Genomic DNA, 115,343 nt, shown 5'->3' with positions numbered 1-115,343 from the left:
CAACGAGTCGTCTAAGGCTCTCCTTGGAATCTATACTAAAATGCTGGCCAAGCTCTTTAAGCTTGCTGGCTATGCTGAAGATGCTACCAATAAAATAATTGCGGGCACGTTGGCTTTCGATAAATCAATTGTTCCTTATGTGAAAGATAGCACCGAGTTGGCAGACTACGTAAAGAGCTACAATAAGTATACTTTTGCTGATTTTCTTAAATTCAGTAATAATGTCAATTTGAAAAAATATGTAGCTGCACTAATCCATGACAATCCTGACCAAGTTATTGTTGCTGAACCAAAATTTTACGAAGCTTTTGATAAAATTATTAATCCGGAAACTTTCGATAATATGCGCAGTTGGCTCCTCTCAAAGACTTTATTATCAGTGAGCTCTTCTCTTTCCGATGAAGCACGAATCATTTCAGGTGAATATTCTAGGGCGATCTCTGGAAGCAAAGAACCAATGTCACCACAAAAAAGTGCTTTTTATCAGGCTGTTAATGTCTATAGTCAAGTAGTTGGGCTATACTATGCACATAAGTATTTCGGACCAGAAGCAAAAACAGACGTGATTGACATGGTCAAAAAGATGATTGATGTTTATAAAGAGCGCCTACAAGATAACGATTGGCTGGGTGAAGAAACCCGGAAAAAAGCTATTTTAAAATTAGAAAAACTTGGAATTCAAGTTGGTTATCCTGATAAACTAACAGAAATTTACAAGAAATTTATCGTTGAAGATAATGATTTGTTTAGTAATACTCTCAAGTTTACACAATTATCCATTATTGACCACTACAATAAGTGGAAGAAGCCTGTTGACCGGACAGAATGGGAAATGAGTGCATCTACTGTCAATGCTTATTATCATCCTTCTTATAATATCATTGTCTTTCCCGCTGCAATTTCACAAGCACCTTTTTATAGTTTAAATCAATCTTCAAGTGAGAACTTTGGGGGAATAGGTGCAGTTATTGCACATGAAATCTCACATGCCTTTGATAATAATGGTTCTCATTTCGATGAATTTGGTAACCTAAATAATTGGTGGAGTGACTCGGACTTAGAACATTTCCAGAAACTTGCTGATGCAATGATTGCTGAATTTAACGAACTTGAAACTCCAGCAGGTAAAGTAAATGGTAAATTAGTTGTTTCAGAAAATATTGCCGATGTTGGTGGTCTAAGTTGTGCCCTTGAGGCTGCCAAAAAAGAAGAAGATGTAAATCTCAAGGATTTCTTCTTCAACTGGGCTCGTGTATGGTGCCTCAAATCTTCGTTAGAAAGGCAGAAGTTACTACTTAACATTGATGTTCATGCACCTCATGAATTAAGAGCAAATATCCAACCGCAAAACTTGGCCGATTTTTACTCAACATTCAATATTTCATCTGGAGATGGAATGTATCTGCCAGAAGAAAAACGAGTTGTAATCTGGTAGAATTGCTGATATCTCCAAAAAGAGAGAAAGTTTTGACTTTAGAAACACAACTATTCATAGTAATCAAAAAAGATGCTAGATCGAAATTTTGATCTAGCACCTTTTTTGGATTCACTTAATATTGTTTTCTGTTCAAATTACATAGTACCTACATCTAATATTTTAGAGATAAGCCATTCACACTCCATCTCTTCTTTATTTAAAGTCCAAGATATTAACCTGTTCATCGACGTAATCTTTTACAACATCATCATGTGTCGCAACTATTACTATTTTCCCAGCATTTGCCATTTCTTGCAGACTAGTTAAAACTAATTGCCGATTTAGATTGTCCAATGCACCTGTCGGCTCATCAGCCAATATAATTGAAGGATTTTGTAGACTAAGTCTCGTTAAAGCAACCCTTTGTGTTTCTCCACCTGATAACGTATAAACCTTTCTTTTTAGATACCTATCAGTAAGACCGTATTTTTCAAGATGTTTCTGTAATTCTGAAAGTTTATATTTTTTTACAATATTTAGATTCTGCATGACATTGTCTTCATCAACTAATGCATAGTTTTGAAATAAATAGCCGATAATTTTTCGATAATAGTCTAAAATATTTATCGTGTTAATATTTTTATCATCCAATGTAATTGTTCCGGCTGATAAATTATTCAATCGTCCGATGCTATTTAATAACGTTGTTTTTCCACCACCGGATGGTCCAACTAATGCATACATTTTCCCAGACTCAAAAGTATAGTTTACATTATTAAATACAACATAGTCATCAAATACCTTTTTTGCATTTTTAATTCTTAAAGAATGTTCCACTCTTCTATTCCCCCTTTATTACACTGGATATTTTCTTATTTAAACGCCTGCTTTGAATTCTTAATAATATAAATTCATCAAAATTTGAAAGTCCGAAAAGTGCCAATGCAACTGTTTGATCTTTAGTAATCAGTAAAACTATGCCTGCTTCAACGAGGCTCATTACAAATATTAAGAAAATAAACTTTCTAAATATTTTTAAAAAGTGCGTTCCTAACAATCTTTGAATGGCGATTTTCTTGCGATTATTGCTAAAATAGACACTGTTTAGCGCTATATTCTCAATCACTACTATTGATAACGCAATTCCAAAGACCGTTACTAAAAGTCGCAAGTTATTCTGAACTGTCGCTAGTTGCTTCATTGCATAACTTTTCGTATTAATTATGCTGCCTATATAATTTGTTATTCTGGCAAATTTCATTCCCTTTTGAATCGTTGAAACACTCGGACTAAGAAAAGCCTCATTAGAAAGATATGTTAACCAAACACTATTTGCGTCCACATTCTTTTGACTTGTTCCACCTAGAGATTCATTTGATAACACCGCTACAACTGCCGAATTGACAGTTCCTTCATAATAACCTAGATCTAGTGCCGCTGTACTATAGGTAAAAAGCTGCTGTCCTTTTTTAATTTCAATTGCTTTAATATGTAATTTTACGCCCATCTTTTTCTCAGCACTATTAAGCCACAAGTATTCACGGTATGATTTTAAAATTTGCTGCCGTCCAACATACTGATCGGTAGGAATGAGAACATAAGTTGTCTGCGTGTCTTTTGGTAAAATCACCTGATTTCCATCTGGATCAATAACATGATTTACCTTTAAATAATTGGCATTCACACTCAAAACATGCCCACTAAACAAATCTGAAACATTACCCTGATTACTGCTCCAACCTTGATAATTAGCTAACATTCCCCCATGGTTTTCTAAGTAATTAAAGAAGATTGCTGCTTTGTGATTTAATCGCTTTGTTTCCTCAGCTGTACTCTGTATCGAGGCTAAATTAACAGTATAATAAGTCTTCCCTTTCGTCCAAATTGATAGCTGGTCTTTTAATTGACGATCTTGTTTTAAGGTACCAAGTAATGAGACAAAAGCTACACAAACAAAAACTTCAATAACAATTTTGATTGCCATATTAATATAGAATGACATTTGACTCCGCATATCGCCTTTAATAGCATTAACAATCGTCTGTCTTGAATGAATCCTTGCCCTAATTACTGCTACAAAGATCATTACTACTGCTGCAATTACGTATAATACGAACGCAAAATATAACATTATGTGGTACGTATTTGTAAATCCACTTAACTGCATATATAGTGCTAGTATCATCAAACCAATTAAATAAACACTCACAAAATAGCTTTGATCCGATAAAAAACTACGGAATGCATCTTCAAAGTTTGACATTCCTAAAAGACTTCTAATATTTATTTTCTTTAATTCTCTTAAATTTGCCAGTAATAAAACTATACCTAGTATTAAAAACGTTAGTAATATTAAATTAAAGACTTGATTGATCTCTAGAAAATTTAGAATTCCCCAGTTCCAACTCTCATTAACTTTTTCATATTGAATTCCATTTTTCTTAAACATTTTTTCAATTGAGGAACTGTTTGTATGACCAATAAAATACAACGGGTATCTAATATCACTAGTCATGAATTCATTCTTTGTTGCTTTAGTTCCTGCTGGAAGCCTTCTTTTTTCCCCATATACATACATCCTGGTACTTGTATCATTTCCACCATCTACAATCGGTACACTAAAAACCTTAATAGCTGAGATCTTATGTTTTTTCGTATAACTATTAATTGCTTGATTGAACTTAGTAGAGTTGAGACCATTTTTCATCCCATTAATTTCATAAGATGTATGGCTTGATTCAATATAAGTTGTTCCTAGTGAACGTATAAATGCAAAAAGCACAAGTAAACAAATTATACTCACAAAACTTACTACAACATGCCTCGTTCTCTTCAATACAAATCCTCCCAGAGTTATCATTGGCGATAATTATTTTAGTATATCTCAAAATCAAAAAAATAAGAATATATTTTTATTTTTAATTTTAATTATATAACACTAAAAACTATTAGACTACCTTGATATACAATCAACAACTGAACAGTAAAGATATTTGATTTTTAATTCAAAATAATCAAGATACAAAAAAGCTCATAATTGCTAGACTTATTCGTCCAATAATTATGAGCTTCTTTCCTGATTTTAAAGCTTATGAATAATTTTGCAATTACTCAAAACTGACCAATTTTATTTTCTTTTACTTTTATATGCTCTTCGCTTTGCTTTTGCTATAACTCTCTTTTTATCTTTTTCAACTTTTTTCTTTTCTTCACGCTCACGATTAATTTTAAATGGATTACTTATTAACAGTGTCTGTCCTGCCGAAAAGGCATTTCCTATCACCCAATAAAGCGATAATGCTGATGGTAAGGAGATTGCAGTTACTAAGATAAATATCGGCATCCCATATGTCATTGCAGTCGTCATCCCATTTTGTTCTGGCTGTGACATCACACTCAGCTTAGAAGTTAAAAATGTAAAGATTGCAGCCAAGATAGGTAAAACAAAATATGGATCCTTATCTCCAAGTTTCATCCATAAAAATGTACCACTCTTCAAAACTTCAGATCTCAAAATAGCCTGATATAAAGCAATTAAGATAGGCATCTGGATTACCATTGGTAGACAACCAGCAACAGGATTAACACCAGCTTCAGCATATAGTTTTTGTTGCTCTGCACGTAACTTATTCTGCGTTTCCGTATCCTTTGCGGAATATTTACCTTGCAGTGCTTTCAACTGGGGTTGTAACTCTGTTGTTTTTCTCATGCTTTTCATCTGATAAAACATAAGAGGCAAAAGAATGACACGAATAATGATTGTAAACAAAATTATGCCTAAACCGTAACTATTGCCAAAAACCTTACTTAAAAACATGATTGCTTGGACAAAGCTCCAAATTATGTAATGATCCCATATGCCAGAGCTATTCTGAGTTACTGTTGACGTACTACAACCACTTAAAATAAAAACTAGTCCCACAACACATAATAGTGTGAGAATACGTTTTGTTTTTTTCACTACATTCCCCTCACTTCACAAGCTTATTTCAGCAAAACATGAGCCAGGCGTAGGACATGTATTAAGTTTTTCTTGGTATCAGCCATTGACACGCCTGAAATTGGTGGACGAGCAATAATTATAAAGTCACAATCCTGCCGTAAATTAGGTTTTAGTTCTGTTAAACTCTGCCTAATTCTTCGCTTAACCCAATTACGTGCTACTGAATTCCCAATTCTCTTCCCTACAGATATCCCTACCCTAAAATGTAACTGATCTGGTTTATCAATTACATAAACAACAAATTGTCTATTCGCACAAGACTTTCCTTGCATGAATACTTTTTGAAAATCTGCTTCCTTTTTGACACGGTATGATTTTCGCATAATCCATCTCCATGTGTCGTATAAAAATCTACATCAAAATAAAAGACCACTGACGGTCAGTGGCCTATGCAGACAATACTTTTCTACCTTTACGACGTCTACGTGCTAAAACAGAGCGACCGTTACTTGTACTCATACGTTTACGGAAGCCATGCACTCTTTGTCGATGACGTTTCTTAGGTTGATATGTTCTCTTCATTGGATTTTCCACCTCCTTGATAGACACTTAACAATGATAACGAAAATTTTACTAAAAAAACAAGCTTTTGTCAAGTCCTTATCTACGCAAGATATTTTATCATAGATTATCTACGGATTAAAGTAAATAAAAAAACAACCTGCAAAGTTATCCACAAAAAAGTTAAAAAGTGCTTATCTCCTGTGGATTTCTCTTTTTACTTTTTTTATTTCCACAAAACACTTAACAAGCTTCTACACCAATTCACAGGGTGTTACTAATTTGTCCACAAACAAACTTCGAGTTGTGGAAAACTATTTTTTACCCTTATTTAATAGCACTTCTGCTTTGCAAATCAGCTGTGGATAAGTTGAAAAATTAATTACTATCCGTACTTCTTTTTTTACCCTGTGGATAATTAATTTACAACCTGTGCTTTTTGTTTATTTCTTTTATACATACCTGTGGAAAACTTTTAGAAAAAATGCTAGACTATTATAATGAACGTTACAATAAAGGAGGTATCTACGTGCCCGATCTTGAAACCCTATGGCAATACATTTGTGATGAATTCAAAACAAAATTATCTACAATCAGCTATAATACCTGGCTTAAAGCCGTTAAGCCAATTGCTTTTTCATCTCAAACACTTGTTATTGAAGTCCCGACTGCCTTACATAAAGATTATTGGAAAGCAAATCTAAGCAAACAAGTTGTCGCCCTTGTTGCTGATTCAATCAATCAAACAATTACAGTGATTGCCAAGTTACCTGAAGAACCTAATCCGCTTTCTTCCGGCTTTTCTAGTAATAGAACAAAAAAAAATACTAAGTTAGTTGATTCGCGCCCAACTTTTATGCGCGAGACCAAACTAAATGAAAAGTATACTTTTAATACATTCGTTATCGGAAAAGGTAATCAAATGGCACACGCCGCAGCACTAGTAGTTGCAGAAGAGCCTGGAGCCTTATACAATCCTCTTTTCTTCTTTGGAGGTGTTGGTTTAGGTAAAACCCATTTAATGCACGCAATTGGTCACCAAATGTTGACTAATAACCCGCAAGCAACAGTCAAATACGTTACCAGTGAAGCTTTCGCTAATGATTTCATCAACTCAATTCAAACAAAACGTCAAGAAGAATTTCGCAAAGAATATCGCAGCGTTGATTTACTTTTAGTAGATGATATCCAATTTTTTGCTGATAAAGAAGGAACCCAAGAAGAATTTTTCCATACTTTCAATGCATTATATGATGATAAAAAGCAAATTGTTCTTTCATCAGATCGCTTACCCAATGAAATTCCTAAACTGCAAAAAAGACTTGTATCACGCTTTAAATGGGGATTATCGGTTGATATAACCCCACCTGACCTTGAAACCAGAATTGCAATTTTACGCAACAAAGCCGATGCTGACGATTTAGATATTCCTGACGATACACTAAGCTATATAGCGGGACAAATTGACTCAAACATTCGTGAACTAGAAGGTGCCTTAGTGCGGGTACAGGCCTACGCTTCAATGACCCACCTTCCCATCTCCACTAGTTTGGCAGCAGATGCCTTAAAGAATTTAAAACTTAATGGAAAATCAACTGAAATTTCAATCTCAGTAATCCAAGACAAAGTAGCTAAGTACTATCACATCACTATCAGTGATTTAAAAGGAAAGAAAAGAGTTAAAAATATTGTAATTCCACGCCAAATAGCAATGTACCTTGCACGAGAACTCACAGATGCTTCCTTGCCCAAAATTGGCCATGAATTTGGAGGAAAAGATCATACAACAGTAATTCACGCACATGAAAAAATTGCAGGTGCATTAAATACTGATTCAGAATTGCAACGGGAAGTTAATGACTTGAAAAGCAAATTAAAAAAATAGGTACGCTGTGAATTACTGTGAACAAAAAGCGTACTTATACACAAGATATACACATGTGCATATCTTTTAAATTCCAAGTCTTTCTCTAGTTTTCCACAGAATCAACAGGCCCTACTACTATTACTATTTACTTTATAATTAATATATATACACTTAGGAGGCACTTCATGAAATTCACAATAAATAGACTTGCGTTCATCAAAAGTCTGACAGATGTTCAAAGAGCAATCTCTACAAAAACAACTATTCCTATACTGAAAGGGATAAAATTAAATTTAGAAGCAAAGGGATTAACGCTTACAGGTAGTGATGCGGATATTTCGATTGAAACATTTATTCCTGCCGAAGATGATCAGGCACAACTACAAGTTGAAGAACCTGGGCAAGTTATCTTAGCTGCAAGAATATTTAGTGAAATTATTAAAAAACTTCCTGAAGATACACTAACTTTGGAAGTAACCGAGAATTATCAGACAGAAATCCTATCAGGATCTGCATCATTTTCAATTAAGGGGCTAAATGCAGAAAATTATCCTCATTTACCAGAAATTACAGCAGAAAATACTTTGAATCTTGAAAGTGACGTCTTAAAGCAGATAATAGGACAGACTGTAATTGCAGTTTCAACTCAAGAAAGTCGGCCAATTCTTACAGGAGTTCATTTAACCATCAAAAACAACCAGTTATCTGCAGTTGCAACAGATAGTCACCGCCTTAGTCAACGCAAAATTACAATAACAGTTGCAGATGATGTATCGTATAACATCATTGTTCCAGGAAAGTCTCTTAGTGAACTATCAAAAATGATTGGGGAAGATGTAACTCAAGTTGAAGTAAGAATCTCTGAAAATCAAATATTATTTGAGTTCAACAACACAATTTTTTATTCAAGATTACTTGAAGGAAATTACCCTGATACAGATCGCTTACTTCCAAAAGATTCCGAAACTGAAATTGGTTTTAATACAAGCGAATTTCTTGCATCAATCGAAAGAGCTTCACTACTATCTCATGCAGGTCAAAATAATATTGTAAAATTAGCATTAGATACTGAAAAGCAACAGGCAACAATCTATAGTAATTCACCTGAAATAGGTAATGTTGAGGAAGAATTAAAATTTCAAAAATTAACAGGAAATAATATTGAGATCTCATTCAATCCTGATTACATGAAAGATGCTTTGAGATCTTTTGGACAAAGTACAATTACAATTTCATTTACGGCTCCTTTACGACCGTTCACATTAGTACCTAGTGAAGATCAAGAACATTTTATCCAGTTAATTACTCCTGTTAGAACATATTAGAAAAGTTGAATAAATTTTCATACTAAATTACAGAAAAGAAATGAGTTTACGGCTCATTTCTTTTTATTTTGTTTAAAATAGTCTTAAAAGGCCAAAAAATACAAATCTGTGGGTTTTAAGCTGTGTCTAGTCTCTTTATATTAACAGACCTTAAAATAGCTTATATCGGATAATAGGCCCTTGTATGATTGTTATTTGCTTTAAAAAAGTTTATAATTGAAGTTAAATGAGGAAGTTGGTGAAAGTTGTTGGATAATGAGATTCTTCTAAAAACTGAGTATATTACTTTGGGGCAAATGCTAAAAATTGCTGCAATAATTGATTCTGGCGGACAAGCAAAATGGTTTTTGCAAGAAAATGAAGTTTGGGTTAATGGTGAACAGGATAATCGAAGAGGTCGAAAACTTTATGCGGGTGATCAAGTAAATATCCCCACAATAGGGAAATTTTTAATGCGTTCGAAACAGGCTAGGTAGCCTATGTATTTAAAAGAATTAACACTGAAAAATTTTCGCAACTATTATGATATTAGTTTGGAGTTTTCACCGCAAATTAATATATTGATTGGTGAAAATGCGCAGGGAAAAACAAATCTGCTTGAGGCAATCTATGTTTTAGCAATGGCAAGGAGTCATCGTACAAATAATGAGCGTGAATTAGTGAATTTCACCAAAGAAGAAGCCTCAATTCAAGGAACATTGGAACGAAAGCTAAGCAAATTGAAGCTCGAACTTTTTTTAGGTAAAAAGGGTAAAAAAGCAAAAGTAAATCATCTGGAGCAAGCAAAGTTGTCGCAATATATTGGTCAAATGAATGTTATTTTATTTGCTCCTGAAGACCTAGCGCTCGTCAAGGGGGCACCAGCAGTTAGACGAAAATTTATTGATATGGAATTCGGACAAATTGATCCGCATTATTTATATAATTTGAGCCAGTATCGCGTACTTTTAAAACAAAGAAATCATTATTTAAAACAACTTCAATTAAAGCAGACCAAAGATTTAGTCTTACTGGAAGTCCTTTCTGATCAGATTGCAGCATTTGGAGCAGAGATTATTGCAAAACGAATTACTTTTTTAAGTGAACTTGAGAAATATGCTCAAGATGTTCAAGCACAGATAACGGAGCAAAAAGAAGAACTTAACTTCAAGTATGATACTAGCGTTGAAAATATTTATGAAAAAGATGTTAAGCAATTATACGTTGACTTAAAAAAAATTTATCAGAATAATCAAAACAAAGAAATATTTCAAGGGTCGACACTGTACGGACCGCATAGAGATGATGTTCAATTTTTAATCAATAAAAAAAATGTTCAGATTTTTGGCTCGCAAGGACAGCAAAGAACGACTGCGTTAGCTGTAAAATTAGCAGAAATTGATTTAATGAAAAATGAAACAGGTGAATATCCGATTTTATTGTTGGATGACGTTTTGTCGGAACTCGATGGAGCTCGACAAACACAATTATTACGAGCAATCCAAGAAAGAGTTCAGACATTCTTAACAACACCTAGTATGAGTGAAGTGACAAAAAGATTAATAAAAGATCCTAAAATATTTAGAATAAGTGCTGGAACTATAGAAGCGGAAGAATATAAATAATAATATTTTTTATGGATTAAAAGTTGGAGGGGATTAAAGTTGACAGATAAGGAAATAATAGAAGCCAAAGAAGCACGCGCGCAAGAATATGATGCGAGTCAGATTCAAGTGCTTGAAGGACTTGAAGCTGTGAGAAAGCGTCCGGGAATGTATATCGGAACAACAAGTTCACAAGGACTGCATCATCTAGTATGGGAAATCATTGATAATGGTATTGATGAGGCGTTGGCAGGATTTGCAGATGAAATTAATGTAACTATTGAGAAGGATAACAGTATAACTGTCACAGATAATGGTAGAGGGATACCAGTAGATATCCAGACAAAAACAGGCAGACCAGCGCTTGAAACGGTCTTTACAATTCTACATGCTGGTGGAAAATTTGGCGGTGGTGGTTACAAAGTTTCAGGTGGACTTCATGGTGTTGGAGCTTCCGTCGTAAATGCTTTATCTACAAATCTTAATGTTGAAGTTAAGAAAAATGGTAAGATTTATGCAATCGATTTTAAACGTGGAAAAGTAAGTCACGAGATGAAAATCATTGGCGAATGTGGTGAACATGAGCATGGGACAAAGGTTCATTTCCTACCAGATCCAGATATCTTTGTAGAGACGACCGTTTATGATATCAAAATATTAACTACAAGAATAAGAGAACTTGCATTTCTAAACAAAGGACTAAAAATTACGATTACAGATAATCGCGATGAAAGGCCCAAAACAAAAGAATTTCATTATATCGGTGGGATTAAGCATTATGTTGAATTTCTTAATAAAGGAAAGGAAGTCTTATTTGAAGAGCCTATTTATGTAGAAGGCGAGCAAAAGGGAATAACGGTTGAAGTCGCTCTGCAATATACTGATGATTTTCATTCTAATTTAATGACATTTGCTAATAATATTCACACATATGAAGGTGGAACTCATGAAGCTGGATTTAAGACTGCACTGACTAGAGTGATTAATGATTATGCACATAAGAGCGGAAGGATAAAAGAAAATGAAGACAACCTTTCTGGTGAAGATGTGCGTGAAGGTATAACAGCAGTCGTCAGCATTAAGCATCCAGATCCACAATTTGAAGGACAAACAAAAACAAAATTAGGTAATTCAGATGCAAGAACAGTCACGGATAGAATGTTTGCTGAACATTTTTCTAAATTCATGATGGAGAATCCAACAATCGCTAGAAAAGTTGTAGATAAGGGTTTACTAGCATCTAAAGCAAGAATTGCAGCAAAACGTGCACGTGAAGTAACTAGAAAAAAGAATGGTCTGGAAATTAGTAATTTACCTGGAAAGTTAGCTGATAATACAAGCAAAGATCCTGAAATCTCAGAATTATTTATCGTCGAGGGAGACTCTGCTGGTGGTTCAGCAAAACAAGGGCGTTCAAGATTAACCCAAGCAATTTTACCTATCAGGGGTAAGATTTTGAATGTTGAAAAGGCAACATTGGATAGAATATTAGCCAATGAAGAAATTAGATCACTATTTACAGCTTTGGGAACGGGCTTTGGTCAGGAATTCAATGTTGAAAAAGCTAACTATCATAAATTAATAATAATGACAGATGCCGATGTTGATGGTGCGCATATCCGTACGTTGTTATTAACACTCTTCTACAGATTTATGAGACCGATGATTGATAAAGGATTCGTTTATATTGCCCAGCCACCACTATACCAAGTACGACAAGGAAAATTGATTAGGTATATTGACACTGATACTGAACTTGATGAGGTCTTAGGACAGTTGCAACCATCACCAAAACCAACTATTCAACGATATAAAGGTTTGGGTGAAATGGATGCTGAGCAACTATGGGAAACAACCATGGATCCAGAAAATAGACGTTTGCTAAGAGTTAGACTCGAGGACGCGGAAGAAGCAAATGGAGTATTTGAAATGTTGATGGGTGACAAGGTTGAGCCAAGACGTGAATTTATTGAAGCGAATGCAACCTTTGTTGATAACTTGGATGTATAGATATTTCCGAGGAAATATTTGAGAAATTAGGAGGGATAGACGTTGGTAGATCTTCCAAATAGAATTAAAGATTCCGATTTATCTGGAATTATGCGAAAGTCTTTTATGGAATATGCAATGAGTGTAATTGTTGCCCGTGCGTTGCCAGATGTACGTGATGGATTGAAACCAGTCCATCGCAGAATTTTATACGGGATGAATGAGTTAGGGGTAACTCCTGATAAACCATATAAAAAGTCTGCAAGAATTGTAGGAGATGTTATGGGAAAGTATCATCCACATGGAGATTCTGCAATTTATGAATCAATGGTCAGGATGGCACAAGAATTTAGTTATAGGTACATGCTCGTTGACGGACACGGTAATTTTGGATCTGTCGATGGTGATGGCGCTGCCGCAATGCGTTATACGGAAGCACGTATGAGTAAGATAGCTACAGAAATGCTACGTGATATTAATAAAAATACCATTGATTTTACAGAAAACTATGATGGATCAGAAAGGGAACCTGTTGTACTTCCAGCAAGGTTTCCAAATTTACTTGTCAATGGAGCAACAGGAATTGCGGTAGGGATGACTACTAATATTCCACCTCATAACTTGGCGGAAGTAATTTCTGGATTACATATTTTAATGAAAAATCCTGAAGCAACAACGGCTGATTTAATGGAGGTAATTAAAGGTCCCGATTTCCCTACAGGAGGGATTGTTTTAGGCAAATCTGGAATTCGCAAAGCTTATGAAACTGGTAAGGGAACTGTTACAATTAGGGCTAAAGTTGAGATTGAGGAATCAACAAATGGTCGTGAACAAATAATTATTAATGAATTGCCATATATGGTTAACAAAGCGAAACTAATCGAAAGAATTGCTGAGTTGGCACGTGATAAAAAAATTGAAGGAATTACGGATATTCGTGATGAATCTGATCGAGAAGGTATGCGTGTCTCAATAGATATTAGACGCGATATGAGTGCATCTGTTGTTTTGAATAATTTATACAAATTAACATTAATGCAGACTACATTTGGATTTAATATGCTGGCGATTGTAAAAGGGACACCTAAAATTCTTAGCTTGAAGCAAATTTTAAAGTACTATCTTGAACACCAAGAAATCGTTATCAGACGTAGAACCGAGTTTGAGTTAAAGAAAGCTCAAGCAAGGGCACATATTTTAGAGGGTTTGAGAATAGCACTTGATCACATTGATGAAATCATCAATATTATTCGTAGTTCTAAGAGTGGTGAAATTGCTAAGGGAAAGTTGATTGAAGGCTATCAGCTATCTGATAAGCAAGCTCAAGCTATTTTAGATATGCGCTTGGTTCGTCTAACGGGCTTGGAACGTGAGAAGATAGAAGATGAGTACAACAAGTTGCTTGAAGCTATCGCGGATTATAAGGATATTCTTGCACATACTGAACGAATTGATGAGATTATCTATCAGGAGTTACTGGAAATACAAGAAAAATATGGTGATGAACGTAGAACCGAATTATTGGTGGGAGAAGTACTCAGCATTGAAGATGAAGATTTAATCGAAGAAGAAGATGTTGTGATAGCCCTCACTCATAACGGTTATATTAAACGCTTAGCAACAAGTGAATTTAAGGCTCAACGTCGAGGTGGTCGAGGCGTCCAAGGAATGGGAGTTCATGATGATGACTTCATTGAGCACTTAGTTAATACTTCTACACACGATGAGCTTTTATTCTTCACAAATATGGGGAAAGTCTACCAGATGAAGGGTTATGAAATTCCTGAATATGGACGTACAGCAAAAGGAATACCGGTTATCAATTTGCTTGGTATAGATTCGGGGGAAAAGGTTCAGGCGGTCATAAATATTTCGCGTGATATGAAGAAAAAGAAAATGTATTTGTTTTTTACCACACGTCTAGGAATTTCGAAACGTACGTTGGTTAGTGAATTTTCAAACATTAGAAGTAACGGATTAAAAGCAATTACGTTGAAGGAAAACGATGAGTTAATTAGTGTCTTGATTACCGATGGAAACAAAAACATCATAATTGGAACACATCTAGGATATGCGGTTAGTTTCTCCGAGAAGGATGTCAGATCAATGGGAAGATTGGCAGCAGGTGTCAGAGGAATTCGCTTAAGAGATGAAGATTATGTGGTTGGAGCAGATATTTTATATCCAGATAGTCACGTCTTCGTAATTAGTGAGAATGGCTTCGGCAAACAGACATCAGCTTCAGAGTACCCAATAAAGGGTCGAGGAGGCAAAGGAATAAAAACATCTAATGTTACTGAAAAAAATGGACCAGTTGCGGGCTTAACAACAGTTATTGGTACTGAAGACATTATGTTAATTACAAACAAGGGAGTTACGATCAGATTTAATATTGACAGTGTCTCTGAAACTGGGAGAGCAACTCTAGGTGTGCATCTGATCAAGATTGAAGAAGGTGCATTTGTTTCAACGATGGCAAAAGTTGCACCGGAAGAGCTTGATGAAGAAGGACAGGATGAAAAAAATAATCTTTGACAGAATTAGAGATTTTGCGTATTTAAAAATATAGGCAGTGATAAGAATTTAGATGCCTTGTAATATTATATTGAAAATGATATAATGTTTGTTCGTTAGTATCTAACTAGAAATAGCATTAGATTACTTTCCTTGTTCTTAACAGAATTAAGAACCAACAGTCCATAAGGAGGTGTAAACAGTCATGACATACGAAATTACTTATATTATCAGCCCAGCAATTGATGAAGCTGCTAAAGCTACATTGGTTGATCGTTTCGACAGTATTTTAAAAGATAACGGTGCTGAAATTGTAGATTCAAAAGACTGGTCTAAGCGTCGTTTTGCATACGAAATCGGTGGCTTTACAGAAGGAACATATCATATTGTAAATACTAAAGTTGATGATGCCGTAGCAATCGACGAATTTGATCGTCTTGCAAAGATTAATGATGCAATCTTACGTCATATGATCGTTAAACGCGAAGCTTAATTAAGAAAATAAATAGTTAAAGGGGGAGTAGAACTTTGATTAATAGAGCTATACTTGTAGGTCGATTAACAAGAGATCCTGATTTGCGTTATACCTCTAGCGGTGCTGCTGTTGCAACATTTACTATCGCTGTAAATCGCCAATTCACAAACCAACAAGGTGAGCGTGAGGCAGATTTTATTAATTGTGTAATTTGGCGTAAAGCTGCAGAAAATTTTGCAAACTTTACACATAAAGGATCTTTGATAGGTGTAGAGGGACGTATTCAAACTAGGTCTTATGAAAATCAACAAGGAAATAGGGTCTATGTTACAGAAGTTATTGTTGATAGCTTCTCATTACTTGAATCACGTTCACAATCTGAGCGTCAGCAAAGTAATAGTAACTCACAAAGTTCTAGTCCTTCGCAAGGAACAAAGTCAAATTCAGGAGATAATCCATTTGGTAGTATGATGAATAGTAATAATTCATCCAGTAGTAATACAAATACAAATGATGCTGATCCGTTTGCCAGTAATGGGCAACAGATTGATATCTCGGATGATGACTTGCCATTTTAGATAGCAAGGAGGGAAAACAATGGCACAACAACGTAGAGGTGGCCGCCGTCGCCGTAAGGTAGATTTTATTGCAGCAAACCATATTGAGTATATTGATTATAAAGATACTGATCTTTTGAAACGCTTTGTTTCCGAACGTGGTAAAATTTTACCTCGTCGAGTTTCTGGAACTAGTGCAAAGAACCAACGTCGTTTGACAATTGCAATCAAGCGTGCTCGTATTATGGGTCTTTTACCATTTGTAACAGAAGATTAAAAATTAAAGATGTGGCTAATCCGCATCTTTTTTTTTGCGATAAAAAGGCATTTAAATTATATTTTTAACAATATATAGTATGCTTTGCTTAAATTTTATCAATATGTTGTATGAATGGAGCCGAGAATATGATAAAATATTCTTGGCTCTTTTTTAACGAAGAAATCGTAATCTGCAGCAGTCGATTTCAGAATACTAAAAAAGCTGTAACTTTAGTCGCTTTTTGACTGTAAACAATTTAAGAGATAAGAACAAAAGGATTTTAAAACTATTAAAAAGGGATGGAAATATGTTTAATCGTTATGTAGCTGTATTATCAAATTTACCAGAGTATTCTAAGAATGTTTTTAGGAAAAATTATTTTAGTTGGTTGTTAAATCAGTGTAAAGGCTGGGGTAGATTTAGCTATGGGCTACTTTTATTTAATTTTGTATTACAAGTATTTTCATTATTGCAATCATTTAGTGTTGCCCCTACACAATCGCTTTTATCGTTTATTGGGGGAAATTTATCAGTTGCCTGTGTTATAGGTATTTCTAACCGTTCAGGAATTCAAGGTTGGGCTGGAGCGTTAAGTGCGGTCTGTATAGCAAGTGTTGGTTTTATGGCCGGAAATTATGCAACAGCTTGGGAACAAATCGGATATCTAATTTTTCTAGATATTTTTTGTATTCTTGATCCGAAATGGAATGATAATATTCAAGCTGAAAAATTTGAGAATATTAAAGATTGGATTTATTATATTCTATTCTTTATCGTGGCATGGGGCGTTATCTATTATATTTTTAGCATGACAAATGATCCGCGTGTCTTCTTGGATAGCTTGAACTTAGCTATGGCAATCACTGGTTCTTTGTTGGAATTAAATCGGAAACGCGAGCAGTACTTCGTATGGACCATAAGTTCTGTTTTCACAATTGCATTATGGATGCAAACGATGTTACAAGGTGATGGTAATTTTGCACTTATTTTCAGTTACGGAGTGTTTTTCTTGAATGACATGTATGCATTCTTTAGTAAACGTGGTTGGTTCAAAGCTACAGAATAAATTAAATGAAGTATTTTTAAAGTAAAAGAGATAGGAGCTGGAGCAAAAGTTAAATTTTGATCTGGCTTTTTTAATTTGGAATCAATAATTAGTTGGTATAGTAATTTCATTTTTGCTGGAGTATGTATCTCAGTTGCGTTTGTGATAAAATAAGGAACAAAGTCAAAGTCTACGGAACAGACTGTGTTTTTTCGATTATTAAGATTTTTGTATAAAATTTAATTTAACACTGAAAATACTTGTAGGAATGAGGAGAATATTTTGAAACAGTTTTTTTCAAGGGATTTTTTGCATTTCCCGTCATTCATGAAAAATGAAAAATTGCGTATTATTGCGATATTCCTATTAATGATATCTTTAGTTTGTGTAGCAATGTCATTTGTAGTCAGCTGGGTCTTAGGGATCTTCATAGCTACGCTTGTTTTAATAACTATTATTGTTTCTTTTTTTGTTTTAAAAGCAATCACTGAAGACACCACTGAATATATTTCTGACTTGTCGTACCGGATAAAAAGAGGAGAACAAGAATCTTTAATAAAGATGCCAGTTGGAATTATGTTTTTGAACGGAGAAAATGAAATCGAGTGGGTCAATCCTTACTTGCAGAAGTATTTCGGTCAGGAGGAAGTACTAGGTAAAGCTTTATCTGCGGTGGATAAAGAATTGGCAGCGGTAGTGGGGAAATATGGTGCAGAAAAAAAGCCTGTCGAAGTTTCATGGCGTGAGTATCGTTTCCAATTGTTAATTGAAAATGATATCCATGCAGTATATCTGATGGATACTACACGTTATGCAAAGATCGAACAGCATGATAAAGATACTGACGTGGTAATTGGACAAATTTTTATTGATAACTATGATGAAGTGACTCAGACAATGAATGATAAGAGTGTCTCAAATATTAGTAATTATGTAACAAACGAACTTTCTAATTGGGCAAAGAAGTATCAAATGTACTTGAAGAGAATAGATGATGATCATTTCTTTATCTTGGCATACGCAAGCGTCTTAGAAAAATTAGAAGAGGATAAGTTTAAGATTTTGGATAGAATTCGTGAGAGAACATCTAAACAAAACCTCCCTCTAACTTTGAGTATGGGGATTTCTTACGGTGAAGATGATTTGGCACTTCTTTCGAAAACGGCACAAAATAACTTAGATCTTGCTCTGGGACGAGGTGGAGACCAAGTTGTAGTTAAGACTCCTGAACAACAGGCACGCTTTTATGGTGGAAAAACAAATCCAATGGAGAAGCGAACTAGGGTTAGGGCTAGAATGATAGCTCAAGCTTTGCAAGAACTTATGAGTCAAACAGATCAGGTTTTTGTGATGGGGCATAAGTATCCTGACATGGATTCGATTGGTGCGTGTTTAGGGTTACGAAGAATAGCTGCTATGAATCAAAAAAAATGTTGGATAGTTTTGGATAACGAGAAACTACATTCTGATGTAACTAGATTAATGGATGAACTTTCGCAATATCCTGAAATAAAAGGAACTGTTATTTCAGTTGAAGAGGCTCTTGAAAAAGCAACAAAGCAAAGTCTATTGATAATGGTTGATCATTCAAAACCTTCAATTTCGACTAGTCAGGAACTATATAAAAAGTTAGCCAATCGAATGATGGTAATTGATCATCATAGACGTGGTGAGGAATTTCCAGAGAATCCAATCTTAGTTTATATTGAACCATATGCATCTTCAACATGTGAGTTAATCACGGAAATGTTTGAGTATCAGTCACGTGATAGTGAACCAATTAATAAGATAGAGGCCACAGCAATGTTGACCGGAATAATAATCGATACAAAATCATTTACTTTACGTACGGGAACGAGAACATTTGATGCAGCTAGCTACTTGCGTTCAGTGGGTGCTGATTCAGCGATGGCACAGCATTTTATGAAAGAAAATGTTGATAATTTCTTACAAAGGAATCACTTGATCGATCGTGTAGAATTTATCGGTAACAGAGTTGCACTTTGTGTCGGAGAAAAGGATAAGATATATGATTCAGTGATTGCTGCACAGGCCGCTGATGCATTGCTGAGTGTTAGTGGTGTGGAAGCATCATATGTCGTTACTAGACGTTCTGACGGGAAGATAGGGATATCCGCACGAAGTAATGGCAAGGCAAATGTCCAAGTTGTGATGGAAGAACTTGGCGGTGGTGGACACCTTTCCAATGCTGCAACACAATTAGAGGATGTCACAATTGATGTCGCAAAGGAAGAGCTACAAAGGGCAATTGAAGAGAACAGCTAGTATTAATCTTTGGAGGGGTAAGTTATGAAAGTTATTTTTTTACAGGATGTAAGGGGCAAAGGCAAGCGCGGTGAAATAAAAGAAGTTCCAGATGGTTATGCAAATTTCTTGATTAAGGGAAATAAAGCTAAATCAGCAACTGTCCAAGCAATGAGTCAGCTTAAGGGACAACAAAAAGCGGAGGAGAAACGCGAAACTGAAATTTTTGTAGAAGCACAAGAATTAAAGCTGAAATTAGAGTCCGGTGAAATGATTGTCGAAATGAAGGCTAAGGCTGGTGAAGATGGACGTTTATTTGGTTCAATTACAAGTAAACAGGTAGCTCAGGCACTTAACCAGCAATATTCTTTGAAGATTGATAAAAGAAAAATGGAGCTGAGCGAGCCAATCAAAACGCTTGGATATTCCAATATTCCAGTTAAGTTACACAACAAAGTTACAGCAAAAATTAGAGTACACATTACAGAACAATAAATTAATTTTAGCAGGTAAAGGGTGAATGGATTATGAACAATGAAGAGTTGATTGATCATTTGCCTCCTCAAAATGTTGGAGCTGAGCAAGCTGTTTTAGGGGCAGTCTTTTTGCGTTCAGAGGCGCTTATAGAAGCAATGGAATACCTGCAAGCAGAAGACTTTTACAAAAGAGCACATCAAATCATCTTTCAAGCAATGATTGATTTGAATAACCAAGATGAAGTTATCGATGTTATTACAATTAATAACTATTTAACTTCTAATCAACAAGTTGATGATGTTGGTGGAGTTGCATATATTGCAGAACTTGCTGCAGCCGTTCCAACTGCCGCAAATATTGTGTATTACGCAAGAATTGTTGAAGAGAAGGCATTACTGCGGAGATTGATAGCAACTGCGACTAATATTGTTACGCAAACTTATTCGCAAGATGAGGATGTTCCATCATTATTAGATGATGCTGAGCGTCAAATTATGGAAGTATCTGAACGCAGGAATCGAACTGGGTTTAAGCCCATCAATGATGTACTGAATAGTACTATGGAAGAAATTGATAGGCTTTATCAACAAGATGAAGAAGTAACAGGTTTGCCAACAGGATATCCTGATCTTGATAAGATGACTGCTGGATTACAACCAGATAACCTAATTATTTTGGCTGCTCGACCAGCCGTTGGTAAGACTGCTTTCGCACTAAATATTGCACAAAATATTGGAACAAAGACGGATAGTACAGTAGCTATTTTTTCACTAGAAATGAGCGCTGAATCATTAGTTAATAGAATGTTGTGTGCCGAGGGGAGTATCAATGCTAATCACCTAAGAACAGGGCAGCTTGAGGATGATGAGTGGCAAAAATTAGTTGTAGCTATGGGTTCGTTATCACAAGCCGCTATCTATATTGATGATACTCCAGGTATTAAAATGGCGGAAATTCGGGCAAAATGTCGAAGACTAGCGAAGGAGAAAGGCAAACTAGGATTAATTGTAGTCGATTATTTGCAGCTAATTGAAGGTTCAAATAAAGAAAGTCGGCAACAAGAAGTCTCAGAGATTTCACGGCAATTAAAGAAATTGGCTAAGGAATTATCCGTACCAATCATCGCTTTATCACAGTTGTCACGTGGCGTTGAACAACGACAAGATAAGAGACCTGTCTTATCTGATATAAGAGAGTCAGGTTCGATTGAACAGGATGCAGATATTGTTGCCTTTTTATATCGTGATGACTACTATGAGCGTTCGGGATCAGATGGAGACGAAGATGAACGGCAAGATGAGGCTGTACAAGATGTGGGTGAGGTTGAGGTTATTATTGAAAAAAACCGTTCTGGAGCCCGTGGTACGGTTAAACTGTTATTTGTAAAGTCGTATAATAAGTTTTCATCTGTCTCTTATATTCCAACTCAAGGATAATAACAAGCAGATAAATTATATGAATGATGAGAAGATTGCCAATTAATTTGTGGCTATCTTTTTTTATTATTTGTGCAATCTGAATTATTTACGGAAATGTGAACTAATAAAGGAACTTTGCCAAAATATAAATTTCAGTAAAGTTCCTTTGTTATACTTACAAAATACTAGAGTAATTATTTTAGAAGCGTCTAATATAATTTCCATTTAATACTTCAGTTGTTTGAACATTGATAAAGGCATTTTTATCTACAAGTAGTATCACATGTTTTAAAAAGGAAATATCACTTTTTTGAATGATCATAACTAACATATCGGTTTTTTGATTCGTATAAATTCCCTTTCCGGAAAATAGCGTAGCACCATGTGTATAATCATGTAAACTTTCTATTATTGATTCAGATTTTTTTGTCAGAACAACTAGAGTAACGTCATTTTGCTGAATATATATTTTATCCATGATAAAGCTCGTAATAACCATCCCGATTAAACTGTAAGTTGCACCAGAAATACCAAAAAAAATTGCTGTAAATCCAAGTACCACAGTGTTAATGATAGTATTCACAAACCCAATATTTCGGTGGAATTTTTGTTGGATAAAGCTCACAATAACATCGGTTCCTCCTGTAGAAAAGCCACTTCGAAAACAGAATCCGATTCCAATTCCAATAATTACGCTACCTACTAATGTATTGGTCAGCCTCTCAGTAATAACACTCGTCTCCGGGATAAGGTGCAAAAAAAGTACATTCGAAATTACTGCTACCAAGGAAAAAAACGTATAACTACTACCAAAAATGAACCATGAAAAAATCACGAGTGGGATATTCAATAAGATAATTAGTGTCGCGATACTCAAATCAATATGACTCATTACCAAAATACCGTTTAGCAATTGAGCAATTCCTGGAATTCCGATAGAATACGAATGTGCCGAGTTCAAAAATAGATTGATACCCAAGGCTGATAATAAGCCGTATAAACTTGCAATCATAAATTTAAACAACCAATTTAAATATGAATTATCAATGAAATATTTTTTTCTTTTCATAACAAACCAACTTTATTTTAGAATTAACTCTGATAAAGTGGTAGGCGCCTGTGTCATTAGGCGATACCCATCTTTTGTAATTACTGCTGTATCCGAATGTCGATAGCCCCCCTGATTTTGGAAATAAATTGCTGGTTCAACAGAAACAACCATATTTTCCTGTAGAATAGAATCATTCCCCAGTGAAAGCGTTGGCCACTCGTGATTATTTAATCCGATACCATGACCTGGGCGATGTAAAATATTGTCTGATAGTCCTTGCTCTGCAAAATATGCATCAACAACTTTTTCAATATCACTTGCCTTATTTCCTGGTTTTAAATTATTAAGGAAAATACTTCTGGCTGTCATCATTTGTGTGAAGCGTGTTTGTTGCTCCTTAGTAGGTTCCACTGTAAAAAAGGTACGCTCACACTCAGATGCATATCCTTGTAATACAAAGAGTGCAATATCAATATTAGGACCAGCTCCAATTGTCGCATTAAGATCTGGAATACTATGGGGCATAAAACTATATTCTGCTGGCCAAACAGCATTAATAGTTCGATTTTCCAAGCTAAAATGTTTGGTCATTTCCTCGGCACCCATTTGCATAGCAAGCCTATAAGTATCTGCAATTTTAGTTCCTGTCTTCGCAATTCTTAATGTCTGTTTTACGACTCTGCTACAAATATCAGCTACATATTGCAATTTATCCAATTCATATTCGCTTTTGATCATACGCTGATTTTGCACAATGAACTTAACTATCCAATTAATTTCTGAAGTAAAATGAGTCATTAATAATTGGCTATTACCCTCAATTCCAACATGAGAAAGTTTTTTCAGATGTTTAATTAATACCTCGTACCAGTTATCAGCAAGCTTTGAAGTTACATCGAAGTAATTATCTAAGTCATAGTCAAAGTATGGTACTGTGAAATGGTCCACTTCGAGTTTAGGAACAACAAATAAAGGTTTTTTATCAGGGTACATAATCAATATAAATGGCCGTTGTTCTGGTTTATAACTAATGTTAGTGAAGTACCAGATATCTTCTTGATCAGTTATGACATATGCTTCTAGGTGCGCTGCTCGTAATTTATTTTGTAATATCGAAATTCTTTGTTGTAATTCTGTGGTTAAAGAATTCATTTTGTTGTCCTCCTGTAATATATTATAATTTATATGGCACTTTTCTTATGAACTTTGACGTAATAATAACGGCGTTTGTATGAAAAAACAACTGACAAAGTAAAGCCAAGGGTAGCTTTTCATACTCTTTATAGTCTTTAGTACGATAATATCTATGTGATTAAAAGACAGATGGTTTATTTTCATTAAACAGTTCATAATTATTGTTATGAGTTAGAAGATCATTAAAATAAACTATGCTATCCAATTTTACGGAAGGAAGAAGCTATGTATAATTCTGATAAACGCATTATTAAAACTGAACGGCTAATAAAAAGCACGTTCATTGATTTGTTAATCCAAAAAGACTGTTCAAAAATAACAATTAAAGAAATTTGTAATAAGGCACTGATAAGCAAATCAACATTCTATGCTCATTATGAAGACAAATACACTTTACTTCAGGCACTAATCGATGAATATGCTGAGCAATTCGAGCTAGAAGTCCATAAACGGCTTAATCTTGTCAGTACAAAGGATGATAATGCACTACAGATACTTACACACATTACACAAAGTGTGTCTGCACACAATCAACAGTTATCTGTTTTATTGAAAGAATCTAAAGGGGATGATTGCCTTGAAAGTAAACTACGAAATATTTTAATCAATGAAGCATCAACATATCTAGCAGCTAATCATGAAAATAAAAAGTTTTCTAATGAATTTTTAGCAAAAATTTATACAGAAATTACGTTAGCCTCACTGTCTTTTATTTTAATGAACCATGATAACTTAGACCTATTAGAACAACAAGCCCACTTTATTGATGTATTACAACGAACAATGCTTGCAAATGTCTAAAGTGAGATTACTTGTTTGAATTATCAAACGGCAATTTTTGGATTTATATATTTAAGAAGGAAATCTAATTAGGATTATGCAAAAAAGAATTATTACAACCTAAAAAGTCCCTAAGTTAAATATCCAAATTTCAAAGTTCGGTATTAATGTAATCAGTAAAGTATAATATTAATAATATTCGGAATTTACTTGAAATGTAGGGCTTCTACTGATACAATTATCGAGGTTGATGGTACACAAGTAAGATATTCAAATCATTTTATGAGGTGAAAAAAATGTCATCAGTAGTTGTTGTAGGTAGTCAGTGGGGCGATGAAGGAAAAGGAAAGATTACAGATTTTCTGAGTCGTAATGCAGAAGTTATAGCAAGATACCAAGGCGGGGATAATGCAGGTCATACGATTGTTTTCAATGGTGAAACATATAAATTGCGGTTGATTCCATCAGGGATATTCTATGAGTCAAAAATTAGTGTGATAGGTAATGGTGTTGTATTAAATCCTAAGTCATTGATTGAAGAATTAGGATATTTAAAAGAACGTGGAATTTCAACGTCTAATTTGCGTATTTCTGATCGTGCCCATGTTATCTTACCTTACCATATTCTTTTGGATGGTTTGCAGGAAAAGGCAAAGAAGGATCAAAAGATAGGGACAACAAATAAGGGAATTGGTCCAGCTTATATGGATAAAGCAGCACGTGTAGGCATTCGGGTCGCCGATCTCTTGGATAAAGAAATCTTTGAGGAAAAATTGCGGCATAATCTTGAAGAAAAGAATCGAGAATTTGTTAAGTTTTATGAAGTTGAACCTTTAAAGTTTGAAGATATATTTGAAGAATATTATGAATATGGACAACAATTTAAAGATAGTGTTACTGATACATCGGTTGTCTTGAATGATGCTTTAGACAGTGGAAAGCGTGTATTGTTTGAAGGTGCGCAAGGAGTGATGCTAGATATTGATCAGGGCACATATCCATTTGTAACATCCTCAAATCCTGTTGCTGGTGGAGTAACAATCGGTAGTGGAGTCGGTCCTTCAAAGATTGATAAAGTTGTCGGAGTGTGCAAGGCATATACTTCTCGTGTCGGTGATGGTCCATTTCCGACAGAGCTAGTTAATGATACTGGTGACTTTATTCGTGAAGCTGGGCATGAGTATGGTACTGTTACAAAGAGGCCTCGTAGGATCGGATGGTTTGATAGCGTTGTAATGCGGCATGCCAAACGTGTGTCGGGATTAACTAATCTTTGTTTGAACTGTGTTGATGTTTTGACGGGGTTGGATGAGGTAAAAATTTGTACAGCATATGAACTAGATGGAAAACGGATTTATCATTATCCAGCGAGCTTGAAACAATTAGCCCAGTGCAAGCCAGTATATGAAACATTGCCAGGGTGGAGCGAGGATATTACACATTGTAAGCGACTTGAAGATCTACCTGAAAATGTAAGAAAATATATTCACCGTATTGAAGAATTAGTTGGTGTAAAAATTTCAACTTTTTCAGTTGGACCAGATCGTGAACAAACAAATGTATTAGATAATATTTGGGCAAAGATATAATTTAAAGTAAATAGATAGATTAATAAAAAAGCAAAAGCCTTGAGTGCAGATAAAACACTGCCATAGGCTGTTGTTTTTTATTTTGTTGATGAATTCTATAAGCTGAGCTTTGAAGATTAATTATCAACTACTTATACTAGATAAAAAGCAGTTAAAATTATTTTAGAAGGTAATACTTTGTTCTCGTTTTTTTGTTTTAAACGGTATAGAATATTAAGAGTGGTGAATATCAGGTTGATTGAGAGGTCATAGAAATGTTTTATAAAGTTGATACAGAGTCGGCAGTTAAAGAAGTAATGAAACAACGAGCTTGTACATATGAAGAGGCTGTCGCTTTCCTAATTCAAGTCGTAAAGAAGCAAGAATTAGATGTTTGATATTTTTGTTTTGGCTAATCTAGTGAAAGAGAAGCAGTGATTGTTTCAAAAGCGCGTGAATTTTTTTTGTATTCAGCACGGCGCTGAGAGTATGAATTACAAAGCGTAATTTCCTCCGGAGATTGCGGTATGAGGGTGGGGAGATTTATTTCTTTATTAGCAAGAACAAATGTTAAAAAGGAAGTCGCTGCTAAGAAGCGTTCACCAGAATTTAGATGCTCGCCGATGATTTTAGCAAAAACTTCAATTGAACTGTTTCCAACACCGCTTACATAGCTTTTGATAGTCAAGGCATCATCTAGTTTTAATGGAGCAATAAAGTTGAATTGGTTGATGGCGGCAGTGACTGTACTGCTGTGGGCAGTCCTTGCAGCTGATATTGATGCTGTACCATCAAGAAGCTCAAGAAGACGGCCTCCAAAGACAGTTTTGTGCTCATTTAAATCATTTGTTAAGATACGGTGCTCCGTTATTGTAGTAGTCTGAGAACAGTATATGGAAGATTTGTTAGTCAATGAAATAACCTCTTTTAATTTAATATAATAACATCTTCACTCAATTTAGAAAATAATTCAAGAGCGTAATAACTAAGAAATTGTATTTGCTGGTCAAGCGTTGAGGTAGTGTTTGTAGATTTCAGTTTTTGGATAGGAACTAACAATAAATGTGTGTATAGTACAACCTTTATTTTGAAAGATAATTAGTCTTTGTCTAACGAAAATTTAATTTTTTGGCAAAAATATATTTACTTCTTAAGTAGAATATGATATAAATGTATACATGTTAATAATTATTGCTCAGTAGTTCAGTGGTAGAATAATTGACTGTTAATCAAGAGGTCGTAGGTTCGAATCCTACCTGAGCAGCTAACTTAAAGTGTCTTGCTAATTTTGCAAGATGCTTTTTTTATTTAGTATGTAAAAAACGCTGTTAATAGATTACTATATTTGGAATTTATCAACGGGAAAAAGAATACGGCCATGTGCTTACTATATCAAAGTGACTTGGATTTACTTGAAGTATTGTTCCATACAAAAATGCCCCTATACTGATCTTGCTGTCTAATAGCAAGCAGTACAGGAGCAAGTTCAGTTCTTCAGAGCAAGGATTGCAGTATGACACTGTCACTAACTAACGATTGAATCACTACTGGATAGATATGTTCATAAGCACAAAGTCTACCTTGGAGCTTATGAATAATCGACCAAGGGATATCAGTCATAAACGAGCAATATGACTTTGTTCCACTGTAAAAGAGTTTAGATGCTATCTTCACTAGTTATTTTTTTAAAAATGACTAGTTTTGAAAGAAAGTAGTTTCCTATAACAGCAAAACCGTGACCGACAATTTTAGTAATGACTTCATGAAATCCAAACACTGATATTCCCAACCATAGAATTAGTGTTTCAATTAAAAAAGTTAAGATTCTAGTGCCATAAAATTTATTCATATCTTTCATTGTATGTTCTGACTTATGTTTGAATACCAGTACTTTATCAAACCAAAAAGAAAATTGTACGCTTATAAACCAAGCAATAAAATTGGATATCTGATATTCTATTTCCAATGAGTGTGCAAGTAAATAAAATATAGATATATTAATTAGAACGGTTATAACACCCCATACAATATAACGGTGTGCCTCTTCTCTATCCTGTTTCTTAACAGTAGTTATTTCTTCTTCTTTTTCTAATACTATTTGATCTAATGCTTTTTTATAGTCATTTTCATTTTCCGGATAAGCTAATTTTTTCATGTTTTCCTCCCAAATAAATTTTAAATACTGACTCTTATACTTGGTAACCCATACTACAGAATGATTTAATTCAATGGTTAACAATATTCATGTTTTAATACATCGTATTGTATGGATATTTTTTATGAATGTTGTATTTGTTATGGTAGTAAGTGCTGCTGTATAAGGAACGCAAATTTTATTTTAAAATGCCATGTTTGAATAGCAAAACAAGGCTAAAAACGATTTTATGTACCCAATTTCAACATATTATCTAAAATGTTTATATTTGTTGCTTTGTGCATATTACTTCGCCTGTCTTTCTGTTCCGACCTCATTATATAGCTAATAAAAAGAAAACGTTACTGATACATACGACGAAAGGCTGAATGAACTTATAAGATGTGCTAGTCTTTATAATTAGCTTTGTAAGAGTAAATAAAATTTTCGAAGGATTCATAGCACAGTAAAGCGAGCACTTGTTATTAATGTGAATATGTAATGGTGATATTTCCCGGGAAATTTAAGATTCTTGGAAATAATTGCTGAAAAAATTAAAAGTAATATAATATAAACCAAGACTAAAAGCATGTGTGATGCAGAGCCGAAAGCTAGAAATACATTGGAGATGGGATTATGATTATTGAAGATGAGATATTAAATTCTTTGTCACAACTTTCAAAATCAAAGAAAAAAGTTGCAGAATATATTTTACAAAATCCAAATAAAGTAATAAAAATGACAGTTGCACAGCTAGCTCAGGCTGCAGACTCAAGCTCTGCAACTGTTGTTAGACTTGTGAAAGATTTGAACGTAGAAAGTTTCACTGCATTAAAGGTCGAATTATCTGCAAATCTATCTAGAAGAAGTCTAGAGAATAAAAGTTATGGAGATATCTCTGCAAATGAAACGCTGGTATCAATAAAGCAAAAGCTATTGGCAAATGCTCAAAGGTCAATTAGTGAAACGATGGAACAAATTGATGAGAAAGAGATACGGGAATTCTTTAAGTTGCTGGATAAATGCAAACAAATGATTATTTTTGGTGTAGGTGCCTCTGAACTTGTAGCTGAAAATATTGCGCAGAAATGGAGTAGATTAGGATATTTAGCAGTAGCTGAGAATAATTTGAATTCACTGCTGCCAAAGTTAATCAGCAATCAAGCAGATACGCTAGTTTGGTTAGTGTCGAATTCAGGTGAGTCACCAGAAGTAATAAATGCGGCAATATATGCAAGTGAAAGAAATTTTCCACTTGTTTCTTTAACGAGAAGGGGAGCTAGCAGATTAGATAATTACGTAAAAACATGTATCCATACAGCATTTCCAAGGGAAAGCAAAAAGAGAATAGCTGCAACGAGTTCATTACTTGCACAATTTACTGCGGTCGATATTATTTTTTATTATTTTGTTAGTCGGAATTTTGATGTCAATGTTGATTTGCTTAATAAGTCGTATGATATTGTTGTCAAGTATAAAGATGAGCTTAATTATCGAAGATAAAAGAACGCTTTCGCTAGATTTAGTAAAATAAAATTTCAAAAAACAATTGATTAACACACTATTCATGAAACCTTATTTCAAACAATGTTTTAAGTGATATAATTATTTTTAATAATTATTGATTTTTAGTTAATAATTATCCAAAATAATTTGTTGCCTCATTCATTTTGAGAAGTCAGGTTTTTTGTTTTGTAATTATAAACAGGGTAACAATGGAAAAATATTTGAAAGGATGAGGATTTAATGGCAATTATTGCAATAAGAATCGATGGAAGATTATTACATGGACAAGTAGCAAATATGTGGACGAATGTTGTAGGTGCAACAAGAATCATGGTAATTGATGATGAAGTTGCGAGTTCAGATGTCGCCAAGGCCGGGATTAAATTAGCAAAGCCAGCGGGGGTCAACCTAAGTATTTTAAATGAACAAAAGGCAATTAATAATATTAATGAAGGTAGATATGACTCGCAAAAGGTATTTATCCTTGTAAGGCATCCTCGTGTGTTGGTCAACATGGTACAGGAAGGTGTTCCCATAACAGCCATTAACGTAGGGAATATGTCACAGTCTGATGAAACAAAAGCGATAACAAATTCTATTAATGTTGTACAGTCAGATGTTGATGCTTTTAATGAATTACATAAGTTGGGAATAGGCATAACTGCGCAAATGGTACCAAGTGATCCTATTTTAAACTTGATGGACTTATTAAAGAAATTTTGAATAAATATTTTGGAAGAGGGTAATCAATTATGCATGGAAGTATTATGTTTTGGCAGGTTTTACTACTGACACTTTATTCAATGTATCAAATATGGGATGACCTAACGATTGTCTCTTCTCTTTCTCAGCCAGTGTGGGCTGGTTTGATTGCTGGTGCAATTATGGGTGATGTTACCAAAGGGTTAATTATTGGTGGTAGCTTACAATTGACGGTCTTAGGTGTTGGGACATTTGGTGGTTCATCGAAAATTGATGCCAATTCGGGAACGATTTTAGCTACCGCATTTTCAATTAGTGCAGGTATGAATGCCTCGACTGCAGTGGCGGCAATTGGTGTCCCAGTGGCCTCGTTAATGATTCAAACAGATATTCTAGGCCGCTTTACTAACACGTTCTTCCAGCATCGAATTGATCGATTGATTGATGAAGAAAATTATTCAGCTATTGAGCGAAATTATTTGTACGGGGTCTTCCCATGGATATTATCGCGTGGCATTCCCGTATTCTTAGCCTTACAATTTGGCGGTAACTTCGTGTCGACAGCAGTTAAGGTTTTGGATACACATCTACAATGGCTCAGCAATGGATTAGCCACAGCTGGAGCATTGTTACCAGCTGTTGGATTTGCTATTTTATTGCGGTACTTGCCAGTCAAGAAACATATTGCGTACTTAATTCTTGGATTTACATTAACTGCATTATTCAGTACGCTGTATACAAATGTTCAATCTCTGGGAACAACGATGGCTACTGTATCAAAGGGGTTTGCGGGATCATTTAATTCTGTATCAATGGTTGCGATTGCGTTAATTGGGTTAGCATTCGCAATAAATGAATACAAAAAGAATACCGATAAACAAAAACTGACAGAACTAGTAAGTTCGTATAAAAACTCATCGAAAGAAGAATTGAATAATAGTGAGGATGGTGAAATCTATGGCGATGAAGACTAATTATAAATTAACTAAAAAGGATTTTAATCAGATAAATAGACGTAACTTATTCTTCAACCAGCTGGGTTGGAACTATGAGAAAATGCAGGGTTCAGGATATCTTTTTATAATGTTGCCGCAGTTGCGCAAGTTATATGGTGATCATACGCCAGAGTTGAAAAAAGCAATGAAGACGCATAATCAGTTCTTTAATACAAACCCATCAGTAAATATGATTATACAGGGGATTGATTTAGCGATTGAATCAAAGGAGGGCGTTGAATCTTTAGAGACAGTCTCTGGATTGAAGACAGGGTTGATGGGACCATTAGCAGCTATTGGTGACTCAATCTTTGCCTCACTGCTCCCTGCAATTTTAGGTGCAATTGCCGCAAATATGGCAGTTCAGGGGAATCCTTTTGGATTGATAATATGGTTAATAGCAAACTTCATTATTATGTATATTCGCTGGGTACAATTACCGCTTGCTTATCGTGAAGGGACAACGTTAGTAACTAAAATGCAAGGACAACTGAATGCTTTGACAGATGCTGCAACTTTATTGGGTGTATATGTGGTCGGTGCACTAGTTGCAACATTGATTAACATTCAGGTTCCTTTCGTTGCTCACATTGGCAAGGTAACTGTAACTTTGCAAAATGAAATAGATATGATTTTGCCTAAGCTTGTTCCAGGTTTACTTGTTGGATTAATTTATTGGTTACTTGGACGAAAGAAAATGACATCAACTAAAGCCATTTTTATAGTTATTATTGTGGCGGTTATTTGTTCAGCTTTAGGGGTCTTAGGTAAAGGATAAGTAATTATTAGTTTGTCGAGGGAGGGAATTTTGTGAAGCTGATTTTAGCTAGTCATGGACCACTTGCTGGAGCAATTTTAGCTAGTGCAGAACTAATCATTGGAAAGATTGATAGTGTTGCAGCTTTTAGTCTGACTAAAGAAATGGGACCTAAAGACTTAGAAAGGGAGCTGAGCGAGGAAATTGAGAAAACAGATGATGATGATATCGTTTTAGGCTTAGACCTTTTGGGTGGAACTCCTTCAAATGTATCAGTTACACTATTAGCAAAGTATCCAAAATTAGAAGTGATCACAGGAATAAATTTACCAATGGTTATTGAATATGGTAATCAAAAAATGTTAGGACAACTTAATGTTGCACAACTGATTTCGATGGCAACCGCTGGAGTTACTAACGTTAAAGAAAAGTTAGCAGAAGACCAAAGTGACGAAGATTGAGTTAACTGTGACTGTGTATATAAAAAATTGTACGTAAGTTGTGAAATTTGGCTTATATAGTTAATTATGGAGAGGGCTGGGTCAAATAAATTTTGATCTGGCCTTCTTATTGATTTCGGACAACCGTGTTTCATAAGTCGAAATTATTCGTCTAACTTCTAATTACTTATAGTAAAGTTCTCACTATGTTCGTAATTTCTAGTTGGTACTCAAAATTTACAGATTTATGTCACACGATTCTAACTCTTTTTAAATGTATTAATTACTGTAATAGGTGCTAACTAGTATAAAATTAATTAGTGAGAAATGGTGATATTTTATGAAGATAAACGAATTAGAAACAGAATTGCGTAATCCCAGAACAATGGAGCTTGATAATTTACCTGTATTAGAGATGGTTAAACTCATGAATATGGAGAATCAAAAAGTTGCAGAAGCCGTGAAGTCTCAGAATCAAGTAATTGCACAAGTAGTTGAGGAAAGCAGTAAAAGATTTAATAAGGGTGGTAGACTAATCTATTGTGGGGCAGGAACTTCAGGGCGCCTTGGAATATTGGATGCGGTCGAGTTGGTACCAACCTATGGCTTAAAACCAAGCCAAGCGATTGGTTTGATTGCTGGTGGAACACAGGCTGTATACCAAGCAGTAGAGGGTGCGGAAGATTCGATTGAATTAGCAAATCAAGATTTGAAAAAGATAAATCTCAATTCAGACGATAGCGTAATTGCAATTGCGGCGAGTGGACGAACACCGTATGCAATTGGTGCATTAGATTATGCTAATAAAATTGGTGCTTTGAGTGTAGCATTAGTTTGTGTTTCGCATAGTGAAATGGAAGAACATGCACAATATACGATTGCTCCAGTAGTTGGACCAGAAGTTGTGACGGGGTCCACAAGGATGAAAGCTGGGAGTGCACAGAAAATGGTGTTGAATACAATATCAACGGGGGTAATGGTTAAAAATGGCAAGGTGTACCAGAATTTGATGGTAAATGTTTTGCCGACTAATAAAAAATTGGTTGACCGAGCCGTTAGAATTATTGCAGAAACAACCGGATGCAGTGATGGTGATGCACGGCAAAAGTTAGAAGAAGCTAAGCAAAATGTTCCAATAGCAATCGTTATGCAAAAAAAAGACATAAGCTATAAAGATGCGCAAAAGCTCTTGGTGAAGAATGATAATAAAGTGATTGAAGCTTTAAGGTAAAGAGGAAAAAGATGAAAGACGAGAGTGTGAAATTAATTACAGAACGTATAGAAAAAGCTATAGATAGTCGATACATTTATGGAGCGTCATATGCAGTTGCTGATGAAAAAAATAAATCAGAGCTTTATTTGGGTACACAAGGAAAAGATAAGTATGAGGTTGCTATAACCAGCAAGATGATTTATGATTTAGCTTCATTAACCAAGGTTGTAGGGACAACTACTAGAATTCTGCAGTTGATTGACAAAGGTGTGATCAATCCAGAGACAGAGGTGGGTGAGATACTAGGACGATTCAAAAATCCACAATTGACGATTGCTAGTTTGTTATTGCATAATAGTGGGCTACCAGCTGATATTGTGGATACAAGATCTCTGACAAAGGAAGAACTTACAGAGAAGATAAGAGAAGCAAGCTTGGTTAATTCGCCGGGTAGTAAAATTGTTTATTCAGATTTGGGGTTCATTATTTTAGGATGGATAATTGCACAGATAGATGGAGAATTGAGCAATAGCCTGGATGAACATGTTTTTAGACCGTTGAAGATGAAAAATACAGGATATAATTTGTTAAAGAGACCGCTAGCTAATTTTGTTCCAACTGAGAATGATCCACAAAGAGGTGGGATTATTCAAGGGGATGTCCATGATTATAAAGCTTATTTATTGGGTGGTGTTAGTGGGCACGCCGGTATTTTTTCGACATTAGAAGATCTAGGTAACTTTGCTTCAATGTATATAAATAGAGGTGTTTTCGAAGGAAAGAAAATTTTAAGTGCGCGAAGTTTTAATTTGTTAGAGCAGTATTCTAGTGGAGGACGAACACTAGGTTGGCAAACTTGGAATGATGATCCTACAAAGTTATGGCATACGGGGTTTACTGGAACTTCAATCGCACTTGATTTAAGGAACAGACGCTCATTTGTTTGTTTAACTAACAGAATCTATCCGACTAGAAAAAGAGAAGAATGGATTGAGATTCGTAAAGCAGTAACTAGGCTGTTTTATAATGAATATTAGGAGTGTGGTGGAGTTGATGCATGAAACCAGTATCACGCAAATAGAATTTGAACTGGTCAAAGAAGACCTGCACCGACCTTTTGTGACTGCACTGCATGAAGTGAATTATGTAATTGCTGTGCGGGTAAGAATAATTCTAAAAAATGGATTTATTGGTATAGGCTCTGCTACACCAAATGATAAGGTGACAGGAGATACATTAGAAAGTATGTACCATGCGATGAGAAATGTAATTAAGCCCGAAATAATGGGTTTAGATATAGCTGACTGGAATTATATTTTACGAACTGTCAGGAAGTCAATTGCGAATAATGCTCCTGCAAAAGCTGCATTTGAAATAGCTTTATACGACTTAAGAGCGCAACTATTTGGGGTGCCACTCTCGAAGTTATTGGGAGGAAGTCCGCGAAATCTATACACAGATTATACGGTCAGTCTTGCACCACTCGATGAAATGTTAACGGAGTCATGTGAATTAGTCAGTCGGGGTTTTGATGCCTTAAAAATCAAGTTGGGTGATCATGATTTTGAAGAAGATGTCCAGTTGATTTTAGACATTGCAAAAGTAATTCCGAGCTCAGTTTCAATGCGAATTGATATTAATCAGGCATGGACTGTTAGAGAAACACTAGTTGCAGTTGATACGTGGACTAAACACAGCATTAATATTGATTTTATTGAACAACCAGTCAAGGCTGATGATTACTTGGGGATGCAGCAAATTACACAGCGTTCCAAGTTACCAGTCATGGCAGACGAGAGTGTTCATACTTTTGAAGATGCACACGAATTGCTCGAAAAACATGCTTGTGATTTAGTTAATATTAAATTAATGAAGACAGGTGGGATTAGTCAAGCTGAAAAAATTAATCAATTATGCGAGACGGCTGGGGTTCAATGCATGATTGGCTGTATGATTGAGGCAAGAGAAAGTATAGCGGCTGCAGTTGCTTTTGCTACAGCACATAGAAATATTAAATATATTGATTTAGATTCGGCTTTTATGAGTAAGAGTGAGCGCAAGGGTGGTTTTGAAAATAAAAAGAATATGCTGAGGGTGACTGAAAAATATGGATTGGGATTCTAAGAGGGACAGATGTTTCATGTGAAACACTACAATAGGTGGAAGGCAACGGACTTTTTTTGTCGTCTGCTTTTTTAATTATTTATAAAGAGCATAAAAGAAACTTGTGAAATTGAAGAGAAGAGCGTTAACTAATGGTAGTAATGAAAAAAATCTTAAGGTGTAATTATGAATAAGAAATTATTAGCAGGTTCTTTTTGGCTATCTTTTGGAAGTGTATTTTCTAGGGCATTGGGTGTGCTTTATTTGATTCCATGGTTAGCCATGATGGGTTCGAAAGAAAATATTAATGCTGCACAGGCGTTGTTTAACTCAACTTATAATATATATGCGATTTTTTTATCGCTTGGAATGGCAGGATTTCCTTCAGCAATTGCGCGTAAAGTTGCAATGTATAATGGTAAGGATGAATTTACAAATAGTCAAAAGATTTTTAAATTGGGTTTGGGTTTAATGTGTATTTCAGGAGTAGTGTGTGCATTGATTTTATATATAGCAGCCCCAATTTTTGCCAAAAATAGTCCGGTTGTTTCACAAAGAGATTCAGTGATTGCGATCAGAAGCATGATTCCAGCAATTGCGATTTTGCCTGCTATGAGTGTAATTCGTGGCTGGTTTCAAGGCAATCAAGACCTTAAACCTTTTGGTATTTCTCAATTGTGGGAACAGATTTTTAGAGTTATTTTTATCTTGGCGTCCAGCTATGTTTTAATATACATATTTCATACAAGTTATGTTATGGCAGTTTATGCAAGTGTATTTGCTGCTTTTGCAGGTGCGCTGGCAAGTTATATATATTTGATTGCGCATTACAAAGCTAAATTACCGGAATATAGAATGAAGCTAAGAAATAGCAAGACTTCCACAGTAACTAATGTAAGGAAAATATTTATAGCAATTGCGTATGAATCAATTCCTTTTGTGGTTGTTGGAGCAGGAATAAATTTATGTCAAATAATTGATCAGCTGTTTTTTAAACAGATAATGCAAGGTGCTCTAGGTTTATCAGCAGAGTATACCCAACAAGTATATACTGCATTTTCAGCCAACCCATCTAAATTAACTTCGGTAATCATAGCGTTAGCAGCCGCAATTGCTGGAAGTAGTCTGCCTCTGCTTGCAACAGTTAATGCAGGAGGACAAAAGAAAGATGTAAGGCGCTATCTTACAGATAATATTAATTATCTGATTTTTATTGTTTTTCCTGTTTCCACAATATTTAGTGCGTTATCATTTGAAGCAAATGGAATTTTTTTCTTCTTTAGCAAGGCTGGGGCGGAATTTCTAGCTTATAATATTTGGCAGAGCTTGATTATGGCGGTTGCGGTCAATGGACTAACGGTACTTCAAGCACTACGCTACAGTAAGAAAGCGATGTCATATCTGGTGATAGGCTTGATAATTAAGCTTGGTCTCCAATTTCCATTAGTTTCTATATTGCAGGGTATGGGCGCTATCATGGCAACAAACATTGCCTTTGTAGTTATTTGTATATTGGTTTACAGAAAAATAAGAATGGAGTTTACCGTTAATTTTAGAGAATTCATACCTAATATTTTATTGAATGTGATTTTTCTTGTTGTTACTATAATGGCACAAATTTTTATTTCTGGTATTTATACACCGCAAACCAAAATAATGGCCTTGCTATATAGTGCGATATTTGGTGTGGGCGCAGGATTAATTTATTTTGTAATTTCAAAGAAATTTGGTTTTTGGAATAAAATTTTTAGTTGATTAATTAGCTGAACACATGTGAAAGACTTCATAGCGAATAGGGAGTCTTTTTTTAGTAAATCGTCAAACAAATTTCAATATTTTACAAAAGTAAATTTATGTGGTGCTTTCCAATCAAACGTTTTTTTGGACGAAAACTCAGCACACATAAAAAGGCGTGTACCATAAAAGTGAGAACTTTGACTTGCGAAACACGTTTATTTAATAAATAGAGACTGAAGCAAAATTTATTTGACCTAGCCCCCTGCTTGTCGTCAGAAGATATTTTGTAGTTCTCTATTTTTATTAGTTATTCAGATTGAATATAAATATATAAAACAAAAAACCAGCAACAACGCTATTTTACAAGCCTTCATTACTGGTTACGTATTGTTTGATGGGTGGCCAGGGGATCGAACCCTGGACCCACGGATTAAGAGTCCGTTGCTCTGCCAGCTGAGCTAGCCACCCATATATTCTTTATCAACAAGAAATATATTACCATGGGTGAGAAGAATATGCAATAGAAAATTCAAAAAATGTATAATAGCACGGTTGCTTAGTCTTTGTTAACAGCTGCAAAAGCCTTACGCAATAAGAAGTACAATATAGGTACACAGATTGCAGTCGAGATAGAGTTGATAACTGTTGCTGGAAGGCTTAAGAAAGATGCAACGATAGCCGTTTTAAATACAGTTCCAACCATTAGAGACTCAATAATTGAAGTACAGTAAGAAGTGATAATTTTCATAGCACCAGCAGTAATCGCAACAATAATAATGTTACGCTTGCTGTCATTATGATGAAGATACTTAAAAACAGCTTCAATGGTCAAACCAACTACAATTACTTCAAGAACAGTCAACCAAGATGTTAAAGCATAACCATTTAGTACATCAAAGCCGCCAAGACCGATAATTCCCGCAATAATTCCGTTTCTTGGTCCTAAAAATAAAATAGCTAAAGCGGCGAGTGTGTTTCCGAAATGAATGAATGGTCGTCCAACCATTGCAGGAATAGGTATTCTTAAGATAAAAATGCCTAAATATATAATAGCGGCAAATAAACCTGTCAGGATAATCATTCTGAGTGAGTTTTTATTTTTTTGCATTTTCTAACCTCCTAATTTAATTGTTTTAATAATACAGGCAATTCAAGTGAATAATCAAGACCAAAACGTGAATTATAGCAGTTGAATTGCATATTTTTTTGGATTGTATTGCTGATGAAGTCCATTGCAATTTTTGTGGACGCTTTCAATGTGTTATCACGTAATAATGCACCGAGTAAGACACTTGCGAAGATGTCTCCTGTTCCAAAAAAGCTCGAACCAATTTTGGGTGTTTCGAGCTGCCATATTTCCTGGGAAATATTATCTATTCCTACAATTCCAATCTTTTCATCAGTTTTGGGAACTCCTGTTAGAAGGATTTGTTTGTTTTTGTACTTCTTATTAAGTTCAGTTGCCAGTTTGAGTGCTGCGGCTGAAGAAAGTGTAGTTGTTGTACATTCTTTACCCAGCAACAATTGTGCTTCTGTTACATTTGGAGTAATGAGATTGGCTTTTTGTACCAAGTGCTGCATTTGATGAACATAATTTGAATTAAAGCCGCGATATAATTTTCCGTGATCACCCATTACGGGATCTAAGAGTAAAAAAGAATTGGTAGCTAAGCTGTCAATGTTGTTTAGAAGAATATCGAGAGGCTTATTACCCAAATAGCCTAAATATATAGCAGAAAAAGAAAGTGGGATGGTTTCCCAGTGTGCAATAATTTTTTCCATTTCTGAACTGAGATCTAAGTAAGTGTTATTACCAAACCCTCCTGTATGTGTTGAGAGAATAGCAGTTGGCAGAATTGAGGGACTAAAGCCAAGCGCTCCCAAAATCGGTAGTGCGACAGCCATAGATACCTGTCCAGCACAGGAGAGGTCTTGTGAGATTAAGATTGTTTTTTCCATTTTAACTCCTTGTCTATGCAAATAAATTAACGATATTATAGCACGAATTAAAGTTGTGATAACATTTCTGATGCGTGTTTGGCATCAATCCAACGATAGGTTATAATATAAAGGGTTGTACCCTGTTTGATAACGGAAGCATTCCACAGAGGAACACCTAGAAATTCTAAACCACATAAAGTGGATTTAGGAAAGGAGCTTCAAAGTGAAGAAGATTTTAGTAGTTGATGATGAGAAACCAATTTCCGATATAGTTAAGTTTAATTTAACGAAGGAAGGCTTTGACGTTTATACGGCATTTGATGGACAAGAAGCCGTTGAACAAGTTGAAGAGATAATACCAGATTTAATTTTGTTAGATATTATGTTGCCCAAGATGGACGGACTAGAAGTAGCACGAGAAGTTCGTAAAAAATATGATATGCCGATTATAATGGTTACAGCTAAAGATGCAGAAATCGATAAGGTTTTAGGGCTAGAATTAGGGGCCGATGATTATGTTACGAAACCATTTTCTAATCGTGAATTAGTCGCTCGTGTTAAGGCTAACTTGAGAAGGCAGACAGCAGTTTCAGCTTCTGCACAGAATGAAGAAGAAAAGAATAATGAAATTACTATTGGTGATTTAATAATCCACCCAGAAGCGTATATGGTTTCAAAAAGAGATGAAAAAATCGAATTGACACACAGAGAGTTTGAACTACTTTATTATTTGGCTAAGCACATTGGACAAGTTATGACTAGAGAACATCTTTTACAGACTGTCTGGGGATATGATTATTTTGGAGATGTCCGAACGGTAGACGTAACGGTTCGAAGATTAAGAGAAAAAATCGAGGATAATCCTAGCCGGCCAATTTGGTTAGTGACACGACGCGGAGTGGGCTATTATCTGCGCAATCCAGAAACAGAATAAATAAGATTTTTAGTGGAGTAATAATGAATAAAAAACTACATTTTTTCCAATCCATCCATTTTAAAATAGCACTAGTTTTTGCTCTGTTATTATTGATAACATTTCAAATAGTAGGTGCTTATTTTGTGCAACAATTAAAGAAGGATAACTTGAAGTCATTCAAACAGCAGGTTGAATTATCAAGTTATATTGATAGCTCCTTAATTAGCAGTCTTTCTCGTAGTGACACGACTAAGTCTAATTCGAATATCAAGGATATATTGGAAGATGTAGATAATGCAAATATTACAAAGATTCAAGTTGTTGATACAAAAGGAACAATCCGTGGTGATAGCGATGTAAATAGTCAAGATTCGATAGGCCAAAAGACAACCGATAATGATATTAAACAAGTTTTATATAATGAACGTTCGTATGCAAAATCAGCATATGACAGAACAGACAACAAGCGTTACTATGTCTCAATTACGCCACTTTTTAGTACAACTGGAAACACCAATACATTAGTAGGTGCAGTTTATTTGCGTGCGAGTTTGGAGTCTGTATACAGTTCGATCAATAAAGTTACGCTTATTTTTGCTACTGCAGCGCTGATAGCAACTGGGCTGGGACTGATTTTAGCGATTTTTATTTCTAGTGCAATAACGCGCCCAATTGACGAGATGAAGAAACAAACGACAAGAATTGCGCGCGGGGACTATTCAGGGCAAGTCAAAATTTATGGTTCCGATGAACTAGGGCAGCTAGCACAAGCCGTTAACAACCTATCAGTCAGAGTTGAGGAAGCACAGGAATCGTCTGAAGCAGAGCGTCGGAGGTTGGACAGTGTCTTATCACACATGTCTGATGGTGTTTTAGCGACCGATCGACGTGGCAATGTTATTATAATGAATGAGATGGCTTCACAAGCACTGAATATTGATCCGAATATAGCTGATGGCCAATCAGTATTGGATATTTTGGGAATTCGGGATAAATATACATTACGTGACCTACTTGAGAATCAAGATGAAATTATCATTGACTTATCTGATGGCGATCATGATGAAATTTTGAATGCTTATTTTTCTTTAATTCAGCGAGAATCAGGGTTCATTAGCGGATTAGTCTGTGTATTACATGATATTACGGAACAACAGCGAATTGATCGTGAGCGAAGAGAATTTGTTTCGAATGTCTCACATGAGTTGCGGACACCATTGACAAGTGTACGGAGCTATATTGAAGCATTGAATGATGGAGCATGGAAAGATCCAGAAGTTGCACCTTCATTTTTGAAAGTCACCCAAGATGAGACGCAGCGGATGATAAGAATGATTAATGACTTATTGAGCCTTTCTAGAATGGATTCGGGGACATCTAAGCTCGAATTGGAACTTGTTAATTTGAATGAACTGTATAACTATATTTTGGATAGATTTGATATGATGTTGAAATCTAACAATGCACATGAAGAAGGAAAGAAAAGCTCTTCGATTAGGCGAGATTTTACCAAAAGAGAATTGTGGGTTGAAATTGATACCGATAAGTTTATGCAAGTTGTCGATAATATTATAAATAATGCTATTAAGTATTCACCTGATGGAGGGGTAATTACTTGCCGTCTTTTAGAGACCCACAATCATGTTATTTTGAGTATTTCTGATCAAGGATTGGGTATTCCTAAGAAAGATGTAGTTCATATTTTTGATCGCTTCTTCCGCGTTGATAAAGCGCGTTCACGTGCTCAAGGCGGGACTGGATTAGGACTCGCAATTTCAAAAGAAGTTATTGAAATGCATGGTGGAAAGATTTGGGTTGATAGTATTGAAGGCAAAGGTTCAACCTTCTATATTTCGCTGCCGTATGAAGAATATGAGGGGGAATTGTGGGATGAAGGTTAGAAGAATTTTATTGCATACAGGGCTGATAATTACGATTATAATCAGTATCTTGTTTTCAGCACTTATCTGGTTTAATCCTGCAATGCTACAGCATGATTCTAAGGAAACTACCGATACAGGGGAAAATACGACAAGTGTCAGTAAGAAGACTTTAAGTGACATTTTTTTGCCGTTGCAAGCCACTTATAATGTAAATGATTTGCAATATCAACTTCCAAGTTCGGAAGACTACTTGATTGGCAAAGTTTCGAAAATTATGAAGAACTGGAATAGTGGTTCAACTTCAATAAAGTCATATAAGAGTGAGACGGATTATCTAACATTTTTAAAACAAAACAATGTTTTATTGTTAAACTACAATAGTCCAATAACCGTAAAGATTTTTAACAAAGTCTTTTCACAGAAAATAAAAGGTATTCAGAATTTCAAATTTAATAGAATTATGATTCCCGTAAAAAATGGAAGCTACCTTTATCTGATGAATGATCAAACAAGGGCTGTTTGCAAGGTTGTTGTCAATAATATGAAGTCTGTAAAAAAGATACAAACATATTTGAAGAGCAATAGTCTCGAAAAAAATAAGGTAGAAATCGATTATTATCAACTCAACAATAAAATAATCAATTTCTATGTCAATTCGGTGCAGTTTCCCAAGTACAGCTATCTTTATAACAAGACAAACATCAGTTCATATGTAAGTGAGTTATTGAATCCAAGTGGACAAACCTCAATTACGACTAAATTACAAAAGAACAAGACAATCTATTTAGACGGCTCAGATAATCGACTGACATTGAATGATACAACGAGTGCAGTTCAATATGAAAACTATTCTGCTTTAGACTATTACGATGATGCAGGTAGTGGAAAAATAAGGACACAAAAATTGAATTATTACACACACTTAACAGAAAGTTTAAATCAGCTGAATAAAATTGGAGTTGCACCAGATAACCTGCGCTTTGATGAAGCCAACTCTGACGATGGAACAGTCACATATCGAAGCTATATTGCCGGATTCCCAATTATTAGTGATGATAATTATGGTACTTATAAGATTAAGCTGATGAGTACTGGTGGCAAAGAATATAATTTTTCGTTGAATAGTTTACAAGTGCCTGTGCCATCCAGCCAGTATAAGGAAAATCTACCTTCCACCTACACTGTTTTGCGAGAATTAGAGAATAAAGGGTATACGCTAAATAAAATAAAGGATATTCGAGTTGCTTATAAGTGGCAAAAAAATCAATCATCTAAGCTTGTTGTTGATATGATACCTGTTTATTATGTCTATGCAGATGGACATTGGAGCGAGCTAGAAAGTCTGTTATCTGCAAATTAACTAGAAGGGACGTGAAGATATGAACTTCAAGAGAATCGAAGCAATTTTCTTTATAGCTTTTATAGTGCTGGATATCTTTTTGTTCGTATCCTATTCACAAAAAGATGATGCTGTTATTTCGACAACAAAGTCTACAAATGAAAATTCGCTTTCCTCAGTGTTAAAGAGCATTAAGGGAGATCAGATTACTTATGGGGAACTTTCCAATAAGAAAGGGGAAGGTTTTTATATTTCGAGTTCTACTAGAAATAATCTCCAAGAAAGTATTAGTTCGCTGCAAGGTCAAACCGTATCGTATACGAATCATAAAATAGTAGGATTATTTGGAGATCCGATAAAAATCAAAAAAACTAGTAGGCCGCAAACTACACTTAATAGTATTGTTAGTGATGAAACAAAGATTGTGAAGGGGCAGAAGTATAGATATAATGAAAATCTTTCTACCAAAAATACTGTAGTTTATACTCAAATTATTCATGGAACGCCTGTTTATATGACAAACGGACAAATAAGATTTAATATAAGGAATGGTTATGTGACCGGATATTCACAGGGAGTACTTAGCGATATAGAGGTTTTGCAAGAGCGACCAATAATCAGTCAAGAAAGAGCAGTTATCTGGTTATATCAATATAACAAAATAATAAATAACAGCTCTGTTGAGTGGGTGAAGTTGGGGTATACGAAGTTACTGTCGGTTAATAACAATATTGTATATATCCCAACATGGGTAATAGCGGTTAAGAGTAACTCAACTGGTAATACACAATACCGAAGAATAAATGCTTTTTCAGGTGCAATAATGGACGAATCAGATAGTATAAATTAAAATGAAAAGTGTTTAAAAGATAGAAGGATAGGAGTATGGATTTAGTGGCTCAAGGAAAAGATGATATGAAGATAAGTGTTTTGGCTAGCGGAAGTAGTGGAAATGTCACTTATATCGAAACTCCAAAGCGAAAGATTTTAGTTGATGCTGGATTAAGTGGTAAAAAAATTGCGAATCTAATGACATCGATTGGTAGAAATATTGCTGATGTTGATAGTTTGTTCGTTACACATGAGCATACTGATCATTGTAAAGGTGTTGGTGTCTTAGCAAGAAAATATGACTTGGATGTATATGCCAATAAGGGTACTTGGGATGCAATGTCTAATAAAATAGGTAATATCCCCAATGACCAAAAGCATTTGTTCGGGATGGGGGAAACAAAAAATTTTGTTGACCTTGATGTTGAGAGTTTTGGAGTGTCTCATGATGCTGCAGAGCCACAGTTCTATCAATTCCATCATAATGGACATTCATTTGTAATTTTAACTGATACAGGGTATGTTTCCGAACGTACTGAGGGGATCATTAAGAATGCTGATGGGTACTTGATCGAATGCAACCATGATACCGAAATGCTGCGAATGGGAGCTTACCCTTGGTCCTTAAAACAACGAATTTTGAGTGATCGTGGACATTTATCAAATGATGATGGTGCAGCAACATTGATAGATGTACTCGGTAATCGGACTAAGCAAATATATTTGGGACACTTAAGTAAGGACAATAATGTAAAGGAATTGGCACACTTAACTGTAGAATCTGCAATGAAACAACAAGATTTGGGTGTTAATGAAGATTTTGGGATCTATGATACGGATCCGGAAAAGGCAACAGGATTAGTGATAATCTAATTTCAGAAATAGTTTATTTTAAATAAACATAGTATTTATTTCACGGTTTTTTCAAAATTTATTGATAAAATGTAATAAGATGTTGGTATTCTAAACTGAGAAGGGAGGAGTGTGCTGTTCTTTGTGAGACAGTGCAATTGCTCGTATGGATAATAACGAAGAGAGAGAAACGAATGATGATAAAGTAATCAAGGATGATTCTTCTCAGAAAAAGCAATCATCTAAGCAGCCTCGGATTGGGAGAATTTTTTTAATCGCATTAGTTGGTGGTTTTCTAGGTGGTGGAATTGCATTTGGTGGATATGCTGCATATCAAGCCTATGAAAGTACAACAGTCACTGGTGAAAATTCAAAAGGAACTGCAAAAATTAGCAATATTAAGGTAAATGTAAGTACACAATCAACAAAAGCCTTCAATAAGATAAAAAATGCAGTTGTCTCCGTTGAGGCATATACAACGAGTAGTAGCTCTTCTAGCTCCCTGAATGATTTATTCGGTGAGAGCTCATCAGGGGAAACTACCTCAGAAAGTGAGGGTTCTGGTGTAATTTATAAGAAGACAGGGAATACAGCGTTTATTGTAACTAATAATCATGTTATCTCAGGTGCTGACAAAGTCAAAGTATTGCTTAATAGTGGGAAAAAATTATCAGCCACAGTAGTAGGACATGATTCAGTTACTGACTTGGCAGTTTTAAAGATAAATGCGTCAGATGTTACTCAAGTTGCAACATTTGGTAATTCAAATAGTATTAATGTAGGACAAACGGCACTGGCAATCGGTTCCCCGTTGGGCTCAACGTATGCAACATCACTTACGCAAGGAATTATCTCTGCTAAAAAGAGAACAATCGAGACAACTGACAGTAATGGCACGAGCACAGGGCAGACAACTGTAATCCAAACGGATGCTGCTATTAATCCTGGTAATTCAGGTGGACCATTAGTCAATCTAGCGGGTCAAGTTGTAGGAATAAACTCAATGAAGCTGACAAGTACTGGTACTAGTACGAGTTCTTCAAGTTCTTCGACGTCTGTAGAAGGAATGGGTTTTGCAATTCCAAGTAATGAAGTTGTAAAGATAATTAATCTACTTGTTAAAGATGGTAAAATTAAACGTCCCGCTCTTGGAATATCATTGATTAATCTGAGTTATGTTTCTGACAGTGAACAAAAATCAACACTTAAGTTGCCAAGCAGTGTAACTGGTGGTGTAGTTGTTATTAAGGTTTCCAGCAATTCACCTGCCAAGGTTGCAGGAATACAAAAATATGATGTTATTACATCGCTAGGTGGTAAGAAAGTTAAGGGATTATCTAGCTTACGGACTGCTCTTTATGCTCACAAATTAGGTGATACGGTGCAAATTCAGTATTATCATGATGGGACACTAAAGACCGCAAACATTAAATTAACACTTGAGGCAAATGATTCAAATACGACGACATCTTCAAATTCTGGAAATTAATAAATATAATTCATAATTTACTCAAAAAAGTATTTATCCTTGAAATGAGGAAGGTAAATACTTTTTTTGTGTAAGAAATAAGTGTTAATTATACAATGTGGATAAAAATGTGTGAAACTTTGGAGATAGTTGTTAAAAACTAAAAAAGATAGTATAGAATAAGGAGTTTTCTCTCTTTATAGTTATCCACAGGCTGTGCATTAAGCTGTTGATATCTTTTGATGAATTATTTTATAGTAGATATAAACGTTGAGTTAATAGTCTTTATAGCATATAGTTAATAGAGTAGAATTGAAATTTTCTTGTGGATAATATACTAAAGGTTGACAAATTCAATTTAAATAAATATTGTGACGAAAATATGTTCGGCCCAGTATATTGATTATGGAACTGTGGATAAGTGGATAACTTTGTGGATAAGATGTGAAAAGGTGGAGAGTTATGAACATAAAGGTTGTTGTTGTTGGGAAACTGAAAGAGAAGTACTTGAAACAGGGAATTGCAGAGTATGTTAAGCGCCTAGGCAAATTTTGTAAGTTTGAGCTCATCGAAGTCAATGATGAGAAAGCTCCTGAAAAATTGAGCATTGCTGAAATGGAACAAGTGAAGATGCTTGAGGGTAATCGGATATTAGATAAAATTAAGCATAAGGAATACGTATTTGTTTTAGCCATTGAAGGCAAGGAGAGAAGCTCAGAGGAGTTTTCAGCAGAATTAAGCAAGTTGGCTACTTATGGGAGTAGTGATATTACTTTTGTTATAGGGGGGTCTCTGGGAGTGAGTAAAGATGTTATGGATAGATCAAACGCGCAAATTTCTTTTGGGCGATTTACATTACCGCATCAGTTAATGAGATTAGTTTTGACAGAGCAGATTTATCGTGCATTTATGATTAATATTGGGAGTCCGTATCATAAATGATGTAGTTAGATGATAATAAAATATTGTGTTGAGCATATATGTTCTGCTAAGTAAGTTGGTTAGATAATATCTATATAGAAGGCATCTTCATAAAAGAGAGAGCAAAGACAAAAAGTATTAATAAGGTTGTTATTTTCAGAAATATAAAGTATATAGTTCCGTAAATTATTTTTTTAGCTGTAAGTAATAGTTTAAGAATTAATAAAGTTATATCAAATTTATAATGAAAACGATATCAAGTATTTATTGACATCTATAATTAAATACATTATTATTTAAACTGTGATAACGGTTACTTAATGGAGGTGATTATTTTGGCAACGATTTCAGACGTTGCACGACTGGCAGGAATGTCTGTTTCGACTGTTTCTCGTGTAATTAATAACAGTCCGCATGTCATTCCTAAAAAAAGAAAGCTGATTGAGGATGCAATGCAACAATTGGGTTATGTACCAAGACCTGCTGCGAGGCAGTTACGAGGTTCTAGTACTAGAACAGTAGCAGTAACTATTCCAAGAATTGTCAATCCGTTTTTTTCGTATCTAGTGGATGCGATTGAAAGGACACTTGATGAGTCTGGCTACACTACTATAATCGTGCAAACTTTCAGTCGGTCCGAAGAAGAATTAGCAGCCCTTAAAATGTTGCGTAATCAGCAGGTAGATGGCGTAATTTTATGCTCAATTGAAAATCCATGGACAGTTATTGAACCCTATCTGAAGTATGGCAGTGTTGTGCTGGTCAATGAATATTTTGCTGATATTTCTGTACCAATTATTAGAGCTGATCAGTATCAAGGCTTTTACAATGCTACTAATTTCTTGTTGAAACAAGGTTATACGAGACTTGCTTATGCTACTGGACGCAAACAAGTTGTTTTAGCAAAATATGGTGTAAATTTTGATTCAGATCGTTTCTCAGGTTTTCAAGCTGCATTGAACAATATTGGTAAAGTTCGCTTTAATCCGCAATGGTTATTCACTAGTGCACATACTACGGCTGATGGAAAAAAAATTCTGCAAAGAATAATTGATAGTCCTGATAAACCGGATGCTATTATGGCAGGAAGTGATGAGGTTGCATTAGGATTATTAGAAGAAGCTGAATCTCAAGGAGTAAAAATTCCAGAAGAACTAGCAGTGTTGGGAGTTGATGATCAGCCTTCTTCAGGTTTTTTGAAGATTCCATTGACTACAATTCGACAGCCAGTTGATCAGATGGGATACGCTGCAGCAAAAGCATTGATCATGGCGTTACAAGGCAAGGCAATGACAGCACCGCAAATATTTCCACTTGAAATTGTAAAAAGAGCATCTGTATAGAGTATATCAGAGCAGAATGTTCTTTTATAAAATAATTTGGTATCGATACCAAAAAGGGGATTGATAAAAATGACAGTAGTTTTAGCAAGAATTGATCAGCGTTTAATCCATGGTTTGATCGTCAATCAATGGTCACAAAACTTAAGGGTAAAACGTTTCATGGTTGTTGATGATGAGATTAGTAAGAATGAAGCAATTAAAGATAGTATGAAGATGTCAAAACCAGCAGGAACGGGGATGTCAATTATTGATACTCAAAAGGCAATTACTAATTTTAATGCTGGAAAGTATGATAATCAGCGAGTTTTCGTTTTAGTAAAAGAACCTGCGACTTTAATTAAGTTAATTGAGAATGGGGTTGAAATTCCTAAGGTTGATCTCGGTATTATTTTTAATGAAAATGGCCGCAAACCAGTAACTAAATTCATTGCACTGAACGACCAAGAGCGTAAAGATTTAGAAATTATTAAAGAAAAGGGAGTTCCAGTCGTAATTCAATATGTACCAACAGATCTTGAAGAAATTTATTAAATAGAGGGTGAATAAAAATGTCTAGTATTGAAATTTTGCAGGATGTCTTAATTATTCTTCTTGCCGGTTTTATGACCGTTGATCAAAATGGTCTAGTAGTTATGTCATGGTTTCCAGTAATTGTTGGGACGATTGCCGGTTTAATTATGGGCGATTTACACACAGCACTAGTGATTGCAGGAACATTCCAGTTAATGATGCTGGGAGTTGCAGCACTGGGTGGAGCATCTGCACCAAATTATGGTTTAGCTACAATTGTAGGCGCTTTCGTGGCTATTCGAACCGGTACGGGTATCAAAGCAGCGATTGCTGTTGGTTTACCAGTTGGACTCATTGCAATTCAATTGGAAGTAGTTGCCAGAATTATTTGTAATTTTCTAGCGCATAAAATGAAAACGGATAATGACAAACATAGGTGGCAAAAAATGCGCCAAGAGGCTTGGCTAGGTCCAATCTTGTTTAGCCTTCAAACTATAATTCCGACTTTGTTGGTTGTCTTAGTAGGGCCGCAGTTTGTTAAGTTTATTCTTAATGCAATTCCGGCCTGGGTCACAAATGGGCTAACAATTGCAGGCGGAATGCTGCCAGTTGTCGGAATTGGGATGCTGATGCACTATATGCCAGTCAAAAAATTTCTACCTTACATTATCGTCGGCTTTGTTCTTTCGGCATATTTAAAAGTAGCAGTCTTAGGAATTGCCTTATTAGGGTTTGCAGCTTCTTATTGGTACTTCACTTCTGAGGCTCGTAAGGTTAAGGAAACTGTCACAGAAGCCGCAATTGACGAAGAGGGGGAGGATTATGATGAATAAGACAGACGATAATATTGATACAAAAATTACCAAAAGAGATTTACGACGTGCAGGCAGCCGTTATAACTTTATGGCTGTAAATCTGTTTAATTACGAGTCACAGATGGGTCCGGCTGTTGCATGGGCACTTGCACCAATTCTTAGGAAAATTTATAAGGATGATAATGAGTATCAAGAGGCTTTGGATAATCACTTTAATTATTTTAATTCAACCACTGTGATGTCTAGCATGATTCTAGGTGCAACTACTGCCATGGAAGAAAAGGACGGGTTAGAAGCTAAGGCGGCAGTCCAATCATTAAAAACTAGTTTAATGGGACCACTAGCGGGAGTGGGAGATACATTGGTGTGGGTCTTATGGCCAACAATCATTGGATCAATTTCTGGTTATATGGCCTTACAAGGGAACCCTCTAGGTGCAGTTATTTGGTTTATTGCTAATGTTATTTTTTGGTTTGTCAAGGTTAAGTTATTTGAAGTTGGTTATACATCTGGTACAAAGTTGGTAACTTCCTTAGGCAGTAAAATGGTTCTTTTTACTGAAGCAGCTTCAATTATGGGTCTTAGCGTTGTAGGTGCTTTGATTGCAACGGTTGTTAAAGTTGTGACACCGTTGACTTTCCACTTTGGCAAAGTTTCTTTGGCTCTTCAATCGGGAGTCTTAGATAAAATCATGCCATCATTATTACCTGCACTTTTCACTTTGTTGGTATATAAGTTGCTGGACAATAAAAAATGGACACCAACGCGGATTATTTTATTGGTAATTGTAATTGCTTTAGCAGGCTCGTATTTTGGAATATTAAAAGCATAGGAGGAATTGAAAAATGGAAAGGAAAATAGTACTTGCATCACATCATCGTTTTGCTGATGGTTTGAGAGATACAGTTGAATTTATCACAGGCGGGCTTTCTAAAAAAAGAATCATTACTTTGACAGCATATTTAGATAATACACCGATTGAAGAAAATGTAGAAAAGCTAATGGAAGACTTTCCTAATACAACTGAAGTTATCGTTTTAACAGATATGATGGCTGGCAGTGTCAATCAGACATTCTTTAGTTATCGATCACGCGAACATACACACATTGTGAGCGGAATGAATTTACCGCTAACTTTGGCATTTGTCATGGAGTCGCAGGAAGATTATTTGACGAATAAAAGAGTCCGGGAAATAGTTGCTGAAGCACAGCGGTCAGTGGTTTACATTAATGATATTAGAATTGGTGATGATGATGATGAATAAGATTCCGTGGTGGAAAAAAAGTGTGGTTTATCAAATTTATCCAAAAAGTTTTTATGATGCTAATGGTGATGGGATTGGCGATTTACAAGGCATTATTAAGAAATTAGATTATTTGGTAGAACTAGGTGTAGATGTACTTTGGCTGAATCCAATTTATCGTTCACCTCAAGTTGATAATGGATATGATATCTCAAATTATCATGAAATCGAACCAGAATTGGGGAACATGGCTGATTTTAATGAATTACTCAAGAAAGCACATGAAAAAAATTTAAAAATTATTTTAGACTTAGTAGTCAATCATACTTCAGATCAACATCCATGGTTTAAACAAGCCAAAAAGTCAAAGAGTAATTCATATCATGACTATTATATCTGGAAGGCACCAGTTGACCAACATGCACCAAATAATTGGGGATCAAGTTTTGGTGATTCTGCATGGACTTATGAAAAAGATATAGCGGAATATTATTTGCATTTGTTTGCTAAAGAACAACCAGATTTAAATTGGGAAAATAAAAAAGTTCGCAATGAAATTTATAATCTTATGCGTTTTTGGTTGGATAAAGGGATTGATGGTTTTCGGATGGACGTAATTTCATTAATTTCAAAAGATCCCGCTTATCTAGATGGTCCAATAATTCAAAATAAAAAGTATGGCAGTTATTATGCAGGTGCTGCAAATGGTCCACGAGTTCATGAGTATCTGCGAGAGATGAATCACGAAGTTCTTACACAATATGATATCATGACTGTTGGGGAGACTCCCCATACAACAGTTGAAGAAGCTACTAAGTATACTGCTGCTCATAACCATGAATTGAATATGGTTTTTCATTTCGATCATATGCACCTTGATTATGGTAAAAATGGTAAATTTTCAACTAAGCGCTTCTCACTGAGTGCATTAAAACAAGTATTTACTAATTGGCAAGAAGGGATGGCACAGCATGACGGGTGGAATAGTTTGTACTGGAGCAATCATGATCAAGCACGACCAGTAACACGTTTTGGAACAGATAAGCATGAGTATAGGGAAGCGGCTGCTAAGATGCTTGGAACAATTTTGCATATGCAGCAAGGAACGCCCTTTATTTTTGAGGGAGAAGAACTTGGTATGACTAATACACGCTTCAAATCAATTTCTGATTATAATGATATTGAGACAAAGTTGATCTACAAAGATTTCACGGAAAATAAACACCTTAGTGCAGATTACGCAATGGAGACAATTTATTTGAAATCACGTGATAATGCGAGAACTCCTGTGCCATGGTCTGCAGAAGACAATGCAGGATTTAGTGCAGGGAAGCCATGGATATTACCCAATCCTAACTATGAACAAATTAATGTTGAAAAGGTATTAAGTGACCGAAACTCAGTATTTTATTATTACAAGAGATTGATAGAATTGCGTCATAAATTACCCATTATTACAACAGGAAAATATTGTTTATTGAATCCACAAGATGAAGATAATTACTCATTTTTACGTGAAACGGATGATGAGATATTGTTTGTTACAGGAAACTTTACTGAAAAAAAGTTAGTTGTTGATTTACCTGATTCTTTAACTGAATTGGAAGGTAAGTTAATTATTAGTAATTTTTCAGCTCTGGGTACAGTATTAAAACAATTAGAATTACCTGCATATGGGACTGCAGTATATTTGTTTACAAAATCATAAACATAGTGTGTCTTTGACTATGAATAATTCGTGGTAAACTAGGGCAGGAACTGAGTCGAAATAATATTTATGACTCAGTTCATTTTTGTACAAAAGAACTGTGAAAAGTGTAATATATATCTAATAAAAGAATAATAAGTTAGTGAGTGGTCAGAATAAAGAATAAACATGTAAATGAAGGATTTATTCCTTTTCGCAAGTACCAAACGTATTACAGAGTAGTAGGAGAAAAAACGACAAATCCACCATTGATTTTGCTACATGGTGGACCAGGTTCAACACATAATTATTTTGAAATGCTCGATGAGATTGCAGAAACGAGTCAAAGACAATTAATAATGTATGATCAGTTAGGTTGCGGAAATTCTTCAATTCCAGATGATAAACGAGATCTTTATAAGGCCAGCACATGGCTTGATGAATTAGAGAATCTCATTACTTTTTTAGGATTGAAAGAGGTTCATTTTTTAGGCCAGTCATGGGGTGGAATGCTAGCAATCATGTATCTTTGTGATAGGGATGCAAGTGCAGTTAAAAGCGTGGTCCTATCCAGTACGCTTTCTTCAACTGAATTATGGACTAGGGAACTTCATAGGCTTATAAAATATTTACCAAGTAATGAGCAGGAGGCTATCAGGCAGGCGGAAGAACAGCAAGACTTTAAAGATCTTTTGTATCTTAGAGCGAATGCACATTTTATGAAGTTATATGCCAGTGATGATCCAAAAGAAAGTCAGGTAGAAGTGCTAAAGCGTCCTAAAAAAAGTGGCATCGAAGCTTATATAACCGCATGGGGACCAAATGAATATACACCACAAGGTAATTTGAGTGATTATGAGTATACAGAGAAATTATCAAAGATAAAAATACCTGCGTTAATAATGAGCGGAATTAATGATTTAAGTACACCAGTAGTTTCAAAAACAATGGCTGATGCCTTGGCAAACTCAGAATGGCATCTCTTTGCAGCTTCGCGGCACATGCCATTCATAGAAGAGAATAAAAAATATGCGGAGATTCTTACAGAATGGCTCAAAAGAAATGATTAAAAATGATTAGTTAGTTTAATTGGACGCAGGATTTTAGCGGGATTTCCTACAGCAATCACGTTTGCGGGGATGTCATGTGTTACAACACTTCCAGCACCAATGATTGAATTTCTTCCAATTGTTGTACCACCAAGAATGATTGCAGAGCCGCCAATCCAAACACCATCTTCAAGTGTAATGGGTCTTGCAATCATTTTTTTTGCTATTCTTTCTGTAGGATCCTCAAGATAACTAGCGGTATAAAAGCCAACTTTTGGAGCAACATTAACATTCGCACCAATTGTAATTGTTGCGAAATCAAGCATTGTAACATCATGATTTGCAAAAAAATTGTCTCCTATAGAGATATTAAAACCAAATGTACACATAAAGTTAGGTTCGATGTAGGCATCAGCACCAATGTTTTTAAAGAGTTGTTCAAGTATTGCAAAGTCATAACTGTTTTTAGTAATAACTAGTTGATTGAAGGCACAACATTGTTCAAAAGCATGTCTGGAAGCGGCTGTAATTTCTGGAGTAGATGCACTAAATGTATTTTCATTGATTGTTAGCCTTTTAACTTTTTCAATGTCCATTTTTTCACCTCAAGTATAGTATATAATTTAATTATAGACCAAATAAGGAGGATAACCAGATGGATTTAAGCGAACATAGTGCATTAACAAATTTTGAAATAGAGTATGTTAAACAAATTACGAATTCTGGAGAGCTCTATTACGACTATGATCCCTTAATTTCCAAAGCAAGGAATCATGCATATTTTGAATGTAGGAAATATGATAATGAACTTAGGAATGGACGAAAAAAGATAGAAATAATGAAGGCCCTTTTTGCTCATTTGGGACATCATGCCGAGATTAACTTAGGATTTACGTGTGAGTTTGGATTCAATCTAACTGTAGGAAGCCACTTCAGCGCGGGAAGGGATTTTAAAGTTATCGATTGTAACAAAGTTGAAATTGGAGACAATGTTTCAATTGGTGCACAAGTTGGAATCTACACATCTAATCATGCTGAAAATCCTGAATTACGTGCAGCACATTGGTGCAGTGAGCAGCCAATATTAATCACAGATAATGTTATCATTGAAGATAATGTGATTGTGACACCAGGCGTTGAGATTGGTGAAGGAGCGATTATCAGAGCAGGAAGTGTAGTAACTCATAATATACTTGCCAATACGGTTGCAAATGGTAATCCGTGTGAATCTCTTGTGTTGTAATTTCAGGCGACGTGAGTGGAGGTAAAAGATAGTGAATCATGCGGACATCAATAAAATTTTAAGTGATTTGATACACAGCGGATGGGATAAACCGGTTATTAAATATATAAATAGGAAGCTGCAGTGGCAAGTAATGCTGAATAGTGCCAGCGATGACTTTGGAACAATAAACTGTAATTTGCACGCTGTTGGTTCAAATTTATATACTAAAATGCTCAGAAAATCAAAGTTAACAGCGCACCAAAAGATTGAATTGGTCTTGTGGCAATTAGGTGCAAACATTGATCACACTGGCTTTTTACAGTTAAATGGAGATTTTTATTTAGATTCTGCCATGCCTCCGCATAGCAACTTTTTACGCTATTTTCGTAGGCTTGTTCAAAAAGTATTTCCCGGGAAAACTTTAAAGGAATATAGTATGACAAATGATTTGGGTGAACTTGCAAATAAAGTTCATCTTTTTCGAAGTTATTTAGATTTCAATAATATTCAATATATCCGTTCCTTTTTTAAGGGAACGACTGATTATGAAAAACTGCTCAAATATGGGAAAAAATTTTATTTTATTAAGCTGGATTATAGATCAGATGCCAATTTTCACAATAGATTTCGTAGTGATGGTTGCTTCAAGTATCCACAAAACATGAAAGTGCAGGTTACTAGTAGGACAAGAATGTCTGAATTTATAATTAATTTAGAATCAGGTAACTTTGTTAGTGAGTGGATTGGATATGGTTTTTTGGCTAATGAAGCAGAACAAAATAAAACTTCTTTTAAGGAATTCAATATCGTCAATACAGAGTCCTTTAATTATGGAATACCAATAGGCGGTAGAAAACTTGCTTTTTTTGTTGATAGAGATAGCCACAATAACTTAGATGTTAGTCATCCGCGTGATTCGTTAACTCGCAGGAGATTGACCAAAAAACAAAGTACTTCCTATTACTGGAAGTTTGAAGAATCCTATTATAAAAAGGATGGTAGCGGTCGATATGCGGGCCAGTATGCAGATATTGTAAAAAAAGGTTATAGGGATTATTATGCTTGGAATTCAGTAAGGGAAAAAGAAAAGGTTTATTATAAATTTGTTGCATATTGTCGCAGTATTTATCCTAAAAGGAATCCCGGCTTTTACTGTTTCTTAAAAAAAAGCAAAAAAGATTTTTGAAACATTATGTACTGATATTATTGAACTTTTTGCGATTATTAGTTTAAAAGCAATTCTTTATTTTTTCTTAAAAAGCTAGTATGATATTAATTGGTCGTTTTTTGGAAATAGAATGAAGTTAACAAAGAAAGGGTGTATAAATCATTTTGATTACATTATCGGGGATTATTGGATCGGGTAAGTCAAGTATGACTGAAATATTAGCAAAAGAACTCGGGACGAAGGCTTTTTTTGAACCAGTTGAGGATAATCCTGTTCTACCATTATTTTATAAGGGAAATGAAATTGCAGCTCAAAAAAGGGCAGAAGGGGATAATGAAGCAACTAACCCCTATGCATATCTTCTACAAACATATTTTCTTAATAAGAGATTTAAAATGATTAAGGAAGCCATGCAAGATGACAATAATATTTTAGATCGCTCAATCTATGAAGACGAGCTATTTATGAAGATGAATACTGAAATGGGTAATGCAACAGAAGTGGAATATCAAATATATCAGAGCTTACTGGCCAATATGATGGAGGAATTACCTTTTGCTGCAAAAAAGAAATCACCAGATTTGATGATTACAATTCATGTTTCATATGAAACAATGATTAAAAGAATTACTAAAAGAGGTCGTGATTATGAACTAGTGGAAAATGATCCTTCTTTAGTTGATTATTACAAACGACTTTTGAAATATTACGATGAGTGGGTTGAGTCATATACTATCTCACCGTTGCTAGTTGTAGAGGGTGATCAATTCGATTTTGTTGGTAATGTTAGTGATAGAATTACCATATTGGAATTAATCGAAAAGGAGTTGTATAAGTTGGGTAAGCTTACAGATGAGCAGTTACAGAATTTTCATGAGGAACATCAGAAGCTGGTTTAAGGCAACTTATTTCTGAAACACACCGTTAGAGTAAAAAAGAGAATGAAACATGAAACACGTTAAAGTAATAGATGAGATAACCTTTCAATCTGCATAATAATCTAGAACCAGAAATGGTAAGGTGAAATTCTTGGAATATAAAAAGAGTGATATCACAGATAAGACATTAAAAAAAGATGTACGCCAGGTCACTACGATAATTTTTGTTTATTTCATAGTTTTTCAATTTGCAGCACTTGTTTCATCACTTGTATTATCTTCTATGAGAAAAGAAAGTAAAGCTGCAGTTAATGATTTTCTTAGTAATAGTGGATTACCATATTTAGTTGCAATTGGGTTAGGACTTTTCGTGATTTTTGTAAGTATGACTCCTAGCATAAGGAAACAAACCTTTGCAGTAAGTACAAGAAAGATGACAGGTGGGATCTTTCTTGCGCTTGTCGCAGTAGTAATGACTGGTCAAGTTATTCTAAGTGTCTATGGTTCTCTTTTTGAACACCTTGTCAACCTGATAGGCTACACTTCAACGGAACAACTAAAAGAAGCTACAGGAACCAGTAAAACATTTTCGATGTTGTTATATGCTGGATTTCTTGGTCCCGTTACTGAAGAGATTGTTTTTAGGGGCTTTTTGTTACGTAATTTAGAGAAATATGGTCAAGGATTTGCAATTATAATTTCGGCTTACATGTTTGGTCTGTACCACAGTAATTTTCTTCAAACTCCATTTGCATTTGTTGTAGGGCTGATTTTAGGATACGTGGCGCTGACCTATGGTATCAAATGGTCAATTTTACTGCACATTTTTAATAACTTTGTGTTAGGAGATACTCTCAATTATTTTTTACAGAATTTCAATGACAGGCAAGCGGATATTGTCAGTAGTACTCTGATTTGGACTGGTGGAGTTATCGGAATGGTAATTCTATGGTTTTACAAAGGGGCAATACGTAAATGGTATAGAAGCAATAAACCAACTGGAAAAGAATTGAAGCTTGCGTTCACAGGGAAAAGCTTAATTTTAATCACTATTATAATTTTTATTATTTCTTGCTTGGGATTAGATAAAATATAAAGATGTTAATTTAATCACAACTTTTGTGTGATTACTTGAAGTTTATAAATTCAAGGGCTATCATGATATTAGAAATATTTTTCCCCAAAGGCGGGTGGTTGAGATGATGCAAAATTATAAACGAGTTTTGGTAGCAATAGATGGTTCTAAAGGTTCCGAAGTTGCTTTAGCTAAGGCGATAGAAACAGTGAAGAATAATGAAGGATCCACATTAGATGTTTTACGTGTGCTTGACTTGAATTCCTTAGAATATGGTGGAGCTGGAATTGCTTTAGATGGCAGCGAAGTTTACCGAATTGAACAAGCTAATGAGGAATACATGTTTAGTTTGAAACAAAAGTTAGTTAAAGAAAATGGGCTTAATGAAGAAGCTGTACATGTTCACTTACGTTTTGGAAATCCAAAACTTGTGATTGCGCATGATTTTCAGCCTGAATATAGTAATGATTTGATTCTAGTTGGCTCGACAGGAAAGAATTTCTTTGAGCGACTAGTGATTGGGTCAGTTGCGTCTTATGTTATTAGGAATGCATCATGTGATGTGCTTATGGCTCGTAACTAGTTTTTCGGAGCAAAAATAATAAAGAGATTTTGAAGATAATCTTAAAATTGTGTTCTAGAATACAAATAGAGGTGCTGGGTTAAATAAACTTTGGTTCTTTGTCAACCGCTGTTGATGAGAAACTTTTATAAGAAAATCAATTCATTTTCGAATTGGTTTTCTTTTTTTTATTCGAATCGTAAATTCAATTCTAATCTGGGTGTAAAAATGTGACCAATTTCTGTAGCCGTATGCCATGCGTTTAATTTGTTTGATTTTGCAATTAATGCCTTCTAGTGGGCCATTTAAATAGTTACTTGCCATCATGCATTTGATATTTGGGCCTTGGATTTGAAGTATATTTTCGATAGAATATTCTTGGAACACGTTTTCTCATTTTCCTTTACTTTTACTTTGGTCGGTATTTGGTGGTGCATTTGGGAACTTGTTCTTTTATTGTACATGAAAATTAGGTGTTGATGAACTTCCATCAACACCTAATATTGTAGAGCTGTCAAATTTTGATTCAGCGCCTCTATTTATTCCGTATAAACGTGTTTCGTAAGTCAAAACTCTCCGTCTAACTTCGGATTACTCATAACAAAGTACTCGCTATGTTCGTAATTTCGAGTTAATACTCAAATTTTCCTGACTTATGGCGCTCTCCTTCTATTTATTACGAAAATTACATTGTAGCAAACTTTTCTTTAATAGTAGCTGCAGAAGTTGCTAGTTTTTGTTCTTCTTCAGGTTGGAGAGGAATATCAATGAGTTCTTCAACTCCATTTTTTCCGATTATTCCTGGCTGACCTAAATATGAGTCATATTTGACATTGTAAGATGAACAAGGACACATTAGTTGTGCATCATCAAGGACTGCGCGACTAAGTTTAATTGCACAGGTTGCAATTGCGAAGCTAGTATAGCCTTTACCTGAATGAACAGCCCAACCGCCTGATCGTGCGGTATCCTCAAGTGTGTCTAAGTCTAGATTCATTTTTGGAGCAAGGGTCTCAAGCGGAAGTCCATTAACACTGACTGTTGACCATGCTACAAATTGAGATTCACCATGTTCACCATATACAAAACCAGATACATTTTTAGGATCAACATTAAATTTCTCTGATACAACACGCTGCATACGAGCAGTATCTAGGAAAGTCCCTGTTCCAAGTACACGTGAACCAGGCAATCCGATTTCTTTTTGAAGATATTGAGTAATTGCATCACAAGGATTCATCGTATCAATTAAGATGCCGCTAAATCCACTTTTTTTAATTTTAGGTGCAATATCTTTTACAATTTCACGAGTATATTCGAATTCGGCCCATCTATTACCGCTTGCATTGTCAAGTGCATGAATATTTCCTGCAGTAACAAAAAGAATATCTGTATCTGCTAGTTCTGAATAATCTTGAATTTTAATTTTGGGTCTGCTGCCTAGTCGTGCTGTTGCATCTTGAAGATCAAGTTGTTCTGCTCTTGCTTTTTTCTTATTTTTATCTATTAGAATCAATTCATCGGCAAAGCCTTGAATTACAAGTGAGAATGCGATTGCAGCTCCAACATGTCCTACACCGATGATTGCATATTTTCTACTCATTTTTTACATCCCTTGCTAATTAGAATTAGTTAAACAATCTCCAAGTGTAATTGATTTTCCTTGATAAAACCAGCTTTTTTCATCATTCCATATGCCACCAGTGAAATAACCATAGGTAAGACAACCCCTGTAAACATGTAGATTGCGAATTGGCTCCATCCTTGTGCGGCATAGGCCAAGGGTGCAATAAAGGAATTTAATCCTAAACCGGCCAGTTTATAGGTTGAGCGGAAGCCAAACATAATCGTTGCAATTGGGGCACAGACAACAGCTGAGAGCAGCGAAGGGACTAATAGATATGGGTTAATCAAAAGATTTGGAAATTGTACTTTTGGTGTCATAACTCCTTGCGCAATATTAGCTCCTAAGTTATTTTGGCGAAATGACATTGCTGTAAAGGCAACAAATTGTGATGTTGTTCCAATCAAAGCAGCAGCTGACGAAATTGGATCCAATGTTAAAGCGATTGCTAAAGCTGCTGATGACGCTGGGGTCATTAAGAAGAGTGCCCAGACTACAGAAATTGAAATTGAGCCTACTAATGGATTTACTTGCATTGTCTCAGCAATGAATGCACTGGCATTTAACAACAATGGAGTAGTGACAGCAGCCAGGCCTAACCCGCAAATTCCTCCTACCAAGGTTGCAGTGAAAGGAACAAGCATCATATCTAAAGGTGTCTTACCAGATAGATATTTACCAATTAAGGCGGCAATCAATCCAGCTAAGACAGCACTGACTGGCTGACCTGTTGCAAAAGTTGCACTTCCGGCAGCTTGCATTAAAGATGTGCCGGTTGCAGTTGTTCCATTGACAGCTGTTGAAGTAAAGTGCACCGCATTTGCACCAATTGTTGAAGAAATCATTGCACTAAAAATGACGAGCGAGCTTGTCTCTAATTGAGATGCAATTGCAACACCAAGAGCGGGGGCTAATAAATCATTAGCAATAACACCGACCTGATATAAGGCATTCCAGTGAATAAACGAGGCAATTGTCTGCAGCAACAGTCCGATCCCTAATGTGACTAAGATGGCATTGGAAACGGCAGCTGAGATTCGATATACATAGTCCTTAACTGTTGTCGTTGATTTTGTAGCACCTGTGTTCTCCATTGTTGAACAACTCCTATTCCTTTTTTTGTCCTAATACTGTCCTAAACTTTTTCAATCCAACCTTCAGGTGCTGTAATATCACCGAATTGGATACCAATTAATTCATCATATAGTTTGCGAGTGACAGGGCCGACTTCTGTTTTACTGTAGAATACATGGAAGTTATCACCGTATTGGAAACCACCAATAGGTGAGATAACTGCAGCAGTTCCGCAAGCACCGGCTTCAGCAAGATGATCAAGTTGGTCAATGTAAATATCACCTTGTTCTGTTTTCATACCAAAGTTATGTTCAGCGAGATACAGCAACGAGAACTTAGTTACACTTGGTAAGATGGATGGTGACTTAGGTGTTACAAATTTACCATCTTTAGTGATTCCAAAGAAGTTAGCTGAACCAACTTCTTCAATTTTCTGGTGATCAATTGGATCAAGATAGATACAATCCGAGAAACCAGCATTATGTGCAAGCTGACCAGGGAAGAGACTAGCTGCGTAGTTACCGCCAACCTTACTTGCCCCAGTTCCTTTATGAGCAGCACGGTCATATTCAGAAGCAATAAAGTTTGTAGGTGTCAAGCCACCCTTGAAGTAGTTTCCAACGGGCATGGCAAAGATTGAAAAAATATATTCTTCAGCGGGATGAACACCAATATTGCCACCAACACCGACAAGGTATGGGCGAAGATAGAGTGTAGCACCTGTGCCATATGGAGGAATATATTTTTCATTGGCTTTCACAACTTCCTTTAATGCTGCGACAAACATTTCAGTAGGAACCTTAGGCATCATTAGTCTTTCACAACTGTTCTGCATTCTTTGGGCATTTTGATCTGGGCGGAAAAGATTGATACTCCCATCTTTACAGCGATAAGCCTTAAGTCCTTCAAAAACCTCTTGACCATAGTGCAGACATGTTGATCCTTCATTAATGGTAATTGTAGCTTCATCTGTAAGACCAGCATCACGCCATTCACCATCGCGCCAGTAAGCGCGATAACGATAAGGCAAGTTCATATAAGTAAAACCAAGATTGCTCCAGTCTAATTCAGATGGGTCCTTTGCTTTTGGTGTTGTTGAAAGTGACATTTTAATTCCTCCTTATTTTTGAATCATGAGAGCCGTTTGAAGTTAAAACAAAAAGCACTCACCGCCAAGAATATAATTCGGCGGTGGGTGCTTAAAAAAATCCATCGCCTAGTTATCCTAGCGCGATGGACTTAATGTCTGAACAATCTAATCAGCCGAGACATTAAGCAACACATCGCGCGTGCTAATAATGACTAGGCTCACTAGATACTGGGCGGTATTACTACAAACAGTGATTGTACGTGACATGTTGCTCAACTCCTCTCAATAATTGATTGCTATAACGTGACTTCATAATTGATATTTCTTATTATAACTATTGTCATTAAAAAAGCAACCTCTTTTTTAATAAAAATGTAATTTTATTATTTTTAATGCCAGAATTGTTTAATAAAACATACAAATCATGTGGAAAAGGTGAGATTAAAATCTTTCCATAAGATGAGAAAAAGATTGTCTTATTGACTTTTTCAATAATTGAAAGTATATTATAGGCAATCATTCTTATCTTAATTGATGAAGTAGTCAAAGTGCTTTATCCACGTTTTCAAGGCGTGGAGTGGCGCTTTTTTTATTGTCTAAAAGGAGGTAGTGGAGAGTTGGCAGCAAATACGATCACAGAATATGATACGATTGCAGCGATTTCAACTCCACCTGGTGAAGGTGCAATTTCAATTGTGCGTTTAAGTGGAGAAGAAGCATTACAGATTGCACAAAGTATATTTTCTGGGAAAGAATTAACTAAAGTTGAGAGTCATACCATAAATTATGGTCATATTATTAATCCGAGAACTAAGCAAGAAATTGATGAAGTTATGGTTTCAGTAATGAGGGCACCCAAAACATTTACACGGGAAAATGTTGTAGAAATCAATTGTCATGGAGGAATCGTTGCAACTAACGAAATTCTACAGCTACTATTAAGCAATGGTGCTCGGTTGGCTGAACCGGGTGAATTCACCAAACGTGCTTTTTTACATGGCAGAATTGATCTTTCACAAGCAGAAGCAGTGATGGATCTTATCAGAGCTAAGACGGATAGATCAATGAAAGTTGCATTGAACCAATTGGATGGGAATCTTTCACAGCTAATCAGGAATTTACGTCAAGACATATTAGATGTCCTAGCACAGGTCGAGGTCAATATTGATTATCCGGAATATGACGATGTTGAAGAGATAACAACAAGGTTACTAAAAGAAAAGGCACAAGATACAAAAGCACGGATAGAACAACTATTACAAACCGCTAAACAAGGCAAGGTCTTACGTGAAGGATTGGCAACGGCGATTATTGGTAAACCTAATGTTGGCAAGTCTAGTTTGTTAAATCACTTACTGCATGAAGACAAAGCGATTGTGACAGATGTCGCGGGAACAACACGCGATGTGATTGAAGAATATGTAAATGTTAGAGGAGTTCCACTTAAATTAGTTGATACTGCAGGGATTCGTGAGACCTCAGATAAAGTAGAAAAAATTGGAGTTGAACGTTCTAAAAGGGCAATTGAGCAAGCTGATTTAGTGATGTTGGTGTTGAATCAAAGTGAACCATTAACTGTTGAAGATCAACAATTAATAGACTTAACTAAAGATAAGAAAAGAATCGTTTTACTAAATAAGGTGGACTTGCCTTTAAAAATAGACTTTACACAGCTTACGAAGGAAGTAGGTAAAGATGAGTTGCTGAATATCTCCGTTTTGAAGAATGAAGGAATTAACAAGCTAGAAGAAAAAATTGCAAAATTGTTCTTTGGCGGAATTGAGAATAGGCAGACGACAATCATGGTTACAAATGCAAGACATATTGGTCTCTTAAATCAAGCAAGAGACTCATTAGATTCTGTTTTAAGCGGAATCGAAGCTAATATGCCAGTAGACTTAATTCAAATTGATATGACTAATTGCTGGGATTTATTGGGCGAGATTACAGGAGATAGTTATCAAGACGAACTATTGACGCAATTATTCAGTCAATTTTGTTTAGGAAAATAAATAATTAGATGGAAGATAGGAGATCGTAATGGATGTAAAGCAATATGCTAGCAAAGACTATGATGTAATCGTAGTTGGAGCGGGGCATGCAGGCTGTGAAGCTGCATTGGCTGCAGCCCGGATGGGGAATGAAACTCTCTTAGTAACAATCAATCTTGAGATGGTGGCATTTATGCCATGCAACCCTTCTATAGGCGGACCAGCCAAAGGGATTGTTGTGCGGGAATTAGATGCACTTGGCGGTGAAATGGGTCGTAATATTGATAAGACGTATGTACAGATGAGAATGCTGAATACTGGTAAAGGTCCAGCTGTAAGGGCATTGAGAGCACAGGCTGATAAACGTGCATACTCAATCGAAATGAAGCACACTATCGAAAAGGAACCAAATCTAACATTACGTCAGGGAATTGTTGATAACTTAATTGTTGAAGATGGTGTTGTTAGAGGTGTAATTACTAATACAGGCGCACGATATGGTGCTAAAAGTGTCGTATTGACGACTGGAACAGCAGCTCGTGGAAAGATTATTATAGGTGAGTTGATGTACTCTTCCGGGCCTAATAATACACAACCCTCTATGAAACTGTCAGGTAATTTGGAGAAGCTAGGATTTGAACTGAAACGCTTTAAGACGGGAACTCCACCACGGGTTGATGGAAATACGATTGAATATGGAGTAACTGAAGAACAGCCAGGTGATAAGGAGCCAAATCATTTTAGTTTTGAGACTTCTGATGATGATTACTTGAATGCTAAGGATCAGCTATCTTGCTGGCTGACATATACTAATGAAAAGACACATGAATTGATTCGAGCAAACCTTGATCGTGCACCAATGTTTTCAGGTGTGATTGAGGGAGTTGGACCAAGGTATTGTCCATCGATTGAAGATAAGATTGTGAGATTTGCTGATAAACCGCGGCACCAATTGTTTATTGAACCAGAAGGACGCAATACCGATGAGTTTTATGTTCAAGGTTTGTCGACTTCAATGCCAGAAGAAATCCAACAACAAATGGTGCATTCTATCAAAGGGCTTGAGCATGCTGAAATGATGAGACCTGGTTATGCGATTGAATATGATATTGTTTCACCATATCAACTAAGACCTACATTGGAGACAAAGCTAATTAGTGGATTATATACTGCGGGTCAAACAAATGGGACTTCGGGTTATGAAGAGGCTGCTGGTCAAGGAATGTTAGCCGGAATTAATGCAGGGTTACACGCTCTTGACAAAGAAGAAGTTGTGCTCAAGCGTAGTGATGCCTATATTGGTGTGATGGTTGATGATCTAGTAACCAAGGGAACAAACGAGCCGTATCGTTTATTAACATCGCGTGCAGAGTACCGCTTGATTTTGCGTCATGATAATGCAGATATGCGTTTGACTGAATTAGGCCATGAAATTGGTTTGATTTCTGATGAGCGTTATACCAAGTTTGAGGCAAAAAAGGCAGCTATCGAAGCTGAAGAAAAACGGCTTGAAAGTTATCGAATTAAGCCAAATGAGCAAGTCAATGCATTTCTTGCAAAAAAAGGTGCTGCACCATTGAAAGATGGCGTATTGGCAAGTGATTTCTTGCGCCGCCCAGAGGTAACCTACGCTGAATTAGCTGAGTTTATTCCGGAATCAACAAAAGAAATCGATAATCGAGTAATTGAACAAGTTGAGATTCAAATTAAATACGAGGGTTACATCAAAAAAGCCAATCAAAAAGTTGAGAAGCTCAAAAAGATGGAAGCCAAAAAAATTCCAGATCGAATTGATTATAGTGCGATTGAGGGAATTGCCACGGAAGCGCGGCAAAAATTCGAAAAAATTCGTCCCGAAACACTGGCACAAGCTAGTCGAATCAGTGGAGTTAACCCAGCAGATATTTCGATCTTAGCGATTTATATTGAACAAGGGAAGATAGCAAAGATTTAGATTATGGAAGATATACTTTTTGTACAAGTTTTGGATGGTAATAAAAATAAAATAGATTCTTTTCAAATAGGAATTATTTGGTTCTTTCTCCACAAAACAAGCAAAATTTATTAAAAAATGTCAATCATCTTTTTTACTATCGGTGTCTGGATTTTTCTCCAGACGCTTTTTTCTTACTACAATTGCAATGAAAATTGATTCGAGATTTAAGTAGATAAAATCGATAAGTATTAAGATTCCGTAAATGAGATGACTACCGCTCGATAGGCCCCAAAGATTTAAAAGCAATATTGGGATGAAAAAAAGACTTGTGATAGCGACTAACAGAGCTGCATTTTTCCAAAACCATAACATGTGAGACATCTCCTCTAGATTAATTAAATTAATAATAAAGCATTTTTGAGTGAAGTGACATAGTTAGACAATGGAAATGAAAAAAAGTATGTGTTTGAAATCACAACCACAGAATTTAAAATGATATTTTGATGAAAATTAAGATAGCAAATTTGTTGTAGAAATGGTTCTTGTATATCATAATAAGTTCATGCAATCACAATGTTTAAATATTGTGCAAAAGGCGTTAAAATAAGTATGAAAGCGGTTTACAAAAGAAAAATATAACTTAGTGGAAAGAAATAAGTTGTATCACGGATTACGTTGTAAACGAGGTTTGCTGTAATGTTTGCTTGATAATGATGAGGAGGTCTAGAAATGTCAAAAAAAATAATCGATTTTGAACAATTGAAGAAATTTGATGATGAATTCAAACCGGTACAGCTTTTATCTATAGAGGGAAAATTGTTGGAACCTGATTGGAAACCGGATTTGAGTGATGAAGAGCTTGTTGAACTCTTTAAACAAATGGTTTGGTCGAGAACACTTGATGAGCGTTCAACAAAATTGAATCGTCAAGGACGCCTAGGATTCTATGCACCTACTGCAGGTGAAGAGGCAAGCCAGATTGCATCGAATTTTGTGATGGAAAAAGAAGACTTTATTTTACCAGCATATCGTGATGTACCACAGCTTGTACAACATGGATTGCCTTTATATCAGGCATTTCTGTGGTCACGTGGACATGTCGACGGTAATAAGTATCCTGCTGAATTACGGGCATTACCACCACAAATCATTATTGGAGCACAATATGTTCAAGCTGCGGGGGTAGCACTTGGCTTCAAGTTAAAAGGCCAAAAGAATGTGGCCTACACTTATACTGGTGATGGTGGAACATCACAAGGTGATTTTTACGAAGGAATTAACTTTGCAGGTGCGTTTCAAGCTCCCGCAATCTTTGTCATTCAAAATAATGGTTTTGCAATTTCAGTCCCGCGTAGTAAGCAAACGGCTGCCGGGACCTTGGCTCAAAAAGCAGTGGCTGCCGGAATTCCTGGAATTCAAGTAGATGGAATGGATGCATTAGCTGTTTATGAGGTAACAAAAGAAGCTCGTGATTATGCATTAGCAGGTAATGGTCCAGTACTGATTGAGACGCTAACTTATCGTTATGGTCCGCATACTCTCTCTGGAGATGATCCAAAACGGTATCGTACGAAGGAAACAGATGATCTTTGGGTCAAAAGAGATCCATTGGTAAGAATGAGACTTTATCTTGAGGGTAAAGGTCTTTGGAAGCAAGAGGATGAGGAAACCTACGTTGAGCAAGTTCGTGCTGAAATTAATGAAGCAATTAATAAAGTTGAAAATATGCCAAAACAAAAAATTAGTGAATATTTAAAGAATACCTTTAAAGAAACACCGGCTGGAACTAAAAGAGAAATTGAGAAGTTTGAAGCGAAGGAGGCAAAATAATTATGGCGAACAAGACAATGATTAAAGCAATAACTGATGCGCTAGATCAGGAACTTGCAAGAGATGAGAAAGTTCTCGTTTTTGGTGAAGATGTTGGAAAAAATGGGGGAGTTTTCCGTGCTACAGAAGATCTTCAAGCAAAGCACGGTGAAGAACGTGTCTTTGATACGCCTCTTGCTGAGTCTGGAATTATCGGGCTTTCGACTGGATTGGCTTTGGAAGGTTTTCGTCCAGTACCCGAAATTCAATTCTTTGGTTTTGTTTTTGAAGCAATGGACCAAATAGCAGGACAGATTGCGCGAATTCATTTCCGACTAGATGGAACCCGTGAGATGCCAATTACAATTCGTGCTCCTTTTGGTGGTGGTGTGCATACACCAGAGCTACATGCTGATAGTTTAGAAGGGTTAGTATCGCAAATTCCAGGATTACGTGTTGTTATTCCGAGTAATCCATACGATGCTAAGGGTCTCTTAATCTCAGCGATTCGTTCTGATGATCCAGTTGTGTTCTTAGAACATATGAAGTTGTATCGCTCAATTAAAGCCGAAGTACCTGATGAAGAATATACAGTACCATTGGACAAAGCTAATATTGTAAAAGAGGGTACAGATTTGACGATTATCACTTATGGTGCAATGGTTCAAGAGGCAATCAAGGCGAGTGATGAGTTAACCAAGCAAAATATCAGTGCAGAAGTAGTAGATTTAAGAACTGTGTCTCCGATTGACGAAGAGACTATTCTGGAATCGGTTAAGAAAACAGGTCGTGCAGTCGTTGTGCAAGAAGCCCAAAAACAAGCAGGAGTGGGTTCGCAAGTAGCTGCACTTATCGCTGAAAAAGGTATTTTATATTTAAAAGCACCAATTGGACGCGTTGCAGCACCGAATACACCTTACCCATTTAGTGAAGCTGAAAGTGACTGGCTACCTAACAAGCAGGATGTAGTAGAAAAAGCACAAGAAATTTTGGAATATTAGGAGGCGAGCAAATGGGTGCGTATCAATTTAAATTACCAGATATTGGTGAAGGAATTTCAGAAGGCACAGTTGCACAATGGTATGTAAAAGTTGGTGATGTTCTAAAAGAAGATGACGATTTATTAGAGATTGAAAACGATAAGTCAGTCGAAGAAATTCCTTCCCCAGTGGCAGGAACAGTCAAGAATATTCTTGTGGATGAAGGCGAAACTGCTGAAGTTGGACAAGTTTTAATTGAGTTTGAGGTCGAAGGAGCAGGAAATGTTACCAAGGGAGCAGAAACAGCAGCACCACAAACATCTGCTGAACAGACACCAGTTTCTCCAGCTGTAGAGGCAGCAGCACCAGTGGCAGAAACTAGTGTACCTGAAACTGAGAAAAAAGAAACTAATGTTACTAAAATGGCTGAGGTAGACAGAACGTTGCCAGTCTTAGCGATGCCAGCAGTTCGCATGTATGCTAGAGAAAAAGACGTAGATATCTCAAAGGTGAGTGGAACTGGGTCACATGGGCACGTTACTAAAGAAGATATTGATGTATTCTTACAAGGTGGCCGTGAGAGTGGGATCGCAGAAATACAAAAAGTAGCAAGTCAAGATGCTGATACAATAATTTCTACAAGTAATCGTCCACAAGCAGCAAGTCAAGAATGGCCAGAAACTAGAGAAAAGATGTCGGGAATCCGTAAAGCTACAGCTAAAGCAATGGTGAATAGTGTTAGTGAAATCCCACATGTTACCGTTTTTGATGATGTTGTGGTTGATAAACTATGGAAACATCGTAAGCAATACAAGACGATGGCAGCTGAACGGGAAGTTAGACTTACTTTCTTGCCATATGTTGTTAAGGCATTAGCAGTTGTAATGAAAGAATTTCCAATTTTTAACTCATATGTAGATATGGAAAAACAAGAAATTGCATATCGCGATTATATTAATGTTGGAGTTGCAACAGATACTGATAGAGGCCTATTCGTACCTAATATTAAAAATGCTGATCAAAAGAGTCTGTTTGGGCTGGCAAAACAAATTACGGAAAATACGGAAAAAGCAAAAGATGGCAAACTTGCTGGCGCTGATATGAAACATACGGGGATGTCGATTACAAATATCGGTTCAATCGGAGGCGGTTTCTTTACACCAATTATTAATTGGCCAGAGGTTGCAATTTTAGGCTTAGGGAAGATTACAAAAGAAGCAGTTGTGGTGGAAGATGAAATTAAAGTTGCTTATGTATTAAAACTTTCGCTTTCATTCGATCATCGTATTATTGATGGTGCAACGGCTCAAAAGGCACTTAATCGTTTAGGTGAACTATTGAGTGAACCAGAACTATTATTGATGGAGGGATGAGCAGATGGTAGTTGGAGATTTTGCAATTGAACTTGATACAGTGGTAATTGGTGCTGGACCTGGTGGGTATGTTGCTGCAATTAGGGCTGCTGAAAAGGGACAGAAAGTTACGGTTATTGAGAAAGAATATATTGGTGGAGTATGTCTAAATGTTGGCTGTATTCCTTCAAAAGCATTAATTGAGGCAGCTCATCGTTATCAAAGAGCAATGAACTCATCTGAAATGGGTTTGCGTGTTACAGCAGCGACCCTTGATTTTAAACAAACACAGAAATGGAAACAAGAAAGTGTAGTTGATAAATTAACAGGTGGTGTGGCAGGATTATTTAAAAAACATCATATTGATGTAATTTGGGGCAGTGCATTTTTGAAAGATGATCATAGTTTGCGTGTAATGACAGATGATTCTGCTCAGACGTACAGTTTTAATAATTTAATTATTGCTACTGGTAGTCATCCAATCGAGATTCCTAACTTTAAATTCAAAGGGAAGGTCCTAGACTCAACAGGAGCTTTGGCACTTCAAGAGGTTCCTAAGAAGTTGATAGTAGTTGGTGGAGGTTACATCGGATGTGAGCTAGCGTCTGCATATGCAAATTTAGGTGCCCATGTTTCTATCCTTGAAGGGGCCGATCGAATTTTAGCCAATTATGAGAAGGATTTGGTGGCTGTTGTTGAACATCATTTTAGCGGTCAACATGTTGATATTTATACTAATGCGATTGCGAAGATGTCGGAACAAACAGATAAGGGCGTTAAAATTAAATTTGATGTTAGTGGCGAGGAAAAAGAATTAGAGGCTGATTACTGTGTTGTGTGTGTGGGACGCAAACCGAATACTGCGGATATGGGTTTGGAACATATCGGGGTGAAAATTGGGGATCGTGGACTAATTGAGGTCGATGCACAGTGTCGAACAAGTGTTGGCAATATCTATGCAATTGGAGATGTTGTGCCTGGAGCTGCATTGGCGCATAAAGCCAGTTATGAAGGGAAAATTGCAGCAGAAGCAATCTCTGGTTCCAAAGGAATTGTAGATTATCGCGCTATGCCAGCCGTATGCTATACAGATAGCGAGATTGCAACAACTGGTTTAACAGTTGCAGAAGCTAAGAAACAGGGTCTTGATGTTAAGAAGGCACAATTCCCATTTGCAGCTAACGGACGTGCAATCTCAATGAGCAGTACAAATGGGTTTGTACGTCTTGTATTTGAAAAAAACAGTCAAGCAGTTGTCGGGGCTCAAATTGTTGGGCCAAATGCTAGTGATTTAATTACAGAATTAACGCTAGCAATTGAAACAGGTGCAACTGTTGAAGATGTTTCATTAACTATTCATCCACATCCAAGTATTAGTGAAGCTGTTATGGATGCTACTGACATTGCACTAGGATTACCAATTAATATTTAGGGAGTGATTTTGAATATGCAATATGTAGCGATGAAGACATTCGATATTCGGCGGAATTTGGCAACTGAACAATACTTGATGAATAGCGATAAATTAAAATTACCAGTTGTGTTATTTTATATTGAGGATCGTTGTGTGATTGTCGGGCGCAATCAAAATACAATTGAAGAGGTTGATCAGAATTATTGTAGAGAAAACGGAGTGACTGTTACCAGAAGACTTTCTGGTGGAGGTGCCATGTATCAAGATCTAGGAAATTTATGTTTTAGTTTTATCGTTGATGCTGAGAACCAAGAGTTTGGTGATTTTAAAAAAATGGTTTCCCCAATAGTTAAGGCTCTACACGAAATGGGTGTGACAGGAGCAGAAGTAACTGGACGTAATGATATTGTTGTCGATGGAAAGAAGTTCTCTGGAAATGCAATGTATACTCGAGGTGGAAAAACATTCTCGCATGGAACACTGATGTTAGATGTTGATACTTCAGAAGTTGCTAAAACATTGACGGTACCTTTGGACAAAATTCAATCTAAAGGAATAAAATCTGTGCGTAGTCGTGTTACGAATTTACGATCTTATCTTTTGCCTGAATATCAAAACATCACAACTGAAGAGTTTCGTGATTTATTAATTACTAAAGTTTTGGGTGTAAATGGTATTGAACAGGCAAAGGGAAATGAATATCTTTTAACGGTAGACGATGAAAAGAAGATTGATGAGATCGAGTCACAATATTATGGCAATTGGGATTGGGTTTATGGTAAATCGCCCAAGTTTACTGTTAAAAGGCGGAAACACTTTACAAGTGGAACAATTGACGCACGTATTCTTGTCGAAAAAGGAAAGATTGAAAATATAAAATTCTATGGTGACTTTTTTGGAACAAATAATGTGAGTGAACTTGAATCAGAACTTACTGGTAGTATTTTTGATAAAACGCAGTTAGAGATAAAGCTTCATAATAGTAACTTAAGTCAATATTTCCAAGGTATTCCTGAACAAGAAATAATTGATTTGTTAGCTGGCTAATATTAGTGGGTGACTATGGTTAATTAGAGAAAGGGACTGTATTTTTGTGGCAGTCCTTTTTATATTTCCTATAAAAAGGTTTGTAAGCTGAACACGGAGAAGAGATGAATAAAATGAAATGGCAAACTGCTTGGGTACATGAATGCAGTGATTTTTCAACTTTGCCTTTTAAAATGGCTGAATTAACAGAAGTAGTTCAAATGACGATGAATGTTAGTGGTAATGCTGTCAGGTTTGAATTATCAAATCTGTATGGTACGGAAGATCTTAGGTTTAACGAGGTTAGTTTTAGCACGGATGAGAAGTTCCACGTGAAACACAGAATATATTTTGATGATAATGGGATTGTTACTATAAAAAAAGGAACAACGATAATTACCGATGCATTGGAGTTTAAGATTATTCCAGGGATGAAAATTTTTTTAAGACTGGTCAGTAATAAATCTCAAAAATATATGGATTTTGCTAATACCTATGATACATCAATGACAAATGCGGTAATTGTTAGAAAAGCCGGGACAAGTCCGTTATTACGCCAGACACTTGGTGCAAGACGGGGTTGGTTTTGTCTAAGCAAAGTAGAGGTATATAGTGACTACCAAGCAAAAGTTATTTCTATAATTGGGGATTCGTTGGTTGAAATGGGATATATTAGTGATAGTCTCATGGCATTGTTATATAAGCAATTTCCTGGTAAAGCAGTTGTTTTGAATTATGGCGTTTCTGGTCAGAGAATGCTTAATGATGCTCCTCAGGATGAGCCATTATTTGCAACATTTGGGATAAAGACGAGGGAAATGTTACCCAAGGTATTGCAGAATAGTCCAGACCTAGTGCTAGTGTGCACAGGACTAAATGATTTAATACTACCTATTTTTAGTCAAGAGGCACAAAATCAACTAGTCAAAGCGCAAGAACTTTTCATGGAATTTGAGTATATCTATGAACAGATAAGAAGTAAAGGGAGTCAGGTTATGTTAGGCACAATAACACCGTTTGAAATCGGGCATACACAGGAGATTCATACTTCAGTAATGGAACAAAATATTATTACTAGAATAAAATTAAACAAGTTTCTCCAGCAAAAATACCAGAATCAATTAGTTAGTAGTGCCTTATTGGTTGAAAATGATGGTTTTCGACTGCTTAAGCAGTATGATTTAGGAGATCACATACATATCAATAAGGTAGCTGGAGAAATTATCGCGCAGAGTATATATAAAAAAGTTGTGACAGCAGTAGGGATTGAATAATATTATTTTGGTGATATATATACAATGGTAGTATACTGTGCATATAAAATTATTACGAGGTTAGATAATGATTGATTTACATGAAATATTAGATAAAATGAATTTAAAACAGAAAATTAATTATGATAAGATACTCCAAAAGATGATTGCAAATTGGCAAAAAGACGATAGTAGACCATCAATTTTACTACATAGTTGCTGTGCACCATGTAGTACCTATACTTTGGAGTACTTAACACAGTATGCCGATGTAACTGTCTATTATGCAAACTCGAACATTCATCCGCGGGCAGAGTACCAACGAAGAGAGTATGTCCAGCAGAAATTCATCAGTGATTTTAATCAAAAAACTGGCAATCATGTTCAGTTTATTGCAGCGCCATATGAGCCACAAGAATATTTTCTGGCAGTCAGAGGACTTGAAAAAGAGCCTGAAGGAGGACAGAGATGTCGAGCATGCTTTAGCTATAGGCTGGATCTAGTTGCTGCGAAGGCTGTAGAATTGAGATTCGATTACTTTGGAAGTGCATTAACGATTAGTCCGCATAAGAACTCACAGGTGGTTAATAGTGTTGGAATAGAGGTCCAAAATTTTTATAGTACTAAATATTTACCCAGTGATTTTAAAAAAAATAATGGGTATCAACGTTCAGTAGAAATGTGCGAAGAATATGATGTGTACCGACAGTGTTATTGCGGGTGTATTTTTGCTGCGAAAGCACAAAAAATTGATCTTTCAAACACGCGAAGGGAAGCTTTGGCATACTTAAAGGATAAGGATACCAAGACAGACTTTGCAGATATTAAATTTGTATATCATGAAGAAAAAAATTAACCTTTAAGGTAGATCATTGGTTTTTAAAAGTAAAAGAGCTGTCCAACTTTAGAATCTGTTAAAAAAATAGCAGATTCTTTTTTTATACCGTTTTTTTCATGAATGTATATTTTTGCTTTGAAATGTATAAATGTGATGATAGAATGCTTTTAAGGTGTATATTTGATGGGAAGTGGGTGGCTCAAATGAAAGTAATGATTTCAGACTTTAAGGAATTAATGCAAAAAGACAATATGGTTGAAATAAAATTATTAAAAAAGAACCATCCAGATTGGATAGTTGTGACGTGTCCCTATGATTCGAAGGAACCATCAGCCTTTTTCAATGAACTTAAGGATGCTGATGCATTAATTACAGCTTTTTTGCCAATTGATAAAAAAATGTTTGATGCAGCGCCAAAACTAAAACTAATATCTATTAGTGCGGTCGGCTACGAAAAAGTTGATGTACAGCTGGCACAGGAAAGAGGAGTCAGAATTTGTGCGATTGGTGAGTATTGTACACAAGATGTTGCTGAATTTACAATCTCATTAATTCTTGCATTAGTAAAGAGACTGAAGCAATATGACAGGCTTGTAAGCAAAGAACATCGTTGGGAATATGATGCTTTTATGGCCCAACCTAGGCTTTCGCGGATGACTTTGGGAATTTTTGGCTATGGACGAATTGGTGCGGCAGTTGCTAAAATGGCGAGTGCATTAGGAATGCGAGTAATCGCATATAGCAGACATATAGTTGACGGAACAATAAAAAATGGGGTGGAATTTGTAACGGAAGCTCAGTTATTGGTGAGCGCAGATATCGTTTCCAATCATATGAGAGCTACATCTGATAATTATCATTTTTTTAATACTAATACTTTTCAAAAAATGGGACAAAAAAAGCCCTATTTCATCAATGTTTCAAGAGGAGAAACCGTTAATGAGACAGAGCTTTTGACAGCACTTGATTGTGGTATGATTCGCGGTGCTGCACTTGACGTATTGGAGAGTGAGACACCTGATTTAGTCAATAATCCCTTATTAGAGAGAAATAATGTAATAATTTCTCCGCATGCAGCCTTTTATTCACAAGATTCAATGGCTTCTTTACAGAGAATATCTTGTGAGAATGTAATATCCTTTTTTGAAGGTCAAAACGAAAAAGTTTTTAATTTTGTTGATTAGTAGTTTTAGCAGTTTTCAAATAAATTCGTATGGTAAACACCATTAAAAGTAGTAGAATCACGGTAAACCAAATGGACAAGCGCGTTCCAAATGTAAATGAGTTAGGTATATCTGCGATTACAATCATTATAGTTGTTGATACCGAAGCAGCGACTTGTCTGAAAGTATTGTTCAGAGCTGAGGCATGGCTAATATCTGTTGGTGTGATATCCTTGAAAGCTTCTGACATTGCCGGTGCAAAGACCAATGAGTTTCCAATCATCCTAATAAGATATGCAGAGGCTATTAGCCAAGCAGAGGTTGTTTCTGTTAATAGAACTAAGGGAATTGTTGCAATTAGCATTAATAAAACACCCATATACAATAAGTGTTTTGGTCCATGGCTATCATAATAGCGACCTGCTAGTGCTGCAAAAAGTGCATTTAAAATTGCACCTGGTAACAGAATGAAACCAGCCTGCATACTATTCAATCCTTGAACATTTTCTACAAAAATTGGGATAATTTGTTCTGTGCCAATGAGCACCATGAAGGCAAGCATTCCAATGATCGTCAGTAGACTAAAAGACCGGACTTTGAGTATCTGTACTCTAAGAACTGGTTGGGTGAGTCGTAATTGACGCTTGTAGAAGATTGTTAACAAGAAAATGCCAACAAGCAGCATGAGCCCGGCAAGTAGATAGCTTTGTTTATACAGAGTGAGACTTGCCAGAGCCAGAGTGGCACCAGTAAGTGAGAGAATTACAGATAAGATATCAATTTTGACGGCTTTTTTTTGCGAATAGTTAGGGAAATAAAAGAGAGCGATTAGCCAAACAAAAATAACGAGCGGTAATACAAGAATAAATAAAAAACGCCAATTCAAAAAATGCAGAATAACACCAGAAATGGTTGGTCCAATTGCTGGACCAGAGGCGATTACTAAACCAGATAACCCTAGGACAGTTCCTCTCTTTTCTGGGGGATAAATTGTTACCATAGTGGTCATCTGAAAAGACATGAGTATTCCTCCAGCACAGGCTTGAAGAATGCGGGCAATTAACAAGATAAGGAAATTAGTAGCTAATGAGCCTAGAATAGTACCAAAAATAAAAATACCAGTTGTTACTAAAAATAATTGCCTATTTGAATACTTGTCATATAAGTTAGAGGATAATGGTGTGACAATTCCTATAATTAGGATATATCCGGTAGTCAGCCACTGGACGTTACTTAAAGAAACACTCATTGTTTTTTGAATAACCGGTAAAGCAGTAATCATCATTGTTTGACTAGCTAATGTGAGAAATGTAATTAAGAGCAGGAGAATTGTGACAACTGTTCTTTTTTCTTTTGTAATATGTGTGTTCATAAATGATTCCCTTCTATAAATAACGAATGATATCTGTGTTGAATTTTGTACTTAATAAAAAAATGTATTGCAGTAACCACCCTAACATTCAATGTTATAGTTTATTTTAGATGATATCAAGGAATATTTCTTCTATATAAAATACCAGTAGATTAAGCAATAATATTCGCCTTTAGATTATATTTGTGGGATGAAGGATGTTTTGAAGCAAATTATATTAAAAAAAGTGTTTAAAAGGCGAATAATACATATGAGTGACGTTGCAGAACACAGTATAAAAGGATATACTTGAAAAAATAAGTTTAATAAAGTGAATGGGGTGCTGGAATGAAAGCAATTCTGACTACGATTGGTAAGGATCAAGTAGGAATTATCGCTGGTGTTAGCCAATTTTTAGCTGAAAAAAAAATTAATATACTTGATGTTTCTCAAACCATTATGGATGGTTATTTTACAATGATGATGATGGTAGAGATAAAAGATGAAAAAGCAGATTTTGCTGTTCTTTCAGAAGAACTTAATGAACTTGGAACAAAGTTGGGTGTCGAAATTAAAATCAGACGTGAAGAAATTTATCATGCAATGCATCAGTTATAGGGGGATATTTAATTAAAGATGGAAACCGAGAAGATTATTGAGACAATCCACATGATTTCTGACGAGAATCTTGATGTCCGCACTATTACAATGGGAATTTCTTTACTTGATTGTATTGATAGCGATAGCACAAGAGCTTGCGAACGTATTTACAACAAAATAATGAAAAAAGCTAAGAATTTGGTCAAGGTCGGTAAGCAAATTGAAGCAGAATATGGCATTCCAATTATCAATAAACGCATTTCTGTAACACCGATTTCAATTATTGCTGCAGCAAGCGCCGATAAAAATTATTTAAAATATGCACAGACATTAGATCGTGCTGCCAAAGAACTTGGTATTAATTTCATAGGTGGTTTCTCTGCACTTGTACAAAAGGGTTATCAAACGGGAGATCTTAAGTTAATTAAATCACTACCTCAAGTTCTGGACGAAACTGATTTGGTTTGTGCTTCAGTTAATGTTGGTTCCACACGCAGCGGTATCAATATGGATGCTGTTGCTGAGATGGGTAAGATCATAAAAAGTGCTGCAGAACGTTCTTTTATGACAAATACAAAAATGGTTGTCTTTTGTAACGCGGTTGAAGATAATCCGTTTATGGCGGGAGCCTTTCATGGTGTTGGTGAACGAGATACTGTGATTAATGTTGGTGTTAGCGGCCCAGGTGTTGTGAAACATGCCCTTGAAAATGTTAGGGGTGAATCAATGGATGTTGTTGCAGAGACTATTAAGCAGACAGCATTCAAAGTTACGCGAATGGGACAACTGGTTGGGACACTTGCGGCTGAACGGTTGGGTGTACCTTTTGGCATTGTTGATTTATCATTAGCGCCAACTCCAGCTGTGGGAGATTCTGTTGCACAAATTCTTGAAGAAATTGGACTTGAGAGTGTTGGAACCCATGGTACCACTGCTGCTCTAGCTTTACTAAATGATGCGGTTAAAAAAGGCGGAATTATGGCTTGCAGCCATGTTGGTGGACTATCTGGAGCATTTATTCCTGTTTCTGAAGACGCCGGAATGATTGCGGCGGTTAATGCAGGAACCTTGAATATTGAGAAGCTTGAAGCAATGACTGCTGTTTGCTCTGTAGGGTTGGATATGATTGCAATTCCGGGAGATACTCCAGCAGATACAATTTCGGCAATGATTGCAGATGAAGCGGCAATCGGTATGATTAATAACAAGACGACTGCTGTTAGAATTTTACCAATTCAAAATAAAAAAGTTGGAGAGATGGTAGAATTTGGTGGTTTGCTTGGATATGCTCCTGTAATGGGGGTCAATAAAGCTTCTTCATCTCAAATGATAGCTAGAGGTGGTTTGATACCAGCTCCTATTCATAGTTTTAAAAATTAAAAATTTTGGCAGAAAAGAATTTGGCAGATAAGGCTGATTTGTTTCAGTAATCTGCCTTTTTTGTGCTCAATAATGATGAAGTATTGAATGATAAGGCTTATAATTAGTGAGTGAATAAAGCTGTTTCGGTCAAAAACAAGCATAAATACTTATCCATATGATTGAAAATGAATTTTTTTGCGTTTTTTTGATTGATTTTTCGGACTACTGATGGTAATATATTTTAGGAGGTAATGTAAGTGCTTGCAGAAGAACGGCAACAAGTCATTTTGAGAATGCTTCGTGAGAATGGAATTGTAAAGTTACATGATGTTTGTAAAGAAGTTGAGTGCTCAGAATCATCAGTTCGTAGGGATTTGCAGGAATTGGAAGAAAAAGGTGTTTTAAGCCGCGTACATGGTGGTGCTAAGATGCGTCAATCCTTGCAAAAGGAATTGGATATGAGTGGTAAGTTCGCTCAGAATACTGAACAAAAAAATCAAATTGCTAAGATGGCAGTGAGTCTGATTCAAGATGAAGATGTTATCTATCTAGATGCAGGCACGTCTACATTGGCTATGATCCAGTTTCTGAAACAAAAAAAACAATTAACAGTCGTTACCAATGGCATAATGCATGCAACTGCACTTGCTGATCAGAATATCAGAACTATTCTAGTGGGTGGAGAGTTGAAAAATACGACAAAGGCAATTGTTGGTGTAGAAACGGTCAAGGAGTTGCAACGTTATCGCTTTAACAAAGTTTTTCTAGGGATGAATGGAGTTCATCTTGAATATGGATATACGACTCCAGATCCTGACGAAGCATCCGTGAAGTTAGCTGCGATAAAACAAGGTGCAGAGTCATTTGTTTTGGTGGATAGCACAAAAATTGACCAATTTTCTTTTGTTAAGGTAGCCGAAGTATCAGAAGCTAAAATAATTACCAATAAGTTATCAAAGCTGGTTTATGATCAGTATAATAATCAAACAGAAATTCAGGAGGTTTCATTATGATTTACACAGTTACTGTTAATCCATCAATTGATTATATTGTGCAGCTTAAGGAATTAACCTTAGGCGAAGTCAATCGTATGGATTATGATGCAAAGCTTCCCGGAGGAAAAGGAATTAATGTTTCACGTATTCTCCGAGAATTAGGACAAGATAATATTGCTCTTGGTTTTCTAGGTGGGTTCACAGGCGATTTTGTCGAAGAATCATTGAAGGCGAAAGACTTGAAGACGAAGTTTACACATATAGCTGCCGATACACGTATAAATGTGAAGATTAAATCACAAGCCGAAACGGAAATTAATGGTAAAGGACCTGAGATTTCCAACGATGAAGTTACTGCATTCAAAAAACAATTCGATAAATTGTCGGAAAACGATGTAGTTATTTTATCTGGTAGTTTGGCTCCAAGCCTATCAAAGGATTTTTACTTTGAATTGATTGAGTTAATTATTAACAAGGGTGCGGACTTTGTAATAGATACAACAGGCGAGAGTTTAATGCGGACATTAAAGGAACACCCACTAGTTGTTAAACCAAATCATCATGAATTAGCCGATTTATTCGGTGTTAAATTAAATGGCATTCCTGACATCGTTAAGTATGGCAAAAAGTTATTGGATTTAGGTGCAAAGCATGTGCTGATTTCAATGGCAGGCGATGGTGGATTACTAATTACTCCTACTGAGGTTTATTACAGCAAGGCACCCAAGGGAACTGTAATCAACTCAGTTGGTGCAGGAGATTCAATGATTGGTGGTTTTGTGGGGACATTTGCAGCTACAAAGAATTCTCTTGAGAGTTTCCGATATGGTTTAGCATGTGGGAGTGCAACTGCTTTTTCAGAAGACTTAGCAGATCGTGCCAAAATTGATGAAATTCTGCCGCAAATAAAAATAGAAGATTATAAAAACTAAAAGGGGAAGTGTACTAATGGATATTCGTGAATTGTTATTAAAAGATGCAATGATTATGAATTTAAAAGCAACGACGAAGCAAGAAGCTATTGATGAGATGGTACATCAATATTATGTTACTGGTGTCATCAATGATGAAGAGCTTTATAAAAAAGATATTGTAGCTCGTGAAGCTCAATCAACAACAGGAATTGGTGATGGAATTGCTATGCCTCATGCTAAGGACAAAGCAGTTCAAAGAGCAACAGTTATGTTTGCTAAGAGTGAAAGTGGTGTTGATTATGCTGCTCTTGACGGTAATCCTGTACATTTATTCTTTATGATTGCTGCTCCAGAGGGCGCTAATAATACTCATTTACAGGCACTTGCAACGCTCTCAGGCCTTTTAATAAATCCAGATTTGGTTGCAAGCTTGAAAAAGGCGCAAACACCTGAACAAGTACAACAATTATTTGCAGATGCACAAACTGCTAAAGAAGCTAAGGAACAAGCAGAGGCAGAAAAGGAAAAAGCTGCTGCTAAAGCACCAGTTTCAACTGATCGTCCATATATTGTGGCTGTTACAGCTTGCCCAACAGGGATTGCACACACGTATATGGCTGAAGAGGCATTGAAGAAACAAGCTGAGGCAATGGGTGTTGATATCAAGGTTGAAACAAATGGCTCAGAAGGCGTAAAGCATCTTTTGACAGCTGATGAAATTTCTCGTGCTACAGGTGTCATTGTTGCAGCTGACAAAAAAGTTGAAATGGCACGTTTCGACGGAAAGCATTTAGTTAATCGTCCCGTTGTTGACGGAATTAAAAAGTCTGAAGAACTTATTAATAAAGCGATTGCTCAAGATGCGCCAATTTTTCATGCAGACGCAGATGCAAATCAAGAAGATGCTGGTGCAACTGGTACAGTCGGAAGCGAAATTTACAAGAATTTAATGAATGGTGTTTCCCATATGTTGCCTTTTGTCGTTGGTGGTGGTATTTTGATGGCATTGTCATTCGTTATTGAACAGTACCTCGGTGGGCCGAAGTCAACTGGTTTCATCTTCTTGAACAATGCAGGAAGTCTTGCTTTTGCATTTATGATACCCGTGTTAGCAGGATATATTGCTGAATCAATTGGCGATCGTCCAGCGTTGATGCCTGGTTTTGTTGGTGGATTCATGGCAACGGTTTACAGTGGTACCTTTGGTGGTGTATATACTGCTAACGTTATGACGAATGCAAAGAGTGCTGGTGGATTCTTGGGCGGTATCGCAGCTGGTTTTATCGCTGGTTACTTGACGATTTTCTTGAAGCATCTGTTCTCTAAATTGCCTAAATCACTTGAAGGTATGAAACCTATGCTTCTTTACCCAATTGTTGGTTTGCTTTTAGTTGCTCTCTTGATGTTCTTTATTGTAAATCCAATTTTTGCAGTTATTAATACATGGTTAACGACATTCTTGAATCATATGGGAACAGGTAATGCTGTATTACTTGGGTTGATTTTAGGTGGCATGATGTCCATTGATATGGGTGGCCCATTCAACAAAGCTGCATATGTCTTTGCTGTTGGCGCATTTACAGCAACTAAAAATGGTGATTTAATGGCTGCCGTCATGGCTGGTGGTATGGTTCCTCCATTTGCCACAGCTATTGCCACAGCATTTTGGCCAAAGAAATTCACTGACGATGAGCGAAAAGCAGGAATTACTAACTGGGTACTTGGATTTTCATTCATAACAGAAGGTGCAATTCCATTTGCTACGGCTGATCCATTGCATGTTATTGGTTCAAGTGTATTAGGAGCTGCAATTGCTGGTGGTTTGACACAGCTTTGGCATGTAAGTGTTCCAGCACCTCATGGTGGTTTATGGGTAACTCCATTGGCTACTAATGCTATTGGTTACATTGCTGCTGTTGTAATTGGCGCAGTTATTGCTGGTGTTGTACTGGGAATTTGGAAAAAAGAAAAAGTGAATAATTAAGTATAAAAAAGAGGCTGAGTCAAAATTTAAATTTTGACTCAGCCTCTTTTTTATTCTGGATAGATGTATTTCATAAGTTAAAATATTTTTGTCTAACTTCAAGCTTATCGTCTTGCTTGTATCAACTTGCTTTTTTTCAATCGAAATTCCTATAGAGTACGAGTTTGTGTCGTTACTGATATAAGGTGTTTAAGCTAAAAATAAACTTCTCCAGGATTGAGTTCCAAAGGTCTTTGGATAACGCTTGTTGAAAATACAATTTGGGTCTTTGTTTCACCAAAACGTTGAATATCGTTGATAAAGTTATCGAGAGATCTAGTGGATTTAAAATAGCATGTGATAATTTGAGAATAGCTACCTGTTACGCAATCACATGAAATAACGTTGCCTACAGATTTTATATATGGATAAAAATCATCTTTATCTTTAGGTGAAAGTCTCAAGCTGACATATGCTTTAATTGGATACCCAAGAACTTTATAGTCTATAGAAGTCTGATAATTTGTGATGATCCCCCGTTCTTCAAGATGAGTTAAACGAGTTGAGACTGCCGGTGCTGAAATAAAACAAATATCAGCCAGCTTTTTCAGAGAAATACGTGCATCTTTCTGTAGTGTTGATACAATTTTTAAATCAATTTCATCCATTGAAAATCCCTCCAAACGATCCTATGTAGCCTAATATAGCATACTATCTTAATTTAAACACGTACTAAAAAGCATAAAAATAGTAAAAACACGTCAAAAAGCGAATAAAAAAAGTAAATAGCAATAAATGTAATGCTTTTAGATAAATACCTAATACAGCAGAATAGTGGAGAATCATTTTTTAAAAAGAATTCCTTTAACTGCTTTCTTCATATCACTCGAAGAGATAATTTTTTTTGCACGACTTCCCTGTTTACTCAGAAGCTGTTCAATAGCTTTAGGGAATGCTAGATTACTCTTCTTTTTAAGTGCTTGTAGTGCTATGAAACCTGATTCAAAGGCTGCAGGGTCATGAAGGCCAATCAAGACGGATTGTGGGAACTTGTAAGGACTGGCTGTTGAAATAACGACTGTGGGTATTGTTGAATCAGAATGTCTTTCTTCATAAATTTTGGCAACGTAAGAAGCGACAGCTGTATGGGGGTCAATAACTGAACCATCAAGTTTATATATCCGAGAAATTTCACTTGCTGTCTGATCTTCATCAGCAAAAGCAGCAAAAAAATCTGATAATGAATTTTTTATTTCCGAGGAAATAGTGTATTTTCCATGCTCATTTAATTGTGCCATTAATTCAGTTGTGGCCTGCACATCTTCATTGTTAATATAGAAAAGAAGTCGTTCGAGATTGCTTGATACCAATATATCCATTGAAGGTGAAGACGTTACATAAAAAGGTCTATTTCTATCGTATACCCCTTCATTGAAAAATTCTGTTAAAACATTATTTTTATTAGATGCGCAGAGAAGTTTGTTAATAGGTAATCCCATTTTTTTTGCATAGTAACCAGCCAAAATGTCACCAAAGTTCCCAGTTGGCACGCTAAAGTTAATAGCAGAACCCAAGGTGATTTTTTGTTGTTTAACCATTTGTGCATAAGCATAAAAGTAATAAACGACTTGGGGAAATAGACGACCAATATTGATTGAGTTGGCAGAAGAAAATTGATAATTGTTATCTGCTAATTCACGTGAAAGCTCTTCATTGTTAAGCAATTTTTTAACATTTGTCTGCGCAACATCAAAGTTGCCGTCAACAGCAAAGATAAAAGTGTTCTTTCCTTTTTGAGTTAACATCTGCTGTTCTTGAATAAAGCTGACACCATCTTTAGGGTAAAAAACGATGATTTTTGTACCATCAACATCCGCGAAGCCTTCCATTGCTGCTTTACCAGTATCACCTGAAGTTGCGGTTAAAATTACAATCTTGTTTTGTAAGTGATTTTTTTGGGCTGCCGTTGTCATTAAGTGAGGTAGAAGCTGCAATGCAATGTCTTTGAAAGCAATTGTTGGTCCATGGAATAATTCGAGATATCCAGTTTCACCATGAAATGATAATGGTGCAATAAGATTTGTGTCAAAAGTATCTCCATATGCATGCTCTATACATTTTCGTAATTCATTTTCGGAAAAGTCAGTGTAAAACAATTTAAGAATACGAAATGCTAGTTCTTTATACGAAAAACCAGGAAGTTCAGATAAGTCAAAGTCGATTTTGGGGATACTTGTTGGTACATATAAGCCACCATCTGCGCTTAGTCCTTTTAGTATTGCTTCAGATGCAGAAATAGTATTTGCTTTTAAATCCCTTGTGCTACGATATTGTAAGGACATGGACTGTTCGCTCCTTTTTAGTTGTTAGAAGTTTCTCATTTATATATGAAGAATACCATAAATAGATAACTGATAACAGTATATAGATAAAGCAATTCAAAAAGTAAATGGGATAAAACCTTGTAAAGAAAACTTAATTTTGATTATTTATGCTAAATATTAGATTTTTATGATAGAATAGTTGCAATAAACAAAGTGGAGGATACGATATGCAAGTTGTTAATATTGGTGTTTTAGGATTAGGGACAGTCGGAAGCGGTGTTGTCAGATTGTTAAGGGATCATGAGCACAAAATATCTAGTATCACTGGTAGGAAACTTGTAGTTAAAACGGTGGTTGTGCATAACCTTGAGAAAAAACGAGATGTTGATTTAACTGGGATCAAGGTTACTAATGATGTCAAAGAGCTGATTAATGATAGTGAAATTAATATTGTCGTTGAAGTTATGGGAACAGTTACGACAGCAAAAAAATACATTGAATTGTTATTAAAGGCCGGGAAACACATTATTACAGCTAATAAAGATTTGATTGCAACGTATGGGTCAGAATTGACAGAACTTGCTGACAAAAATAAATGTGATTTATTTTATGAAGCGAGTGTTGCAGGTGGGATTCCAATCTTAAGAACGATTGTTAATTCCTTTGCTGCCGACCGAATTATAGAGGTAAAAGGGATTGTAAATGGTACTACAAATTATATTTTAACAAAAATGAGTCAAAATAATATGTCATTTGCAGATGCTTTGAAATCAGCACAAGAACTTGGATTCGCAGAACCAGACCCGACGAACGATATTGAAGGGATAGATGCCGCGTATAAGATGATTATTTTGACGCAATTTGCTTTTGGAATCAATATTGCTTTAGACGATATTGAGGTCAAGGGTATAAATGGAATTGACTTGGAAGATATCAAGCAAGCGAAAAGCTTGGGGTATAACATTAAGTTGCTTGGGATTGCTAAGTTGATTAATGATCGTATTAGTGTTGCTGTGGGGCCAGTTCTGGTTCCTGAGACACAGCCATTATCAGCTGTACAGAATGAAAATAATGCAGTTTTAGTTACAGGGGCAGCTGTAGGAGAAACAATGTTCTATGGACCTGGTGCGGGAGAATTACCAACAGCTAATAGTGTATTAAGTGACATAATTGCTGTGACAAAAGATATCGTTTTGGAGACGACAGGAAATCGTTTCAATGATTTCTCGCGCGAAGGTAAACAAGCTTTGCCTGATGAAGTTAAGTATCCGTATTATATCTCATTAAAAGTCAAGGATCGTTTAGGACAAATGCTAAAGATTACTGAGGTTATGACTGAACTTAATGCAAGTTTTCATTTAATTATTCAAAGTGAATATGATGAGGTTAATGCGCGTGTAGTTATGACAACGCATCAAATGTCAGAGCAGCAGATTAAAGAGATTATTGAGGGTATTGATAATTTAGAAGAAATAGAAGTTATTGCTTCGTACAGAATTCTAGCAGAATAATTTTAAGCAAAGGTTGGAAAGATAAATGCAATTTGAATTTAGAGTGCCAGCAACAAGTGCAAATCTTGGACCAGGATTTGATTCCATTGGGGTGGCAGTCAACCTTTATCTCACAGTCAAAGTTTTAGGAGAAAGCTCAACTTGGATTGTAGAGCATGATATGGGGAAAGTCTACCATGATGAACGCAATCTGATTATTAGTACTGCATTAAAGGTTGCTCCTACAATCAGACCGCATAGAGTGGCTGTAAGCTCGGATATACCATTAGCACGTGGTCTTGGAAGTAGTTCTTCTGCAATAGTAGCCGGGATTGAAATTGCTGACAAAATTGGTAATTTAAAGCTAACAAAGCAACAAAAATTAGAGATTGCAACCAAACTTGAGGGCCATCCTGACAACGTTGCTCCAGCTATTTTTGGAAATCTAGTTGTGTCATCATATAATGGAAATAATGTGACAAGTGTGGTTGCCAACTTGCCTGAACTAAGATTTGTTGCGTATGTGCCAAATGCAACTTTATTGACAAAGGAAAGCCGAGGGGTACTTCCCAACTCTCTTCCTTTTAAGGTGGCAATTGAAGGAAGCGGCGTGGGAAATACATTAGTTGCAGCATTGATGAACGGGGAGTTAGATAAGGCTGGGAAAATGATTGAAGCTGATAGGTTTCATGAACATTACCGTGAGAAGCTGGTTCCATATTTAAAGGAAATCAGAGAGTTAGCTCATCCACTGGGAGTATATGGTACATATTTGAGTGGAGCGGGACCAACAGTCATGATGCTTGTTCATGAAAAGATAGCTGCAATGGTAGCAAAGGAATTATCAAAGAAGTTTACAGCTGGAAAATTTCTTGTTATGGAAGTGGATAATGTAGGCTGTAAAATAGAGTGACTAAAATAGATATGAGTGATCCTAGAATTGACTTGCTGTTTTGTAAGCCAATGATTCTGGGATTTTTTTATAGTCTTAGTGAAATAGTACATTTATGCTTTTTAAAGTTAATTTTTATAAAATTGCGTATATTCTGTGGTAGTATTATACTGTGTATTGTGTATATTTTACCTTACTATGGTAAAATAAAATTTGCATTTTGTATTATATAGAGGAGAAATTAATGACTCGCGAAATAGGGTATAAGGGTCAAAATAAGACTTATTTATTTTTCAAACGTATCATGGACATTCTCATTTCGATTGTGGCTTTGATTGCGATGATTCCAATATTTATGATGATGGTAATCATATATAGCTTTGGAAAGAATAAGGGCCCATTGTTTTATAAACAGGAACGTGTAGGAAAAAATAAAAAGAAGTTTTACATTTATAAGTTCAGGTCAATGGTTGTAGGCGCAGCAGAAGTATTGGAGAACGATACAGAATTATATAGATTGTATGTTGCCAATAGCTATAAATTACCACCAGACAAAGATCCGCGAATAACAAGACTAGGTCATTTCTTGAGGAAAACGTCGATTGATGAGCTACCGCAATTCATTAATATATTCAAAGGTGATATGAGCCTAATTGGACCGCGACCGATCATTGAAGAAGAATTAAAAGAATACGGTGATAGGGTGGATAAATTTTTATCTGTTACTCCAGGAGCGATGGGTTACTGGCAAGCCTCTGGAAGAAGTAATATTGAATACCCTGAAAGATGTGAGTATGAGCTTTACTATGTAGATCATGCTTGTCTTTTATTTGACTTGAAAATTTTGTTAAAAAATATTGTTGCGATTTTTAAGGCGGATGGTGCGTTTTAAGTGGAGAGAAAGTAGGACTTAATGAAAACTGAGATTTATGTGGTTAGTCACAAAAATGTGAAAATGCCAGATGAGAATGTGTATGTGCCTGTACAGGTAGGCAAAAATCCTGAAAATTTTAAGGGTTTTGAAAGAGACAATACAGGTGTGAATATTTCCGCAAAAAATCCTAACTATTGTGAGTTAACTGTTCAATATTGGGCATGGAAAAATAGAGTTGCTGATGTGAAAGGCTTAGTGCATTATCGTAGATACTTTTCTGATGGAAGAAAGGCATTCTTCAAGACACCCGCAGAAAAGTTTAACGAGATTCTTAAAAGTGATAAAATTGCGAGTCTACTGCAAGAAAATGATGCCATTTTACCGCACAAAAGAAACTATTATATTGAAACATCCTGGTCTCATTATGCGCATGCACATCATATAGAAGGACTTGAGCTTGCCAAAGATGTTATAGGTGAACGATATCCTGATTATATTCCTTCTTTCGAAGCAGTAGTTGATAGAAGAGCTGTTCATATGTTTAATATGGTAATTGCAAAGAGTGAAGTATTTGATAATTATACAGAATGGCTTTTTGAGATACTGCCAGAAGTAGAAAAAAGAGTTAATATATCAGAGTATTCTGATTATGAAAAAAGAATTTTTGGGTTTATCAGTGAGATTTTACTAGATGTTTGGTTTGAGAAGAATCAAATAAAATATACTGAGCTACCTGTTCTTTTTATTGGAAAACAAAATTGGTTCCGAAAAGTTAGTTTGTTTTTCTTGAGAAAAATGGGATTGAGTAAAAAGTCTGTGTAATTTATTAGGCTAACTGTATTTTTTAGTAATTTATAAAGTAACATTGGAGGGAAAAAATGACTAAGTATTTAATAGTTGGAGCAGGATTATTTGGAGCAACATTTGCGTATGAAGCTGCAAAAAAAGGGCATGAAGTTAAGGTAATTGAAAGACGTAACCATATTGCGGGTAATATTTTTACCAAAGAAGTGGATGGTATTCAAGTTCATCAATATGGGGCACATATTTTTCATACATCAAACAAAAAGATCTGGGATTATGTAAATCAATTTGCGGACTTCAATCGTTATACAAATAGTCCAGTAGCAAACTACCATGGTGAAATTTATAACTTACCATTTAATATGAATACATTCAATAAACTCTGGGGTGTTGTAACACCAGAAGATGCGCAAGCAAAGATTAATGAACAAAAATCAATTTTAAACGGTAAACGTCCTGAAAATTTAGAAGAGCAAGCAATTTCTTTAGTAGGTACGGATATTTATGAAAAATTGATTAAGGGCTATACGGAAAAGCAATGGGGACACTCAACAAAAGATTTGCCAGCATTTATTATTCGTAGATTACCAGTTAGGCTGACATATGATAACAATTATTTTAATGATGACTACCAAGGAATTCCTATTGGAGGCTACACACAGATAGTTGAAAAGATGCTTGCTAGTGATTTGATTACTGTTGAGACAGGGATTGATTTCTTTGATAAGAAAGATGAATACTTGAAAGAATTTGATAGGGTTATATTCACAGGCATGATTGATGAATACTTCAACTATTCATTAGGAGAGCTAGAATACCGTAGTCTGAAGTTTGAGACAGAGGAATTGGATGTTGATAATTACCAGGGAAATGCAGTTGTGAATTATACTGATGCTGAAACACCTTTCACAAGAATTATTGAACATAAACATTTTGAGTTTGGCAAAGGTGATAAAAATAAGACTGTCGTTACACGTGAATATCCGAGAAGTTGGAAGCGTGGAGATGAACCCTATTATCCGGTTAATAATACGGAGAATAATACATTGTATAAGCAGTACAAAGAACTAGCAGATCAAAAAGCTAAGAATGTTTTGTTTGGTGGTCGGTTAGGGCAGTATCGTTACTATGATATGGACCAAGTTATAAGTGCGGCATTAAACGTTGTAAAAATGGAAGTAGGAAACTAAACTTAGTTTTTTATTGCTTGAGCTTTGGACTTTGAATAATAAAAAACTTCAATAATGGGGTTAGCTTGAAAATGATAAATAATATAGAAAAAGAACCTGTGATAGCTCCGTTGAACAATAAAGTATTAAATTTACCAGAATTGATTTATTTATCAATGTTTGCAGTATATATCATAGCAAGTACAATTAGTGGAACGATGTTCATTTGGGCTACTTCTGTTAGTGAGTACACCTATTTAATAAGTGAGTTAACAATATTAGGAGTTCTCATAAAAATTCTATTATTTGACAAGTGGGATTTAAAGGGTATATGTGTGATTCTGCTATCGGGTTTGGTATTATGGCAGATTTGTACAACTTCTGGTGAATATTTATTTTTTTATTACTATGTGTTTATTGTTGGAGCAAAGGATGTAGATTTTAAAAAAATAATAAAGGTTTTTTTATGTACGGTTATCATGGTACTTATTGTAACAATAATTGCTGCATTATCTGGCTTTATTGTTAATGTAACAATTGGTAGGTCTCTTGAAGCAACTGTCCGATATTCTTTGGGAACTGTTTATCCAACTGATTTAGCTGCAAGATGTTTTTATATACTGCTTTCCTATGCTGCTTTGAGAAAATTTAAGTTTAGTATTCCTGAGTATATAGCTACAGTTGCTTTCTCAGTCATGATTTATGCTCTCACGGATACACGGTTAGACTTTTTACTGATGCTGATGGTTATCTTAGTTGCTGTATTCAAAGACTTTATTTTTAATATTATTAAGAGAGTAAAGGTAACAGTTGCGGCAGCTACTGTTTTTGTAGTAATTTTTCTCAATATAGTATTAGCTTATCTCTATGAGCCTTCAATTCGCATTTTTCAATTAGCGAATAAGCTTTTGTCTGGCAGATTAACATATGGGCATGAAGCTTTTAAAAATTATAATGTGACATTTTTAGGGCAACTTGTTTATCAAAATGGTAATGGTGGAGTACATAATCAACCTTTTGATTACTTTTATATAGATGTTTCATTTATTCGAGTACTGATGATGGAAGGAATACTGGCATTCTTTGTTTTGTTGGCTGTAATCTATTTCTCATATCGTAAATTTTATAATGAAAACAATTTTATTTTAATTGTGTGGTTGGTGCTTGCAATACTTAGCTCATTAATTGATCAACATTTGTATGAGTTATCTTTTAATATTGTATTTTTAGGATTATTTGCAGATTTAAGTTATTGGCGAAAAGAAAATACACAGTGAAGTTTGTAAAAAAAGTATGATATTCATTGCTGAACTGCTTAATTATTTGAGACATGTTGTCCGCTTATGGCCTGACTATTAAGGATATCGGGTATCTATATCTTATCGATGCACAATTGATTTTTGCCGTAGTAGTGAGGCAGCAGACAATAAAATATATAGGGGTAAAGGAAAGTAAAAAATGAAGCGAATTCCAAAAGTTAGTGTTTTGAGCTAACTTTTGGAATTCGCTTTTTATAAACGGTTGATGTAGCTATTCATGATTATTATTACAAATCAACTTTATAATTATTCAGGTAGTTTTATTATTCTTTTTTGATAAAGATTAGGTACCAGTCACCTAGATACTGTCGATGGCGTGGATAACAGTCCCAATAGAAGCTTAGTATAATTCCAGTTAAAACATTTTGATAATTATAGAAGTTATACCTAGTATCCAACCACTTATCATTTCGCTTAAGGACAGAACTTTGATGTGTTATATCAGTAATAACGTCGTCTCTAATGAATTTTTTCAGAGTATTCTGAAAACTTTGGGCAGTTTTGATCCATTTTTTCTTTTCACCAATAGTTTTAAGGTCATGACTCTCTTGAGCAAACGCACTTGCAGTATGCTTACGCCAATTAATTAAGGTATCAGTATAAGTATATAAGCTATTAGTAAAAAGAGCTAAGCGCCACAATAATGCATCATGAGGGTATTCAGGTTTCCAATACTTTTTACTTAATTCAGCCAAATTTCTTCTTATGCAATGTGTGCATCCTGGGCTTTTTACTAAGAGATAATTATTGGTAAGAAGAATCTTTTTAAGCTTTTTTTCATTTTTCCAAGGGCCTATGGCAGTATGCCCGTTATCGTAAAACTCTTTATAGTTAGATGTCAGCAGACTTATCTCAGAATGATCCTCCATTATGCGTTTCATAATACTCAGTTTGTCTTGCCGCCAAATATCATCTTGATCACAAGTGAAAATAAGATCACCGGAACTTTTCCAAATACTGTCCATAAAGTTTTTACGCCAACCTAAATTTTTTTCGTTAACGTAAATATTCCAACTAGTTAATTGATATCTTGCAATGTAGTTGTTAACTAGTTCAACAGTTTTATCCGTTGAGCAATCATCTACAATAATCACTTCATCAGCCAAAACTGTTTGATTTTTTAACGAATCCAATTGATCCAATATGAATTTTTCACCATTATAGGTTGATATTACAATTGAAATTTTCATTTTTTAACTTTCTTTATTTAATATTTTAGTTGTTTTTAAAACTTCATAGAACTTCCATGCATGTTTGTAAATAGGTATTCCAAAACATAGAAAAAGATAAGCAATTCTGTCTCTCTTAGGGGTTTTAGGATCATTTAAAACTTCTTGTTTGTGAAGCTTTAAAAATTTTAGAATCTCTTTAATTTGACCTGGGACACGAGATTCAGAGTCCGATAAGATCTGATTTAATGTACTAAAACGTGAATAAACTTGGCGACGAAGAGTGGCGTTTGCCAATTCTGGATATTTTGAACTTATGTAATTTGCCATTTTGTCAGTCATCGGAATTAATTCTAGTTTCTTGCTATTGAAACCGGACGTAACTATTGATCCTTCACGAATAACATAGAAGTATTTAGCGTAAAATCCACAGCATACAGTATCGCATAAATCAAATAGTTGGTAAGTTGTCGCAATATCTTCAAAAAGCATTCCTTCAGGAAATTTAACAGTGTCATATAATTCGCGAGCCCCCAACTTTGCGTAGGCACACGTATCAACTAAATCTTGGTAGCACATTTTTTCAATACATTCTTTACCTGTAAGTACAGCTTCTTGATCATTTCCATTATTTCTTTGAGTGTTTGTCTTTATAAAAACATTCATTAATGAACAAATTGCTAATTTTGACTGAAAATTATTTTTTCGAAGAAGATCTAGTAAATAAGAAACATAGTCCTTTGAAACATAATCGTCTGAATCAATAAAAGTTATATATGATCCCTTTGAATTTGAAATACCATTATTTCTTGCATTTGATAGCCCACCATTTTTTTGATGAATTACTCTTATTCTAGAATCTTTTGACTCATATTCAGTTAAGATTTCTGCTGAATCGTCAGTTGATCCGTCATTAATAAAAACTATCTCGATATTTTGGTAAGTTTGATTAATAATGGAATCAATACAATGTCGGAGGTATGGTGCAACATTGTATACTGGAACAATAACGCTTATTAAAGGTGAAGTTGGCATAATAATCTCCATAATATATTTTATAATAGGAAAAAACAGGTTGTTCAAAAATAGTCTCTGTTTTTTAAAACAAACTATAAAAATTAGTTTGCTATCCCTGATCGTCTTAGGCTATTATATCTATTTGACCTCTTTTTTTCAATATGAAGACAGTTTGATGCAGAATTCAAGAGTACATTAAAAATACTGCCCCCAAAAAAGTATATAGTTGAAAGCTAGAGTAAAGCACAAAATTTAATCCAAAAAATGACACTCTTATCAATGGTGATAGGAATGGCAGCCCCAGTAAAAAAACTCCGTATGCTTAAACATACGGAGAAAAGGTTGTGTGATTTAAAAGAATCACTTCACTTACTATATAGGGGGAGTAAATGAAAAGTTGTTTTTATATCAGGTTACAAGTGCAATGTTATGCTTGAAATGTGAAGAAAGTGTGAAGAAAGGCTTTAAAAAGATTTAAGGGATGGCAATTTGTAACAGAGATAATTTTTGGCATGTATATTTTGTTAGCAGGGGTGAATATTTTATGGTAAGAGAAGACGAGAAGAAATTTGATATAACTTGGCCTGTGCATAAGCTAAGCTGCGAACAAAAAGAAATTGAAAGGGAAGCTTTGGACTTTGCAAAGAGTAAGCTTGATAAAGGGCAGAAGGCTATATTTGTGATTGAAGGCCAAGCGGGAACGGGTAAAAGTGTATTAGTTACAGCTTTGTTTAATGAAATTCAAGCGGCTTGTAAGGATAAAGATTCAATTTTTGGTGGAACCAAGAACTATGTACTGGTTAACCATCCTGAAATGTTGAAGTTCTATAAAAGGATAGCCGGAGAATCTTCGATTTTATTAAAAAAGAATTTTGAGCGCCCAACATCTTTTATCAATAAGATTCAAAAGAGTGCTGAAAAGGCTGACGTTGTGATTGTTGATGAGGCACATTTGTTATTAACTAAAAAAGATGCATATAATCATTTTTACCAGGAGAACCAACTGCAAGAAATTCTAAAGAATGCAAAGATAGTTATATTGATATTCGATAATAAACAAGTATTGAAAGCTAAAAGCTATTGGTCAAAGCAAAAGTTAGCTGCAATTTTAGGTGAAGACAATGTCAAAATCAGACACTTGCAAAAACAGTTCAGAATAGAAGCAAATTCTGATGTGCAGGATTGGATCAATGGTTTTTGCAATAAAAAAATCTGTTGTTTGCCAGAAAAGCAAAAATTTGATTTTCGTATAATGAATGATAGCAAGCAAATGTATGAATTGATAAAAGAGCACGAGGTAACCGCAGGACTTAGCAGATTGTTAGCGACATATGATTTTCCCTATCGCTTAGATGGAAATGATTATTTTGTAAAAGCAGGAACTCTAAGCTTACGTTGGGATAGGAGCAAACCACAAGAATCTTTGGCATGGGCTGAAAGAACAGATACGATTGATGAAGTTGGTTCGGTTTATACGATTCAGGGATTTGATTTGAATTATGCAGGTGTAATACTTGGGCCTAGCTTGGGTTACGATGAACAATTAAGCAAGTTAGTTGTTCGCTCAGAGCTTTATGAAGATCAAGCTGCTTTTAACGGGTTAAAACACCTGAATACAAATATTAAGGCAGTTAAAGAACGCCTAATATTGAATGCTTTAAATGTTTTATTAACGCGTGCAAGAAAGGGTCTCTATATCTATGCTGTAGATAAGAATCTACAAAAAAAACTATTACAAGGTTAGAGAATATGGTATTATACCTAGGCAATTTTAATTTTATTTAACGAGGAAGTGTAGTATCAATGCAGACAGATGTGTCTCAAAAGAACCACTACATACCATGGCAAGTTCTAGCTTTAATGAGTTTTGTTACCGTTATCGGATTTGACGACTTAATATATAATTTCAAAAATCAAGGAATGGGTGTAATAACTTCCTGGATTTTGATGTTAGTTTTATATGTTATCCCATATTCATTGATGGTAGGACAACTAGGTTCAATCTTTAACGAGGAAGGCGGTGGACTTAGTTCTTGGATTAGGGGGACAAATGGTGAATTTTTGGGATATTTTACAGCATGGACATATTGGGCAGCTTCAATTCCATATGTTGTTGATACGGCAAATTCAGTAGTCGTTGGTCTAGGTTGGGCAGTTACTGGGGACGGAAAATTTCAAGATTCGATGTCCAATGAGCAGTTTGCTTTGTGGACTTTAATAATTTTTGTAGTATTTATTTTAGTACAGTCTAAATTCAAAAAATCCCTTGAATTACTGAGCTCCATAGGCGGGATTGCAATGTTTGGTATGACAGTATTATTTGTGATAATGGCGGTTGCATCGTTGGGGATGGGAGGCCATATTGAAACACAACCCATGAATTTAGGAGCAATTATTCCGAAATTTGATTTAAAATATCTAACAACGATTGGATTATTAATCTATGCTGTCAATGGTTGCGAATTAATTGCACCATTTGTAACGAAAATGAAGAAACCGGCCAGTGAGTTTCCAAAATCAATGCTTTTATTAGTAGGAATGACAGCATTTTTAACAATTTTTGGCTCGTTTTCATTAGGGATATTTTTTAATGCACATCATTTACCAAAGGATTTGAAGATGAATGGATCCTATTATGCTTTTCAAGCACTCGGTGAACAGTACCATGTGGGCAACTTATTTATGTATCTCTTTGCATGGACTGAGGTCATCTACTTGGCAGCACTTCTTGCTGTGCTTTTAGATGCTATGACAAGAATGCTAATTTCGGATACAGGAACTCGGTTTATGCCTAAAGTATTACGAAAGACAAACAAGAATGGGCTTCCGATAAATGGATATATCTTGACTTGTATATTATCGGGTCTTATTTTGCTGTTGGGAATATTTTTGCCCGATATGAATGATATTTTTAACTGGTTACTGAATTTAAATGGTATTATTTCGCCAGGCGTAACTTGTTGGATTTTTTATGCCTTTATGCGGGTGCGGAGAAATAGTGCACAGTACCCATCAACCTATGTATTTATCAAAAATGATAAACTTGCATGGTTGATTGGATTTTGGGCTCTAGCAGTCACTGTGATTGCAACGGTATTTGGAATATTTCCACAAGATGTTGCGTTCATGGGAGATACATGGTGGTATGAATTGATGATAAATATTATTGCAATAGTTGTACTGATAGGATTGGGTGCAATCTTACCGATATTAACAAAATACGAAAAAAGGAGATAGTTATTTACTAATACATTAATGACTGTTATTAGTGCTATCCTAATAGGTTATTTGTAGAACAATTTTTTAGAAAGTAGTCCTATAATAATTATGTTTATTGGAAAAGAGATAAGGATATGAAGAAAAAGGAAAGTCTGGTCTTAGGCTCATTAATTACATTGGGAATAGTTTATGGTGATATTGGAACTTCACCGTTATATGTTATGAATGCTTTAATTGGGGATGCAGGAGATCGCAATAATTTGTCACCCGAATACATTATTGGTAGTCTGTCATTAATTTTTTGGACACTAATGATAGTTACAACCATCAAATATGTTTTGATAGCACTAAGAGCCTCTAATAAAGGTGAAGGTGGGATTTTCGCATTATATGCTTTAGTGAAAAAGCAGACGAAATGGTTGATTATCCCTGCAATAGTTGGGGGAGCTGCAATCTTGGCTGATGGGACATTAACTCCTGCTGTGACCGTAACTAGTGCGGTAGAAGGATTAAAAGGAATAAAAATTGGGAAAGATATTTTGATTGGTAATCAGGATCAGGTTATCTTTGTAACAATTGTTATTTTATTATTTTTGTTTTTGATTCAGCGGTTTGGAACCAATTTCATAGGAAAAGCCTTTGGACCGATAATGGTTATTTGGTTTTCTTTTTTAGCAGTATTTGGAATACTAAATATGACGAGTGAATGGGTAGTATTAAGGGCGCTTTCCCCATTTTATGGTTTTACCTTTTTATTTTCCAAAGCCAATCCGGTTGGAATATTTATTCTTGGCAGTATCTTCCTCGCAACTACTGGTGCAGAGGCTTTGTATTCGGACATGGGACATGTGGGGAGAAAAAATATATACATTACATGGCCATTTGTTTTTATTGCTCTAATCTTGAATTATTTTGGACAGGGTGCGTGGTTAATTCAGCATAGTAGATTAGGTAATTTACCAGCTAAGTCAATTAATCCTTTTTTTGATATGCTACCCGCCAATCTCAGGGTGGGAGTGGTTATTCTTGCAACTTTTGCTGCAATTATTGCTTCCCAAGCATTAATTACAGGATCATTCACCTTAGTTGAGGAGGCTATTGGACTCAAAATTTTGCCGCGACTTCGTGTGATTCACCCTAGTTTATCTAGGGGCCAAATTTATATTTTTCCTGTCAATTGGATGCTAGCGGGGTGTACAACCATCATCGTTCTCTATTTTAGGAGTTCGGAACATATGGAAGCTGCATATGGATTGGCAATTACTGTTACTATGCTAATGACAACTATTTTATTGTACCAATTTATTAAATCGAGGATGTCACATATTTTTGCCATTTTGATTACTTGTATATTTTTAACAATTGAGACTATTTTCTTTATTGCTAGTATTGTCAAATTCATGCATGGTGGTTTTGTATCGGTCATCATAACATTGATTATTTTGCTAATAATGATTGTTTGGTTTTATGGTAATCGTGTTCAAAATAATCTTATGGATGAATCGGAGACTGTTTCTTTATTAGATTACCGCGCACAGCTCATTGAGTTATCAAATGATGACAGTATTCCGTTCTTCATGAGTAACCTAGTGATGCTTGCTAAAGTTGCAAAGAATTATTCAATCAAGCGTGAGATACTGTATTCGATATTGGATAAGCAACCAAAAAGAGCAAAAGTATATTGGTTTGTGACTGTAAATACCACGAACGAGCCATACACGAGTTATTATACCGTTGATATGATGGGAACGAGAAATATTGTGAATTTACAGCTATTTTTAGGTTTCAAGGCAAACCATAGCGTCAATCTTTATTTGAGACAGGTAGTTCAGGAATTAATGGATGATGATATTATAGATGAACAGCCGCAAAAATATACAACATTAAATAAAAGAATTGTTGGCGACTTTTGTTTCGTGTTGATTCAAGAACTGTTGTCGCCCAATTCACAAATTGGGGCTTGGCGCAGATTCTTAATAACAGGCCGAATTTTTTTGCAGAATCATAGTACGACACCACTTCAATGGTTTGGTCTAGAATTTAGCGATGTCAGAATTGAAAAAGTTCCGTTATTTTTAAAGAGGAGAAGGATTCCTGTTCTTAGACAAGATGTAGTTTTTAATCCAAAGAAAAATAAATAATTGACTTTTAATTTATAAGGTGTTTTAATGTAAAATAAATAAAACAAAGGAAGGATCTATTAAATGTGTATTCATACGAAGCGCTTAAATTCATATTATTATGGCTTTGCCTACTTTAAGTAGCGTTCGTGTTTCGCGGCACGGACGGGACGTCCGTGTCTGGGTGCGCAAGGTCATTTTTTGCCGGCTAGACTTGTAGTAGTCTAATTGGTAATATGACTGATTCCTTGTTGAATAATCGGTTAAAACCAGTTAGATGAAAAATCTAGCTGGTTTTTTATTTTATTATAAAGGAGGAATAATATGGAAACGAGCAAACGAAAAAGACTAACATTGGGGTTATATCTGAACTATTTTGTTCATGGAATTGGGTTGATAATTTTGGCTCAAAATATGCTGGAGCTTGGGAAATTATGGGGTCAGCCCTTAGCAGTTGTTTCATATGTTATTTCTGGTGTTGGAATCGGTCGGCTAGCTGCGTATTTATTATTGGGTAGTCTAGCAGACCGGTACGGAAGAAAGAGTTTTATTTACATTGGAATTGGTAGTTATTTTATTTTCTTTATCGGAATGTTGTTAGTTAAAGATTTTGTTGCCGCATATTTGCTGGCGATTCTAGCAGGTATTGCAAATTCAGCACTTGATTCAGGGACATACCCTGTTTTTCTTGAAATGGGAACCAACAATGGGGCTTCAAATATTTTGATTAAGGCTTTTATGTCAGCAGGCGAATTTATTTTACCGTTAGTTGTTTCTTTCTTGGAGGTTAACAAGCTGTGGTTTGGCTGGTCATTTGTACTTGCAGTTATTATTTTAGTTTTAAATGCGATAATCCTATTCCCAGTAAAATTTCCAGAAAAAAATCTTAATCAGGAAGTTCAACAGCAATTATTTGCTCATCTTCCAGCTTGGCGCAGAAAAGGATTAGCAGTTTTGCTTTCCCTTTACGGATATAGTTCGATGGCTTTGATGATAGTATACACACAATGGATTAGTTTATATGCAGAAAAACAGCTGCATTTTAGTAATTTGCAGGCACATTTACTGCTCTCATTGTATAGTATAGGTTCAATAATCGGTGTCATTATTGTCTTCTTGCTATTGCGCAAACATCTTGCTGAAACTGTACTCTTAATTTCATTGAATTGCTTGAGCTTAATAAGTCTGTTAGTGGTTAATTTTACTAATAATAGCTTATTAGTTAGTATTGCTTCACTAGTATTCGGAATGAGTGCTGCAGGCGGTATTATGCAGACAGGGTTAAATCTATTTCTAAAACTATTTTCAAAACATAAAGGCTTAATTACTGGAATTTTCTTTACTTTTGGCAGTTTAGCATCCTTTTCAATTCCATTAATTACTGGATGGTTGTCAAAGAATACCATCAGAGCAGTCTTGGAATTTGACTTGCTGATGGCTCTGATTGGACTTTTACTTTCTGTGGGGGTGCGAATAGTTCTAGGGTCTGAAATGAATCTTGAGCAAACTAGGAAGAAAATTACGTTAATTGATTACTGGGTAGTCCGCTTGCTTGAGTATCGTTTTAAACAAGTTAAGTTGGTTGGTAGAATAAAAGTTTTAAAGCAACAAGTAGTTCTAGATGAAAAACGTGAAGAAGCAGTGCTTAGCAAAATTTCAGCGCAGAGTTCTAATGAGAGGTTAACGCCATACTTGCAAGATGTTTATCGGCATATTATGAAAAATTCACGAACATATGAGGCAGAAAATCTAAAAAAAGATGATCTAATAAATTAGAGGAGGATTTTTAAATGAACTATCTAACAGCTGGTGAATCGCACGGCCCGCAATTAACAGGAATATTAGAGGGGTTTCCAGCGGGAGTGGAGATTGATATAGAGCAAATTAATCAGCAATTATCAGCTAGACAAGGTGGCTATGGGAGAGGAAATCGCCAAAAAATTGAGCACGATGCTGTTCAAATTGTGGGCGGTGTGCGCCATCAAAAAACATTAGGGTCACCGATTGCGTTAATGATTAATAATATTGACCACGCTCATTGGTCTAAAATTATGGATCCAAGTAGTATTGAAACAAAACAAAATACATTAAGAAAAGTCACACGACCACGTCCAGGACATGCAGATTTAGTTGGGGGGATGAAATACAGGCAGCATGACTTACGAAATGTTTTGGAACGATCTTCTGCACGAGAGACTGCAATGCGTGTAGCAATCGGAGCAATTTGCAAGCAACTTTTGAAGCAATTGGATATTAGTATTGTTGGATATGTAGAGCAGATTGGTTCGATTAAGGTCTTAGGGGGTCGTTCAACCGATTCAGAAACAATTATGGATAAAATTTCACAAAATGATTTGCGAATTATCGACAATCAAAGAGTCACTGAAATTCATGAATTAATAGATAAAACTAAAAAAAATGGGGATACTCTTGGCGGAATCATTCGAGTAGTTGTGAACAATTTGCCAGCAGGGTTAGGAAGTTACACTGGATGGAATACTAAGTTGGATGCGAAACTAGCAGCAGCTGTGATGGGAATAAATGCAATGAAAGGTGTTTCTATTGGAGATGGATTTGAAGTTGCTGGTCAATTTGGAAGTCAGGTTATGGATCCAATTACTTGGGACAAAACTTCGGGATGGACACGAACGAGTGATAATTTAGGAGGCTTTGAGGGTGGAATGACTAACGGAATGCCCGTGGTGATTTTTGCTGCGATGAAGCCAATACCAACTCTATACAAGGCACTGCAAACAGTCAACATCGAGACACACTTGCAACAAAAGGCTAATGTTGAGCGTTCCGACACCACAGCAATTGTACCGGCTTCAATTGTTGTCGAAAGTGTAGTTGCAATTGAATTAACTAAAGAGATTCTAGAGACTTTTGAAGGAAGTAACTTAGAGCGCTTAAAAAGGCAGATTGCTGATTATCGGCAAGAAGTTCGGAATTTTTAGGACGTAAGAGGAGATTAAATTGCGAATACACACGCTTGGTCCAAAGCAAACGGATAGCTATGCAGCAACAATTTATTATATTGAACAGTATTTAGTAAATCAAACTGTCGAAATTCAGCTGCATACGAGTTTTGAAAAGTTAATAACACAAATATCAAAATATCAAAATGAGTATATTGTGATGCCTACAGCATTTAAGTCTAGCAAATTAGGTATTGATTGGGGTGACTTTCACTATCGCAATGTTAACCGCTTAAAGCTAGTTACGAGCTTTATATTTGAAATATCACCATTAATATTGCTAGAAAATAGAAGATGCAACAGTGGAGTTGCCTATACTCACGCGGCATTAGCTGACTTAATGAGTCAGGTTGTTGAACCTACTGAAATAAAGTGTACAGGAAGCAAGTATCTTGCTTATCAAAAGTATTTAGAGAATGGCCAATATGTACTTACTAATACTAAAAATATTTATCTAAGAAAAGATGAAATTGTTCTAAAAAGATTCAAGCCACAGATGGTTTGGGTGGTATATCAGATTGTTAAGGAGCAGCTATAGTGAGGAAAATTAAATTAGATACCTTTCCTGTAGGAGGGTTACATGGAATAATTAATGTTCCTGGAGATAAAAGTATTTCACATAGAGCATTAATGATAGGCGCAATAAGTGAAGGGCAAACAGTCATTAATCATTTTTTGTGGTCACAGGATTGTCGGAGTACTTTAAATGCACTTAGACAACTCGGTGTAACAATTTTAGAAAATAAAGAACAGGTAATTGTACACGGAGAGGGAATTGGGAGCCTTAAAAGTCCTGAACAATCACTTGAAATGGGTAATTCAGGAACGACAACCAGGCTGTTAATGGGGTTGCTTGCAGGAACGAATTTTACCAGTAGCCTGCAAGGAGACGAGTCTTTGTCACAAAGACCGATGAAAAGAGTTGCTGATCCGCTTTCTAAAATGGGTGCAAAAATTGCAACAACAAAGCGGGGAACCCTTCCAGCAGTCGTTACAGGTAGTAAAATTCATGGAACTAATATTCAGTTACAGGTGGCAAGTGCACAAGTTAAAAGTGCTGTTATTTTTGCTGCATTACAAGCTGATGCACCGATGACAGTAACTGAAAAGCTACCAACAAGAAATCATACTGAGTTAATGCTGCGTAAATTTGGAGCAGATATCACAACTCAAAGTGATCAAAAAACAATTAATATAAAACCAGTTGATAAATTAAGAGGACAAGTAATTAATGTCCCTGGAGATATATCATCAGCTGCTTTTTTCTTGGTAGCTGCGGCAATTGTACCAAATTCAAAAGTGCTTTTGAAAAATGTAAGTTTGAATCCAACTAGAACTGGGATTTTAAGAGTTTTAGAACAAATGGGAGCAAACTTTAGGATTTTCTATAAAGAAAACAAAGATGAGAGTTACGGAGATATTGAAATTAGGACAAGCGCTCTAAAATCGATTAGGATAGCGGAAAATGATATCCCAGCATTGGTTGATGAATTGCCACTGGTAGCGTTACTGGCAGCATGTGCTGATGGAGTGAGTGAAATAAGAGGTGCAGCAGAATTACGCGTAAAAGAAACAGATCGGATTGCAACAGTTATACAAGAGTTAAGTAAGTTAGGTGTGTTGATTAATGAATTACCAGATGGGATGGTAATTCATGGAAGAAAAAGTTGGGAGACTAATACAAATGTATTGGATAGTCATGGAGATCATCGTATTGGGATGATGATGGCAGTTGCTGCCTTGCGTACAGATCAGGAGTTGTATCTCAATGATTCAGGAGCGATTGCAGTTTCATACCCATCATTTTTTGTAGATTTAAAATCATTATTAAATGGCAGGAGTTGATGTGATGAGTACAACGGAGGTTTTTATCAATGGACTTGGTTTAATTGGTAGCTCACTTGCACGGGCAATTAAAAAAAAGAAGCAAGAAATTGTGATTACTGCAGCGGATACAGACGAAGAAACTTTGAATTACGCAATTGCAAATAAAATAATTGATAAGGCTGCGAGAAATTTTGCAGCTGTTAAAACAGCCGATATCATTATTTTGGCAACTCCAGTAGATCAAATTATTAGAACGCTGCATGAATTAAGCAAACTGCAGTTGAAACCAGGTGTGATTATTACAGATGTAGGGAGCACAAAGCAAGCAGTTTCAAAAGCAGCTGAAGAATTGGTTCAACCAACTGTGACTTTTATTGGTGGTCATCCAATGGCCGGATCCCATAAAATGGGCGTTACAGCTGGAAGAGCAGATTTATTTGAGAATGCGTTCTATTTTTTGGTAGCACCAAAAACAAAAAATGAGCAAGTCGAAAAGTTACAGTTACTGTTACAAGAAACAAATGTTAAATGGTTTAAAATTGATGCAGGCACACATGATACATTAGTAGGACAAATCAGTCACTTACCGCATATTATTGCAGCAACTCTGGTAAATCGTACTCAGGATGAATTTTCTGATTCAGCATTAGGAATGAAGCTGGCAGCTGGTGGTTTTAAATCGATTACGAGAATTGCATCTTCTGATCCAGACATGTGGAGTGCGATTTTAAAGACAAATGCAGCAATACTTACAAAGCAATTGGCAAAATACCAGCAGTTGCTTTTAGAAGTACAAAATGATTTAAGTACTGGTAATCAAGAAAATCTTTACAATTTATTTGCTCAAGCAAAGAATAGCCGGGATAAATTAAGCAATCAAAAAGAATATAGGCTGCCAAATTTTTACGATTTACTTGTTAATATACCAGATAAATTAGGTGTGATTGCAAGAGTGACAGCATTGTTAGCACATAATAAAATTAATTTAGTTAATCTGCAGATTTTAGAAATTCGAGAAGAGATTGATGGTGTATTGCAACTTACATTTATGAAAGAAAATGACTGTGAGAAGGCAAAAGAAGTACTTATAAATCAAAAATACCAAATCGTCGAGGAGAGATAGAGTAATGGATGCGATCTTAATAGGTTTTATGGGAAGCGGAAAAACAACAATTGGAAGGTTGCTTGCCGAGACGTTAGTGGTACCGCACACCGACTTAGATCAAGAAATTGTTGAAAATACTGGACAAACAATAAAAGAAATCTTTTCAAATTATGGTGAGAAAAGGTTTCGTGAATTAGAACACAAGACTTTATTAAAGCAATTAAACAAAAATGGAGTCCTCTCAACAGGTGGAGGAACTCCAATTAGTATACGAAATCTAAAAATTTTACAAGCGGCAAAGACTCCTGTAATACTGCTGGAAGCTTCAACAAGTACAATCTTAGAGCGAGTGGGTAAAAGCGAAGAAAGACCACTTGCAAACCAAATGTCAGTGCAGCAACTAACAGAATTACAAATTAAAAGAATGCCTTTTTATCAAGAATGTGCCAGTTTAAGCATAAATACAGATGATCGATCACCATTAGACATCACGGAACAAATTTACAAGTATTTATTGGTACATTGATCTATAAAAGTGTGATAGTTACTAAAAACTCAGTAGCCTTCAACCGAATTTTTAAGAAAAGGGACTTTTTCACGGATAAATGGGATGATAAAGCGATCTAGCCCAATTTTTCCAGCGTTATATCCAGCGATAATAACTATAAATTCGAGGAAAATATATTGCGGATTGACTGAAATACTTCCAGCTAGCAAGTAACTGAAATTCATCATGAGTGCAAAGAATGTAGCTGCTGTGGTGAAAGCTCCAAAGATTAAGCCGAGTCCGATGAATACCTCACCCCAAGCTACTAGAAAATTAAAAATACCGATATTTGGTGCAACGAAGCTTTCTAGAATAGAAGTAAACCAGCCGTATACAGAATGACCTGTTGGACCAACAACGGGGTTCTTGATTGCTGCAGCTATAAATTTTTCAGCGGTAAAACCGCCAACTTTTTCAATGCCAGACATCAGCCATAAGATACCCAAATAAACTCTAATAATTGCTAATAACAGACCGCTTATATTTGAACTGCGTAACCATTTTATCATTATTATCCCTCCAAAATAACCACCGAATTCGCTTTCATAATGTAAGTATATATATAAGTGATGTATTTGTAAAGAAAAGTGAAAAAGTACACAAGTATTTAATTTATTAGAAGAATTGATTAGAGTAAATTGTATTAGACAATGAGATTTGTTGAATAGCACTGTCAGCTAGAGTTACTAATCTGGGAATATTTTTAAAGTATCCAATATCAATGTAGGAGAAACTGAGGCAAAAAATCAGATTTTGATTCCGATGCCATGTTTTTCAGGACAAATGTGGTTCATAAGTCCAAATTACTTGAACAAATAATTATACTTTTTGTTATGACATGAAAAACTGATAATATATTTTATTGATCTTCCTTCTCCGACAGGGTAATTACACCAATAGCATTTAATCCTGTATGTGTCATGATGATCGGACTAGTTAGTTTTATTAGTGATGGGACATTGCTATCTTCGCCTAATATCGTTTCCTTTAGTCTTTCTATAAATTCAGGTTCTGGATCAACATGAGAAAGAGCTAAATCAATAATGGGGTTATCAATGTGACGCTGAGCAAGATCTTCGCAGAATTTAACGAAGGTCTTTTTGCTCCGACCTTTTACAACAGGGTCAAGACTTTTGTCACCTAATTCGACAATAATTTTGAGATTAATCAATTTTGTTAGGGTACCTGCCAGACGACTTACACGGCCGCCTTTTACTAGGCAATCTAGATTATCAATTAGAACATTAACTCTGGTTCGTTTATGAATTTCTAGACAATGTTTTTTAATTTCTTCAATACTCTTCCCTGCTGCCAAATCTTTTGCAGCTGCAATTACCTGGTATGCTTGACCACGATCTGTAGATTTGCTATTAATAACAGTTACTTCAGTTTCTGTCATATTAGCTGCAGTTTGTGCAGTTGCACAAGTGCCACTTAAAACATCAGAAATCATAATTGCAAGAACTGAGCTGCCATCCGCACCAAGTTCATCATACATTTCCACAAACTTCCCCAAGGCAGGCTGGCTGGTTTTAGGAAATCTTCCAGCACGAAGATGGTCAATAAGTTCTTGACGTGAGATGTTCTCTCCATCTACGAACGTTTTTCCTTCAATCTCAATGGACAAAGGAATGATATTGATTGAATATTCTTTTAATTCTTCGGGTGTTAGTTGAATTGAAGAATCGGTCAGAATTTTAATGGATTTAGTCATACTGTATGCTCCTTAGATTTTTTAATCTGTTTTTTTATTTATTAACATTATCTATTATACGCTAAATAGTTTATGATTCAATATCATGTAAACCTTAAGTCTAGATGTCTACTAATTACACTACGTAAATTATAACAGAAATGAGGGAATCAAGTTATTGATTATACTCATTAAGGACAATAAAAAAGGCACAATCAACAGTGACTGTGCCTGCTATGACATCTAAAAGATTTCAACACTTGGGGGAGCGTTAAAGACTTAGACATCATTTGTTGTGAGAGTCATCAACTCTTACAACAGGGGGAAAAGAAAAAGATATATTACCAGGGTATGTAATAAATTATAGAATGGAATTGTGAATTATTTGTGACGATATTTTTGGTTTTTTTTAAAGAATAGAAATTACAGAAAAGAAGTCGTATCTTGGAGTGCTTGTTGATATTTAGGAGTAAGAGTAACTCCGATACCTAATCCAAGTGGAACCGAGAGCATTCCACGTGCAAGCATGAACTCAGATGTTATAACATCCTTGGAATAATAGCGCGAAGATGCTGAAATATCACCAGGAAAGTCTAATCCAAGCAGACTTGCAACAGCCAAATTAGTTGCTCGTCCAATTCCGGCTTCGAGCATACCGCCGCACCACACTAAGAGTCCATGTTCCCAGCAAAAATTTATTATTGCTAATGCATTTGCTATTCCACCAACCCGTGCAAGTTTTAAATTGATTGCTTGTGCACTTTTAAGTGTGTATGCGGTTCTTACATCATCTAATGAAAAAATATTTTCATCAAGGCAAAGCCGGGTTGTAATCCTTGCTTGAAGTATAGAATGATCAACAAAATCAGTTGTGCGCAAGGGCTGTTCAATCATTACTAGATTGGGTGCTGTAATCTCAGCTAGTTTAGATGCTATCTTTAGGCTGAAGCTTGAATTTGCATCAATCATGAAAGTTGAATCTGGGAATACTTGCAGTATCTTTTTGATAAGATTGAGTTCTTCCACTGAGGTCACTTTGATTTTGATTCGTTGGTAACCCTGATAATTTGCAGAGATAACTGCATTTTTTAGTTCTGCAAAAGAAGATTTGGCACCGATGCTGATTCCTACTGGAACATTGCGCCGAGACTTGGTATGTATTTTTTGTGCAATTAGTACAGCTAACGATTTCTTTTGTATTTTTGCAAAAAGATCCCATACTGCTGTTTCAATAGCCGCTTTTGCCATCTGATTTCCTGCAATTTCACTAAAAATATTTGTTATTTCTTCAGGCTGATTAATTTGAACATTCTTTAATAAAGGGCCAAGTGTTTCTTTAATGATTAGGCGCGCCGATCTTTGAGTTTCTGGTGTGTAATAAGGTGTAGAGAAGGCTTCAAGTTCACCATATCCCCAAATACCTGTATCGTTTTTCAATCCAATAATTGAAACCTCCCGCCTTGAAACCGTCTCATGATTACTAACAAAAGTGTTTTTTAATTGGAGCTTTACGGGGAGTAAGTGCATCTCTATAATTTTCATAGACATTTCTTCTTGTATATTATTGCTAAAATCTCATTAGGCTTTTCCAGATGAACATTATGTCCAGCACCTGATATGACAAATCGCTCAGAATTAGGAATAAGGAGTTGCATATCATGTGTAATACTGTTGAACTTAGAATCAAGTTCACCGGTAAAAAGCGTAGTTTTGACCTGCAAGGAAGACAGCTTGTCCCAGTAATTAGGCATTTGACCAGTTCCCATTCCTAAAAGGCTTTTAGACAGTTCTGTATTAGATTGTTGCAGACGTTGTGTACGCACAAATTTTTGTATTTTGGGAGGCAATAATTTTTGACTACTGAATAGTGGAAGACTCTCCCAAAAATTCACAAAATCAGTAAGTCCATCTGTTTGCAAACGAGAAGCCAACTGTCGGTCATTATTAATTCTATTCTTACGGGCAATATCGTCTTTGATTCCAGCAGTGCTACTTTCTAGGTAGAGCTGATTTACAAGATCAGGATGTCTTAGTGTTAGCGCAAGTGCTAGGCGTCCCCCCATTGAGTATCCCCAGACATTGATTTTTTGTGTAGCAATTTGTCTGGATAATGCGGCCAAATCATCAGCTTGCTGCTCAATTGAGAAGGAGTTAGTGTTACTATCACTATTAGATTTCCCATGCCCTAGCAAATCTGGAATAATAATTATTCCTGGAAGTTTTTTTGCAATATTTAGATATTCTTTATGCGATCCCATAAAGCCGTGAAGAAGTAACCAGCAAGATGGTGCAACACTATTTTTGATTGTTAGATAGTAATATTTTGCAAATTTAGTTTTAAAAAACATTATTAGAACTCCTTCGCAATTTGGCTTGCAAATCGATTAATTAATTCTCGGTGAAGATTAACATTATCGTTTCTATCAGTCCTAACTTCGATAATTTCAAGCGTTTGTGCAGGTCTACTCAAACACTTTATTAAGCTGGGCACAGTCGCAACTAGTGAGTAGTGTGCGTGGTATAATTTAGCAACTTGCTCAATGTCAATGTCCAGTGGTGTCCCAAAGACTTCCTCAAAGTTTGAACTGTCAGCTTGAGGGAGAAATGAGAATATTCCACCACCATCATTATTAATAACAATGATTTTTATTTTCAGATGATATTTTTTTGCCATCATTAAACCATTCATATCATGAAAGAACGCTAAGTCACCAATTAATAAAAGGTTCTCGGTGGACTTTGCACTGACTCCTAGAGCGGTCGACACAATCCCATCAATTCCATTTGCTCCACGATTACAGAAGATACGAAATGACTTTAATGGCTGCAAGACACTATCAACATCACGGATTGGCATTGAATTACTGACAAACAAGTTACGTTCATTGCTACCAGTTGCAGAAATCACTCTGATGACGTCTAGCTCATTTAACATATTAAGAGAATTAATTTGATTGACAGAAGTATATATTTTTTCGAGTGTAGACCATGTATGGAGCCAATTACTAGGAATGCTGACAGGTGGGAATTGTTCAAAGAAGTCTTCTGCTGATATCTCTAGTGAAAATGTTGATGTTTTTGTATAGTCATTAAGCTTATTTTCTTCATCAAGCGAGTAAATAGTAGCCTGACTTTTTTTCAAAAATGAGGCCAATGAGGCCGCAACAAATGTCTGACCGGTTCTAATGATTACCTCTGGGCTTAAAGCAGCTAATTTATCAGACTTGGTTTTTAGCAAAGAATCGTAGCAAGTAATAATGTTAGAACTAGGAATTCCGCGTAATTGGCTTAAAGGGTCGGCTAGAATAGGCCAACCACTTTTTTCAGCCCATTTGAGCAGCGCAATATTAGAAGTCGTACTTTGTTGTGGTCCAGCTAGAATTATTCCCCGCTTGTTCAACAATATGGTATGCAGTTCTGTAATCAAATTAGAAGACAAAGTCGAAGTACTTGAAAGTGTGACATATTTTTGTTGATCTTGTTCGAATTTGATTGGTAAGTCGGGCATCAAGGGCTTACGTAGGGGTTGATTAAGATGCACAGGACCAGCCGGTTTGCTTTGTGCAATTTGAAAACTTTTTTGAACCACATAGTTAGTATAGGTCTGTGAGTCCTGATTAGTTTCAGGTAGTGGAAGTTCAAAAAAAGCCTTAACTTGGTTACCAAAAAAATGATCTTGATCAAGTGCTTGTGGGGCAGCAACTTTTGTGAGTTCTGGCGGTCGGTCAGTAGTTAATATGAGCAGTGGAATTTGTGAAATTGCAGCTTCGCAGACGGCAGGATAAAAATTTGCAGCAGCAGTTCCAGAGGTACATATCAATAAAACTGGTTTGTGAGTTTTTTTTGCAATCCCTAAGGCAAAAAAAGCAGCTGAGCGTTCATCAACGTCAACAAAGAGTTCAATTTTTTTCTGTTGTGCTAGCTGTGCTAACGCTAAAGCAAAAGGAGTAGAGCGTGAACCGGGTGCAATTACAGCCGTTGTAAGTCCTTGCAGCAGCAGTCCATTTAGAATAAGTGAGATGTGTCTCGTTAAAGTTTCATTTTGTATCATTCTGTATCTTCCTTTAGAATATTCAAAATTGGATTAAATTTCATTCTAGTTTCTGCAACTTCGGTTTCCGGTACGGAGTCGGCGACAATTCCGGCACCTGCAAATAAGAATAATGTAGTTTCGTTTATAATACCAGAGCGAATGCCGACTGCCAATTCACCAGTACCGTCAAATGAAATATGACCAATAGGTGCCCCAAATAATCCACGAGCGAATGGCTCTATTTTATTAATCTGTATCAATGCTTTTTTACGGGGTAAGCCACCTAATGCGGGAGTCGGATGTAAGGCATGCAATAAAGAAAATAAGTTATAGGAACCTGTCCCTTTGATAGGAGTAAAAAGATGTTGTACATTTTTGTTTTTTAACAAAATTGGTGTCTGGGGATGCTGGACAATTAGGCCTGCTTTTTTTAAGCTGTTGCTAATGTCATCGACAACAAATTGTTGTTCACCGCGATTTTTTTTATCTACAAGCAAGCTGTCTCCTAATTGTTTATCTTCTAGGGGAGTTGTCCCACGACGTGTCGTCCCAGCAATTGCAGCAGTTTCGAAATAAGCAGCACCAAATTTTGCAAAACGTTCCGGAGTCGCACTGAGAAAAATCATTTTCTTTCGTTTTAAAAGAATATGATAGGTATTAGGTTGTGTATCTTGCAGCCTTTGCCACAACAAATAAAGATTGGGTGCATACGCTAATTCAATTTGCAAATTTCGAGCAAACACAACTTTTTTTAAGTCGGTTTTCTTAATAAGTTTAATTAATTTTGCAACAGCAGCAGCCCACTCAGTAACGTTGAGTTCTTTCTTTGCTACGATTGCATTGGTTAATTGCTGGTTGGGTAGACCAACGGTAGAAAACAAGGCAGCAAAAGTAATCTGTTCTTGTTCAATATTGGATTTGCTAAAACTGCTAGTTACAAGTCGATATTTATTATTTTCAATGATGATTAGAAACTTTGGCAAAAAGAAATAACCATTTGCTAGATTGCCCCAGACTGATTTACCAGTTTGAGCAGGTGAGAAGCTGAAGCTGCCAACAATTTGTGGGGGAATAGCTGCATTTATTGGAACAAGCAGTGAATGCAAGCGGTTTTTCCAATGAGCAACAGCAATAAATTGGTTTTTTTGACTGCTGCCAGGTGCTATCTGTGAAAGAGAACCAAATGCATAGAGCTTGAGATTGTCAGGTGTCTGGAATATAAAGGCATCATCATATTTTTTTGCTAGAGCAAGCAGTCGGTCCTCGTTTACAGGTTGTAATATTTTATTTGCGTAATAGATTTTCTTACTCATAAAAACAGTCCTTGCGATATTTTAATAGAGATAAAATTGCTATACAAATAGTCTTGATTAACTAATTCTATCACAATAGTTGACAAACTGTATTGAAAAAAGTCACAACTATATAAAATAAACCTGCTTAATAGGCAATGTAATCATCTAGTTTTTGTACATTACGAACAACAATTCTTCGTTTACTGTATTCACCATTATGGGTAAATTCAATGACGCCCTCTTCTTTGAGCTTTTTCATCATTCTGCTAACACTTGCATAAGTTGCAATTCCACAAAAGCCTGCAATATCTTCATTGGTAACATCAAAATCAATTAATATTTTTGAACTATTTGGCAAATTACGGCCGAATTTTAGCACGAGATCTCTTAAAAAACTGGCCAAAGCACCTAGTTTACCGTTCATCGTTAAGCGTTGTAGACGCGAGAAATTTTCTGATAGTCTATGCCGATAATATTGTTTTACATAGTTTTGAAGCTGTGAATTATTATTAACATACTTCCAAAATTTTACACGATTTATCTGGTAAAAAGTTGCTGTTGGGGATTCAATTCGGACATTAAAGGGCTGCTCATCATACTGCAGTGCCTCATCGTGTAATAGGGAGATGACATCAGGCTGATTAATATATGAGATATTAAATTCTCTACCGTCTTGCAGAATTACCGAAGTTTTAATGATGCCATCTTTGAGTATAAAGACACTCGCGGCCTTTAGTCCATGAAATGTTAAATAGGTGTGATAATCTTTGGTAATTGTTGAGATCTGTTTGTCCTTCAGAAAGTTCACAAGGTAATCTATATCCTTGTTAGTCATTTTATTAGTCATATTTCGCCCTTTCAATACTTAACACTATTGTTAATTAGATAGTACACTTGATTTTACCATATCATCTTATCAAATGGTAATGTTAAAGAACCATATATTTAAACAATGGTTTCGGACAATACTTCTTGACAAGAAAAGATATATATATAGCAGTTACTATTATTCATGAACAAAAAAGAAAGAAGATGAAGTTTAGATGGTTGAGGTAAAACTTCCTTATGATCGTGGAACGATTACTGCAAAAATAGATGAAAATAATTTTGCAGGATCTCTAGTTTCCGAGGCAGCCACATATCATGCAAAA

Annotated in this window: 102 protein-coding genes, 2 tRNA genes and 1 pseudogene (1 of these 105 running past the window's edge); 76 read left to right on the top strand and 29 right to left on the bottom strand. The window is 35.7% G+C overall.

The features are described 5' to 3' along the window. Positions 1-1,435, top strand: the 3' portion of a protein-coding gene (locus ABF682_RS00525; RefSeq protein WP_415618656.1) for a M13 family metallopeptidase. It extends 473 nt beyond the left edge of the window; the window shows 1,435 of its 1,908 coding nt (coding positions 474-1,908); its start codon lies off the left edge, out of view; its stop codon occupies positions 1,433-1,435. A 195-nt stretch (positions 1,436-1,630) separates the two neighbouring features. Here the strand turns inward: ABF682_RS00525 and ABF682_RS00520 are convergent, their stop codons facing one another. The 5 genes from ABF682_RS00520 to rpmH all read right to left on the bottom strand — a co-directional run bounded on the left by ABF682_RS00520 (position 1,631) and on the right by rpmH (position 5,942). Next, a complete protein-coding gene (locus tag ABF682_RS00520) occupies positions 1,631-2,254 on the bottom strand; it encodes an ATP-binding cassette domain-containing protein (protein ID WP_415618655.1) in 624 nt (207 codons plus the stop codon). Positions 2,255-2,258: 4 nt separating this feature from the next. After that, a complete protein-coding gene (locus ABF682_RS00515) occupies positions 2,259-4,253 on the bottom strand; it encodes a DUF1430 domain-containing protein (RefSeq protein ID WP_415618654.1) in 1,995 nt (664 codons plus the stop codon). A gap of 291 nt (positions 4,254-4,544) precedes the next feature. Continuing rightward, entirely contained in the window at positions 4,545-5,378 is an 834-nt protein-coding gene (yidC, locus tag ABF682_RS00510) for a membrane protein insertase YidC (RefSeq protein WP_289978829.1), read from the bottom strand. Positions 5,379-5,401: 23 nt separating this feature from the next. After that, entirely contained in the window at positions 5,402-5,743 is a 342-nt protein-coding gene (gene rnpA, locus ABF682_RS00505; RefSeq protein ID WP_289978832.1) for a ribonuclease P protein component, read from the bottom strand. Between the two features lie 64 nt (positions 5,744-5,807). Continuing rightward, on the bottom strand, positions 5,808-5,942 hold the full coding sequence (rpmH, locus tag ABF682_RS00500; protein WP_289978833.1) for a 50S ribosomal protein L34: 135 nt from the start codon (positions 5,940-5,942) through the stop codon (positions 5,808-5,810). A gap of 508 nt (positions 5,943-6,450) precedes the next feature. Here rpmH and dnaA point away from each other — a divergent pair. The 13 genes from dnaA to dnaB all read left to right on the top strand — a co-directional run bounded on the left by dnaA (position 6,451) and on the right by dnaB (position 21,713). Next, complete coding sequence (dnaA, locus tag ABF682_RS00495; RefSeq protein WP_289978836.1) at positions 6,451-7,806, top strand: chromosomal replication initiator protein DnaA; 1,356 nt, start codon at positions 6,451-6,453, stop codon at positions 7,804-7,806. A gap of 167 nt (positions 7,807-7,973) precedes the next feature. After that, positions 7,974-9,113: a DNA polymerase III subunit beta gene (dnaN, locus tag ABF682_RS00490; protein ID WP_289978838.1), complete on the top strand. Its 1,140-nt coding sequence runs from the start codon at positions 7,974-7,976 to the stop codon at positions 9,111-9,113. Positions 9,114-9,361: 248 nt separating this feature from the next. Further along, the gene (gene yaaA / locus ABF682_RS00485; RefSeq protein ID WP_289978842.1) at positions 9,362-9,589 is read left to right on the top strand and encodes a S4 domain-containing protein YaaA; all 228 of its coding nucleotides are present in this window, start codon (positions 9,362-9,364) and stop codon (positions 9,587-9,589) included. A 3-nt stretch (positions 9,590-9,592) separates the two neighbouring features. Further along, on the top strand, positions 9,593-10,717 hold the full coding sequence (gene recF / locus ABF682_RS00480; RefSeq protein ID WP_415618653.1) for a DNA replication/repair protein RecF: 1,125 nt from the start codon (positions 9,593-9,595) through the stop codon (positions 10,715-10,717). 39 nt (positions 10,718-10,756) lie between these two features. Next, a complete protein-coding gene (gyrB, locus tag ABF682_RS00475) occupies positions 10,757-12,706 on the top strand; it encodes a DNA topoisomerase (ATP-hydrolyzing) subunit B (protein WP_289978847.1) in 1,950 nt (649 codons plus the stop codon). A 42-nt stretch (positions 12,707-12,748) separates the two neighbouring features. Then, a complete protein-coding gene (gene gyrA / locus ABF682_RS00470; RefSeq protein WP_289978850.1) occupies positions 12,749-15,220 on the top strand; it encodes a DNA gyrase subunit A in 2,472 nt (823 codons plus the stop codon). A gap of 184 nt (positions 15,221-15,404) precedes the next feature. Further along, the gene (gene rpsF / locus ABF682_RS00465; protein ID WP_415618652.1) at positions 15,405-15,692 is read left to right on the top strand and encodes a 30S ribosomal protein S6; all 288 of its coding nucleotides are present in this window, start codon (positions 15,405-15,407) and stop codon (positions 15,690-15,692) included. A gap of 35 nt (positions 15,693-15,727) precedes the next feature. Continuing rightward, on the top strand, positions 15,728-16,252 hold the full coding sequence (gene ssb / locus ABF682_RS00460; protein ID WP_415618651.1) for a single-stranded DNA-binding protein: 525 nt from the start codon (positions 15,728-15,730) through the stop codon (positions 16,250-16,252). A gap of 19 nt (positions 16,253-16,271) precedes the next feature. Beyond that, positions 16,272-16,508, top strand: coding sequence for a 30S ribosomal protein S18 (gene rpsR, locus ABF682_RS00455; protein WP_289978857.1), 237 nt, complete (start codon positions 16,272-16,274; stop codon positions 16,506-16,508). A gap of 289 nt (positions 16,509-16,797) precedes the next feature. Further along, complete coding sequence (pnuC, locus tag ABF682_RS00450; protein ID WP_415618650.1) at positions 16,798-17,556, top strand: nicotinamide riboside transporter PnuC; 759 nt, start codon at positions 16,798-16,800, stop codon at positions 17,554-17,556. 261 nt (positions 17,557-17,817) lie between these two features. Continuing rightward, on the top strand, positions 17,818-19,821 hold the full coding sequence (locus ABF682_RS00445; protein ID WP_415618649.1) for a DHH family phosphoesterase: 2,004 nt from the start codon (positions 17,818-17,820) through the stop codon (positions 19,819-19,821). 24 nt (positions 19,822-19,845) lie between these two features. Further along, complete coding sequence (rplI, locus tag ABF682_RS00440) at positions 19,846-20,295, top strand: 50S ribosomal protein L9 (RefSeq protein ID WP_289978862.1); 450 nt, start codon at positions 19,846-19,848, stop codon at positions 20,293-20,295. 32 nt (positions 20,296-20,327) lie between these two features. Further along, positions 20,328-21,713, top strand: coding sequence for a replicative DNA helicase (gene dnaB / locus ABF682_RS00435; protein WP_289978863.1), 1,386 nt, complete (start codon positions 20,328-20,330; stop codon positions 21,711-21,713). A 181-nt stretch (positions 21,714-21,894) separates the two neighbouring features. Here the strand turns inward: dnaB and ABF682_RS00430 are convergent, their stop codons facing one another. After that, entirely contained in the window at positions 21,895-22,707 is an 813-nt protein-coding gene (locus ABF682_RS00430; RefSeq protein ID WP_415618648.1) for a YitT family protein, read from the bottom strand. 69 nt (positions 22,708-22,776) lie between these two features. Beyond that, positions 22,777-23,898, bottom strand: a complete 1,122-nt coding sequence (locus ABF682_RS00425; RefSeq protein ID WP_415618647.1) for a M24 family metallopeptidase — start codon at positions 23,896-23,898, stop codon at positions 22,777-22,779. 267 nt (positions 23,899-24,165) lie between these two features. On the opposite strand from ABF682_RS00425, the gene ABF682_RS00420 reads away from it, so the two are divergent. The 3 genes from ABF682_RS00420 to ABF682_RS00410 all read left to right on the top strand — a co-directional run bounded on the left by ABF682_RS00420 (position 24,166) and on the right by ABF682_RS00410 (position 26,686). Further along, positions 24,166-24,741, top strand: a complete 576-nt coding sequence (locus tag ABF682_RS00420) for a TetR/AcrR family transcriptional regulator (RefSeq protein ID WP_289978869.1) — start codon at positions 24,166-24,168, stop codon at positions 24,739-24,741. Positions 24,742-25,016: 275 nt separating this feature from the next. Then, positions 25,017-26,309 (top strand): adenylosuccinate synthase, encoded by a 1,293-nt coding sequence (locus ABF682_RS00415; protein WP_289978872.1) that lies wholly within the window; start codon positions 25,017-25,019, stop codon positions 26,307-26,309. A 254-nt stretch (positions 26,310-26,563) separates the two neighbouring features. Continuing rightward, complete coding sequence (locus tag ABF682_RS00410) at positions 26,564-26,686, top strand: hypothetical protein (protein ID WP_289978876.1); 123 nt, start codon at positions 26,564-26,566, stop codon at positions 26,684-26,686. Positions 26,687-26,700: 14 nt separating this feature from the next. Here the strand turns inward: ABF682_RS00410 and ABF682_RS00405 are convergent, their stop codons facing one another. Beyond that, positions 26,701-27,201 carry an acyl-CoA thioesterase gene (locus ABF682_RS00405; protein ID WP_289978880.1) on the bottom strand — a complete coding sequence of 167 codons (501 nt, stop codon included), beginning with the start codon at positions 27,199-27,201 and terminating at the stop codon, positions 26,701-26,703. A gap of 279 nt (positions 27,202-27,480) precedes the next feature. Between ABF682_RS00405 and ABF682_RS00400 the strand changes: the two genes are divergently transcribed. Further along, a tRNA-Asn gene (locus ABF682_RS00400) sits at positions 27,481-27,552 on the top strand. A 393-nt stretch (positions 27,553-27,945) separates the two neighbouring features. Here the strand turns inward: ABF682_RS00400 and ABF682_RS00395 are convergent. After that, positions 27,946-28,443: a GtrA family protein gene (locus ABF682_RS00395; protein WP_289978882.1), complete on the bottom strand. Its 498-nt coding sequence runs from the start codon at positions 28,441-28,443 to the stop codon at positions 27,946-27,948. A 615-nt stretch (positions 28,444-29,058) separates the two neighbouring features. On the opposite strand from ABF682_RS00395, the gene ABF682_RS00390 reads away from it, so the two are divergent. The 9 genes from ABF682_RS00390 (at position 29,059) to ABF682_RS00350 (ending at position 37,893) form a co-directional block, all read left to right on the top strand. Beyond that, the gene (locus ABF682_RS00390) at positions 29,059-29,925 is read left to right on the top strand and encodes a MurR/RpiR family transcriptional regulator (RefSeq protein ID WP_289978883.1); all 867 of its coding nucleotides are present in this window, start codon (positions 29,059-29,061) and stop codon (positions 29,923-29,925) included. Between the two features lie 243 nt (positions 29,926-30,168). After that, positions 30,169-30,651: a PTS system mannose/fructose/N-acetylgalactosamine-transporter subunit IIB gene (locus ABF682_RS00385; RefSeq protein WP_289978886.1), complete on the top strand. Its 483-nt coding sequence runs from the start codon at positions 30,169-30,171 to the stop codon at positions 30,649-30,651. Positions 30,652-30,680: 29 nt separating this feature from the next. Beyond that, a complete protein-coding gene (locus ABF682_RS00380; protein ID WP_289978887.1) occupies positions 30,681-31,604 on the top strand; it encodes a PTS mannose/fructose/sorbose/N-acetylgalactosamine transporter subunit IIC in 924 nt (307 codons plus the stop codon). Continuing rightward, the gene (locus tag ABF682_RS00375; protein ID WP_415618646.1) at positions 31,588-32,403 is read left to right on the top strand and encodes a PTS system mannose/fructose/sorbose family transporter subunit IID; all 816 of its coding nucleotides are present in this window, start codon (positions 31,588-31,590) and stop codon (positions 32,401-32,403) included. Before ABF682_RS00380 ends, ABF682_RS00375 begins: the two co-directional genes overlap by 17 nt. Before the next feature lie 32 nt (positions 32,404-32,435). After that, complete coding sequence (locus ABF682_RS00370; protein WP_415618645.1) at positions 32,436-32,843, top strand: PTS sugar transporter subunit IIA; 408 nt, start codon at positions 32,436-32,438, stop codon at positions 32,841-32,843. A gap of 319 nt (positions 32,844-33,162) precedes the next feature. Further along, a complete protein-coding gene (murQ, locus tag ABF682_RS00365; RefSeq protein ID WP_415618644.1) occupies positions 33,163-34,053 on the top strand; it encodes an N-acetylmuramic acid 6-phosphate etherase in 891 nt (296 codons plus the stop codon). Positions 34,054-34,064: 11 nt separating this feature from the next. Continuing rightward, positions 34,065-35,072 carry a serine hydrolase domain-containing protein gene (locus ABF682_RS00360; protein WP_415618643.1) on the top strand — a complete coding sequence of 336 codons (1,008 nt, stop codon included), beginning with the start codon at positions 34,065-34,067 and terminating at the stop codon, positions 35,070-35,072. 16 nt (positions 35,073-35,088) lie between these two features. Then, positions 35,089-36,159, top strand: a complete 1,071-nt coding sequence (locus tag ABF682_RS00355) for a dipeptide epimerase (RefSeq protein ID WP_415618642.1) — start codon at positions 35,089-35,091, stop codon at positions 36,157-36,159. Positions 36,160-36,324: 165 nt separating this feature from the next. Further along, a complete protein-coding gene (locus tag ABF682_RS00350; protein WP_415618641.1) occupies positions 36,325-37,893 on the top strand; it encodes a putative polysaccharide biosynthesis protein in 1,569 nt (522 codons plus the stop codon). A gap of 377 nt (positions 37,894-38,270) precedes the next feature. On the opposite strand, the gene ABF682_RS00345 is transcribed toward ABF682_RS00350, so the two are convergent. The 3 genes from ABF682_RS00345 to ABF682_RS00335 form a co-directional block, all read right to left on the bottom strand. Then, a tRNA-Lys gene (locus ABF682_RS00345) sits at positions 38,271-38,343 on the bottom strand. A gap of 88 nt (positions 38,344-38,431) precedes the next feature. Then, positions 38,432-38,983 (bottom strand): ECF transporter S component, encoded by a 552-nt coding sequence (locus ABF682_RS00340; protein ID WP_289978904.1) that lies wholly within the window; start codon positions 38,981-38,983, stop codon positions 38,432-38,434. Positions 38,984-38,994: 11 nt separating this feature from the next. Then, positions 38,995-39,834 carry a pyridoxamine kinase gene (locus tag ABF682_RS00335; RefSeq protein WP_415618640.1) on the bottom strand — a complete coding sequence of 280 codons (840 nt, stop codon included), beginning with the start codon at positions 39,832-39,834 and terminating at the stop codon, positions 38,995-38,997. Between the two features lie 205 nt (positions 39,835-40,039). Here ABF682_RS00335 and yycF point away from each other — a divergent pair, with 205 nt between their 5' ends. From yycF to pepI, 14 genes are all read left to right on the top strand, one after another. Beyond that, positions 40,040-40,750: a response regulator YycF gene (gene yycF, locus ABF682_RS00330; protein ID WP_289978909.1), complete on the top strand. Its 711-nt coding sequence runs from the start codon at positions 40,040-40,042 to the stop codon at positions 40,748-40,750. Positions 40,751-40,773: 23 nt separating this feature from the next. Beyond that, positions 40,774-42,633: a cell wall metabolism sensor histidine kinase WalK gene (gene walK / locus ABF682_RS00325; protein ID WP_415618639.1), complete on the top strand. Its 1,860-nt coding sequence runs from the start codon at positions 40,774-40,776 to the stop codon at positions 42,631-42,633. After that, positions 42,623-43,975 carry a YycH family regulatory protein gene (locus ABF682_RS00320; RefSeq protein ID WP_289978912.1) on the top strand — a complete coding sequence of 451 codons (1,353 nt, stop codon included), beginning with the start codon at positions 42,623-42,625 and terminating at the stop codon, positions 43,973-43,975. The genes walK and ABF682_RS00320 overlap by 11 nt, the downstream gene beginning before the upstream one ends. A gap of 19 nt (positions 43,976-43,994) precedes the next feature. Further along, positions 43,995-44,804 carry a two-component system regulatory protein YycI gene (locus ABF682_RS00315; protein ID WP_289978915.1) on the top strand — a complete coding sequence of 270 codons (810 nt, stop codon included), beginning with the start codon at positions 43,995-43,997 and terminating at the stop codon, positions 44,802-44,804. 35 nt (positions 44,805-44,839) lie between these two features. Next, entirely contained in the window at positions 44,840-45,658 is an 819-nt protein-coding gene (locus ABF682_RS00310; RefSeq protein ID WP_289978917.1) for an MBL fold metallo-hydrolase, read from the top strand. Positions 45,659-45,803: 145 nt separating this feature from the next. Then, positions 45,804-47,126 (top strand): S1C family serine protease, encoded by a 1,323-nt coding sequence (locus ABF682_RS00305; RefSeq protein WP_289978919.1) that lies wholly within the window; start codon positions 45,804-45,806, stop codon positions 47,124-47,126. Between the two features lie 441 nt (positions 47,127-47,567). Then, a complete protein-coding gene (rlmH, locus tag ABF682_RS00300; protein ID WP_415618638.1) occupies positions 47,568-48,047 on the top strand; it encodes a 23S rRNA (pseudouridine(1915)-N(3))-methyltransferase RlmH in 480 nt (159 codons plus the stop codon). A 314-nt stretch (positions 48,048-48,361) separates the two neighbouring features. Further along, positions 48,362-49,369 (top strand): LacI family DNA-binding transcriptional regulator, encoded by a 1,008-nt coding sequence (locus tag ABF682_RS00295; RefSeq protein ID WP_415618637.1) that lies wholly within the window; start codon positions 48,362-48,364, stop codon positions 49,367-49,369. A 69-nt stretch (positions 49,370-49,438) separates the two neighbouring features. Continuing rightward, on the top strand, positions 49,439-49,900 hold the full coding sequence (locus tag ABF682_RS00290) for a PTS sugar transporter subunit IIB (protein ID WP_415618636.1): 462 nt from the start codon (positions 49,439-49,441) through the stop codon (positions 49,898-49,900). 17 nt (positions 49,901-49,917) lie between these two features. Beyond that, on the top strand, positions 49,918-50,712 hold the full coding sequence (locus tag ABF682_RS00285) for a PTS mannose/fructose/sorbose/N-acetylgalactosamine transporter subunit IIC (RefSeq protein WP_415618635.1): 795 nt from the start codon (positions 49,918-49,920) through the stop codon (positions 50,710-50,712). Continuing rightward, positions 50,702-51,526, top strand: coding sequence for a PTS system mannose/fructose/sorbose family transporter subunit IID (locus ABF682_RS00280; protein ID WP_415618634.1), 825 nt, complete (start codon positions 50,702-50,704; stop codon positions 51,524-51,526). The genes ABF682_RS00285 and ABF682_RS00280 overlap by 11 nt, the downstream gene beginning before the upstream one ends. 13 nt (positions 51,527-51,539) lie before the next feature. Next, positions 51,540-51,959 carry a PTS sugar transporter subunit IIA gene (locus ABF682_RS00275; RefSeq protein ID WP_415618633.1) on the top strand — a complete coding sequence of 140 codons (420 nt, stop codon included), beginning with the start codon at positions 51,540-51,542 and terminating at the stop codon, positions 51,957-51,959. After that, the gene (locus ABF682_RS00270; protein ID WP_415618738.1) at positions 51,952-53,646 is read left to right on the top strand and encodes a glycoside hydrolase family 13 protein; all 1,695 of its coding nucleotides are present in this window, start codon (positions 51,952-51,954) and stop codon (positions 53,644-53,646) included. Before ABF682_RS00275 ends, ABF682_RS00270 begins: the two co-directional genes overlap by 8 nt. A gap of 155 nt (positions 53,647-53,801) precedes the next feature. Next, a complete protein-coding gene (gene pepI, locus ABF682_RS00265; RefSeq protein WP_415618737.1) occupies positions 53,802-54,695 on the top strand; it encodes a proline iminopeptidase in 894 nt (297 codons plus the stop codon). On the opposite strand, the gene ABF682_RS00260 is transcribed toward pepI, so the two are convergent. Further along, the gene (locus ABF682_RS00260; RefSeq protein WP_289978940.1) at positions 54,692-55,270 is read right to left on the bottom strand and encodes a sugar O-acetyltransferase; all 579 of its coding nucleotides are present in this window, start codon (positions 55,268-55,270) and stop codon (positions 54,692-54,694) included. The genes pepI and ABF682_RS00260 overlap by 4 nt on opposite strands. A gap of 59 nt (positions 55,271-55,329) precedes the next feature. On the opposite strand from ABF682_RS00260, the gene ABF682_RS00255 reads away from it, so the two are divergent. The 5 genes from ABF682_RS00255 (at position 55,330) to ABF682_RS00235 (ending at position 59,603) form a co-directional block, all read left to right on the top strand. Next, positions 55,330-55,917: a maltose acetyltransferase domain-containing protein gene (locus tag ABF682_RS00255; RefSeq protein ID WP_289978942.1), complete on the top strand. Its 588-nt coding sequence runs from the start codon at positions 55,330-55,332 to the stop codon at positions 55,915-55,917. 31 nt (positions 55,918-55,948) lie between these two features. Next, the gene (locus tag ABF682_RS00250; protein WP_289978944.1) at positions 55,949-57,085 is read left to right on the top strand and encodes a DUF3114 domain-containing protein; all 1,137 of its coding nucleotides are present in this window, start codon (positions 55,949-55,951) and stop codon (positions 57,083-57,085) included. A 146-nt stretch (positions 57,086-57,231) separates the two neighbouring features. Continuing rightward, positions 57,232-57,966 (top strand): deoxynucleoside kinase, encoded by a 735-nt coding sequence (locus tag ABF682_RS00245; protein WP_289978946.1) that lies wholly within the window; start codon positions 57,232-57,234, stop codon positions 57,964-57,966. Between the two features lie 130 nt (positions 57,967-58,096). Further along, positions 58,097-59,041 carry a lysostaphin resistance A-like protein gene (locus tag ABF682_RS00240; protein ID WP_415618632.1) on the top strand — a complete coding sequence of 315 codons (945 nt, stop codon included), beginning with the start codon at positions 58,097-58,099 and terminating at the stop codon, positions 59,039-59,041. 103 nt (positions 59,042-59,144) lie between these two features. Next, positions 59,145-59,603 (top strand): universal stress protein, encoded by a 459-nt coding sequence (locus ABF682_RS00235; RefSeq protein ID WP_415618631.1) that lies wholly within the window; start codon positions 59,145-59,147, stop codon positions 59,601-59,603. A gap of 141 nt (positions 59,604-59,744) precedes the next feature. On the opposite strand, the pseudogene ABF682_RS00230 reads toward ABF682_RS00235, so the two are convergent. The 4 genes and pseudogenes from ABF682_RS00230 to ABF682_RS00215 all read right to left on the bottom strand — a co-directional run. Further along, positions 59,745-59,918 (bottom strand): annotated as a pseudogene (locus ABF682_RS00230) (transposase); the annotation flags it as partial. A gap of 349 nt (positions 59,919-60,267) precedes the next feature. Beyond that, complete coding sequence (locus ABF682_RS00225; RefSeq protein ID WP_289978953.1) at positions 60,268-61,185, bottom strand: L-lactate dehydrogenase; 918 nt, start codon at positions 61,183-61,185, stop codon at positions 60,268-60,270. A gap of 29 nt (positions 61,186-61,214) precedes the next feature. Further along, positions 61,215-62,300 (bottom strand): PTS transporter subunit IIC, encoded by a 1,086-nt coding sequence (locus ABF682_RS00220; RefSeq protein WP_289978954.1) that lies wholly within the window; start codon positions 62,298-62,300, stop codon positions 61,215-61,217. A gap of 41 nt (positions 62,301-62,341) precedes the next feature. Continuing rightward, entirely contained in the window at positions 62,342-63,388 is a 1,047-nt protein-coding gene (locus ABF682_RS00215) for a branched-chain amino acid aminotransferase (protein ID WP_289978959.1), read from the bottom strand. 599 nt (positions 63,389-63,987) lie between these two features. On the opposite strand from ABF682_RS00215, the gene mnmE reads away from it, so the two are divergent. The 10 genes from mnmE (at position 63,988) to ABF682_RS00165 (ending at position 77,153) form a co-directional block, all read left to right on the top strand. Further along, complete coding sequence (gene mnmE, locus ABF682_RS00210; RefSeq protein ID WP_415618630.1) at positions 63,988-65,382, top strand: tRNA uridine-5-carboxymethylaminomethyl(34) synthesis GTPase MnmE; 1,395 nt, start codon at positions 63,988-63,990, stop codon at positions 65,380-65,382. 28 nt (positions 65,383-65,410) lie between these two features. Further along, positions 65,411-67,315 (top strand): tRNA uridine-5-carboxymethylaminomethyl(34) synthesis enzyme MnmG, encoded by a 1,905-nt coding sequence (gene mnmG / locus ABF682_RS00205; protein ID WP_415618629.1) that lies wholly within the window; start codon positions 65,411-65,413, stop codon positions 67,313-67,315. Between the two features lie 711 nt (positions 67,316-68,026). Beyond that, the gene (gene pdhA / locus ABF682_RS00200) at positions 68,027-69,127 is read left to right on the top strand and encodes a pyruvate dehydrogenase (acetyl-transferring) E1 component subunit alpha (RefSeq protein ID WP_289978974.1); all 1,101 of its coding nucleotides are present in this window, start codon (positions 68,027-68,029) and stop codon (positions 69,125-69,127) included. Between the two features lie 2 nt (positions 69,128-69,129). Then, a complete protein-coding gene (locus ABF682_RS00195) occupies positions 69,130-70,107 on the top strand; it encodes an alpha-ketoacid dehydrogenase subunit beta (RefSeq protein ID WP_415618628.1) in 978 nt (325 codons plus the stop codon). An 11-nt stretch (positions 70,108-70,118) separates the two neighbouring features. Further along, positions 70,119-71,459, top strand: a complete 1,341-nt coding sequence (locus tag ABF682_RS00190) for a 2-oxo acid dehydrogenase subunit E2 (RefSeq protein ID WP_415618627.1) — start codon at positions 70,119-70,121, stop codon at positions 71,457-71,459. A gap of 4 nt (positions 71,460-71,463) precedes the next feature. Beyond that, entirely contained in the window at positions 71,464-72,870 is a 1,407-nt protein-coding gene (gene lpdA, locus ABF682_RS00185; protein ID WP_289978978.1) for a dihydrolipoyl dehydrogenase, read from the top strand. Between the two features lie 15 nt (positions 72,871-72,885). After that, positions 72,886-73,899 carry a lipoate--protein ligase gene (locus ABF682_RS00180; protein WP_415618626.1) on the top strand — a complete coding sequence of 338 codons (1,014 nt, stop codon included), beginning with the start codon at positions 72,886-72,888 and terminating at the stop codon, positions 73,897-73,899. Positions 73,900-74,003: 104 nt separating this feature from the next. Continuing rightward, the gene (locus ABF682_RS00175; RefSeq protein WP_415618625.1) at positions 74,004-75,152 is read left to right on the top strand and encodes an SGNH/GDSL hydrolase family protein; all 1,149 of its coding nucleotides are present in this window, start codon (positions 74,004-74,006) and stop codon (positions 75,150-75,152) included. A gap of 67 nt (positions 75,153-75,219) precedes the next feature. Further along, entirely contained in the window at positions 75,220-75,987 is a 768-nt protein-coding gene (locus ABF682_RS00170) for an epoxyqueuosine reductase QueH (RefSeq protein ID WP_415618624.1), read from the top strand. A 185-nt stretch (positions 75,988-76,172) separates the two neighbouring features. Continuing rightward, on the top strand, positions 76,173-77,153 hold the full coding sequence (locus ABF682_RS00165) for a C-terminal binding protein (RefSeq protein WP_289978984.1): 981 nt from the start codon (positions 76,173-76,175) through the stop codon (positions 77,151-77,153). On the opposite strand, the gene ABF682_RS00160 is transcribed toward ABF682_RS00165, so the two are convergent. Next, complete coding sequence (locus ABF682_RS00160) at positions 77,137-78,504, bottom strand: DHA2 family efflux MFS transporter permease subunit (protein ID WP_415618623.1); 1,368 nt, start codon at positions 78,502-78,504, stop codon at positions 77,137-77,139. The two genes, ABF682_RS00165 and ABF682_RS00160, sit on opposite strands and share 17 nt — an antisense overlap. A gap of 327 nt (positions 78,505-78,831) precedes the next feature. Here ABF682_RS00160 and ABF682_RS00155 point away from each other — a divergent pair, with 327 nt between their 5' ends. The 5 genes from ABF682_RS00155 to ABF682_RS00135 all read left to right on the top strand — a co-directional run bounded on the left by ABF682_RS00155 (position 78,832) and on the right by ABF682_RS00135 (position 84,338). Then, the gene (locus ABF682_RS00155; RefSeq protein ID WP_289978988.1) at positions 78,832-79,101 is read left to right on the top strand and encodes an ACT domain-containing protein; all 270 of its coding nucleotides are present in this window, start codon (positions 78,832-78,834) and stop codon (positions 79,099-79,101) included. An 18-nt stretch (positions 79,102-79,119) separates the two neighbouring features. Continuing rightward, entirely contained in the window at positions 79,120-80,463 is a 1,344-nt protein-coding gene (locus ABF682_RS00150) for a PFL family protein (RefSeq protein WP_415618622.1), read from the top strand. A gap of 239 nt (positions 80,464-80,702) precedes the next feature. Continuing rightward, positions 80,703-81,458, top strand: coding sequence for a DeoR/GlpR family DNA-binding transcription regulator (locus tag ABF682_RS00145; protein WP_289978990.1), 756 nt, complete (start codon positions 80,703-80,705; stop codon positions 81,456-81,458). After that, positions 81,455-82,372 (top strand): 1-phosphofructokinase, encoded by a 918-nt coding sequence (gene pfkB / locus ABF682_RS00140; RefSeq protein ID WP_289978992.1) that lies wholly within the window; start codon positions 81,455-81,457, stop codon positions 82,370-82,372. The genes ABF682_RS00145 and pfkB overlap by 4 nt, the downstream gene beginning before the upstream one ends. 16 nt (positions 82,373-82,388) lie before the next feature. Then, complete coding sequence (locus tag ABF682_RS00135) at positions 82,389-84,338, top strand: fructose-specific PTS transporter subunit EIIC (RefSeq protein WP_289978994.1); 1,950 nt, start codon at positions 82,389-82,391, stop codon at positions 84,336-84,338. 194 nt (positions 84,339-84,532) lie between these two features. On the opposite strand, the gene ABF682_RS00130 is transcribed toward ABF682_RS00135, so the two are convergent. Further along, positions 84,533-84,985, bottom strand: coding sequence for an Lrp/AsnC family transcriptional regulator (locus ABF682_RS00130; RefSeq protein ID WP_289978995.1), 453 nt, complete (start codon positions 84,983-84,985; stop codon positions 84,533-84,535). Between the two features lie 174 nt (positions 84,986-85,159). Beyond that, a complete protein-coding gene (gene thrC / locus ABF682_RS00125; RefSeq protein ID WP_415618621.1) occupies positions 85,160-86,659 on the bottom strand; it encodes a threonine synthase in 1,500 nt (499 codons plus the stop codon). Positions 86,660-86,868: 209 nt separating this feature from the next. Between thrC and ABF682_RS00120 the strand changes: the two genes are divergently transcribed. From ABF682_RS00120 to ABF682_RS00095, 6 genes are all read left to right on the top strand, one after another. Next, the gene (locus tag ABF682_RS00120) at positions 86,869-88,152 is read left to right on the top strand and encodes a homoserine dehydrogenase (protein ID WP_289978998.1); all 1,284 of its coding nucleotides are present in this window, start codon (positions 86,869-86,871) and stop codon (positions 88,150-88,152) included. A gap of 25 nt (positions 88,153-88,177) precedes the next feature. Then, positions 88,178-89,044, top strand: coding sequence for a homoserine kinase (gene thrB, locus ABF682_RS00115; protein WP_415618620.1), 867 nt, complete (start codon positions 88,178-88,180; stop codon positions 89,042-89,044). 223 nt (positions 89,045-89,267) lie between these two features. Beyond that, positions 89,268-89,915, top strand: coding sequence for a sugar transferase (locus tag ABF682_RS00110; RefSeq protein ID WP_289979001.1), 648 nt, complete (start codon positions 89,268-89,270; stop codon positions 89,913-89,915). 21 nt (positions 89,916-89,936) lie between these two features. Then, positions 89,937-90,719, top strand: coding sequence for a DUF4422 domain-containing protein (locus ABF682_RS00105; RefSeq protein WP_289979004.1), 783 nt, complete (start codon positions 89,937-89,939; stop codon positions 90,717-90,719). 56 nt (positions 90,720-90,775) lie between these two features. Beyond that, positions 90,776-91,891 carry a UDP-galactopyranose mutase gene (gene glf, locus ABF682_RS00100; protein WP_289979006.1) on the top strand — a complete coding sequence of 372 codons (1,116 nt, stop codon included), beginning with the start codon at positions 90,776-90,778 and terminating at the stop codon, positions 91,889-91,891. 71 nt (positions 91,892-91,962) lie between these two features. Then, a complete protein-coding gene (locus ABF682_RS00095; RefSeq protein WP_415618619.1) occupies positions 91,963-93,147 on the top strand; it encodes a hypothetical protein in 1,185 nt (394 codons plus the stop codon). A 305-nt stretch (positions 93,148-93,452) separates the two neighbouring features. Here ABF682_RS00095 and ABF682_RS00090 read toward each other — a convergent pair whose 3' ends face one another. Continuing rightward, positions 93,453-94,379 carry a glycosyltransferase gene (locus ABF682_RS00090; RefSeq protein WP_415618618.1) on the bottom strand — a complete coding sequence of 309 codons (927 nt, stop codon included), beginning with the start codon at positions 94,377-94,379 and terminating at the stop codon, positions 93,453-93,455. Between the two features lie 3 nt (positions 94,380-94,382). Next, positions 94,383-95,393: a glycosyltransferase family 2 protein gene (locus ABF682_RS00085; protein WP_289979013.1), complete on the bottom strand. Its 1,011-nt coding sequence runs from the start codon at positions 95,391-95,393 to the stop codon at positions 94,383-94,385. A 526-nt stretch (positions 95,394-95,919) separates the two neighbouring features. Between ABF682_RS00085 and ABF682_RS00080 the strand changes: the two genes are divergently transcribed. The 9 genes from ABF682_RS00080 (at position 95,920) to ABF682_RS00040 (ending at position 107,150) form a co-directional block, all read left to right on the top strand. Beyond that, the gene (locus tag ABF682_RS00080; protein WP_415618617.1) at positions 95,920-97,119 is read left to right on the top strand and encodes a DUF2075 domain-containing protein; all 1,200 of its coding nucleotides are present in this window, start codon (positions 95,920-95,922) and stop codon (positions 97,117-97,119) included. Between the two features lie 59 nt (positions 97,120-97,178). Then, positions 97,179-98,612 carry an APC family permease gene (locus tag ABF682_RS00075; protein WP_415618616.1) on the top strand — a complete coding sequence of 478 codons (1,434 nt, stop codon included), beginning with the start codon at positions 97,179-97,181 and terminating at the stop codon, positions 98,610-98,612. Between the two features lie 116 nt (positions 98,613-98,728). Further along, on the top strand, positions 98,729-100,735 hold the full coding sequence (locus tag ABF682_RS00070; protein WP_415618615.1) for a KUP/HAK/KT family potassium transporter: 2,007 nt from the start codon (positions 98,729-98,731) through the stop codon (positions 100,733-100,735). Positions 100,736-101,038: 303 nt separating this feature from the next. Further along, the gene (locus ABF682_RS00065; RefSeq protein WP_415618614.1) at positions 101,039-102,490 is read left to right on the top strand and encodes an MFS transporter; all 1,452 of its coding nucleotides are present in this window, start codon (positions 101,039-101,041) and stop codon (positions 102,488-102,490) included. Positions 102,491-102,504: 14 nt separating this feature from the next. Continuing rightward, entirely contained in the window at positions 102,505-103,671 is a 1,167-nt protein-coding gene (gene aroC / locus ABF682_RS00060) for a chorismate synthase (RefSeq protein WP_415618613.1), read from the top strand. Positions 103,672-103,690: 19 nt separating this feature from the next. Continuing rightward, complete coding sequence (locus ABF682_RS00055; RefSeq protein ID WP_415618612.1) at positions 103,691-104,230, top strand: hypothetical protein; 540 nt, start codon at positions 103,691-103,693, stop codon at positions 104,228-104,230. After that, positions 104,230-105,537, top strand: coding sequence for a 3-phosphoshikimate 1-carboxyvinyltransferase (aroA, locus tag ABF682_RS00050; protein WP_415618611.1), 1,308 nt, complete (start codon positions 104,230-104,232; stop codon positions 105,535-105,537). Before ABF682_RS00055 ends, aroA begins: the two co-directional genes overlap by 1 nt. A 4-nt stretch (positions 105,538-105,541) precedes the next feature. After that, a complete protein-coding gene (locus ABF682_RS00045; protein ID WP_289979027.1) occupies positions 105,542-106,642 on the top strand; it encodes a prephenate dehydrogenase in 1,101 nt (366 codons plus the stop codon). 4 nt (positions 106,643-106,646) lie between these two features. Further along, on the top strand, positions 106,647-107,150 hold the full coding sequence (locus tag ABF682_RS00040; RefSeq protein WP_415618610.1) for a shikimate kinase: 504 nt from the start codon (positions 106,647-106,649) through the stop codon (positions 107,148-107,150). Between the two features lie 29 nt (positions 107,151-107,179). Here ABF682_RS00040 and ABF682_RS00035 read toward each other — a convergent pair whose 3' ends face one another. The 7 genes from ABF682_RS00035 to ABF682_RS00005 all read right to left on the bottom strand — a co-directional run bounded on the left by ABF682_RS00035 (position 107,180) and on the right by ABF682_RS00005 (position 115,027). Then, a complete protein-coding gene (locus ABF682_RS00035) occupies positions 107,180-107,680 on the bottom strand; it encodes a DoxX family membrane protein (RefSeq protein ID WP_415618609.1) in 501 nt (166 codons plus the stop codon). Between the two features lie 350 nt (positions 107,681-108,030). After that, the gene (locus tag ABF682_RS00030; protein ID WP_289979038.1) at positions 108,031-108,885 is read right to left on the bottom strand and encodes a DegV family protein; all 855 of its coding nucleotides are present in this window, start codon (positions 108,883-108,885) and stop codon (positions 108,031-108,033) included. Positions 108,886-109,287: 402 nt separating this feature from the next. Beyond that, positions 109,288-110,406 carry an o-succinylbenzoate synthase gene (menC, locus tag ABF682_RS00025; protein ID WP_415618608.1) on the bottom strand — a complete coding sequence of 373 codons (1,119 nt, stop codon included), beginning with the start codon at positions 110,404-110,406 and terminating at the stop codon, positions 109,288-109,290. Next, positions 110,403-111,212 carry a 2-succinyl-6-hydroxy-2,4-cyclohexadiene-1-carboxylate synthase gene (gene menH / locus ABF682_RS00020; protein WP_415618607.1) on the bottom strand — a complete coding sequence of 270 codons (810 nt, stop codon included), beginning with the start codon at positions 111,210-111,212 and terminating at the stop codon, positions 110,403-110,405. The genes menC and menH overlap by 4 nt, the downstream gene beginning before the upstream one ends. Before the next feature lie 2 nt (positions 111,213-111,214). Further along, positions 111,215-112,915: a 2-succinyl-5-enolpyruvyl-6-hydroxy-3-cyclohexene-1-carboxylic-acid synthase gene (gene menD / locus ABF682_RS00015; RefSeq protein ID WP_415618606.1), complete on the bottom strand. Its 1,701-nt coding sequence runs from the start codon at positions 112,913-112,915 to the stop codon at positions 111,215-111,217. Beyond that, entirely contained in the window at positions 112,912-114,210 is a 1,299-nt protein-coding gene (locus tag ABF682_RS00010; RefSeq protein WP_415618605.1) for an isochorismate synthase, read from the bottom strand. The genes menD and ABF682_RS00010 overlap by 4 nt, the downstream gene beginning before the upstream one ends. A 127-nt stretch (positions 114,211-114,337) precedes the next feature. After that, positions 114,338-115,027, bottom strand: coding sequence for a Crp/Fnr family transcriptional regulator (locus tag ABF682_RS00005; RefSeq protein ID WP_289979067.1), 690 nt, complete (start codon positions 115,025-115,027; stop codon positions 114,338-114,340). Positions 115,028-115,343 lie beyond the last annotated feature (316 nt).

Source organism: Liquorilactobacillus sp. (assembly GCF_047719775.1).
Taxonomy (GTDB): Bacteria; Bacillota; Bacilli; order Lactobacillales; family Lactobacillaceae; genus Liquorilactobacillus.
This window is presented reverse-complemented; position numbering and strand designations above follow the sequence as displayed.

What these genes read in the sequence shown, in the direction of transcription:
- ABF682_RS00165 (WP_289978984.1), top strand. Translation starts at nt 76,173, where the DNA reads ATGAAAGTAATGATTTCAGACTTTAAGGAATTAATGCAAAAAGACAAT.
- ABF682_RS00255 (WP_289978942.1), top strand. Translation starts at nt 55,330, where the DNA reads ATGGATTTAAGCGAACATAGTGCATTAACAAATTTTGAAATAGAGTAT.
- rpsF (WP_415618652.1), top strand. Translation starts at nt 15,405, where the DNA reads ATGACATACGAAATTACTTATATTATCAGCCCAGCAATTGATGAAGCT.
- ABF682_RS00395 (WP_289978882.1), bottom strand. Translation starts at nt 28,443, where the DNA reads ATGAAAAAATTAGCTTATCCGGAAAATGAAAATGACTATAAAAAAGCA.
- ABF682_RS00045 (WP_289979027.1), top strand. Translation starts at nt 105,542, where the DNA reads ATGAGTACAACGGAGGTTTTTATCAATGGACTTGGTTTAATTGGTAGC.
- ABF682_RS00160 (WP_415618623.1), bottom strand. Translation starts at nt 78,504, where the DNA reads ATGAACACACATATTACAAAAGAAAAAAGAACAGTTGTCACAATTCTC.
- aroC (WP_415618613.1), top strand. Translation starts at nt 102,505, where the DNA reads ATGAACTATCTAACAGCTGGTGAATCGCACGGCCCGCAATTAACAGGA.
- ABF682_RS00315 (WP_289978915.1), top strand. Translation starts at nt 43,995, where the DNA reads ATGAACTTCAAGAGAATCGAAGCAATTTTCTTTATAGCTTTTATAGTG.
- ABF682_RS00075 (WP_415618616.1), top strand. Translation starts at nt 97,179, where the DNA reads ATGCAGACAGATGTGTCTCAAAAGAACCACTACATACCATGGCAAGTT.
- ABF682_RS00005 (WP_289979067.1), bottom strand. Translation starts at nt 115,027, where the DNA reads ATGACTAACAAGGATATAGATTACCTTGTGAACTTTCTGAAGGACAAA.
- ABF682_RS00105 (WP_289979004.1), top strand. Translation starts at nt 89,937, where the DNA reads ATGAAAACTGAGATTTATGTGGTTAGTCACAAAAATGTGAAAATGCCA.
- rpmH (WP_289978833.1), bottom strand. Translation starts at nt 5,942, where the DNA reads ATGAAGAGAACATATCAACCTAAGAAACGTCATCGACAAAGAGTGCAT.
- rplI (WP_289978862.1), top strand. Translation starts at nt 19,846, where the DNA reads ATGAAAGTTATTTTTTTACAGGATGTAAGGGGCAAAGGCAAGCGCGGT.
- ABF682_RS00305 (WP_289978919.1), top strand. Translation starts at nt 45,804, where the DNA reads ATGGATAATAACGAAGAGAGAGAAACGAATGATGATAAAGTAATCAAG.
- dnaB (WP_289978863.1), top strand. Translation starts at nt 20,328, where the DNA reads ATGAACAATGAAGAGTTGATTGATCATTTGCCTCCTCAAAATGTTGGA.
- pnuC (WP_415618650.1), top strand. Translation starts at nt 16,798, where the DNA reads ATGTTTAATCGTTATGTAGCTGTATTATCAAATTTACCAGAGTATTCT.
- thrC (WP_415618621.1), bottom strand. Translation starts at nt 86,659, where the DNA reads ATGTCCTTACAATATCGTAGCACAAGGGATTTAAAAGCAAATACTATT.
- ABF682_RS00095 (WP_415618619.1), top strand. Translation starts at nt 91,963, where the DNA reads ATGATAAATAATATAGAAAAAGAACCTGTGATAGCTCCGTTGAACAAT.
- ABF682_RS00215 (WP_289978959.1), bottom strand. Translation starts at nt 63,388, where the DNA reads ATGTCACTTTCAACAACACCAAAAGCAAAGGACCCATCTGAATTAGAC.
- ABF682_RS00010 (WP_415618605.1), bottom strand. Translation starts at nt 114,210, where the DNA reads ATGAGTAAGAAAATCTATTACGCAAATAAAATATTACAACCTGTAAAC.
- ABF682_RS00290 (WP_415618636.1), top strand. Translation starts at nt 49,439, where the DNA reads ATGACAGTAGTTTTAGCAAGAATTGATCAGCGTTTAATCCATGGTTTG.
- ABF682_RS00225 (WP_289978953.1), bottom strand. Translation starts at nt 61,185, where the DNA reads ATGAGTAGAAAATATGCAATCATCGGTGTAGGACATGTTGGAGCTGCA.
- pfkB (WP_289978992.1), top strand. Translation starts at nt 81,455, where the DNA reads ATGATTTACACAGTTACTGTTAATCCATCAATTGATTATATTGTGCAG.
- ABF682_RS00380 (WP_289978887.1), top strand. Translation starts at nt 30,681, where the DNA reads ATGCATGGAAGTATTATGTTTTGGCAGGTTTTACTACTGACACTTTAT.
- ABF682_RS00175 (WP_415618625.1), top strand. Translation starts at nt 74,004, where the DNA reads ATGAATAAAATGAAATGGCAAACTGCTTGGGTACATGAATGCAGTGAT.
- ABF682_RS00035 (WP_415618609.1), bottom strand. Translation starts at nt 107,680, where the DNA reads ATGATAAAATGGTTACGCAGTTCAAATATAAGCGGTCTGTTATTAGCA.
- ABF682_RS00375 (WP_415618646.1), top strand. Translation starts at nt 31,588, where the DNA reads ATGGCGATGAAGACTAATTATAAATTAACTAAAAAGGATTTTAATCAG.
- menH (WP_415618607.1), bottom strand. Translation starts at nt 111,212, where the DNA reads ATGTTTTTTAAAACTAAATTTGCAAAATATTACTATCTAACAATCAAA.
- ABF682_RS00425 (WP_415618647.1), bottom strand. Translation starts at nt 23,898, where the DNA reads ATGAATTCTTTAACCACAGAATTACAACAAAGAATTTCGATATTACAA.
- ABF682_RS00190 (WP_415618627.1), top strand. Translation starts at nt 70,119, where the DNA reads ATGGGTGCGTATCAATTTAAATTACCAGATATTGGTGAAGGAATTTCA.
- ABF682_RS00110 (WP_289979001.1), top strand. Translation starts at nt 89,268, where the DNA reads ATGACTCGCGAAATAGGGTATAAGGGTCAAAATAAGACTTATTTATTT.
- ABF682_RS00420 (WP_289978869.1), top strand. Translation starts at nt 24,166, where the DNA reads ATGTATAATTCTGATAAACGCATTATTAAAACTGAACGGCTAATAAAA.
- ABF682_RS00340 (WP_289978904.1), bottom strand. Translation starts at nt 38,983, where the DNA reads ATGCAAAAAAATAAAAACTCACTCAGAATGATTATCCTGACAGGTTTA.
- menD (WP_415618606.1), bottom strand. Translation starts at nt 112,915, where the DNA reads ATGATACAAAATGAAACTTTAACGAGACACATCTCACTTATTCTAAAT.
- walK (WP_415618639.1), top strand. Translation starts at nt 40,774, where the DNA reads ATGAATAAAAAACTACATTTTTTCCAATCCATCCATTTTAAAATAGCA.
- mnmG (WP_415618629.1), top strand. Translation starts at nt 65,411, where the DNA reads ATGGATGTAAAGCAATATGCTAGCAAAGACTATGATGTAATCGTAGTT.
- ABF682_RS00390 (WP_289978883.1), top strand. Translation starts at nt 29,059, where the DNA reads ATGATTATTGAAGATGAGATATTAAATTCTTTGTCACAACTTTCAAAA.
- ABF682_RS00090 (WP_415618618.1), bottom strand. Translation starts at nt 94,379, where the DNA reads ATGAAAATTTCAATTGTAATATCAACCTATAATGGTGAAAAATTCATA.
- ABF682_RS00040 (WP_415618610.1), top strand. Translation starts at nt 106,647, where the DNA reads ATGGATGCGATCTTAATAGGTTTTATGGGAAGCGGAAAAACAACAATT.
- lpdA (WP_289978978.1), top strand. Translation starts at nt 71,464, where the DNA reads ATGGTAGTTGGAGATTTTGCAATTGAACTTGATACAGTGGTAATTGGT.
- ABF682_RS00260 (WP_289978940.1), bottom strand. Translation starts at nt 55,270, where the DNA reads ATGGACATTGAAAAAGTTAAAAGGCTAACAATCAATGAAAATACATTT.
- glf (WP_289979006.1), top strand. Translation starts at nt 90,776, where the DNA reads ATGACTAAGTATTTAATAGTTGGAGCAGGATTATTTGGAGCAACATTT.
- ABF682_RS00415 (WP_289978872.1), top strand. Translation starts at nt 25,017, where the DNA reads ATGTCATCAGTAGTTGTTGTAGGTAGTCAGTGGGGCGATGAAGGAAAA.
- menC (WP_415618608.1), bottom strand. Translation starts at nt 110,406, where the DNA reads ATGAAAATTATAGAGATGCACTTACTCCCCGTAAAGCTCCAATTAAAA.
- dnaN (WP_289978838.1), top strand. Translation starts at nt 7,974, where the DNA reads ATGAAATTCACAATAAATAGACTTGCGTTCATCAAAAGTCTGACAGAT.
- ABF682_RS00085 (WP_289979013.1), bottom strand. Translation starts at nt 95,393, where the DNA reads ATGCCAACTTCACCTTTAATAAGCGTTATTGTTCCAGTATACAATGTT.
- rpsR (WP_289978857.1), top strand. Translation starts at nt 16,272, where the DNA reads ATGGCACAACAACGTAGAGGTGGCCGCCGTCGCCGTAAGGTAGATTTT.
- ABF682_RS00360 (WP_415618643.1), top strand. Translation starts at nt 34,065, where the DNA reads ATGAAAGACGAGAGTGTGAAATTAATTACAGAACGTATAGAAAAAGCT.
- ABF682_RS00385 (WP_289978886.1), top strand. Translation starts at nt 30,169, where the DNA reads ATGGCAATTATTGCAATAAGAATCGATGGAAGATTATTACATGGACAA.
- ABF682_RS00150 (WP_415618622.1), top strand. Translation starts at nt 79,120, where the DNA reads ATGGAAACCGAGAAGATTATTGAGACAATCCACATGATTTCTGACGAG.
- ABF682_RS00080 (WP_415618617.1), top strand. Translation starts at nt 95,920, where the DNA reads ATGGTAAGAGAAGACGAGAAGAAATTTGATATAACTTGGCCTGTGCAT.
- rnpA (WP_289978832.1), bottom strand. Translation starts at nt 5,743, where the DNA reads ATGCGAAAATCATACCGTGTCAAAAAGGAAGCAGATTTTCAAAAAGTA.
- ABF682_RS00280 (WP_415618634.1), top strand. Translation starts at nt 50,702, where the DNA reads ATGATGAATAAGACAGACGATAATATTGATACAAAAATTACCAAAAGA.
- ABF682_RS00030 (WP_289979038.1), bottom strand. Translation starts at nt 108,885, where the DNA reads ATGACTAAATCCATTAAAATTCTGACCGATTCTTCAATTCAACTAACA.
- ABF682_RS00430 (WP_415618648.1), bottom strand. Translation starts at nt 22,707, where the DNA reads ATGATTGCAAGTTTATACGGCTTATTATCAGCCTTGGGTATCAATCTA.
- ABF682_RS00350 (WP_415618641.1), top strand. Translation starts at nt 36,325, where the DNA reads ATGAATAAGAAATTATTAGCAGGTTCTTTTTGGCTATCTTTTGGAAGT.
- ABF682_RS00410 (WP_289978876.1), top strand. Translation starts at nt 26,564, where the DNA reads ATGTTTTATAAAGTTGATACAGAGTCGGCAGTTAAAGAAGTAATGAAA.
- ABF682_RS00170 (WP_415618624.1), top strand. Translation starts at nt 75,220, where the DNA reads ATGATTGATTTACATGAAATATTAGATAAAATGAATTTAAAACAGAAA.
- ABF682_RS00320 (WP_289978912.1), top strand. Translation starts at nt 42,623, where the DNA reads ATGAAGGTTAGAAGAATTTTATTGCATACAGGGCTGATAATTACGATT.
- ABF682_RS00120 (WP_289978998.1), top strand. Translation starts at nt 86,869, where the DNA reads ATGCAAGTTGTTAATATTGGTGTTTTAGGATTAGGGACAGTCGGAAGC.
- ABF682_RS00065 (WP_415618614.1), top strand. Translation starts at nt 101,039, where the DNA reads ATGGAAACGAGCAAACGAAAAAGACTAACATTGGGGTTATATCTGAAC.
- ABF682_RS00355 (WP_415618642.1), top strand. Translation starts at nt 35,089, where the DNA reads ATGCATGAAACCAGTATCACGCAAATAGAATTTGAACTGGTCAAAGAA.
- ABF682_RS00310 (WP_289978917.1), top strand. Translation starts at nt 44,840, where the DNA reads ATGGATTTAGTGGCTCAAGGAAAAGATGATATGAAGATAAGTGTTTTG.
- recF (WP_415618653.1), top strand. Translation starts at nt 9,593, where the DNA reads ATGTATTTAAAAGAATTAACACTGAAAAATTTTCGCAACTATTATGAT.
- ABF682_RS00155 (WP_289978988.1), top strand. Translation starts at nt 78,832, where the DNA reads ATGAAAGCAATTCTGACTACGATTGGTAAGGATCAAGTAGGAATTATC.
- ABF682_RS00195 (WP_415618628.1), top strand. Translation starts at nt 69,130, where the DNA reads ATGGCGAACAAGACAATGATTAAAGCAATAACTGATGCGCTAGATCAG.
- ABF682_RS00335 (WP_415618640.1), bottom strand. Translation starts at nt 39,834, where the DNA reads ATGGAAAAAACAATCTTAATCTCACAAGACCTCTCCTGTGCTGGACAG.
- thrB (WP_415618620.1), top strand. Translation starts at nt 88,178, where the DNA reads ATGCAATTTGAATTTAGAGTGCCAGCAACAAGTGCAAATCTTGGACCA.
- rlmH (WP_415618638.1), top strand. Translation starts at nt 47,568, where the DNA reads ATGAACATAAAGGTTGTTGTTGTTGGGAAACTGAAAGAGAAGTACTTG.
- ABF682_RS00270 (WP_415618738.1), top strand. Translation starts at nt 51,952, where the DNA reads ATGAATAAGATTCCGTGGTGGAAAAAAAGTGTGGTTTATCAAATTTAT.
- ABF682_RS00070 (WP_415618615.1), top strand. Translation starts at nt 98,729, where the DNA reads ATGAAGAAAAAGGAAAGTCTGGTCTTAGGCTCATTAATTACATTGGGA.
- ABF682_RS00130 (WP_289978995.1), bottom strand. Translation starts at nt 84,985, where the DNA reads ATGGATGAAATTGATTTAAAAATTGTATCAACACTACAGAAAGATGCA.
- ABF682_RS00180 (WP_415618626.1), top strand. Translation starts at nt 72,886, where the DNA reads ATGCAATATGTAGCGATGAAGACATTCGATATTCGGCGGAATTTGGCA.
- murQ (WP_415618644.1), top strand. Translation starts at nt 33,163, where the DNA reads ATGAAGATAAACGAATTAGAAACAGAATTGCGTAATCCCAGAACAATG.
- ABF682_RS00235 (WP_415618631.1), top strand. Translation starts at nt 59,145, where the DNA reads ATGATGCAAAATTATAAACGAGTTTTGGTAGCAATAGATGGTTCTAAA.
- ABF682_RS00275 (WP_415618633.1), top strand. Translation starts at nt 51,540, where the DNA reads ATGGAAAGGAAAATAGTACTTGCATCACATCATCGTTTTGCTGATGGT.
- ABF682_RS00285 (WP_415618635.1), top strand. Translation starts at nt 49,918, where the DNA reads ATGTCTAGTATTGAAATTTTGCAGGATGTCTTAATTATTCTTCTTGCC.
- ABF682_RS00220 (WP_289978954.1), bottom strand. Translation starts at nt 62,300, where the DNA reads ATGGAGAACACAGGTGCTACAAAATCAACGACAACAGTTAAGGACTAT.
- pdhA (WP_289978974.1), top strand. Translation starts at nt 68,027, where the DNA reads ATGTCAAAAAAAATAATCGATTTTGAACAATTGAAGAAATTTGATGAT.
- ABF682_RS00135 (WP_289978994.1), top strand. Translation starts at nt 82,389, where the DNA reads ATGGATATTCGTGAATTGTTATTAAAAGATGCAATGATTATGAATTTA.